Origin of the sequence: Gloeocapsopsis sp. IPPAS B-1203 (assembly GCF_002749975.1) — a bacterium.
GTDB lineage: Bacteria > Cyanobacteriota > Cyanobacteriia > Cyanobacteriales > Chroococcidiopsidaceae > Gloeocapsopsis.
In genome coordinates, this window is the sequence record NZ_PEIG01000005.1 from 288358 (window position 1) to 400682 (window position 112325).

The following is a 112325-nucleotide window of genomic DNA, read 5'->3' on the forward strand; positions in this document are numbered from 1 at the left end:
TATTTAAAATTAAGAGACAATAATCACCGTGCGACTCAAGTTCATACACAATTCTTACAGTCGCGCCAAAAGGCTTTGCTACAGATGAGTAGACTCATTCAGTTACAAATAACCTACTCGCAATTAGCAACTCAAAATGCGAATTCAAGTACTCCAGCTAATAAACCAGTTAGTTTATCTGTTTCTTAATTGTTAGTTTGCGAGGGTTAACAGACGTGGTTAGCGTAAATCCAGCCGTAAATAAGAGCGATCGCCTTAAATTCGTAGGTACATCAACTCAAGCCTGGTACGGTTCATTAAATTCAGTTGCGTTTGATGAAGCAGGAATCAAAGCTAAACTTTTGAATTTAGCTCAACCTTGCTATGTTGTGCGCTCGAATAATCAAATTGGCGTTACTAATGAAGGTTACACTTACACAGCCAATAATGGTAATAAACAAGCAGAACTATTAGCTGCGACTCCTCCTTTATCAACCAAACAACTAGGTGATGCGAGTTTCTTAGACTTTCATCAGGTAAAATACGCCTACGCTACAGGTGCAATGGCACATGGAATCGCTTCGGAAGAACTAGCGATCGCCTTGGGAAAAGCAAAAATATTAAGTTCCTTTGGTGCAGGAGGCTTGTCTCCAGCGCGTGTAGAATCTGCCATTAATCGCATTCAGCAAGCATTACCTCACGGACCTTACGCTTTTAATTTACTGCATAGCCCTAGCGAACCTGCAATCGAACGACGCGCCGTCGATTTGTATCTTAAATACGGCGTCACAACAGTAGAAGCTTCAGCTTTTCTTGACTTAACTCCCAATGTTGTTTACTATCGCGCTGCTGGATTAGGTCTTGACTCTCACAATCAAATTACAATTAAGAATAAATTAATTGTCAAACTTTCGCGCAAAGAAATAGCGATAAAATTTCTTCAACCTGCTCCTACAAAAATTCTTAAAGAATTAGTTGCCCAAAATCTCATTACTGAATTACAAGCTACTTTAGCAGAAAAAATTCCTGTTGCTGATGATATTACTGTAGAGGCTGATTCTGGCGGTCATACTGATAATCGACCTCTCGTTTGTCTACTACCATCAATTTTAGAATTACGCGATGAAATTCAAGAAAAATATCATTATCAACAACCTGTTCGAGTAGGTGTTGCTGGTGGAATTTCTACACCTCAATCTGCACTTGCTGCTTTTATGATGGGTGCTGCTTATGTTGTTACGGGTTCTGTAAATCAATCGTGTGTAGAAGCTGGAACTTCACAACACACAAAAGAGTTACTAGCACAAGCAGAAATGCCAGATGTCATGATGGCTCCTGCAGCAGATATGTTTGAAATGGGTGTAAAACTGCAAGTTTTAAAAAGAGGCACACTATTTCCTGTACGCGCCCAAAAATTATATGAACTCTATAAAAATTACGATTCAATTGATGATATCCCTGCAGTAGAAAGAGACAAACTAGAAAAGCAAATCTTTCGCAGAAGTTTAGACGCAGTTTGGCAAGATACTGTTGCCTATGTATCGACAAGAAATCCAGACAAAGTTCGTAAGGCAGCGAACAATCCTAAATTAAAAATGTCGTTGATTTTCCGTTGGTATTTAGGATTATCTTCGCGTTGGTCTAATTCTGGCGAAAAAGGTCGAGAAATTGATTATCAAATCTGGTGTGGACCTGCAATGGGGAGTTTTAACGATTGGGTTAAAGGCTCTTATTTGAGTGAACCAAGTAATCGTAAAGTTGTTGATGTTGCTGACCACATTATGCTCGGAGCAGCATATTTATACCGTATCCAAAACTTAAAAATGCAAGGCTTGCAATTATCAAATTTCTCTAATCAGTATCAGCCATTTCCACTTTAATTAAAGGTACTTAAATGAGCCAATCGCAATCAAAAACTGTCAAACTATATACTCCAGAAGAAATACAAGCTTGGCTAGTTGCGCGTATTTCAGAACAATTAGGAATCGCACCTGACGAAATAGATATTCGAGAACCGTTAGATAGCTATGGTTTAGATTCAGCTAAAGCTATGCTGATGGCAAGTCAAGCAGAAAAGCTATTGGGATTTCAGTTGTCACCTATATTACTCTGGCATTATCCAACAATAGAGGCACTTTCTCAACGACTGGCAGAAGAATCAGAAGATTCTGAATCCGAGATTTTCGAGATTTAATCCTTTAAAAATTTTAATGATTGAGAAATACTTTAATTATGAACGCGTCTGAACTATTGACAAATCTCACTCGGCAAGGTGTAGAAATACAACTTAATAACGATAAGCTAAATATCCGTTCTACTAAAGGAGTCTTGACACCAGAAATCCGTGCAGAACTGACGGCGCGGAAAGCTGAAATTATGACATTACTGCGTCAACAGGAAATTGAGACTGCTTCTGTCTGTAGTTTTAGTAATGGATTGAGTTTACAAACTATTGGGTGTTTAATTAGTGGTTCTCATCAGCAATCAGTTTTAGATTTTAAACCGCCAATTATTAATCCTAAGAGTATGGCGCAAAAGCTAACAGTAACATTTAAGCCTTTGCCCAAGGGTTACGATAAGAAACAAATTATTCAATTTAGAGAAGAGTTAGAAAACACCCTACAGAAACATGGGGTGAATGTTATCTCTTGGCAACAAGCAACAAAAGATTTTCGTTACGAGTTTACTGTACCAATATTCAAATGGAAAAAAAGTATTACTAGTCGAGTTGTTAAAATTGGCGTTGATGCTGTTATTGATGTTGAAAGACACTATTCTTATCTGAGAAAGGTAGGCATATTTTTTGTAGAGAAGATTTACGAAGTTTACTCGCGTTTAGCTAAGCAGCAACTTTCTGTTTCTAGAATTGCTCAACTAAGTAGCTGGGCTGAAGAACACGCAGCTAAATACATTGAAGATCCCACAAATACACAAGTTATTGTACTAACGAAATTTAATAAAAAGCTCACACATCCTGAGATACCGTATACAAGTAAAATCAAAATTGGTTTAAACACTTTAGTTAGAACTTTCTCTGAAATAGTTTTGGGTGTTTCGAGCCAACAAATTTCTATACTAAATATGAATCTATCAGATTCTACGTATCCTAGAGAAGAAATAGATAAGTTCGTTTTAAACTCGTTAATTCCTAAAGTTTTTGTCCCAATTTTCCCCTTACCACTGAGCCGATTTCAAATCGGGGAATACGATCCAAATACATCGTCCTATGCAGCACAGTTAGTAAAACTTGGTAATGAGCTAGCAGCAACAGGTTTATTTCCGCCAGGTTCTAAATTGAGTCAAGTTATCAAACGAAAATCTCATCGAGATATTGTTAATGTCATTGTTAATGGAAGAACAGGCGTTTCGTATGGCTTTGTTGCTTATGCAGAGGCTCCTCAATACTATGGTGCGGTAGAAATTCATGCAGATGAGTGGGCAAATTTATATTCGGTTGAAGGCTTTGGTGTTGATGAAGTACGCCAAAATGAATTTGGTAGACGCTACGTTCGACTACAAGTAGGTGGACAAGATTTCTACAAGCAAATTCCTGATATTTGGCTAGTTAGTTCGCGTTCAGGTGCAAACAAAACTGATTTAGATCTAAAAACTGATGTGCTGCGAGTTGGTTTGAAAGAAAAGTTATATCTACAGCTACCACATGGAACCGATTTAGAAACAGCAGACATTAAACCTTCCTACGATATTTATGTGATGCTTGCGATCGCACTTGCTGCTGCGTTGTACACTCCAAAACTTATTCAAAATGGTGCACCTATTGTTCATTTTCATGGTTATCCTGCAAGTGACTGGCTGCTACCAAATGAGTATTGTGTTGGCGTCAATAATCCTTCAGTACCATGCGGTACATATGAATCTGGAGTATTTAACTTCTTAGGTATCTCCAGCTTGGCACAACGCGCAGAACATATCTCTTTAATCAGTTTGATTGAACCTGATCATGGAACAAATGTTATCTCCCACGATTTGCAACACTTAGTTAATAGATTGAAAGCTGGTTGTGAAACTAAGTTAATCGAGTTAGGCGGAAAACACTTTACTTCTTTGAAGAATTTAGATTGATTCCCAAAAGCGCATGATACAGTCCATTGCAGGAAAAACAGTTGTTTTGACGGGTGCCTCTGGTGGTATTGGTTTATACATTGCTCGCGCGTTAGCAAAAGAACAAGCAACTGTAGTCAGTATTTCACGTTCAATTCAAAGACTAGAAACAGTCGATGCTGAAGTTAAAGCTTTAGGCAGTAAAAGCATAATTATTCCCTTTGATCTCACTAATTTACAAGAGTTACCTGTATTAGGACAGCAAATCAATCAGCTTGCAGGTTCAGTCGATATTTTAATTAACAACGCAGCTGTAGAAACATGCCAGGCGTTTAAAAATTCCTCTTTAGCAGACAATCAATCAATGTTGTTAACTAATCTACAAGCACCAATCGAGTTAACTCGTTTACTGTTACCAAATATGATACGGCAAGGCATCGGTCACATTGTGAATATTGCATCTTTAGCTGGTAAAAAAGGAACTCCCTACAACAGTATTTACTCAGCTAGTAAGGCAGGTTTAATTATGTGGTCAGATGCCATACGACAAGAATTATCTGGTACTCAAGTAGGTGTTTCAATGATTTGCCCAGGATACGTTTCAGCAGGAATGTTCTTAAGAACAACAGTTCCTGTACCAAAATTTGCTGGTATTTCTACACCATCTGAGGTAGCAATAGCAACTATTAAAGCTATTCAACATAATAAAGCAGAAGTAATTGTAGGCAGCAGCTTTTCTAGGATTTTGTATGCAGTAGAACAACTTTCTCCAGAATTTGCAGACGCTATTTATCGTTGGATGGGTGTAGCAAAGTTAAATCAAAAGCGTGCCGAAAATCAACGACATACTGAAAAGCTTGTTTGAATAAATAACAATGGTTGATAACCGTTACGATATTATTATTATTGGCACGGGTGCTGGTGGCGGAACATTAGCAAATCGATTAGTGCCAAGTGGTAAAAATATTTTGCTACTAGAACGAGGTACTTTTCTTCCACAAGAAAAGGCTAATTGGGATGCTAAACAAGTTCTCCAAAACGAACGATATCGTACTTCTGAAGTTTGGTATGATAAAAATGGCAAAGCCATGCGTCCAGGAACTAGCTATTATGTTGGTGGAAATACAAAAGTATATGGTGGTGCTTTATTACGATTTCGAGAAAAAGACTTTGAAGAAGTCACTCATAAAGGCGGTATTTCTCCAGAATGGCCACTAAAATATCGTGACTTTGCACCCTATTACGACCAAGCAGAAAAACTTTATGAAGTGCATGGTAAAAGAGGGCTAGATCCTACAGAACCACCAACAAACGAAGAATATCCTTTTCCAGCAGTTAGCCACGAATCACTTGTCCAAGATATTCACGATGCATTAAAAGATAGAGGATTACACCCGTTTCACTTACCTCTTGGTATTAAACTTAATGAAGTTAACCCGTTTTTGAGTTCTTGTATTCGCTGCGATACTTGTGATGGCTTTCCTTGCTTTATTAATGCCAAAGCTGATGCTGATGTTAATGCTGTCCGTCCAGTAATGGCTTATCAAAATCTAACTTTACTTACCGAAGCAAAAGTTTTACGGCTACATACTAGTGCGTCTGGGCGTGAAGTCACTCAGGTAGAAACAGAAATTTCGGGTAAGCATCTCCTATTTTCTGCTGATATTGTTGTTGTGGCTTGTGGTGCTATTAACTCAGCACTCTTATTACTTAAATCTGCTAACGACAAACATCCAAACGGATTAGCAAATAGTTCTCATCTAGTGGGATGTAATTATATGACACATCATAATGGGGCAATTATTGCTTTAACAACAAAATCCAATCCAACAATTTTTCAAAAAACATTAGCTGTCCATGATTTTTACTGGGGTGACAAAGATTTTGTTTATCCTATGGGTGCTGTGCAGTTACTTGGCAATGTAAATGGAGAACGACTTGCTGCTCATGGACCGCCTTTTGTACCTAGCTTTTTATTCGATATTGTAGCAAAACATTCTTTAGCTTGGTGGTTAATGACTGAAGATCTCCCAACTATAAATAACCAGGTATTTATTAAAAACAATAAGGTCTTTCTTCATTATAAAAATAACAACATTGAAGCGTTTAACCGTTTATTATACCGCTGGACTGAAGAGCTAAAGATTATTTTTAAGAAATATGCTTTCTCTCCATTTTCTTTTTATCTTAGAAATCAAATTGCTTTAAGAGAGGTTGGGCATCAATGCGGTACATGCTGCTTTGGCTTAGATCCCAAAAAATCGGTACTCGACCTTAATTGTCGCACTCATGATGTTAGCAATTTATATGTTGTTGATAGCAGTTTTTTCCCTTCTAGTGCTGCTTTAAATCCATCATTGACGATTATGGCAAACGCTCTACGTGTAGGAGAGCATTTATTAGAAATATTGAAATAACCTTGTCTGAAGTCTAATCGAGAAGGTGACTCGAATGAAATATATTTCACTACAAACCGAACAGCAGAAAAATTTACAATACGATGTAGGATGTGTTCTATCATACCGAGAATTAATTAATGATAGAACAAATAGCAAACTTGATGACACGCGAGTATTAGGAGTTGTTGCTGCCGGAAGAGATGCAAATAATTACTTGCCTTACACAATTCCCCAAACGATTAAACAAATTTCTGCAATGGGGTTGGGTGCGGATATTGTTATTGGATTGAACAATGGGTTTGACTGTCCATCAGTTATAGAACAGTTTAAATTATTAGCCAATGTACAAGTTATTTTATTATATACAGGAGAAAAATTAGCTAATAATACGCCAGCACAAATATTTGATAATTCTCAGGCAGAAGGTACACCATATTGTGTGAATAACTTATGCGCACCTTTACTACATAGAATCTTCATCGTATATCAAAAACAAGGAATACACTCCCCTGGCAAAATACGTGTTTTAGGAGATATTTATGGTTTACTTTTAAGTAGTATAAAATGCGGTTGGATACCACCAGCAATCTTAGTTGCTTTTGACGCTGAATCTCACTTTTTAGTTAGCGATCGCACATTACATCTTCAATTAGGTTCAGATGGCTTAGGTCTAATAATTAAGAAGCTGCACAATCATCAAGACATAGATCTACTAGGAGCAAACAATAGGTATGTTGTTTATCATCCCATTACAATAGAGGGTAATAAAGTTTTTGTCCCTGCTTTTTCTGAGGAACTACCTCCAATTCAGTGGTTTCTAAACCTACTACATGGTAGCTACGCAGGTTATCAATACAAACCTGCAAGTTGCACAGTTGGTAAGACTGATGTCATGATCAGTTTGTTTACTGTCATTGCTCAAAGATATCCAGGAGCAAGGCTTGATGATGTTCACCTCACTATATTGGCTAAAAATGCAGGCTTTCGGGGTGATATATTTATGGATATCACATCTACTAATAGAGTCCCTAGTCCTACAGAACTTGCAAGCGATCAACAACTACAATTTGCTTGGAAAGAACAGGTTTATAGATGGATTGCTGGATTATATGCTTTAGAATTTAACTATGGTAAACATTATGTTACGCCAATTTGTACTGCTTATTTTCCCTTTAATGTTGTATTAAACCCCATAACTTTTTTAAATCGATTTAGAAAAGCAGAAAAACTCACTTTAGATAATATATTTAAGAAAGTAGTGTTATTGTTATCTGCTGCCATAGCATTTATTCAAATCAAAAGAAAAGCATCAAATGAGCCTGATATTCTTCAAGGTTCTCAAGCTAAAGCTTCTTGGTAAAGTTTGAACTAGCTTGTAGGTATTATTGCAACCTTAATCACTTGACGTGCTTTCATATCCTGAAAGACTTGCTCTAAATCTTGTAATGGGCGCCGTTCGCTAATCAGCAACTCAAACGGAATCACGCGACTTGCTAGTAATGATAAAGCAGCACGCACGTATTTCGGAGTATTATGAAAAACACCTTTTAAAGTAAGTTCGCTGTAATGCAGTTGTTCTGTATTAACTGTAATTGTCGTATCTCTAGGACAACCACCAAACAAATTTACAGTACCACCAGGGCGCGCACAGGCGATCGCACTTTCCCAAACTGCAGGTATTCCCGTTGCTTCAATCACTACATCTGCACCCCAGCCTGCGGTGTGTTCTTTAACGACAGATGGCGTATCTTCAATTTGGCGATAATCAAAAGTTTTCGCTGCACCCAACTTTTGCCCAATTTGCAACCGCTGCTGATTTCCCCCAAACAACAAGACACGATTTCCTCGTTGGGCTAATACCCCAACAAACATTAGCCCTATTGCCCCATCTCCCAAGACAACCACAGTATTGTACTGTGACACATCAGAACGCGCAATCCCATGCAATACACAAGCTAGAGGTTCAGTCATTGCAGCTAATTCGTAGCTCAAGTCAGCAGGAACACGCAACATATTTCGTTGCACAATCGCCGCTGGAATTTTAAGATACTCTGCAAATGTCCCGTTGTTCCACGTTAGATTTGGGCAAAGCGAATATTCTTCACGTTGACAAAAAAAGCATTTCATGCAAGGAGCCGAATTATTCGCAACGATGCGATCGCCTACTTGCCAATTTTCTACACCATTTCCCACAGCTACAACCCGCCCAGATGCCTCATGCCCGAACAATGTTGGTAGCTGAAGCATTTTAGCATGATTTCCGCGACGCCAAACTTTTAAATCTGTACCACAAGTGGTTGCTACGGCTACCTGAATAACCACCTCACCTGCTGCTGGCGTGGGTTCAGCAACTTGTTCTAGACGTAAATCTTCTTGACCATAGAGTAATGCTGCTAGCATTAACTATTCGTATCTATCTTTCTACCCAATTCTACCAGGCACGCTACGCCTCAATTCCAGATTTGACAACTTGTTTAGGCTGCGATCGCTGTACGGCAACTTCTGATACTGGTAACTTACTCACAGCCAGTATTGGTACTTCTTGCCAGCATGACGTACAAAACCAGTACATTCCTCCCTGACGAGCGTGGCGCAGTAAAGGATTACCGCAGCAAGGACAGTTATTATTGGTATTCATAGCACTATTATCCCTATATTTAAAGCTGTTGATTGATTTTGCAATTAAGCCATAAAACTTGGCTTTTATTTTCAAGATAGCTAGTCTCTCTAGCGAACGTATCAAAAAAATTTCTTTCTTTTAATTGAGGAGTTAAAATCCAATGTGCTGCTTGCTGTTTTTTCATACCTCTCCTCTGCCAAGGTAGCAGAGCAAACGGTTTTTATAAGTAAGATTGATGAATTCACCTTAATTAACTGACTAATCTGTTAATATCTTTTCTTTTTGATTTGTAAATTTCAAAGTTTAAGCAGTAACAGCATTAGTATAAGTCTCTTTGCGGTATGATTCCACAATAAGGCTGATTATGGAATGTTCCCATCTATCCTAGGAATTATTCTTTGTGTAGCATCTATTCCCGCGATCCCCGTTACTAATAGCACTATTTAATATTGATTTTGCCTGCTCAAGAAAACTAAAAATGTTTTCTAAATATTTAGAATAAATAACCGAAAACATTCAAATTAAAGTTTTCTTTGCTCACTTATTATTCTATGAAAAACTATTTGTTTCCTTCGTTTAAATTACTAAGACACTGACGTTTTTTAATAAACAAGCACGCTATTTCTTTAAGTAAAAAAACATCTAATTAAATGAAAGTTGAAGGAAACTTTAGCTTAGACAAGTATATGTAATGCTTAAATTAACTCTTATCTGTTGTATTTAAAGCAAATTCAAAGCTAAATACTTATTTTCTTTCCTATGACGCTGCGATCGCCCTCAAGCCCAGGCTAACGGCTGTTAGCAGACGATCGTAACCAACGCTTGCCTCTCTTCCTATACACCTTCTTAGTTGAGTACTCTAGAGCTAACAAGTAAAATTACATTTTTTATTATTTGTTTACATTCGCTTATTACTGCTTCACATACTCAGTTTTACTTGTTTCAATAGCTCTGAAAAATTTATTAATCTTGACTGAAATTTTATCTTTACAAATTCTTTTTAAAACTACACTCAATGATGTTAATTAAGTAAAGGTGCTTGACCATTGACAAAATTTTGCAGCAGCACTGACACTATTTTTTCATGAATCAAATTTCGCAAAACTTAACGATTTTGCTAGCCAATGGCTAAAGATAGTGGGGTAATGGTACCACTACCCTAATCAGTATCCAACTAAGATGTAATTTCTAGTTTAGCTTCAAAATGGTATCTTTATGAAATCTAATATTGAAAACCAGCATCAGCCTCCTGCCTTGGAAATCAGTACATCGCGGCAATTCATATCTTGGTTATCTGAACAAAATGTCAGCCTTGCTTTTACAACCTATCAGACAGGAAAGTTATTTTTAATCGGTATAGCAAGCGATCGCCGTTTATCAGTATTTGAACGAACCTTTGAGCGCTGCATGGGGTTGTGGGCGAGTCCCGATCGCTTGTACACGAGTTCTTTGTATCAAATCTGGCGCTTTGAAAATGCCCTAGAATCAGGTCAATTACACAACGGTGGCTACGATCGCCTTTACGTTCCCCAAGTTGGATACACCACAGGCGACATTGATATTCATGACATTAATGTAGATAGTCAAGGTCGAGTCATTTTTGTTAACACCTTATTTAGCTGCTTGGCAACAATTAGCGATCGCTACAGTTTCATTCCCCTGTGGCAACCACCCTTTATTTCTCGACTCGCTGCTGAAGATCGCTGTCATCTTAACGGGTTAGCAATGGAAAATGGTCAACCCCGCTACGTTACTGCGGTGAGTCAAAGTGATGTTACCGATGGTTGGCGCGATCGCCGTCACAATGGTGGCTGTGTTATTGATGTTGCCAGTAACGAAATTGTCCTTTCTGGTCTTTCCATGCCTCACTCACCAAGAGTTTATCGCGATCAGCTTTGGTTACTCAATTCTGGTACTGGCTATTTCGGTACAGTTGACGTCAATTCTGGTAAATTTAATGCTATTACTTTTTGTCCTGGTTACTTGCGCGGACTCGCATTATGGGGAGATTACGCCGTTGTTGGTTTATCTAAAATGCGAGGCAACAAAACTTTTTCCGGACTACCCCTAGACGAAAACCTTGTCGCTAAAGATGTCGAACCGCGCTGTGGTTTACAAATCATTGATCTGCGTAGTGGTGATATTGTCCACTGGTTACGCATCGAAGGCATGGTAGAAGAACTGTACGACGTTGCCATCATTCCCAATGTCCGCCAGCCTATGGCACTAGGCTTTAAATCAGACGAAATCCGCCGCACAGTGACTATCGGTTCTTTGTAGAAGATGAGTGGCTAGTTGCTAGTGACTAGTGACTAGTTATACCGTGCTTGAAAGGTGCTACACGATCAAGCAAGGAGTAAGAGTGCAGAGGAGACTAAGAGACAGGGAGTTACTCGTTAAGAGTGTTGAGTTAAGAAAATTCTTCTAATTCAAAACGTGCTAAGGCACCGCTACGCTAACACGCATTCAAAACTAACCACTAGCCACTAGCCACTAACCACTAACTCCTAGCCAAAAGCCACCAGCCAGTAGCGACAATATTTTCACCTCTTAAAACTCTCCTGACTGCCATCAGCCAGCGATTCGTTTTTGTTTTTGCTCCCACCCAGGGATCGAGTGTTGTTGGAAGTTCAGTATTCAATCGTAAAGGAAGTTGTGCGGTAGAGAAAGACTGTGCATAAGCTGGTGTGAGAAAAGGTGCGTAAGCCTGTGCTTCAGGTGTTAGTTGCTTAATAAAAGCGACCATTGTCCCAGAGGCGAGTTGGCGCAGAGGTATTGTTTCATCTCCCCAACGTTCTTTAACCAACGTTCGCACACTTGCTGCACGTCCCAAATTACCAAGATCGCCAATACTCAAATGCGTACCACCGATCGCCGTAATCAGATATTTTTGACCCTGCAACTGATTAAACGGACGTAACTGATGATTCAGCACCGGAGTCACGGCATCTTCTGTACCTGCTAGCATTAATACAGGAACTGTTACTTGCGTTAAGCCCATTTTACCAAACAAATTACCAACCAGTGGGTTCAAAGCAACAATTTGTGCCACGCGGCGATCGCGTAAATTCAATCGTCGTTCTGGCAGATCAGCAGCAGCGCATTGTAACCAATCAGCGGGTGCTTGTCCTAACGCCGAAATCCCCCGACACGACTGCCGCACAGCGTCTAAATCTACCTCGCCTCCAGCCAATGCTAAAGCAGTGTAACCACCCAGTGAGTGACCAATCACCGTAACTTGCTGCGTATTAAACTTGCCTTGGAACCATCCAGGTTGCTGATTGTATCTTGCCAGTGTATTCAGGACAAAAGTGACATCCTGTGGACGATGAACAAACTCTTGCGCCGGAATGATTTCATTAGGATCGTTGGCAGCAGATACGCTTCCTAAGCGTTTGACACTACTTCCAGGATGTTCCAGTGCCGCAACTGTAAAACCGTACGAAGCTAAATGCTGCGCAGTCGAGGCAAAAAATCGGCGATCCGAACCAAAGCCATGCGAGATCACAACCATCGGTCCCTGAGAATTTACACTCGCATACAAATCTACAGGAATTGTGCGAAATCGCTGTCGGTCGGTGAGAAAGAGCGTCTGTTGCTGTACCGTTTGCGAACCACGAGTGGCTGGATTGAATCTTGGTAATTGAACATTACTGGTTACAGGTGCTAACTCGCGTTCCAGCAATGGACCGATCGCTTGACTTTGCCAATAAGTCGGATTAAACTGCAGTGCCAAACTCACCACAGCACTCGCATCAACTGTAATATTTTCCTCAGGATATGCTCGTAGCAAACTGATTGCACTCAGTCCGTTAAACTGCCGTGCTGCTAGTGATACTGTTGCTTGAAGTTGATCGACCGTTGTATTGGGAAGCGCTGCACTTACAGAATCAATCACTGTTTTTCCCGTAGGCGATCGCAACACCTGTGCCACAACTTTGTCAGCAACATTTGGGTCTACTTGAAGTTGACGATTCAAAAATTCACGGACTTGTGAATTTAAAATTGGCGTATAAAAACGTAGACTGCGCGGTACTTCCCCTGTTTTGGCAAAATGTTCCAAATCTGAAACAGCAACTTGTTGCTCCAATGGTCCTAACCGTAGCGTGACTCGTTCTGCCGCGAAAGCAGTAGATGTCATTCCTCCCCAACCATAAGCAAGTGTAATACTGCAAACCAATCCTTGTGTCAATTGCCAAGATTGGCGACTTCCCAACAGATGCCCTCTAAGCTCAAACTTCATATTCCCTGATTGCGGCAACTACCGATGTACTTTGTTGGAACAAACTTGATTTGCGGTTCGTCCCTCGAATCATAAGTGCATACGCCTGACCTGCAATTGATTGTATTCCAGGTACTCGTTTAACGTGCGATACTTAATTACAATTGCAGGTTTTTATCATGTCTATGTTAAACAATGTTTGGTACATAATAAACCTGAATTTAACTGACTATTTCTCTATTTTAAATGTTGAAATCACTTAAGTAATCTTTATTTAAAATATGTGTTTACCCTAGCATTAACTTTCTCCAATAGTTCAAAACACCACATAAAATAGTGAGAAATAAAATTCTCGGAGAATCATCGACAGCGGGATGTATGAAAACTAAAGTATCTAAAGCCTTAACCCAACCAGTTGCCGGTTTAGCTCTGTTAGCTATGGTTGCAACGACTTATCCATCTCCGAGTTGGGCACAACTTCCAGCCCCAACAGCTGCGGTACAAGAAAATGTAGAATACACCTTGGATGGTGGCGATCGCATCCGCATCAACGTTTTTGAAGTGCCTGAATATAGCGGTGACTATCAAATTCCTCCTGGTGGCGACCTGTATTTACCCTTGATTGGTCGTGTCGTTATCCGAGGGCTGACTCAAAATCAAGCAGCAGAGTTAGTTACAACACGTTATGCTCGCTTCCTGCGCCGCCCCATTGTCACAGTTAGTCTCATCGCTCCTCGCCCGATTAACGTCATTGTCTCTGGCGAAGTTATTAGCCCTGGCTCCTACACAGTAGGACTACAAGGCGGGGCTGGTGATAATCCTGGCGTACAATACCCCACCATTGTCAGTGCTTTAACTCTTGCCCAAGGAGTCACGCTGGCAGCAGATTTGCGTCAAGTACAACTGCGCCGTCCTCAAGGTGGTAATTTACCGGTACAAACTTACAATATCGATCTCACTCAGCTTGTCCGCACAGGTACTGTAGATCGCGATCTGACTTTACGCGATGGCGATACTATTTTTATTCCTACTGCAACAAGTATTAACTTAGCCGAATTACGTCAATTTGCTTCTGCCAGTTTTGCTGTACCCGCAAATAGACCTCGTACTGTCACAGTTGTTGGTGAAGTTAACCGTCCTGGTTCTTATGTTGTCACGGGAGGTGGTGTTAGTACAGCAGCAGCAACAGATCAAGGCGGAAACCAAGGAGGTGCTAATAATAATGGACTACCCACGGTGACGCGAGCAATTCAACTTGCAGGCGGGATTACATCAGAAGCTGACATCCGCAGTATCTTGATTCGCCGTCCTACCAAATCAGGTACAGAACATTCTATTAGTGTTAATCTTTGGGATTTACTCAAGACAGGTGATGTTGCTCAAGACACACTTGTGCAAGAAGGAGATACGATCGTTGTTGCCACAGCAACAGATGTCAACCCAGCCGAGGCAACTGAATTAGCTGATGCTAACTTCTCACCAGCTACAATTCCAGTCAGTGTAGTCGGTGAAGTCAAAACTCCAGGAGTGCTCAATTTACCGCCCAACACTCCGATGAATCAGGCAATTTTGAGTGCGGGAGGATTTAATAATGCTCGCGCTAGAAGAAATACTGTAGAGTTAGTTCGCCTGAATCCTGATGGTACTGTGACAAGACGGAACATCGAAACAAATTTTGAACAAGGTATCAATGAGCAAACAAACCCTCGACTCCGTGCTAACGATATTGTTGTTGTCAATCGCTCTGGTATAGCTCGGATCGGCGATACTCTAGGAACCGCTTTTGGACCTTTAGGTGGTGTAATCAACATCCTCCGCTTTATCGGCTTCTAATTAAAGTTGGAGGTTAAGGGATGTTATGCCAAATTTGTACATCCCTTCTCTTGCATGAACGCGAGTGCAAATGACTTCGCCGCTAGACAAACAAAAGACCTCCTGCATGAAGAGAATCGCGAATAAATTCGCTACTAGATAAACAAAGTCCACCTCCGTGGACTTACCTATAAAGATCTTTCTTTAGTGTGCCTCCGCACACTTCGTTTGGATAGCCCCGACTTGAGTCGGAGGAAGAGTGCAATTCATGCTGGAGAACCAACATCAATAAAATTTCCCAGTCCTTTTTGCTGTAGTTGTTGTAAAAAGAACTCTTCTAAAGAAAGACGAGACAAGTTCATTGCTATAAGTTGAGCCTCAGTCTGATGCAAATTCTCTAAAAACTTGTGTGGTTCGCCTTGTAGTTGCCCATGCCAGGAACCATCAGGTTCAACGATAAGATGATGCAGCCATTGGTTTAGCATACTGCGATCGCCACCTTGTCCTTGAATACTATAGGTATTTGGTTTACCTAAGAGTTCTTCTAGCGAACCCGTACAAATTAACTCACCTTGTGCCAAGATTGCAATGCGATCGCAGATTTGTTCGACTTCTGACAAGATATGACTATTAAAAAAAATCGTCTTACCAAGGTCTTTAAGCGCTAAAATAATCTTCCTCATCTGGTAGCGTCCGATCGGATCGAGACCTGACATCGGTTCATCTAAAAAGACAACTTCAGGATCGTTAATCAGTGCTTGAGCTAAACCAATGCGCTGTAACATTCCTTTAGAATACTGCCGCAGTTGTTTTTTCTTGGCGACTGACTGCGCTAAACCTACTAATTCGAGTAATTCAGGAATCCGCTGACGTTTGATAGCATGAGGCAGTTGAAATAACCCTGCAGCCATTTCTAGGAATTCCCAACCTGTTAAATAATCGTAATAGTAAGCATTTTCTGGTAAATAGCCAATTTTTTGTTTAGATATGCGATCGCCTAATGGTTGTCCTAAGAGAACACCCCGTCCTCCTGAAGGACGGATAATACCTAATAAAAGCTTAAGTAAAGTGGTTTTGCCAGCGCCATTTGGTCCTAATAAACCAAAAGTTTCTCCTTGATAAACACTCAGGGAACATCCTTTGAGGGATTCTATTTTCTGATTTAACCAAAAGCCCGTACGATAAAATTTTTTAAGTTCATACGTTTGGATCGCAGGCAAAGTTGATGCCGTTTTTCTTTGTTGTAAAGTAGATGATGAATTAAGTTTTATTTTTATTTCAGTATTCATGGCGCGATCAACTTATCCAGCAACGCCTAAGAATTATGGCAAATTTAACTTATATTATGCTGCGATCGCCATCAGCGTTTGTAAAGTAGCTTTGCCAAGTTGCGACTAATTGTTTAGCTGCTACTGTGCCTTCTTGCGGAAAATCTAAAAACTCTTTATCTGTGCTGGGGTCATACGGTCCTTCTTTGAGTTCTAATACTATAGTATCTGGAGCTAATGCCACTAGTGTGTGATAAGTTCCCTCTGCAAGTTCTACACCCCTTGTATCGCCCTGCGCACTAACTCGCTCTTGATGGAGAATTTGACCTTTTTCATCCATAATAATCATGCCTAGTTCTCCTTGCAGTACCAAGAAAAACTCAAAACCATTGACTTGTGAACTTCTTTGATGTCGATGTGGGCGAACATAAGTACCAGGTTGCAGGACGTTCAGAAATCTTTGAACTCTTTCACCTAGTTCGTGAAAGTTATAATTTTGTCGTAACCTCGGACTACTACGAGCCTTTTGGGTAATATCGTCTAATAAATCTTGAGTAAGACACTTGAATTGAGGAGTTGCCACGTAGGTATCCTGTAAATCTACAACTTAGTTATATCATCTTGCATTTGTTATCCAGCTGATCTTTTTGCCAGCGATCGCCAAGCTTTACCCACATCTTTAATACCTTTTTAAGTCACCTATCAGCACATAACTACTATGCAAGTTTTTCTTGAAACACCGCGCTTACTTCTACGAAACTTTACTGAAAAAGATGCTGACAATTTGTATGAACTTGACAGCGATCTTGATGTAATTCGCTTTACCAATTTAGGAATAATTAAAGGAGAGAAACCTATTAATATAGATTATGAAACTATTAAAAATATAACTTTACCAAAATGGCTTACTTACTATGAAAAATACGAATTTTACGGAATTTGGGCAGCAATAGAAAAGTTAAGTAACGAGTTTATCGGTTGGTTTCACTTTCGACCTGCATCAGACAACTTATTCTATTTCAATTTAGGATTTTATGATAATTCAGAAATAGAGTTAGGTTATCGCTTAAAAAAACCTAAATGGAATCAAGGCTATGCAACAGAAGGTTCTAAAGCGTTGATAGACAAAGGCTTTTCAGAGTCAGATGCTTTAAAGGTTGTCTCTATGGCATTAGCAAATCATACAGCATCGATTCGAGTTATGGAAAAAGTAGGGCTTAAGTTTGTTGCTAAATACTTTCACCCAGAAATTCAGATGGATGTAGTGAAATATGCATTAGACAGAAGTGAGTATATGGTAGCTTCTAAAAAGAATATTGCTAACTACTAAAATAGTACAAAATTGATTTGTGATTTTACCAAATTTGCTTACTTTATCGCTTGGCGGGCTAATTGCTGGTATCCTTGCAGGTTTTTTAGGAATTGGCGGAGGAACTATTCTAGTTCCACTCATGGTAGCGTTGGGATATACCCCATTACAAGCCGTCGCAACAAGTAGCTTAGCCATTGTGATTACATCAATTTCTGGTAGTATCCAAAACTGGCGGATGGGGTATTTTGATAGTCAGCGAGTGATTTATCTGGGGCTTCCTGCTTTATTCACAGCTCAGATCGGAGTTTATTTAGCAAGTCAATTTGCTTCATATCAACTATTAATTGCCTTTGGCTTATTACTACTAACTAATATTTATCTCGTAGATTTGAAAAAACGCCTTGTTAATCTGACAAGTAAAGAAAATCAAAGGGTTAATCCAGCGATCGCGCGATTTTGCACTGGAGGCGCTGCCGGAATCTTAGCAGGTTTATTCGGTGTAGGTGGTGGTGTCATTATGGTACCAATGCAAATGCTACTACTAGGAGAGCCGATTAAGATTGCAATTCAAACAAGCTTAGGTGTGATTATTCTCACAGCTATTTCTGCTTGTCTTGGGCATGCTCTGAGTAATAATGTCCTTTTTATGGAAGGTATTGTTCTAGGTATTGGTGGATTATTAGGTGTTCAATTTAGTACTCGCATTCTACCTAAGTTACCAGATAAGACTGTTAGCGTTATCTTTCGTTTAATGTCGGGGATATTGTCAATCTATATGTTTTGGCAAGCTTGGCAGATCTTACACAGTTAATAGTCTCTTGTGTTCGTAGGAAGTATTTATTACAAATCAATACTAATCTATTACAATAAAGAAGTATCTATTGCAAGTAAATATTATAAAACTTTCTGTTCTCTAAGCTTGAGAAAAAAATAATGATACCAGAAATGTACGATTTAATTAGTAATTTCAAAATTATTTAAGAATTTATTTTGTGTTTCTTCTACTTTTCAGTACATAGCATTTTTAAAACAAAGGGTATTACTTTTCAGTTTTGATACTATGTAAAACTAAGAATTAAGAAGATCAGAGAGATTACGGTTTTTCTGTTTGCACTAGCACTGCTACAGCAAAAAAACTATGTAGTTATCCGTAATCTTACTGAAGGCAACTATTAATTTGGTTTGGTAAAAACATAGTAATTGAAATTCATAGTTTCCTAAGAGAGGAGTATAAATAAATAAGCCAACTTTAATAGATAATTAGCATTTAGTAAAAAATACTTTTTTTCAACTATAAAGAAAAATATTTTTTCTATTCTTTTGTATTCGTATTAGTGTATTATTAATACATTAAATAATAAGCTCTGATTTAAAGAAAAACTGTGATTAATAATATAATTAAGAGCAATTTTATTTGAGCTCAACAAAAGTTCTATCTAAGCTTGAAAAGCAGCAAGAATAAACAATCGCGATCGCTAACCACAATCATCTAGATTTGTAGCCAAATTAGCTCAACTTATATAAATTGTGGTCTGCATTAGTAGCAGGATGAATCATAATGCAGAATATTAAACTCAACACAGAAGTATTACCTACTATTTTGGCTGTAGATAGTAGCCAAACAATGCAAAAAGAAATTCAATCTATACTATCTGATTACTGCCGCGTTTTAGTATCGAGTAATGCAGTAGACGCCTTAAATTTAATCTATTACGAAAAAGTTTCCTTGCTAATACTTGATATAGCAACACCACATATAGACGGTATTGAACTGTGTCGTACAGTACGAGATATGTCACAATTTCACAGCTTGCCAATCATCATGCTAACAGCAAGAAATAAATTTGTCGATCGAGTGAAATACAGCCTTGCAGGAGCAACTGCTTACATTACCAAACCCTGCGAACCCCAAAATTTATGTGAGATAGTAGCTCAATACCTATATTCAGAGTCAGTTGCAACTACACTGTTTAGAAGTGTCAAATACTGAACTATTGGACGATTATATAAATCACTCTAAAACCCTAGTTGTAGAGAGCTTTTATTGCTTTCACACTGCTAATTTTTAGTACAAAGTTATTGGCAGAAAGCTGGGTGAACAAAATTAGCTTCAACCCTTTTCCCGCAACTTAAGTAATTGAATGATTCTCGCACTACTCTATAACTGCCAATAGCTGTAATCTAAACCAAATACTGGATGGAGTTCGTGAACTTCACAAGCCCACTGAGTCAGGTAAGATGTGATAATGTCTCGAACGTCTGAGTCATAAACTTCACCATGTTTTTTACCAACCTCTTCTCTCAGTTGATGAAGTTGCCGACGCACCTGCGGTAAAGGTTTTGTTGAAATAGCTCGTTTCAGCTCGTACATCATTTGACTCACAGCAAGATTTCCAGCATCATCAAACATTGCCCAGTCGTTATACTCTTGCATAATAATTGATCTCTTCATTTTTTGTTATCTTAAATGATAACAAAACGCAGCCATTTCGTTACAACAAAAGTTAACACTCGTTTTTAGCTGTTCTGTCATACTTGAAACTATGGGAAAAGCAGGTCAAGCACTCAGAGAAGTATTAGAGACACACAATATTAGCCAAAGTTTACTGGCTAGAGAACTGGGCGTTGAGCGTCCGATTGTTTTCCGTTGGTTTCACGAACACACAGACCCCACTGCGGAAACTGTTGTCGAGATTGTCCAATCTTTACAAAAGATCAATACAGCGGCTGCTACAGATTTTGTGCAAGTCTATTTAGGTAACTTGACACGCAGCACGGATCGCACTTCAACCCAGGAGCTACCTAGGTCAGATCGAGTTAATGTTTCGCTGCTATCGCAAATTTTTGATAATACCACCAACTCTTACAAATACCTTTATTTCCTTTCCCTGTTAGGCATCATCCGAAGAAGACAGTTTGATACTTTATCGCCAATCAGTTTTCAAGAAATCGTTGTAGAGATGCTGGCGAATGCTTGGTATCCACACAATTACTTTAAACTATCTTTTGGAACACAAGATCAAATCGCAAATAAATTAGAATCTCTGGTTTTAGAGATAACTGAACCAATCTTAAAATTTAGAGATACAGATAAAAAGCTCTTAAGAAGAGCAATTCAATCTCAAACTATTGATGATATTGCTACTTTCATTAGTAGATATGTTCCTTTTCGTCTCATTCGTCCGTTTTTTAATCAAGAGACCAAGGGTTTAGTAGATGCTAAAGTTAACCAAATTATTGTTAATCTTTCTAAGCATCAATTTGATGTAATAAAGCCTCTGTATCACTTTGACTCTGAATATGTAAAAGATTGTAAAGGAATTATATTACATCAAGACTGGGTAGAATATATTGCTGAAAACTATTTAGTCGTTAGAGGCTGGGCATCGTGGGAATGGTTAAATTATATGCAACACAGAAATCTTACTGTTCCCAATGTTGTTAATAAACTATTTATGCCTCAACAAAGAGATTCTTTAGTACAGCAAACGAAGTATTGGAAAATTATTTTAGATAATCAAGATGTTGGGTGTATTTACTCCAAGCTTAAATTAGATAAAGAAAAACTATCACTTGATCACTATTTACCTTGGTCATTTGTTGCTCACGATCAACTATGGAATTTAATTCCTACTAGCCCTTCTGTTAATTCTACTAAATCAAATAACATTCCTTCCCAGCATTATTTTGATGACTTTGTTAAATTACAGCATTTAGGATTGAATATCTCCTATCAATATCTTTCTAAAAATCAATGGTTAAAATACACTGAATCTTATGTAGCAGAACTTAGAGTCAGTCAAGCTGACGACTTGCTAAGGTTAGAAATTCTCAAGAAAGCATATGAGTCAACAATTATACCTTTAATTTCTTTGGCAACTATTCAAGGATTTACCCCTAATTGGATCTACTTGTTAGAGTCAGCAAAAAATAACTAAATGAATGTTCTTAAGACATCCCTATACAAATTGCAGCAATGCTAGACAATGGTTATAAAAATGCTGCTTATGCGATCGCAGAGTTAATAGATAATTCTATCCAATAAAAGTATTAACTTAGCAATTCAGGGAAGCATATTTACTGATACAAGTGCTAAACCCTGCATCGCGGTGTCGCCAGTAGAACACAAAGCTGTTCTAGACACCTGTGATGCCCTAGTCAAAAAGGAATTGGCTGAAATAATCAGCCTCCGTGTTGACTCAAAAGGTAGACTTGACCTTGAATATCTTGAGCAAATCTGTGCTAGCGGCATCTCCCTGTTATGTGTAATGGCAGCTAACAACGAAGTGGGTAATATTTATCCCATTCAAGCAATTAGACAGATTGCCCAAAATTATGACATTCCCTTGCTCTGCGATGCCTCCCAAGCTGTAGGAAAAATCCCCTTAAAATTTGCAGAGTGGAGAATCACTTACATGGCAATTTCAGCCCATAAACTCTATGGTCCTAAAGGTTCTGGGGCGTTAGTTGTCAGCAAAGGATACCATCTAAAACCAATTTTATTTGGTGGCGGTCATCAAAATGGTATGAGATCGGGTACTCTCAATGTTCCTGGTATTGTTGGATTAGGGGAAGCCTGTCGCCTGCGACAACTAGAAATGGAAGCTGATGAAAAAGAGATCGCATCCTTGCGAGATAAATTACAAAGCATATTACTAGATAAAATTCCTGGCTTAGTCGTCAACGGCGATCCGAATTCTCGTCTTGCAGGGAATCTGCATATTTCCATTCCTGATATTCCTAATAGTGCAATAATTGCGAGAGTGCGATCGCACTTAGCTATTTCTACTGGTGCTGCTTGTTCTTCTGGAGTAGAAACACCTTCGCACGTCTTGCAAGCATTAGGTTTACCGAATAATCTAATTGAGGGAGCATTACGCATTGGTCTTGGTAAATTTACAACTGAACAAGAAATAGACCAAGCCGCGAATCTTCTTTCTACTGTTGTTAGTCAAACTCGTCAAGTTATGGTTTAGACTTAGCTCGAGAGTTAAAAAGCTGAGGCTGTTTCAGTAAGTACTCACCAAACAATACAAGCTCTTCAGCATTTTAAGAAAGCTAGCTTTATATTTGGAGAAATATAGATAATAGGCAAGCTCTTTGTTGAATTACACACCACACGGAATGAAACAACTAAATATATCTTTTAACTCTTGGATATCCTCATTTTTGATTGGATACTCAGAGTATCGATAAATATTCCTTAATTGTTCTGGTGTTTTATTCTTTAGAGATAAGATTTCAACTCCGATAACTTCGTCATTTTCATCTAAATCAAAGACAATATCTTCCTCTATCTCTATTGAATCTACTACTGACTTAGGACTGAACTTAATATAAGCATCGTCTGTAGCTTTATCATAAGTAAATTTCATCTCACACCTTCCCTTTCATCCCTCTATCAAAGTGCACAATGTATATAGTGAATGGTATGCCTTCTTTTGACTTAACAACCTTAAGAATCCTACCTCCATTCTCTTCAATTTTCTTGTAAACATACTCTCTATCAAGACATCTTTCATGAGGTTGTTTCAAATCAGGGTTTAGTAAGGCTTGAAGGACCCATTCTTCCTTTTATTTCTGAAGTATTCTGTCTTGTGCATGGTCGGTAAGGATAAAGATTTCATGCGTCGTAACACACTTAGTAATTAGTTACTACCTCTCTCTTACTCCAATACAAATAAATTAGAAATATCACACTGAAAGTAGCTACAAAGAGTAAACGCAGTATCCATATCCGCTTCATGCTTGATAGGATAAGTGCTACACACAATAGATATATCCGAAGTAGAAGTGAAACTGAAAAGCTCAAGAAAAATTCTGGTTTCTTTTTGTCTCATTCAATTGCATCAAGATATATCCTGAGCTATTCCTATTACTACGAGAGCTATTGCTAATTGCTAGACGAGTTGAATTATCGTGCTATGAATTAATGAGGAACAAACTTGAACTATTGAGCTACAACGACTATCAGACACTGAGACAGGAGTTTAAGACATTTTTTAGACTACACTCTTTACCATACATCAAATGAAGAAGTGTTGAGATAGTTTAATACACACTTAAACAGGATTACTTAGTCAAGCGGGTGATGGGACTCGAACCCACGACGTTTACCTTGGGAAGGTAACATTCTACCACTGAATTACACCCGCAGTTGTATTATAGATAGTATTTATCTTTCAACGGTAAGAAGACCCTCGGTATAGCGTAGCTTACCGTAGGGATGAATTAACGACCGAGACTTTACTCTTTTTAGGGAACTTGACACTTCCTAAAATAGCAGATAATAAGTCTAAGGTCGATGGTTGGTATATGATTGTCTACGAATTTAAGGCTGTAATCAACAAACAACAAACGATGGCAATTGAGGAGGCAATACGTACTACTCAATTCATCCGTAATAAGTGCTTACGGTTTTGGATGGACAATCAAAAAATTAAACCTTACGACCTTAATAAATATACTGCTGTTCTAGCTAAAGAGTTTGAGTTTGCTGATAAACTAAATTCGATGGCAAGACAAGCAGCAGCAGAGCGAGTAGCTTTTGCAATTAAACGATTTTTCGACAACTGCAAAGCTAAAATACCAGGGAAGAAAGGGTATCCTCAATTCCAAAAGAATAACCGCTCTGTTGAGTATAAAACTTGTGGATGGAAACTATCACAAGACCGAAAGTATATTACTTTCACTGATAAATGTAGTATTGGCAAGGTAAAACTTAAAGGTACTTACGACCTACACTTCTACCAACTTAAGCAAATTAAACGAGTTAGGATTGTGCGTCGTGCTGATGGTTACTATATACAGTTCTGTATTGATGCGGAGCGGAATTTAGACCTACAACCTACTGGTAAAACGATAGGTATTGATGTAGGTCTAAATCACTTCTACAAAGACAACGAAGGTAATCAAGTAGAGAACCCTCGTTACCTACGTAAAAGTGAGAAAGCGATTATACGATTGCAGCGTCGAGTAAGCAAGAAGCAGAAAGGTAGTAGCAATCGTAAGAAAGCAATAAAACGTTTAAGAAAAAAGCACTTAAAAGTAAGTCTCCAGCGTAAAGACCATGCTGTAAAGTTAGCACGGTGCGTAGTGAGGAATAGCGACTTCGTGGCGTATGAAGACTTGAAAGTGCGTAACATGGTTCGTAACTCTAAACTAGCAAAATCAATCAACGATGCTAGCTGGTCTTTGTTCACTAGTTGGCTAAGTTACTTTAGCCGTGTTTTTGGCAAAGTTGTAGTTGCTGTTCCACCACAATATACTTCTCAAAATTGTAGTAACTGTGGCGAAACTGTGAAGAAATCTCTATCAGTAAGAACTCATATTTGTAAGTGTGGTTGTGTATTAGATAGAGACGAGAATGCAGCCAGAAACATATTAGCTAAAGGATTAAAACTAGCTGGATACTTAACGTACCCTGGGGAGCAGGGAAACGATAACGCCTTGGGAGAGAATCCCCTCTACTTAACTTTGGAAACAAGGTTAAGCAAGGGAACTCACTGAACAAGGAATCCCACGAAGCGCGTTCGTCAGAACTTAGCGATGGGAGCTTCAATATAAAGTTATTTACGAATTTGTAGCGGATTTTTTGGCTGATTGGAACTATTAGCTGGAACAGGTAATTCATCTTCGACTAAGTTACGTCTGTCGTGTTTGCCAAATCTATATAGCAATTTCATTAGCCAATATTGGAAGTTATCGACATAAGTAAAAAGGACAGGTACTACCACTAACGTTAACAACGTCGAAGTTGTAAAACCACCTAATACAGCGATTCCCATAGGGCTGCGTACTTCAGCGCCAGGACCAATTCCGAGAGCAAGGGGTAAAGTTCCTGCGATTGTAGATAATGAAGTCATTAAAATAGGACGCAGACGCGAAACACCTGCATTGATTAGTGCTTGTCTTTGGGAATTTCCTTCTGCCTGATTGATGATTGTGTAATCTACTAAGAGAATGGAGTTTTTTGTCACAATACCCAGTAACAGCACAATACCAATTAAGGCGTATAAACCTAAAGCTTTTTGGGCAAACATCAGTGCTAGTAACGTACCACCCAAAGACAATGGCAAAGCCACCATGATCGTCAATGGATGGAAAAAGTTATTGTATAGCAACACGAGAATTGCATAGATACACAGAATTGCCAGTGCTAAAGCCGTACCAAAGCGACCAAAAATTTCTTGCATAATTTCGGCGTCACCTGCTTGTTGCTGGACGACTCCTGGAGGTAGTGGGTTCAAGGCTGGAAGTTGATTGACAGCATCCACCGCGTCTCCCAAGGCGATACCTTGTAAATTTGCTTCTACTGAGACTTGACGCGAGCGATCGTAACGGTTAATTTCAGCTGGACCACTACCAAAACGAATATCAGCAACAGCTTCTAAAGGAACCAACGAACCATTATTACTGGGAACTTGTAAGTTTCTAAAGGTATTGATATCGTTACGTGCTTCAGGGTTAATTTGGACGCGAATCGGAATTTGACGATCGCTTAAGTTAAATTTAGCTAAATTCGCTTCGTTATCTCCTAAAGTCGCTAGCGATGCAGTACGGGCGATCGCTTGTACTGTAACTCCTAAATCAGCCGCCCTCGCTGGATCTGGAATCACTAATATTTCTGGTTGTGCCAAACTAGCAGATGATGCAACTTCAACTAAACCTGGGACTGTGCGCATTTGCCTTTCTAACTCAGCCGCAGCCTGATTTAACGCTTCTGGGTTTTCACTTCTGAGAACAATTGAGAGATCTTTATTATTTCCTGCTGCACCTTGGCTTTGAAAACTAATTCTTGCACCTGGAATTTGGGCAAATTGCGGACGAATTTGTTGTTCAAACTCGCTTTGGGAGATATCGCGATTTTCTTCAGGTTTCAGTTTAACTGTTAGCGTTGCACTGTTAACTTGCGGCGTCGCCAAGACTGTCTCTACTGCAGGGTTTTGTTGAATTAAGGCTGTTGCGCGTTGTACGACTTGCGTTGTGTCATCTAAAGTTGAACCTGGAGGCAATTCTAAAGAAACCGTAGAAATTCCCAAGTCGCCATTATCAATAAAACCTTTAGGAATCATTGGTACTAACATCAAGCTACCAATAAAGAACGCTAAGGCAATTCCCAAGGTAGTTAAGCGATGTCGTAACGCCCACATCAGCAAAGATTTATACGGCTGAAATGGTTTTTTTTGAGGTTTGGTTTGAGTGTGGCGATCTCTATTTGATTTGTCCTGCTGAAGCAAATTTGCTCCCATCATCGGTGTGACTGTCCGTGCTACCAACGTAGAAAATATCGTAGATACTGCAACTGTGACACCAAAAGGTTGGAAAAATTGACCAGGTATACCCCCCATAAATGCCACAGGAAGAAACACTGCAATAATCGTTGCAGATGTGGCAATCACGGCTAAACCGACTTCAGAGGAAGAGTCAAACGCCGCCTGACGTGCTGTTTTTCCCATCTTCATGTGTCGGTCGAGGTTTTCAATTTCTACAACAGCATCATCGACTAAATTTCCGACAGCAAGTGCTAACGCTAACAAAGTCATATTATTGAGCGTGTAGCCCAAGCTTTGTTGAACAAAAAAGGTAGGAATAATCGATAAAGGTAAAGCTACCGCAGTAATTAACGTTGCCCGCCAATCGCGTAAAAATAGCAGAATCGTTAACACTGCTAATACAGATGCCAGAACCAAGTCATGCATCGTGCTTTCATAAGACTCGCGGATAAAGTCACCCCGCGTGAAAATTAATTGCAAGTCAACATCTGCGGGTAATGTTGATTCTAATTGCGCTACCGCTTCTCTGATGCCTTCTTCTACTGTAACAAGCGTACTACCGCTACTACGTAATACTTCAAAAGCAACGACAGGTTCGCCATTCAAAAAAGCAGCTTGTCGCGGTTCTGCAAAGCTATCACTCACTTCCCCTACACTTGACAAAGGCACATAACTGCCATTGGGTAAGACAATTTGGTAATTGCTTAATACTTCGACACTCGCAGCACTACCCAAAGTTCTAATGGTTTGTTCGCTACCGCCGACTTCTGCCCGTCCTCCTGGTAAATTGGCATTGAAAGCGCGAATTTGGTCATTTACCTGCGTTGCCGTAATTCCCAAAGCTTGTAACTGTGACGGATCTAAATTAATCCGAATCTCGCGATCGACACCACCTACACGACGAATTTGCGCTACCCCTTGCACTGCCAGTAAAGCACGGCTAATTGTTTGATCGACTAAGTTACTTAACTGTTCTACTGATTGCTGCGAAACCACAGCATAAGTCATGATAGGACCACCCGCGAATTCTAATCGCTGAACAATCGGTTCGCTGATGTCTTGTGGTAAATCTTGACGCGTTTGAGCAACCGCATTGCGGACATCGTTTGTGGCGCGATCGCTATCAGTACCCAACACAAAGTTAACAACCGTTGTGGAAACTCCATCGTTGACGGTTGAAATCATACTGTCAATGTTTCCCAGACTCGCCACTGCATCTTCAATTGGTTTTGTAACTTGCGCTTCGAGTTCCGCAGGTCCCGCCCCTGGCTGGCTGACTGTAATGGAAACTGCTGGAATATCGATATTGGGATTGGTATCAATTCCTAGTCTTGTAAACGAAAACCAACCCAGAATCGTCAACATCAAGAACAAAACGATTGTGGGAACCGGACGGCGAATTGACCAAGCAGAGACGTTGAAGGACATAATGAGGGGTGAGTTTAAGAGAGTTATGAGTTTAAGAGAGTCGTGAAGTGTTAAGTGTTAAGTTATGAGTTAAAAAAATTCTTTTAATTCAAAACTAATCACTCACCCCTTACCTCTCACTCCTCGCCCCTTCTACTACGCGGACGCGATCGCCATCTTTGAGATAGCCAGCACCAACAGACACGACGCGATCGCCTGGATTTAAGCCGCTGCTAATTTCGATGTTGCCATCATTGAGAACTTCTCCGAGTTCGACAGATCGTGCTTGTACTGTATCTTCACCTTGCAGTACAAAAACAATGCCATTGCCATCAGGTTGTGGTATGACAGCTTTTGCCGGAACTGTGATTCCTGGAACGGTTGCAGAGGTAATTGCGGCACGGGCAAACATTCCTGGACGTAGCAAAGAAGTTGTCGGTAAATCAATACGGACTGTGGCTTGGCGGCTTTGCGTATCGACTAATGGTGCGATTTCTCTGACTCGTCCTTGTAGCTGAACGCGCGAATCTACATCTGAAGTTACTCTAGCAGGTGCGCCGACTTCAACTTGTGCTAACTGAATTGCCGGAACTTGTGCTGCGAGTTCCAAAGCATTATTTTGAATAATCGAAAACAAGGGTTGCGAACCACTAACGACATCGCCGATTTTGGCGATCGCTTCGGCAACTAAACCACTTGCGGGCGCACGAACTACAGTTTGTCCTAACTGTGTTTCTAATTGTTGTAAACTAGCACGACTACTGCGCACATCAGCTTCGGCACTACTAATATTTGCTTGGGCAACGCGGACGGCTTCGCGGGCGGTGGCTGTTGTTGTCGCCCGCGTATCTAATTCTTGGCGACTAATTGCTCCGTTACTTGCAAGTTGTTCGTAACGCTGTAAGTTACGTTCCGCTTCAGCCGAACTGGCACGCGCTTGTGCTAAGGCGGCTTGTCTCTGACCGACTACAGCTTGTACAGACTCGATATTTGCTCTTGCTTGGTCAATTTGAGCGCGAATCACTGCATCGTCTAGAGTTGCCATTGCCTGTCCTTCACGGACACTTTCGCCTTCACGTACTAAAATCTGTCTAATCTGTAAACCATTTGTTTGTGGTAACACAGCAATCAAATCGCGAGCAGCAACTGTACCAGTAACATTGAGCGATCGCGCTACCTGCGTACTGCGTACTGGTTCTACTGTCACACTCATACTAGGCGGTGCTTCAGTTTGCTGTGCAGATTGGTTCGGTGCTGTCGTTGGGCGCGAAAAAAAGCGCATTCCACCAAAAGCGATCGCCACGCCTAACCCTGTGCCAACTATTAATGGTATGAGCCAATTCTGACGCGATCGGGTTGGAACCTTTTTATAATTTGCTTTGTCAACAACGATAACTTCTTTAGATACAAGCTTATCGTCTGCGTCCACTTGTTGAGTCACAGCCAAACCTCCCTCCACGCGATGCCAGTGCCAGCCACTTTACTAAGAAACGTTGAAAATGATTGCTATATCTTAAATATGACTCATTTAATTGTCTTCTGAACTCAGACCGCAGCAAGATTCAAAAGGTTTCTCTATAGGAATTGAAGAATGAGAGGTCAAAGGTAAAAGCCGAGGACAAAGTATGAGAAATCTCTAAAGTTTGCTTTCGTACCTAGTTCGCTCCTTATCTTTAATGTTTCGCTCTCAGTTAAAATGCAAAACAATAGATCGTGACTTAGGGCATGGTGGTTGTAAATGAACTGGTGGCATAGACTCAAGAAAAATCCTCTCGCCCGCTTTGGTGCTGTATTACTACTTGTTTTTTACCTTGCAGTCTTTGCGGCTGATTTTGTTGCACCTTACGACCCATACACATCCCAACTCAACGGTTCGCTACTACCACCAACGCAAGTTTACTGGCGTAATACCGCAGGGGAGTTTATTGGACCGCACGTTTACCTAACAACACAAGGGGAAACCGATCTAGAAACAGGCGATCGCGAACTCATTGTAGACCGTAGCACTCCTGCTTGGTTACGCTTGTTTACTCGCGGTTATACGTACAACTTATTTCGCCTGAATTTACCACTACCACCATCTTTTGAAGAAGTTGAAATTTTCAGCGGCATTCCTGCAAACATCCACTTATTTGGTACAACTGGTGAAGCTAGATTTAATCTCTTAGGTACTGATGAACAAGGACGCGATCAATTCAGTCGCTTGGTACATGGAGGTAGAATAAGCCTCAGTATTGGTTTGGTTGGTATCGCAATTACATTTCCTCTAGGTATGCTTGTTGGTGGCATTTCAGGTTACTTTGGCGGTTTAGTCGATAGTCTATTGATGCGCATCGTCGAAGTTCTGATGACGATTCCCAGCATCTATTTATTAGTAGCCTTAGCCGCCGTTTTACCACCAGGATTAAGCAGTACCCAACGATTTGTCTTAATTGTGTTTATTACCTCGTTTATCGGCTGGGCAGGTTTGGCACGAGTCATTCGCGGTCAAGTCCTCTCACTTAAAGAACGTGAATTTGTCCAAGCAGCAAAATCAATGGGTGCAAATCCGTTCTACATTATTGTGCGCCATGTTCTACCGCAAACAGCAACATATATCATTATTTCAGCAACTTTAGCCGTACCAGGTTTTATTGTTGCTGAGTCCGTTCTAAGTTTGATTGGGCTGGGGATTCAGCAACCCGATCCCTCGTGGGGAAATATGCTATCGCTAGCGACAAATGCATCTATTTTGGTACTGCAACCTTGGTTAATTTGGCCTCCAGCATTACTCATTATTCTCACCGTACTAGCATTCAATTTACTCGGCGATGGCTTACGTGATGCCCTCGATCCTCGAAGCTTGCGACGGTAAATTTAGCGAACAAATCTCCACCCCTAGTCCACGCAGGTGGACTTTGTTTGTTAAGCTGTGACTTCAGTCGCCGAGCTTTGAGTAAATCCACCTATAGAGTGACTGTGTTTATGCCCTACGAACGACAGGACGCTTTCTTAAACTTGGTATTCTAGTAAACAACAAATGCGTTGGATAGGGGTTGCGCCACTGTGACCTATAGTCATCTACTGAAGGAGGGCGACGTCAGGTAGCTGAACAATGCATAAAATATAGATAAATAAGGCGGTGTGGAGTTTTTGTCGCCTCCTCCACTTTATCGCTACCGAGGAGAGATTAAAGTCTCTACAAAGTGGTCTTAGGTAGCGATCGCCTCGTTGTCTTTAAATTAAAGCTAATTTTACGTTTATTCAAGCTTTGGCTAGTCATCACTAGCCAAGGTTTGTCCATTACATATATCAAAGACACTGCAAATTCCACACCGCTGTGTGGTTAATCTTACACGGGATGTTGACCATAGAATGGCATAGCTTCTGACCAGTGAGGACGCTTCCCTTGCTGCCAATCAAAATAAGCAAGTTCTAGTACGTTAGTCACACAAGTCCCTAAGTTGTTTGATGCATGAATCAATTTGTGTTCCCCACAAGCATCTAGTTTTGTTTGCCATGCTTGAGGAGTTAATACTGTGTCTGGTAGCAAAGGAATTAAACCATTGCTTTCTGGGTTAGGTTTATAAATGGCAGTATGCAACTTCCCACGTTGTGCAGGAAGTTGAACAGCATATACAGATGATGGTTCAGTGGTATGATGCGACCAAGCGACAGCTGCTAAACTCGAAATTGCAAATACAGGAATATCCAACTGTTGCGCCAAAGTCCGTGCTGTTACTACACCAATACGAGTTCCCGTAAAGCCACCTGGACCCTTGGCTACAGCAATAAATGCTAAATCTACCCAAGTTTGGGGCTGCATGAACTCGCTTAAGTACTGGTGTAATAAGTTAGATAAATCGCGTCCTAAATTCCATGTTGCTGTGCGAGAGTCATCAGTAAAGTTACTCAACGCGAATCCTAATTCTGGACTACTCGTATGAATCGCAAGACCATACTTATGCGACTGAAGGCGAACATCATGCATCTTCATGTAAGAAAACAAAAGCAGCTACTAAATGTAAATAGTAGCTGCCACACGCATTTTACTAGCAATTCGCTATTAGCTATAGTCAACTCAGGCGCTTTAACTATAATTTCTAGGTAGGTACAAGTTCACCTGGGCGCAGTTTTGCCCACTTGCCCATTTCTCGTTTAAAGCTAACGCAACCGACAACATCGTATTCCATTTCAATAATATCTTCGTGGGTACGAATGTTAACGTTGATTGAGGGTTCAATCGGTTCAAAATCGGGATCTTCAGTTAAGTGAGGTTGTTCGTGCTGAGTTTCAACCGCGTGGTATGTGATGCAGCGATCGACATAGTGGCAGTTCACGCAAATACACATAAAACGAACTCCAGGCTAATGTCTTGTTCAAGTCCTAGACAGGATGAGTTATTGCCTCTATCTTAACTGAGGTAGATAATAACATCTTCCGCCTAGTCACAAATCTGTACTAGCGGCTCAAGTGGTTTGTATGGCGATGTGCCTTAACTTGTCTAGATTATCTCCCCAAAAGTGGTGTTTTAGCTTGGAACTGCTGCCACAGCCAATTTACTTGGTTGGTGGTGCGGTGCGCGATGCATTATTAGGACGTAGTGCTGAGTACTTAGATATAGATTTCGTGTTACCAGCAAATGCTATAGAAACAGCGCGATCGCTGGCACATCATTACAAAGCAGGTTTTGTGATTCTCGACGCCCAACGTCAAATTGCGCGTGTGGTGTTTCCCCAAGCGACTGTAGATTTTGCCCTACAAGAAGGTTCTAGCCTAGAAACCGATTTGCGACGGCGAGATTTTACTGTGAATGCGATCGCTTACAACCCTCACACGCAAGAAATTATCGATCCTCTCCACGGCTGTATCGATTTACAACAGCAACGCTTGCGGATGGTATCACGACAAAATTTGCAAGATGACCCTTTACGGTTACTCCGCGCTTACCGTCAAGCAGCACAGCTTGGTTTTACGATTGAGTCAGACACTCACTTGGCAATTTGTCATTTAGCATCTCAGATCGAACACGTCGCCGCTGAACGAGTGCGGGTAGAACTAGGATATCTTCTTGCCCATTCTCAAGGAACTCCTTGGTTAAAAAGTGCTGCGAAAGACGGCTTGATTGAATATTGGTTTCCCAATGCTAACGTTGAGGAGGTTGCTGCTGTTGACACCACAGTGGTAAAACTTACAAAAAATTGGTCGCAACTCAACGTCGAACTTTTCCAAAGTGTGCGCGACACAGTTAAAACAACTTGGTTAGGTATTGCCAAACTCGCGTGTCTTGTGACTCCCCAACCAGATATTGCTGAAGCTGAATTAGTGCAACTTACCTACAGTCGGGCAGAAATTCGCGGTGTGACAACATTACTCAAGTTATTACCACAGCTACAAACACACCTGCTGTCTGTCCGCGAACAGTATTTTCTCTTTCAAGAATCTGGAAGAGTTTTTCCTGCGATCGCACTTTTAGCCGTAGCTAAAGGGACTGCAGTTGATGCGATCGCGCCCTTAATCAACCACTACCTCAACCCTCAAGACCCTATCGCACATCCTACACCACTCATAACAGGTAAAGATTTAATCCAAGCCCTGAAAATTAAGCCTGGACCTCAAGTAGGAAGATTACTAACAGAGATTGCGATCGCCCAAGTCGAAGGCAGAATTACCACAGCTAATGAGGCTCTTGAATTTGCCTCAAAAATACTTGACAATTAGCGCTTTTTGTAGGCTTTACTCAAGGATGACAACAAGTGGGATTATCCCAACTCATAACCTTAACCAATTCACCATCAACAACTTGTGTTACGGTTACGACTTCTTGCGAAGACGTGTAGGCATGAATTGTCGTCATAATTGCTTTTTTCACGCCAATTCTTCTGGCGCTAATTTCGACGATCTGTTCAGTAATGTACTCTCACTAAAATGTGCAAAGTCGCACAGTTCTATAATTTCTAGTTCACCTTTGGAGATATTTTATGATGAAAGCTAGCATCATTTTTATAGCGATCGCGCAGGAACAATATTAATTCATGTCATATAATCTCGATCTATTGATTATTGGGGCTGGCCCTGGGGGATTAGCCGCTGCTAAACAAGCAGCAAGTTACGGTAAGCGAGTCGCTATCGCTGAACAAGAAGTTGTTGGTGGAACCTGTGTCAATCGCGGTTGTGTGCCCAAAAAACTGATCGTCTATGCGGCTGATGTTGCACTGCAAGATCAAATAGCACCCAGCTACGGCTGGAGTGAGTGCCAAAGACAATTTAACTGGTCAAAATTTATGGCCAAAGTCTACCAACACGTTGAGAGTATTCAAAAATCGTATTTAGAAACTTTACACAAAAATGGCGTGGAATTAATTCGCCAACGCGCGACGTTTGTCGATCCGCATACAGTTGAAATTGGCGATTGCGCGGAGCGCAGCACCGGAGGCGATCGCAAAATTACTGCTGACAAAATCCTCATCGCTGTTGGCGGACACCCCAATAAACCTGATGTTCCTGGAATTGAACACGCCGTCACTTCTCGCGAGATGTTTCAGTTACAGCAACTACCTAAAAAATTAGCAATTGTTGGTGGTGGTTACATCGGCGTTGAATTCGCCAGCATGATGAATGCTTTTGGTGTTGAAGTCACTTTAATGGATACCGATGAGTTAATTCTCGATGGCTTTGATAAAGATATCCGTTCTTCGGTACAAAAAGGGTTAATTCAACGGGGAATTCAGTTTCTTGGTAAAACAACTGCTAAACAAATTAAACAAAGCGCTCAAGGATTGCAAATTACTTTATCAGGAGATACTGAAGAAACAATTACCACAGACACAATTTTAGTAGCTACAGGGCGCGTTCCTAACACTAAAGATCTTGGTCTAGAAAATGCAGGAATAGAACTTGGTAAAAAAGGTGCAATTCAAGTCGATGACTATAACCGCACGACTCAAGACAACATTTTTGCAGTGGGTGATTGCATTAGTCGCGTACCACTGACTCCCGTTGCCAAACATGAAGGTCAAGCCGTCGTCAAAACAGCTTTTGGGAAAGCGCAAAAAGTCGATTACGAATACGTTACCTCCGCAGTATTTGCCCGTCCTGAAGCTGCAACTGTAGGGATGACTGAAGACAAAGCACGAGAAAAATATGGCGCTGCCGTGCGATGTTACAAAACTGAGTTTGAACCACTACTTTACAGCATAGTAGATCGCAACGAGCCAACGATGATGAAATTAGTTGTCGATAACAACACCGATCAAGTACTTGGGGCGCACATGGTGGGCGAACACGCTGCAGATATTATTCAAAGCCTTGCTGTGGCAATTCGCAAAGGTATCACTAAAGAAGATTTTGATGCCACAATTGCTATCCACCCTACCACTGGAGAAGAATTTCTCACGTTAGATTAAATCAGGCAAGCTTTTGAGTGCGTGAATTTTGAATTAAAGAATTTGCCCAACTCCCTATTACCAATTACCGATTACCACTTTCTTTGATGCACTAAATTGTTACGTAAAGGAGAAAATTAATGAACTATGATTATGACTTGTTTGTGATTGGTGCGGGTTCTGGAGGTTTAGCGGCTTCTAAACGGGCGGCGAGTTATGGCGCGAAAGTGGCGATCGCCGAACAAGATCTTGTAGGTGGAACCTGCGTGATCCGTGGGTGTATTCCCAAAAAACTCATGGTTTATGGATCGCGCTTTCCCCAGATGTTTCGCAATGCCGCAGGTTATGGCTGGCGTGTAGGTGAAAGCGAACTTGATTGGAAGCATTTTATCTCAACAATTGATCAAGAAGTCCGGCGACTATCGCGATTACACATTGGATTTTTGGAAAAAGCAGGTGTTGAACTTATTCCTAGCCGCGCCACACTTGTCGATCCACACACTATTGAAGTTGGCGATCGCAAAGTTACTGCCAATAAGATTTTAATAGCAGTAGGTGGGCGTCCAGTGAAGCCAGATCTCCCTGGCATGGAGTATGCCGTTACCTCAAATGAGATGTTTCATCTTCCAGCACAACCAAAACATATTGCCATTCTGGGCGCGGGTTATATTGGTGTAGAATTTGCCTCAATTATGTGTGGGTTAGGTTGTCAAGTTACACAAATTATCCGGAGAGATTTAATTTTACGCGGCTTTGATCGCGATATTCGTACCGGAATTCAAGATGGGATGACGCATCATGGCGTGAAGTTTATCACCAACGCTGAAGTAGAAAAAATTGAGCGCGTTTCTGAAGGCTTAAAAATAAAGCTATCAGAAGAACATCAACCCATCATTGCCGATGCATTCTTAGCAGCAACAGGGAGAATACCCAATATTGATAGTTTGGGTTTAGAAAACGCAGGAGTTGAGATTGTTCCGACTGATGAAGAAGGACCAGGATATGTAACTAATCCTGCGATCGCTGTTGATGACTACAGCCAGACTTCTCAGCCTAATATCTTTGCTGTCGGTGATTGCACTGATAAAATCAACTTGACACCAGTAGCAATTGCTGAAGGACGTGCCTTTGCTGATACGGAATTTGGCAATCATCGCCGCCAAATGAGTCATGAAAATGTTCCATCAGCAGTATTTTCGCATCCTGAAGCCGCTACAGTAGGTTTAACTGAAGAACAGGCACAAGAAAAATACGGAGATGCAGTGCAAACTTATCGCGCAAGATTTCGTCCGTTGTTCCACTCGCTGACTGGAGATGACGAGAAAACAATCGTTAAATTAGTCATTGATGGCAATACCGATAAAGTTTTAGGCGCACACATGGTAGGAGAATATGCGGCTGAAGTGATTCAAGGTATCGCGATTACGATTAAAATGGGTGCTACCAAGAAAGATTTTGATGCCACCGTTGGCATTCACCCCTCCACTGCTGAAGAATTCGTTACCCTCCGTTAAGAAGTTGCAGTTTATTTACCTCCACGGCTTTGCGTCGAGTCCCCAATCCGCCAAAGCGGTCTATCTCCGCGATCGCTTTGCAGCGGTACACCAGACATTGCAAGTCCCCGATTTAAACCAAGATGATTTTACACAACTAACACTGACACGCCAATTACAGCAAGTATCAGCACAATTACCGACGGATGAACCTGTTACCTTGATTGGTTCGAGTTTTGGTGGTTTAACTGCTGCTTGGTTAGCTGAACAATATCCGCAAGTTCAAAAGTTAGTTTTACTTGCCCCAGCGTTCGCTTTTCTTTCGCACTGGCTACCGCAACTCGGAACTGAAAAAATCCAACAATGGCAACAACAGCGGTATTTAATGGTTTATCACTATGGCGAAAAGCGATCGCTACCTTTAAGTTACGAGTTTGCCCGCGACGTACCGCAATACAACGACGATCATCTGTTACGCCCCGTTCCCACTTTGATTATTCACGGAATTCACGATGAAGTCATTCCGATTCAAGTCAGCCGCGATTTTGCCGCAAAACGTTCTTGGGTGCAATTAATCGAAGTTGATAGCGATCACGATTTAGGTAACGTCATGCCAGAAACCTGGCAAGCAATTCAAACTTTCTGTCAATTACAATATAGAGAATAATCCCCCACTCGCCCCTCGCCCCTCGCTCCTCACTCCTCCCAATGCTGCCATTCATCCGATCAGATTTAGCTCAGCTTACCGCCTATGCACCCCATCCGAACAGTACTGACGGTAAACCGATTGAGTCAGTCATCGATCGATTAGATACAAATGAAAGTCCGTTTGACTTACCCTATGAGTTAAAGCAAAAGCTAGCTTGGATTTACCAAGAAACCATCGAGACAAATCGTTATCCTGATGGTGGACACTCAGTGCTAAAAGAGGCGATCGCTCAATATGTCAATGAATCTGCAGATTTAACCCAAGGCGCGATTGCACCCAATCAAATTGCTGTTGGTAATGGTTCTGATGAACTGATTCGTTCGCTTTTAATCGCTACTTGTCTCGGGAGCGAAGGTTCCATTTTGGTTGCCAATCCAACATTCTCGATGTATGGTATTTTGGCACAAACATTAGGAATTCCTATAGTTACTGTCGGGCGCAATTCAGAATTTGAACTTGATTGGGTTGCAGCCCAAGCAGCAATCGAAACAACAGATAACCCACCAATTCGTGTCGTGTTTGTTGTCCATCCTAACTCGCCTACAGGTAATGCTTTAACATCTGCTGAGTTGAAGTGGCTGCGCAGCTTACCCCAAGAAATATTAGTTGTTATTGATGAAGCGTATTTTGAGTTTAGTCAAACATCAGTTGTCGGTGAGTTGTCACGAAAACCCAACTGGGTAGTCTTGCGGACATTTTCTAAAGCGTTTCGACTTGCCGCTTTACGTGTCGGATATGCGATCGCCTCTCCAGAAGTCACCGCAGTTCTTGAAAAAGTTCGCTTACCATATAACCTTCCGAGTTTCTCCCAAGCTGCTGCAATTCTCGCTTTACAGCAACGTCATTTACTACTGCAACTCATTCCGCTAATTTGTGAAGAACGTGCCAAATTAACTCAAGCATTAACTCAGTATTCTGTCCTTAAAGTCATCGACAGCGCTGCAAACTTCGTCTATGTTCAAACTCATCAAGCACAACACAGTGACTTACTGCCTAAATTAGCTCAACAACTGCGATGTAGTGGTACAATTGTTCGCCTACTAAGTAGTGGATTACGCATTACTGTAGGTAGCGCTGAAGAAAATTTACGTACTCTTGAGAGGTTACAAGTCGCCTTACAAACTATAGAGTCCAATGATTAGCCGCATAGATTGTCTACTCAATCTTCCTCTATGCTGCTTGCAGTATTACGTACTATATTTGCAGTCTGTGGTAGAACACCTACTAATCGCGCAAATGCCTCATCGGGTATTTGGGATACAGTCTGGGAATCAAAATACTGCTCGAATTGCTCTAGAATCTTTTGTACGCGTTGATGAGGTTGCGACTTTTCTGTGATTTGTTTCATCAGACGAATCCATTGCCGTCTGATTAAATAAGCTTTTTGTCTTTCTTCATGCGATTCTGGCGTGAGTAATGAGAGATTACCTACTGGGAAAGCCCAGTCGCAATCACGATCGTAAAAGCTGCCTACTGCTGCACCAGGTCCAGCAAACTCTGCATGAAATCCTTTGTAAAGAATTAAACCATTCCGACGACGACTATTCACCATCAACACTTGACCACTACGCAGTAGTTTGAGGATTTCTGAGGCACTGTGGTCAGCATTGTCGTTTCTAGTGGTACACTGGTCACGGCAACCTGAGAAATTAACATTACCGACAGGTAAGCAAGCTAATGCTATAGCAGTTTGGTAGCGCTGCTGATTTTCGCTATCCATCTGGTTTCCTAAATATAGGTCTTTTGTAGTTTGCACACTCAATAACAGCAAGGAAGAACACAAAGTGCTAGCTTCCTAAGAATGAATAACTATGGCTAAATTACCAAAAGCAAAATAAATATTTATTTATCGCTTATTTTATTCTATACAATCGCAACCTACATCCGAGGAATGCGATATAAGCTTAAAGTCTTAATAAAGTTTGGTGAGACTCGCGTAAATTTTCTGTAAAGCTAGTCTACACAGAGTTGAAAAATGCTTTTCAATGATACTATCTCATACGGTCTGACACATTTTTATTTATTAATCATCTCAGTATGATTTTAGGTGATTAGGAAAAAGTAGCTAACACAAATGTAAGAAGATAGTGACATAAGTAGGGGGCACGCGAATTGCTACTAATCTTTAAATTATGTTTGCTTTTCCCACTTACTTAACTTCTAGATTTTTGTGGAGCAAGATCTGACGTGGTCGTCCTAGTAGCCAAGTGCCCCAGCTAAAGTCAACTTGATGTCGTTGGTACCCTAGCTTACGATACAGCTGATGCGCTTGATGGTTATTTTCCAAGACATGAAGATAGAGATCTTGAAAGCCCCATAATAGAGCAATTTGCTCGCATTTTAATAGTAAATGCTGTGCGACTCCACGGCGACGATAGTTACGGCAAACCGCTAAATTTGAGACATAAAGAAAGCGATCGCTGGCGAAAGGATTTTTAGAACGCGGTGACAACTCAACAATTGCAGCTAAGCGCTCGCTGTTTTGAGAACCCTTCATTGCTAATTTAGCAGTACAATCAGCAGCAATTAAGCAAATATGATGTTGTGTTGTTGTTCGCAGGCGATTGCGCAAATCCTCATAAATTCCCAGTTTTAAAAAAGGATAAGCCCAACCTAGTAAGCCTTCTTGCGAGTGAAAACTATCGGCAAGAATTTCAGTCAAACCTGGGACATCTTCAATTTGCGCCGCACGAATTTCAAATTGGTAGTTCTGATCGCAAGTAAAATTTGCTGGTAGCTGCAAGTTAGTTGAGAACAAAGTTGTCAAAAATCACAACGAGACATTATTGTTCACAATCGTAAACGATTAATCAGTCTAAGTCAGGATTAACTAGGGTTGCTAGAGATAAGTTGAATGGTTTGAAGCAGAAATACACTAAGTCATGAATAATGTTTTACCATCAACCTTGATGAGCTGCTAGTCAATCACCACTTTATCAGTCATTATGAATAGCTACTGAATACGCTAGAGATCATAGCAACAGGTAGTACAAGTTGACTTTGAGGTGCAGGTAGCATTTCGCCACGAAAATCTATGATTTGGACAATGACAAGATAGGCGATCGCCAGAATGAGGGAAATCGCACCGGTAATAATTGCAATCAGCTTTGAACGATTCATGATGCTGTCATTTAAGTGGGAGTAAACATCTATATCCACTGTGCCACGATTTTAAATCAGTACAATTAATATCGAATTCGCGGATCAATGTAAGCATTTAAAATGTCGATCGCAATACTTGCTATTACCACTAACACGGCAAAAAAGACAAGTATGCCTTGCACTGTAGGATAATCTCGCAACGAAATAGCGTCGTATAGTCGATTCGCAAGTCCTGGCCAAGAAAATGTTACTTCAGTCAAAATTGCCCCACCAAGTAAAGACGCAAATGTCAACCCTAAAATTGTGATGACTGGAATCATGGCATTTTTCAGCGCATGAGATACCAAGATTCGTCGTTCAGGAATTCCTCTAGCGCGTGCGGCTTCTACATAATCAGAACGCAGCGTTTGCTTTAGATTAACGCGCACAATCCGCTCAAAAATTCCGCTTAAAAGTAAACCGAGTGTCAAACTTGGCAAGAAAAGATAGTAGATCGCCGTGAAAAAACCATTTAAATCTCCCGCAAGCAGACTATCTATTGTATACAAACCTGTAGGACCTGGAGGAGGAAATAAAGATGCGGGAAAGCGATCGCCAATCGGAAACCAGCCTAACTGTACTGCAAACAGCAATTGCATCAACATTCCCATCCAAAACATGGGTAAGGCGTAAGTAATAATTCCAAACAAACGTCCACCAACATCAAGCCAAGAATTAGGACGCGACGCCGCCAACATTCCCACCGTAATGCCAATTAACAGGGCGATCGCCATGCTACACACCGCAAGTTCTGCTGTCGCCGGAAAATGCCGTCCAATCGTATCCCAAACGGCTTCGCCTTGACTCGTGAGTGAGGAACCCAAGTCAAAGCGAAGTAAACTGCCAAGATAACGCAAATACTGCACCCATAATGGATCGGCTAATCCTAATCGTTGGCGATATTCTTCCTTTACACTTTCTGGGGCTCGACTTCCTAACACAGCATCTACTGGATCGCCAATAGTCGATTGAAGTAGCCAGGGAAGTACTCGCAGTAGAAAAAACACCACTGTCACAATTGTCCAGATCATCAGTGGTGCGAGGAGTAACCGCGCCAGAATGTAATACTGAAGTGCTTTGATGCGAGACATAATGAGGGGTCGGAGGTCGGAGGTCAGAGGTCAGAGGGTAGGCGGGAGATTAAGAGAGTGATGAATGTTGAGTGTTGAATGTTGAGTTAAGAATGCCATTCAGGTCTTCTCATAACTCATAATTCAAAATGTGCTACGCTAACAAAACTTAAAACTAGTCACTAGCCACTAATCACTAACTACTCGCTTTTTCAATATCCCATAAGGGGAGTTTCAGAATTGGGTCTACTTGCAAGCCTTGAATGGTTTGTTGACCGAAAGCATAATCTTTGTTTTGAACTAGGGGAATTGCGGGGACATCTTGGGCAATTAATTCTTGAATTTGGACAAAAAGTTGCTCGCGAGTTTGGGGATTTTGTTCTTGGCGTTGCTGGTCGATCAGTTGATTCATGCGATCGCTGTAGTAAAACAACCCTTGGCTTTGACTTGCGCCTTGTTCGCAACCTGCTGTCACGCTTCCCTTTGTACAACTTAAAAATGGGTGAATATAGTTGTCAGCATCGCCGAAATCAGGATACCAGTCGAGTAAAACAGCTTGATAAATTCCTTTAGAGATATTTGCGAAAAATGTTGCTCCTTCTTCAGCTTTGGTTTGAATTTGCACAACACCGTCAAGTCGCTGCGAACCATACTCTTGTAACGTACTGGCAACTTGTTCGCGTGTCAGTGAGTAGGCAGGATAAGCAATTTCTAAAGTTAAGGGGTTTTCTCTTGTAAATCCTGCTTGGGCTAACAGGGCTTTGGCTTGGTCAACATTACCGTCACCGTAAGTTGATTGAAAAACTGGCTGGTAGCTATCGAACGTGTTGGGAATCATGCTATAAAGCGGTTCAGCTTGCTCTTGATAAACGCGCTTTGTAATCAGTGGACGATCGATCATTGCGGCGATCGCTTGTCTGACGACTGGGTTATCTAACGGCTGTTGTTTAGCATTAAGTCCTAGATGGGTGACGACGTTGCTTTGTTCTTCTAAGGCTTGCCAACCTTGAGACTCAGCTTGCTGTTTCAAACTCTGTACTTGTTCTGGATCAAAGGTTTGATAGGCAATATCAACTTGACCTGTACGGAAAGAATTAAATAAGTTGGCAGAACTCGATAAAATCTGGAAGTCGATACCTTGATTTGCTGGTTTTTCACCCCAGTATTCATCAAATACATCCATCCGAATCAAATTCGGCGTAAACTGCACTAAGCGATAGGGACCTGTACCGACAAATTCTCGCGGTTTAAATTTTCCTGTGCCAATTTCATACGCTTGCGGCGATACAGCACACAATCCCGAAAAAGCTAGCAAGGAAGGAAACGCAGCAAAGGCGTTTTTGAGGCGAATTGTGAGTTCATATTCTCCTGACGCTTGCACCGAATCGACAACATCTGATAACAAAGATGCTGGTTTCCCACCGTTTTGAATAAAACGATTGAGAGAAAATGCCATTGCTTCGGCATTAAAGGCAGTACCGTCGTGAAATACGACTCCTTGACGTACAGGAATTGTATATGTTAGCCCATCCGCACTAACTTGCGGTAAAGCTGTTGCGAGTTGAGGTTCTAATTCGCCCGTACCAATCGCATAGGTATACAGGCGATCGCTCAAGCTCGTCATAATATTAGAACCCGCCAGTTCGTAATTATCTGCGGGATCGAGGGTGCGCGGTCTAAGGGTTGTACCGACAACTAAGCGGGCGCTATTGCCAGCGCTTGTTGTACTGACTGTTGAAGAATTTGTTCCTGACTGCGGATTGTTACAACTGACAACCAGGACGCAGCATAACAGCGACAACCCGATAAATTTTCCCAACGACCACAAGCGTCTGCGAGATACCAACCAATTCATAACGTTCGACTATCCTAGAGCAACCATTAGCTATGAGTCGCAAGCTGTCACTTGGTTCCCCGTGCGGATAAGCTAACGGCTAGTAACTAAATTGAATAGTATAGCGGAAACGATCTGGCATCTTTGGGTTTAACGTAAACTTTTTCTTGCGGTTGGAGTTGTAATTCATCAAAGCGATCGCGGCTGAGGTGTGCTGTTACTACCTGTCCGTCATCTAACGTTAATTCAGCTTGAATCTCCCAACCGAGGTGAATAATTCGACTTACTCTTGCTGATACTGTCGTTCCATTTTGCTCGCGTTGTACGATCACATCCTGCGGACGTAAAAACATCTCTGGATGCGTAGACTCAAACCCGTTACCTTGAAAAATATTCGATGTACTTGGTAGCACATTCACAGGACCAATGAAACTCATCACAAACGCAGTTGCAGGATGATCGTATATTTGTGCTGGCGTACCGATTTGTTCTACGCGACCTTTGTTCATGACAACAATTTCATCCGACACTTCCATTGCTTCTTCTTGGTCGTGGGTAACAAATACAGTTGTTACATGAACTTCATCATGAAGTTTGCGCAACCAAGCCCGCAAATCTTTCCGAACTTTTGCATCGAGTGCGCCGAAGGGTTCATCGAGGAGTAGCACCTGCGGTTGCACTGCCAATGCCCGTGCTAAGGCAACTCGTTGGCGTTGACCACCCGAAAGTTGTGAGGGATATCGATTTCCTAAAGCACTGAGTTGCACTAATTCAAGTAATTCGTCTACTCGTGCTTTAATTTTGGCTTTAGGTGTTTTCCGAATTTCTAAGGCAAAAGCAATGTTTTGGCGCACACTCATGTGCTTGAAGAGTGCATAGTGCTGAAACACAAATCCAATATTGCGTTCTTGTACACTCTGATAGGTCGCGTCTTTGCCTGTCAGCCAAATTTTGCCATTGTCCGGTAACTCTAAACCTGCAATCAACCGTAATAACGTAGACTTACCTGAACCTGATGGTCCTAGCAATGCTACCAACGAACCTGATTTGATTTCTAAGCTGACATCATCGACAGCTCTAAAACTGCCAAACTGTTTTGATACGTTTTCAACTACGATACCCACGATGAGCAACCTCTAGAGGAAATATATGGTATTGATGCAATAATCTGGGATGTTTCTACTTAATGTCTATCAGGCTAAATTCAGCGTTTGAACTGAGATCTAAATCTCCGGTTTTTTGATGGGGTTACTGTAGTTTTATATCATATAAAGCTTTACTTGTTGCGTTTTGTATCTTCACAAGATCTTAGTTTCACTGTAAAGATTTCATGTTGATCTTAATGTTGTTGCTTAGACTACAGATTTTTGAAAAATAAAATAGAAATGAGCGCGTGGAGTTATGAACTATCAATCAATAGACTAGACCTTCTGCAGGAATAGCAACATGCTGTTCCAGATGCGGACAATGGGGAGACTAGTCATCTCACAGCTTAAGCTTGAGGTCAACCGCCCTACCCAGTCGCTCAACAAGGTACGCAGGCTAGTTAGTCACTTCGGTGGTTTAGTACTAAATATTTAAATAAGTCCTCAATGACTGCATTTGCTGCCAATGGACCACTACCAATCCAATAGTCTGGAACCTGGTAAACCTTACTTTGTTGGACAACGTTTAACTTTGACCAAAGTGGGTTTGCCTTTAGTTGCTGGAGTGCTTGGCGAGAATCAGCATCATCTGACCAACCCCATAAAAACATGACATCGCCATCTGCCATATGTAGAAGTTCACTGCTGATTGATACACTTACACTCCTATCTTTTATTGCCTGTATAGAGGTATCTAAATCCTGCGCTGGAGGACGTTGCAGTCCCGCATCCTGCAAGATGGTTCCACAGAAAGAATCTTCTAAATAGAGAGTGATATTTTCTGGACTAATACGGACAACGGAAACCTCAATTTGCTTGAGTTTCTTGCCCATTTGTGCTTGTAATTCGTTTAATCGAGCATAGTAATTTTCCATGAATTTTTCGGCTCGCTCAGTTTGATTCAGCGCTGTGGCAAATAGCTTCAGATCCTGTTTCCACTCGCCACTATTGGCAATGCCTACCACTGTGGGAGCAATGCCCGACAACATTTTGTAGATAGGTTGAGCGCTGCGCTCGTTACTCAAAATTAAGTCAGGCTTCAAAGTCAGAATTTTCTCTAGAGAAACACCATCTGGCGTACCAATGTTTTCAATTCCCTTTAGTTTGTCTCGCAAGTGCAATGGCACGTCCTCAACTGAGGGACCTCCCACAGGCTTAACTCCTAAACCTAAAGCATGATCTAATTCGGGGTAATTAAGGACAACAACTCTTTGGGGATTGAGCGGCACTTTCGTTTCCCCAAAAGCGTGCTTCACAACTTTGACAGCAGTAGGATGAGCGTTAGAGGTAGTATTATCACCGTTGCTTACTGTTTGTTTTAAGGAATTTCGACTACAAGCTGCAATCCAAAAAATTGTGCAGACCATGAGTAGGAAAAGTTTGAAAACAGAGCGCTTCCTCATGTAATTAAACGGTGATACCATTATGAATATTAGACTTTGATTGTAGAAGCCCTGCTAGTCGGTCGTACGCTTCTCCTCTACCAAGTAAAGGAATACCTAATACTCAGCCTTCTACCTGGTGCAGCAATGTTGGAAGTATCATTAAAACCACTGAGAAGCTGCTGAAAAACTGGTTGATATTGGTTATTCAACAAGTTTTCGATACCAATGTTTAATGTCCCTGCGCCCAAGTTGATGCTACTAATGTAATCCAAAGTTACATAACTCTCTATCGGTACTGCATCAACATCCTCTTCAAATGCCCGATCGCGGCTACCAACAACCAAAAGTTGTAGCCGATTCCGCCAACCAGGAGTGGTTTGATTGTCAACGTAGGCTCCTAGTTTCAGCGGTTGCACTAAGAAGCTAGAGCGAGGTAAAAACTCATCTTCCTCATCGTCCTGGAACTCACCTTCTGTCCAACTGAAGATACCGCCGAGTTGCCAGTTATCAACAGGTTGCCAATCAAGTGTAGCTTCAACACCATAGTTGCGGATTGGAGCACGAGTAATCACTCCCCCACGGGGAGCAGCAGTGAGAAATCCTGCTAAGTCTGAATAGTTATAGAAAGCAGCTAGAGAAAATTGTATTTGCTCCCAGTTACCGCGCACTCCAATCTCATAGCTATCAAATTTCTGCGCTCTGATATCCTCAACACCTGCTTCAAAACTACCTAGTAGTGGTCCTGTGGTTTCTAAAGCATCGAAAATATCAGGAGCAGCGAAGCCTTGGGCAAAGTTGGCAAACAAACTTACCGCATCGCTGACGTTGTAGATGGCTCCAATATTAAATACAGGGTCATCAAATTCAACTTCTCCGCCTTCAACTGGTTCTCCATCAGCGCTAATGTAGTCATCTACCAGGAATTTACTGATTTCATATCTTGCCCCTCCATTCAGGCTCCAGCGTTGGCTAATGTTCCATTGCAACTGAGCAAATAAACCAAGACTATTGTAGTCGTAAGGGGGTACATCATTAGCCTCGTCAATGGCACGTAGTATCCTAAACCCGCTATTAACGTAATCATCGATATCGAAGCTAACTCTGGCGAAGGTGTTATCATTTTCGTTGACGTAGTCAGCTCCCCAAAGTAGGCTGGCATTTTCCGATATCGGCGTGTCGAACTGTAGCCGTCCCCCCCACTGTTGCGATCGCTGAAAATTTTGCTCAATTGCATCAGGGCGAAAATCAAAGGCGATACTGTAACCAGCAAGTTCTTGATAATAAGCTTGAAGTTGAAATTGACTGCCAAGCAGATTACGATTGCTGTAATTTAGGTTAACAACAGTATTTCGTTGTCCTGGGTTGTTAGAGCCAATAAACTCTTGTTCTCCAATAAATAAAGCGCGGGCTTTTTCAGTTTCTGGTGTTTCATCAACTGCCGGATCAGAAATGTATTCTAGCTCTCGACTCTCATTCAGGTGATTAACTGTCAGTTGCAGACGTTGATCTTCTGTAAAATTCAAGCCTAACTTACCCAAAACATTGAAGCTATTGCGATCGTCTAGTGTTGTATTACTAGGAGCAATGCGATCGCCCTCGGCATCGTAAAATTGATTATTTATGTTTCCAGAGAAAGTCGCGAGCAAATCAAACTTGCCTTCATTAATTGACAAGGTATATCCCAAGTCGTAAGCGAAACTGTCGCCCTGCAATCCCAAATCAGCCGACGTACCAAGTGAAAGCGTAGAACTTAACGGTTCATCATCTGGTCGGCGGGTGATGATGTTAATAATGCCTCCTGCTGCTCCTTGACCGTAAGTAGCTGAAGGACCGCGAACAATTTCTACACGTTCAATCGCATCCGGATCGATGCTTCTGAGTTGAATATTAAAACTCACTCGGTCTTGTAAAGGCACACCATCAATCAAAATTGCTGGTTCACGACCGCGTAGGCTTTGGGCATTAAATCGGTCAGCTTGATTGGGTGGTCCAAAGCCAGGGACTAAGTTGCCAAGAATATCACCTAAATTGTTGGTTATAGTTGACTGCTGTTGTAGTTGTTGGCGGTTAATAACTGTGACCGATCGCGGCACATTCTGTACCTCTTCTTCCGTGCGAGTTGCAGTCACTACTATCTCAATGGCATCCTCATCAGTTTCTACCACCTCCGTTCCAGGCGTGACCGCCAACACTAGCCCTGATGCTTCCACGCTCAAATCAGCAGTCGGCGGTGCATCAACTCCTGTAATCGCTACCCGCACTCGATTATCAGGTAAACTCGTCACGCTCACCAGCGCAATGCCCTCGATCGGATTCGCTTGCTGAAATTCATTCCCTTCTGGCAACACCAGCACTGCATTGGGAATATCAGCAATCAGTGCATTTCCGACAACAGAGGTTGCAGGAGACTCTAATTGCTCCTCAACGGTTTCCAAGAGCACTTCTAATCCAGTCTCCGTTGAGTTGACGCTCACTCCCATAACTTCAACTGGAGTCGCAAGCTGGGCTAGCCACTCCTCGATCGTTGTTGCATGTTGGTCGAGTTCTGCGAGGCGAGGAACGGGAAGTGAAGAACTGTCCTCAGAATTTAGCTCTGCTCCATCTTCTGCTATTACAGGGTGTGCTACACCAATAACAATCCCTATAGAAAACGGCACTAAAGTTCCGACGAGCAAAAGCGATCGCAGCTGTTTCCACATCTTTCCTCACACACCTCTTCAGAAATTTTCTCAAGTAGGACTGAATATAGGGTGTTCTAGCGCAAAAAATGGTTCCCAGCCGGATTTTCTATGGTTCCAACACGGATCTTTTACGATAAAGGTGATGAAAGACCTCTCGCTAACGCTCTTTTGTCAGTCTAACGTGTACACACAACTTGCCCTTACTTTGTTAGAGACAATAAACTGAAATGACAGAATAAGATAAACCAGTGCGGTGATTCTCATGCAAACCACTACTCTCTACGACCAAGACTTTTATGCTTGGACTCAACGCCAAATAGAGTTGCTGCAAGCTCGACAGTGGGAGCAAGTGGATATCGCAAACCTGATCGAGGAGATTGAATCGTTGGGTAGGCAGGAACGGCAGGAGCTTTGCAATCGATTGGGGGTGCTGCTGGGGCATCTTCTCAAATGGCGCTATCAGCCAGAAGCCCAAACAAAAAGCTGGGCTGCAACCATTCGGGAGCAGCGAGAGCGCATACAAGAACACTTAGCAGAAAACCCTAGCTTAAAACCCTATTTACCTGAAGCTATTAACAAAAGCTACCGATATGGACTAAACCTTGTAGATAAAGAAACGCCTCTAAACCCAAACCAACTTCCTCAGTCTTGCCCCTTCTCAGAGGCAGAAATCTTTGAAGAGCCAGTAAACTGGCAGCCATGAGAAAATGTTTCCCAGCCGGATTTTCTATAGTTACAACATGGATTGCAATATAGCAGACAGCTTTCGCCAGGCTCATTATCGCTAGTGTTCTATTAAGTAAGCACTAGGGTTGATACCAAACTGCTTTCTAAACGCTGCCGCAAAATGTCCGCGAGTGACATACCCAACCGCAGCTGCAACGCCAGTAACGCTCATGTCACCTCTCGCCAACAGTTGGCGTGCTTGCTCCATGCGATAGGCGTGTAAATAGCCAAACACCGTTGTACCAAAAACCTGACGGAAGCCCCGCTTCAATTTATAGTCGTTGAGCCCTACCTGTCGTGCTAAGGCAATCAATGAGGGCGGAGAACTGAAATTGCGAATCAAAATTTCTCTAGCATGGTGAATTCGTTCAATATCCTCTGGACTCAATTTAGCCTGACTTGCCAGTGCTTCCGCAGTTTCAATGATTTGTGCCAGTTTTAAGGCAATCAGTTCATGGACTTTACTTTCGAGATACATTTGCTTGATAGCCCCTTGATAAGGACAATGCAAGATTTGATGCAAAGCAAGCTGCATGGATGCTGCTGTGACTCCTGAGTGAAAGTAGGGCAAGTTTTCATTCTTCTCAAGAATTCGTTTTAACTCCAGCGGCATTGACTTGAATGATTCGGGAATCAGCGTTATGAATGTCTGAAGTGGAATGGCAAATGTAATATGAAAAAGTTGCTGACTTGCTGGCAGTTCCACGATCGCTTTTGGCTCTAAGTTACCAAACAAGAAACTGTGTCCAGCACCTAAACAACCATAAGATGTCGTTTGTCTCGCTCCTGAAAGCTGAAAGCCGATTTCCAAAGGAACTTTACAGGTATCTTTCGTTAAAACTAAGTGCTTATAACAGGTATAATCTTGAATCAAGATTTCTATTCCAGTACTCAACTGAATCACGCGATTGTGTCCTTGACCAAGTTTTTGGGGATATTGCCAAATCGTTTCACAATCCTTTGACTGACAAGTAATTTCGTCGCTCTGCTCAGCTTCCTCAAATAGCTCCTGATAATCTGTCAGTGATAGCGTAATCGTCATTTTGCTACAACCAGAACCAGCGATCGCGATTAGAATGCTCTTAGTTTATTACAATTAATTCTCAATTACTAGTGGGTATTGCTGATGGCTCTATAGTATCCAGCTGCTGTATCTCAAAAAACAGCTTCTGTTTGACAAGAAAAGCAATTGCTATTTTAAGCTGTCAGATAAACTCAGCACGATCAGGTAAGTTCAAAGTCCTTACAAAGTACAAGCGATCGCTTTTTACAACTTTCCCTCAACCCTACTTAACTCAAAACTCAAAACTTTTTCTAGGTGTCAAAATATTAAGGTCTATTGCATTTCAGTCACATCTTGTTGCTAAGTCCAAAGGAAGCTAAAAGTCCGTGATACGATGCTTTTCTAGCTCTTGAAGATTGGGAGAAGACCTTTGACACTACGGGTTGCTGTTGTAGGCTCAGGTCCAGCTGGTTCTTCAGCCGCCGAAACCTTGGCAAAAGCTGGAATTGAAACATATTTGTTTGAACGCAAGCTAGACAACGCCAAACCATGTGGCGGAGCAATTCCGCTGTGTATGGTGAGTGAATTCGATCTACCGCCGCAGATTATTGACCGTCAGGTGCGGAAGATGAAGATGATTTCCCCCTCAAATCGCGAGGTGGATATCAATCTAGACAATGAAGATGAATATATCGGTATGTGCCGTCGTGAAGTTCTCGATGGTTTCTTGCGCGATCGCGCGGCAAAATTAGGTGCAACTTTAATCAATGCGACGGTTCATAAACTCGATATTCCGCAAAATAATACAGACCCCTATACGATTCACTACGTAGATCACTCAGAAGGTGGTGCGCAAGGAATTGCCAAATCCTTGAAAGTGGATGCAATTATTGGTGCTGATGGGGCAAACTCTCGTATCGCTAAGGAGATTGATGCTGGAGATTATAACTATGCGATCGCTTTTCAAGAGCGCATTCGCCTCCCAGAAGCCCAAATGGCATACTACAACAACCTTGCAGAGATGTATGTCGGTAACGACGTTTCTACCGATTTCTACGCCTGGGTATTCCCAAAATATGACCACGTTGCTGTCGGTACAGGCACAATGCAGGTTAACAAAGCTAGCATTAAACAATTGCAAGCAGGTATTCGGGCACGGGCAGCGAGAAAACTTGTCGGCGGTCAAATCATTAAAGTAGAAGCCCATCCCATTCCCGAACATCCTCGCCCTCGGCGTGTTGTTGGTCGCGTAGCATTAATTGGTGATGCAGCAGGCTACGTCACAAAGTCTTCTGGTGAAGGTATTTACTTTGCGGCGAAGTCAGGGCGGATGTGTGCAGAAACGCTTGTTGAGGTATCCCAAGGTGGAACTCGGATTCCTACAGAAAACGAACTGAAAGTTTACCTCAGGCGTTGGGATAGAAAATATGGCATGACATACAAAGTATTAGATTTGCTGCAAACCGTCTTTTACCGCAGTGATGCCACCCGCGAAGCTTTTGTAGAGATGTGTGCAGATCGCGATGTACAGCGATTGACTTTTGATAGCTATCTTTATAAAACCGTTGTCCCAGCAAACCCGCTAACACAGATGAAGATCACGGCTAAAACTCTTGGTAGCTTGATTCGCGGTAACGCACTTGCTCCTTAACAATTGATTATTCAATACAAGGCGATCGCTATTCAGCTTATGCGATCGCTTTATTTATGATTTTGATACATAAAAGTAGGATTCTGAACGAACCTCACTAGCAACAAAGGAGAAAAAATAATGACGAATTGTAGACACACCGACTTTGTCAAACCAATTATTTAATTAGAAGCTTTTTCTGGAATTACCGCACTCGTCGGTATACCACTATTGTTGTCACTGCCTTGCTCTTCGCCTGGAAGTTCTAAGCAATAACCTGCACCGTACACTGTTTTAATATAACGAGGGTGACGAGGATCTGGTTCTAGTTTGGTGCGCAAGTGGCGAATATGTACGCGGATTGTTTCGATGTCATCATCAGGATCGTAGCCCCAGACTTCTTTGAGAATATCGCTGGGAGAAACTGTTTGTCCGTGACGTTGCAATAGACAATGAAGTAACTCAAATTCTAAATGAGTTAGTTTAACCGTTTCACCGAACCAAATTGCCTCAAATCTTTCTGGTACTAATGTTAAAGCACCATAGTTAAGAATCTCGCTGTGCTTGGCTGCTTGAGGAATGCGATCTGTACGTCGTAATAACGCTCGCACGCGGGCTAGCATTTCTTCAATTTCAAAGGGCTTTGTTAAGTAATCATCTGCACCAGCATTGAATCCTTCCACTTTGTCTTGAGTTTGGCTCAAGGCTGTGAGCATTAGTACGGGAATCTCTGCTGTACGCTCATCGCGACGCAACCGCTGACAAACAGTAAAGCCATCAACTCTGGGTAGCATGAGATCGAGCATAATGAGATCTGGCTGTAGCTGGATAGCTAGCGCTTGTCCCTTGATGCCATCTTCAGCTTGGGTAACGTCATATCCAGCCATTTCGAGATTAACCGCAACCAACTCAGAGATTGCAGGGTCATCATCTATAACAAGTATCCGAGGCATTCTAAAAAATGTTACTAGTTATTAAAGTTAAATTAAGAACCTTTGGTAGATACAAAGATTGCTGTACTGATTATAAGGAGGATTATAAAAATTTGCTAAAGATTAAAGTGTCAGCTTGCTAACATAAAAGTGCAAAGTGACTGAATACAGGTCAGGGATCGGAGATTGGGGAGCAGGGTAGTAGAGAAATTGCGTTGTACAAGTAGTTTTTAGTACCTTTGTGCAGTTCTAATCGAAGAAAAACGTCCCACTACTTGGCATACACAAGCCATCAATTGCTTTACCCTAGTAATTTGCCCCGACCTCTGCTCTCTCTTAAATTGTTGCAAGGAAAAGCTACGAGAAATTGATAAGCACATATACTCCGCCGTGGTGGTTAGGCAACGGTCTTGCAATGACGCTTTATACAGCGTTATGGGCTAATCGTTATTGGGAAGAGACGATCTACCCAGAACCACTCTATCAAGAGAAAATTTTTACAGGAGCGCAAGGAGTACCGATTTTTGGTTGGGTAGCAATTCCTAAAAATGCGCGAGGCACAATTGTTGGCACATATGGTATTACAGGATCTCTAGAGAATCAATGGTTTCTTAGACTTTTGGGGCGCAAGGCATTTGCTCAAGGTTATGCGGTTGTTCTATTTGATTGGCGATCGCACGGTAGAACGGCTTTATTATCGCCAACGTTGACATCTGATGGTTTGTACGAAGGAGAAGATTTTGTCCAGATTGCGGCTCAAGCTCAAGGGATGGGGTGTCCTGCTAAATTTTGGTTTACCGGATTTTCTCTAGGTGGACAATTAGCGTTATGGGCAGTCAAAGCAGCGCAAGACGTATTAACGACTAGCCATTCACTCACTTCTCAAGACATTGGAGGGGCGGCAGTAATTTGTCCGAGTTTAGACTCGAATCGCTCGCTCTCATATTTAGTGAAAGATCCATTAGGAAAGTATTTAGAACAAGCGATCGCCAAAGAACTGAAAAGACTTGCTTGGCGCCTTTATGAAGCACATCCAGAAGCAATCGATCCTGCAGCAATTGAACGCGCCAATAGTATTTGGGGTTTTGACAACGAACTGGTCATTGAACGCTTAGGATTTCCCTCTGTCGAGGCGTATTACGAAGCTAGTAGTGGGTTAAAAATATTACCAAGCTTAACTAAACCAACACTCATTATTTACGCTGCGGACGATCCAATGTTCGATCCAGCGATTGTGCCAGATTTACTTTCCTCATGCGATCGCAACCCTAACATAGATTTAATTCTCACACCTCACGGCGGTCATGTCGGATACATTAGTAGTGCAGAATGTCAAGCCCAAGCACAAGATCCTGATCCTTGGTGGGCATGGAATCGCGTTTTAGAATGGTGTCAGATGAGGGGATAGGAGCAAAGGCGAGGGGCGAGAGATAATTATAGCCACTAGACACTAGTCACTCACACTTCCTAATTAATAAACAAAAGTTGTACTGAGCCTACAGCTAATTGAATTAAAGGCCAACCGATTAGGCAAATAACGGCAGCCCAGACATTGCTGATATCTAAACCTTGGCGTACTGCAACGATAACCGCAAGCAAACTCCACACAGCAAGTACAAGCTGAATAGGGATACCAAGCAGCGGAATTAATGTTAAAAAGTTAAACACTTGCGGTGCATAAGCAAAACCAATGGGAACAAGTAGCTCTTGATACGTAACATGACGCGGTTTGAAGCGATCGCCAATTTTCCAAATTGTAAAAGTCCAGAAATAGTAACCTAGTATTACACTGACAACATTCAGTATTAATGCGAATACAAAAGTAGTAATACCAACACGGTTAATTAATAAAATAAAAGCATTACCTAGCGCATAAGAGATTGCTGCCACGATCACGATTGTTTTAGCGACTCGGCGAGTTTTGCGTGTATTGGGCGCATCTTCATAAAAGTGAGCATCTAAGGTTAAAGCTTCCCTCAAACTTGTTCTAAACTTCCATTTATCTTCCCTGGTACTCACATCAATCTCTACTTTTGCTAGATAATAGCAACTTTAAAATCAGGTATTTTGATCGCATATTTAAGTATAAAAAGTAATTAAAGCAACTGGTGATTTTACACATTTACAAAACTACATAATTTAGGATTCGCGGAATGAAACGGGTTTTTGATTGGCTGCATAGTACTACTTTCAAACTTTTAGGTTTAGCAGTCTTCATATTTTTAATTTGGGGTACGCTAGCACCCCTAGAAACAATCATATGGTGGGTGACACAAGATGAGGAGAGTATAAATCCTGATTCAAGTCAACCAGAGGCAACATCAGATGATTCAAGTTCTGACATTGATTGCTATGTCATTTTTTTACCAGGAGTCGGGAGCTATGATGCAGATAACTTAACTGACAAAGAATCTAATTTTGTCAACCTCGTTGCAGATGAACGTCCTAATTGCGTATCAGTAGAAGATATTTTCCCGTTTTCGGAAGCAAATGAAGGATTAGTTGGAGAACGCATTTTTGCTCCAGTATGGGATTGGCTGAGTCAATCAGATGGCGCTGCGTATGCATTAATTAATATTCGTAACATCTGGCGGCTGGCGATTTCTGCTGATCATCGCTATGGACCTGTTTATAACCGAGGCATTGCTAATACAATTGTCGAGCGCATGAATGCTGCGAGTTCTCTACCACCAGCTAATCAAAGACTGAATGTCGTTTTAATGAGTACAAGTGGTGGTTCGCAAGTTGCCCTAGGTGCGGTTTCCTATCTAGAAGATCGAATTAACGCTCAAATTAGTGTGATTTCGCTCGGTGGCGTTTTTTCTGGTAGTGATGGTTTTGATGAAGCCGATGGCGTTTATCATCTTTATGGTACGGAAGACTGGATTGATAATATCGGTAGTATAATATTTCCTTCGCGTTGGCGATGGGCTGTTACTTCTCCTTTCAATCGTGCACGTCGTCAAGGACGCTATCAAGCAATCGAAACAGGACCACACGAACATGATGGCGAGCAAGGTTATTTTGGAGAAGCGACTGTTGAGGATGGTACGACTTACCTTGATTTAACGCTTAATGTTGTTGACCAACTACCAATTTGGTCTATTGAAGATAGCAATGACATCTGAGCTTTCTTGAGTACATGATGTATAAAAAAATTCAAAGTTGGTGTTGATAGGTGTGTCTTGAGCGGGCACACTATATATTAAGTTGGGTTTTTGAACGAACCACAAAGACGCGTTCCCCGTAGGAGTTGCCTAAGGCTAGAACACAAAGATTGGAGTTAGAGAGGGAGCTTTAAGAAGTATTTGAGGTTGATATGGCAAGTGCTGCCTAGATAATTGTGCAATGTTGAAGTTGATTGGCAAGATTCTTGAATGGTTGCGCGGTAGTACATTGAGGTTACTCGTTTTGGCGGGAGTTATCCTCGCGATTTGGGGTATACTTTCGCCGTTAGGTACTTTAGTGTGGTGGCTGACACAATCAGAATCATTGGGTTCCAAGCGACAATCTCTGCAACTTCCTGCTAGCAATGACTCAGGTGGTAGCGAGCTACCAAAGAATTTAAATTGTTATATTGTTTTTTTGACTGGAGTAGGAGATTTTTCTACCAATGAATTGACTGAGGGTGAAGAAGTTTTTCTCCAAGGTTTAGCTCAAACTCATCAAGATTGTGCAATTGTTAAGGATGTTTTTCCTTACTCCGCAGCCAACGAGAATTTAGGAGGCGAACGCTTACTTGCTCCTGTATGGCGTTTTGCTAATCAAGCCGAAGGCTGGCTGAGTATTGCTGATGTCCTGATTAAAATTCGCAATCTGTGGCGCTTTGCGATTTCTGCCGATGAGCGTTATGGTCCAGTGTATAACCAAGGCATCGCGAGTGCGATCGCTGACCAAATGAATGCAGTACATCCGGTGTTGCACACATCAAAACCGCTGAAAATTATTTTAATTGGTACAAGTGGCGGCGCACAAGTCGCGCTAGAAGCGACTCCATATCTCAACCAATGGCTGAATTCTCAAATTATTGTTGTTTCTGTTGGTGGTGTTTTTGGTGGTATCAATGGTTTCGATCAAGCTGATCAGATTTTTCACTTGCGTGGTACGAAAGACTGGATAGAAGATGTCGGCGGAATTATTTTTCCCTCACGCTGGGTTTTTACATTTGCTTCTCCTTTTAGCCGCGCCCGCCAGCAAGGACGCTATCAAGCACTCTCAAGTGGTTCGCACGCACACGATGGTTCACAGGGGTATTTTGGTAAAGAAAAGATCCTAGGAAAAGAAAAAACTTATGTAGACTTAACCCTCGAAAAAATCAATCAACTACCCATTTGGTCGCATGACAACGATTGAGGCGTTTTTATCTCTCTATGAGCTTTAACACAGCAAAATAACTCTCTTGAATGTCTTTTTGATCCAACTTTTCGGAAACTCCTTCATGGCTACCGCGTTCGATCATTTGTGCTTGACGCAACAATACTGCGCGTTGTTCTCTAGTAGTTGTATACTCTGCAACTCGCGCGATCGCTTCAAGTAATCGAATCGTTACAGCCACATCAGTTTGCCCAGATTGCCTGATTTGGTTGAATGCTGCATCAACGACACTGGCAAAAGTTATTGGTTCGGCGATCGCTCGTAATTTCTGATTATCATCGTAGCGATAGGGCGAGGGAATTTCTCGTTGGGCAAACTGACACAGCGCCGCACTCAGTTGATCGATACAGCGAATTGCCGTAAACGGATCGTTAACTCCAGTTGAAAGCGCACGCACCGCAATTTCTACTAGCTGATTAATGGAAAATTCTACATCTTGTTGGGGACTGCGCTGATTATCAATAATAAAAATGCCTTTGAGTTGTTTCGCTAGCTTTTTGTTCATTTGCTGTCCGTGCCAAACCGAAACTAAATCGTTACCTTTAATAACAAAATCTCCAGGACGATAATTTAGTCGCACGATTACATCAAATTTTGCCGCAATGTCGATCAGTTCTTCATTGTCAATTGCTTGAATGTAACCACTCTTATCTGACTTGATCGGGCTAGCTTCATCCTCAAAATTGTCAGGAATATCTGCATCCTGAATTTCTTGTTGATCTTTTGTAATACTACGTCCGACTTTTTGTGGAAATAGACGTTCAATCGTATCGCTCAACTCTGCTCCAACGTTTGCTATGACTTGCTGTGCTTGAATTGATGTAGCGACGTGATGTAAAAAATAGATTAATACAGCAACACCAAAAATTGCGAGGACAAGACTGAAAGCTACTGAAAGGTGCGGAACAAATTCATCATCGTCAACGCTGTTAACGGTACGTAAGATTAACAAGCAGTAGACAAATGTAGAAATAAACGTTCCTAGAACAATTTGATTACCTGTATCCCGCATGAAATTGCCAAGTAATCTTGGTCCAAATTGCCCAGAAGCTAATTGTAGTGCCACAATCACAATCGAAAAGGCTGTGGTTGCTACAGAAACCATAGAACCAGCAACTGTTGAAAGTACTTCTCTTGCACCTTCAGGACCGCGACCATAAATTAAAGGTACTTTTTCTAACCAATCTCTATCTGCATGATCCAAGGAAAGAATGATGTAAGCCAGGGCGATCGCACCGAGAACCATCACTGAGGGAACAAACCAAAAACTATTGTGTAGCGATTCCCAGACTTTGCCTAACTTGGTTTTCATCTTTCACTCGGATCTTTGCGGCTGATGAGGTGTAGTTGATTGAAGCGATCGCGCTGCCAAAAGAATATTGCGAAGTTGATCGTTATTGTGACTCATAGCATGAGCTAGCAAAAAGACGACTTTGTTAGATTTTCCCGACAATTCCTTCTCAAATTACTCATTTTTCTTTTTTGATTTCATAACCCTGTTCTTGTGTATGCAAATGCTGTAAACGCCTTGACTACTGTGTACCAAAATTAACCTCAAAAGCAATCAGTCGCATGACAGCATAATCCTCAACCTAGAAGGTGACGTTCTACTCCCCCTCAGTAATAATACTTGGATGGGAAATTGTCTCGCAACATCCTAACTTATTTTTCTGTCTCAAGCTTTACGAGTCATGTAAGGAGAGTCTTGTGCTGTATGGTATTCGTCGGCGATTTAACTTTCTGCATAAGCGGAGAGTCGCACCTCACGATTTGCAATCTATGCATGAAGGGCTATTAGAAGAATCAGCCCTAGAGCGGATTTACATTATATTAACCGTTGGCTCTTGCATCATTGCTACGTTTGGGTTGCTGTCTAATAGTGCTGCCGTTATTATTGGAGCGATGATTGTGGCTCCTTTAATGTTGCCCATTCGAGGACTTGCATTTGGTGCTTTAGAAGGTAACTTACGACTATTTCGCACAGGCTTAACTTCCATCATTGTGGGAACACTGCTTGCGATCGCAATCTCTTGGTTCATTGGGATGTTTGTCGGATTAGCAGAATTCGGTAGTGAGATTTTTTCACGATCGCGTCCGACTTTACTCGATTTAGGAATTGCGATCGCCGCAGGGGGAATCAGTGGTTTTGCCAAAGTTGAACCAAAGATTTCTCCAACCTTAGCAGGAACTGCGATCGCTGTTGCTTTGATGCCACCTATTTGTGTCATTGGTTTAGGACTCTCACAAGCAAATTGGTCTTTGAGTCTCGGTGCGACTATTCTGTACCTTACCAATTTGCTAGGGATTACACTTTCCTGTATGCTGATTTTTCTGGCTACAGGCTATACTCCGCTCCATCGTGCTAAAAAAGCTCTACTCTGGACAGGTGGACTAACTGCAGTACTACTTGTGCCTTTAGGATTCAGCTTTTTTCGTTTGACGCAGCAAGTTCGACTCGAAGTTAATCTTAGACAAGCACTTTTGAACCGAACCGTTACCTTTCAAAGATTAGTACTTATCGATAGTAATATTAACTGGTTGAGTAATCCGCCTGTGGTACGCTTAAATGTTCGTTCTAGAGAGCCTGTCACTCCAAGACAAGTAGAACTTTTAGAAGAATTTCTCAGCAGAGAACTGGGACAACGCTTTACTTTGATTTTTGAAGTTGGTCAAATTGAAGAAGTAAGACGTGAAGGTGTTGATGGTTCTTCATTTAATAATTAGTCAAATTCAGTTTTAGCTAACATGACAACAGAAACACTAGCCGAAGTAGCAATTGAGCAAAATATTAAACAATTCCTTTTGGTGCTATCAGTTTCCTTGAGTATTGCCACGTTACCACAGTTTTTTAGCTGGTTTCGGCAGATTCCTTATACACTTCTTCTAGTGATTGTTGGGTTGGGGTTAGCTTTTGTTGATGTCAGATTAGTGAATCTGTCACCACAACTCATTTTGACAATATTTTTGCCTCCGTTATTATTTGAGGCTGCCTGGAATATGGAATGGACTAAGCTCAAGCGGGACTTAGTACCAATTACCCTTTTTGCCATCTTAGGAGTAGTTATTTCAGTCATTGGTGTAGGTTTAGCACTCAATCAAGCTGCAGGAGTGACAATCGGAATTGCTTTACTTTTAGGTGCTTGTGTCGCTGCCACCGATCCGGTTTCTGTGATTGCTTTATTTCGCGAACTCGGAGTCGATAAACGCCTGACAATTTTGATGGAAGGTGAAAGCTTATTTAATGATGGTATTGCGGTTGTTGCATTTAGTTTTGTTGTCGGATTTGCCCTTGGAACTGATACTTTAGAAATTCAGGAACTCATCGCCCGATTTTTTACCGTTGTTGGGATCGGGATTGGCTGTGGCTGTGTTGTCGGTTTTGGAATTTCTTATCTCACACAGCGGTTTGATTTACCTTTAGTTGAACAATCTCTAACTCTGGTTTCCGCTTATGGGACTTATATTATCACTGAAGATTTAGGTGGTTCTGGCGTTATTGGAGTTGTTACCACAGGTTTAGTTTTAGGAAACTTTGGTTCGCGGATTGGAATGCAGCCGAGTACCAGACTTGCTGTGACACAGTTTTGGGACTTTCTAGCATTTTTTGTCAATTCGATTGTGTTTCTGCTAATTGGCGATCAAATCAAGTTTGAGGACTTGGGAGCCAACTTAGGGCTAATTGCAATTACACTCGCAGCAATGATTGTAACAAGAGCGATCGCCATTTATGGTTTGGGTTGGTTGAGTAATATCTTGGTTAAATCAGAAATTTCTTGGTCTGATGAACTTATCTTATGGTGGGGAGGATTGCGCGGTTCTGTTGCGATCGCATTAGCTTTAAGTGTGCCCGTAACTTTACCACAACGTACACAAATTATTGCTGTCGTTTTCGGTGTAGTACTATTCACGCTTTTAGTACAAGGATTAACTACCAAACCTTTAGTAACAAAATTTAAACCTTTAGGCGATCAAGCAGTACGTCAGGAGTATTTAGAAGCGGTTGCGCGTTGGGTCGCGATGAATCGAGTTTTGAACTATCTCACACAAGCAAGTATGCGTCCCGAAATTGACCCAGAGTTTTATCGTTACCAAAAAGCTTTAGTAGAAGGGCAGTTAGATGACGTGCAGCAGGATGTAAATAAGCTACGCAATGAACATCCCCAACTACGAGAATTTGCAGTAGAACAACTGCAAGAAGAACTCCTTGCGATCGAAGCAGATACTTACGCTGAGTTGGTTCGCGGTGGACGCTTGAGCGATAAATTACCACCAATGCTAGAAGAAGTCTTCAAACAAATGAATAAACAAAGTACCTAATTCAGGTGTTAATGACAATAAAGCCAGCAGGTTTTCATCTTGCAGCTTGAAGCGTAAATAGCGTGACTTCCGGTGGACAGTTAATTCTGATTGGTGCAATGCTAAATCCTATGCCCCGATTGACATACAGGCGATTTCCTGACTGTCCATAACTTGCTTCTATCCAACCGTCAGTGTGAACCCGATCTTCGCGCGCAAATGTCATCCAAGACCATTCCGGCAAAAATGGCAAACGCACTTGTCCGCCGTGGGTGTGTCCTGCGACTGATAAAGGTGCCGTGTTAGCAGGGAATTTCTCAAACGAATCTGGATGATGCATCAACACTAACCTTGGTGCTGTTTGTGGTACTTGAGATAATGCGATCGCGGGATTGTCTTTGTTTGCCCACCGCGATCCAATACCAATGAGATACAGTGAATTTTCTCCTCTTGGTTGTTGGTTTCCTGGTGGTACTAAGGAAACTGCCTCGTTTTGTAACATATCTACACCCGCTTGTTCCAGCGCTGCATACAGTTCGCCTGCTATCTGTTCATTTGGTGGGGCAGTTTTTGCATCCATTGCATAGTCGTGATTGCCAAGTACCCCGTAAGTAGGAATACCTGCTGCTACTAACGGGCGAACCAATTCTACCGCCTTGCCAATTTCATTATTATTTCCCTTGTCCGCATGATAAATAAAGTCACCGCCAATCAATACAAGTGCAGGACGTTCTCGAATTAATTGATCGACTATGCGTCTAATTGTGTTGGTGTTCCCAAGCCACATTCCAATTTGCCAATCGGCAATAACTGCCACTCGTTGTCCCTCCCAGGAATCAGGAAGATTAGGGATTTCTGCTACTTCTTCTTCTGTATCAATAACGTACGGTTCTACTAAGCCCCAAATCCCCAGTAGCAAAACAACTCCCAGTAAGCTTAGCAATATGTACTTGAGTGATTTCATTGTGGTGTTGAGCAGATACAACTTTTCTAATTTCCTGACGTCGGTAGAATAACCTTTACGGGCTACCTCTACTTATTGCCTGTAGTAAACACGAGTACTCTAAGCAGCTATTGATACAACCTTACAACAAAAAAATACTGGAAAACAATTGCGCCAAAGGGAAATCTTTTACTTAATTCCTGAATATTTGTAAATAAATTGATCTGTTAGTTAAATGATTTTTGTCGAAGTCATTCCAAAGAGTCAGCTTATTCTACTAATTGTTGAGATTAATAAAATGTTTTTCACCTATAAATAATTTTAATGTTAGTAGATTTGTGCAAATAGCACTAATGATCATATTGCTTAAAACGCTAGTCACTCATCTTCAAACTACTTGACAAGGTGGCAGCTTATAATGAAATCTTTCATTTGACTTCAACTTAATTTGAGAGCACCAGCGTATATCTTAAGTAGCAAATTAGATAAAAATATGACTGCAACATTCTATCTCAAAGTAGATACTTTATTGATATTCTCCTATCTATAATGTGCTTAATGATACAAAAAACTCGTGTTCAAACTAAAATTCTAAAGTGCAAAAATCAGCCTCAGAGCGGGACGACAGCGCCGAGAAAGATTAATAGTTGTGCCCTCATATATCTTTAAAATACTTTTTCATTATTAGAAAAAGTGCAATTTTGGATGCTGGCTGATTTAATAATAAACTTCGATGCAACGAGTAATAACCTCTAGAATAAAGCATAACTTTACTTGTTGCGATTTGAGTAAGAGTATAGATATAGATTGAGGCATTCAAATAATATTTTGGGCTACACAAAAAAGTTTGTATTTTTTTTGAAATCTGACAAATTACAACAAATAGATTTATACAGTTGAGGAAATTGTAAAAGTGAGAAATAATTTACAAGGATTGTGGAATAGGAAAGCGATCGCCCTAGTAGCCTCGGTGGCATTACTAGCAGCTTGCGAAACCAACCAGCCACAAGCAACGACTCCGGCAAGTCCAGGAAATGTCACAACAGAGCAAGTAGCAAATCAGACTGAAGCACTACTCGGTAAAACTGTAACTGTCAGAAGCGAACCAGTTCAGAAGGTTAGTGATAGTACATTTACTATCAGTGACGAACAGTTTTTTAGTAACGAAAATATTTTAGTAGTCAATACGTCAGGAAAACCCTTTGTTTTGCCTGAGAACACAGAAGTGCAAGTAACAGGTCAAGTCGCTAATTTAGTTGTTGCTGACGTTAACCGAGAGTACAACTTAGGTCTAGAGCCAAACTTGTATGTAGAGTATGAAGGTAGACCAGTCATCTATGCTCAGTCAATAGCTTTAGCGCCTGAACCTGGTGAGATTACACAAAATCCTAGCCGATATTATGGTCAAACGCTTGCGGTTACAGGTGAAGTCGAAGATATTGTAGATGCCAATTCTTTTACTTTAGATGAAGAGCAGCTAATCGGTGCTGAGGATCTGTTAGTCATTAATGCAAATCCCACAGCAGCAGTTAACGACGGTGAAACCGTTGCTGTAACTGGAGTACTCCGCCCGTTTGTAGTTGCTGAGATTGAGCGCGACTACGACTTAACGTGGGATTTGGATCTCCAAAGAAAGCTGGAAGCAGAATATAGCCAAAAGCCTGTACTTGTTGCTGATGGCGTATATCCCTCAGCAATTCCTGAAGCTGCGAAGTAGAGAAAAGTAAAATTCAATTGAAGTAGGTAGCAGTCGTGGCTGCTGCCTAATTTTGAGTATCTGGTGCGGATAGGACATTGACACTAACTAGTGGCGTAACATTGAAGCCTTGGTTTCGTAATTCAGCTTGAACAGTTTGTGTGAGGCGATCGCTGATAATTTCTGCTGATTCTGTCACGCCTGCACGTCGCTGCACATACATCACAACTAGCAGTGTATTTTGTCTAGGGATATTTGGAGTCGGGAACCGGACATTTGCCTCGACAAGTTCGACTAAATCACTATCATCGACTACCTGCTGAATTGCTTGATTAGCACTTTGTTCGCGGCTACTACGTTGTAACTCTGGAGAATCAGAAAACTGCCAAAATAGCAACCCTAAAAGTGTCACAAATGTTACAGCTAATACAGCAGGAAACAGCCCTTTTTTGCCACGCTGATACCGCGCTCCTTTAGGAGTTAAACCATAACTCCGAAATACAAGCGATGCAGATAAATTAATGCCGACAAGTTGTAGCAATAGAACAAATACACCATTAATTGCCAAATCCCAGCGTCCCATAGCACTTGCCATCCCAATCAAGCCCGCAGGTGGTGCTAACGAAGCAGCTACAAGCATTCCCACCGCCGCACCAGAAACAAGGCTACTGCGTTCGGACTGTACAAGGTTAACTGCCCCAGCTGCCCCAGCAACAAGTGGTAAAAGTACGGCAACCGCAGAAATTTTACTGGTATCACTCATCGTGCTCGTTACTACTTCCTGCTGAAGAATGAAACTCAGCGTACCAGCAACAACAATTGTGACCGCTAGTGCCACAAAGTAGCGCAACAATGTCCGTTTGAGTAGCTTGGCATCACCACGAGATGTCGCGATCGCCACATTCATCGCAGGACCCGCAAACGGTGCAATTAACATTGCTGCTACTAATAAGTAAGTGGTATTTGTATATAAACCAATCCACACAACTACACCCGCTGCAGCTGCATATCCGAGAAAAGCTTTCCAAGAACCAACACTTTGCAAACCTGCTAAGAAAATTTCAATCGGGCTACGAGCCTTGACATCAGTTACCTGTTCGGGTGCTTCATCTGCTGGTGGTTGCATTGCAATAACCCCACGCGGAATCAGCGTCACTTGCAAGTTTGGCAGTGATTCTAAATCTCCTAAAAATCCTTCTACTTTCTGGTTAGAAACGTGAACTACGATCAGCTCAACAGGTTCGTCATTACCCATTGCTTCAACTCTTGCTGTATTCGTAGCATCATAAGCTTGAGCAATGTTTAGAACTTCCTTTCCATAACCATGTGGTACTTGAACAAGTAATTGCCGCATGAATATTTCCTACACCTTACTTTTAATGATGCGATAAACTGAAATCAGGAACGAGCATAAGATGAGTTCGTTCTGAAAACTTCTTGGAAAATATCATTTCGCAGGAAGTGGGTACTAACCCACTTTTTTATTTTGGAAAATGACTCATCCCCTGATTCCACAAATCATTGAAATAGCAACACCAGTAGCAGAGGAACTCGGCTTGGAATTAGTCGGAGTAGTTTTTCACACGAACCAACGCCCACCTGTGCTGCGCGTAGATATACGCAACCCACACCAAGACACTGGTTTAGATGATTGTGAAAGAATGAGTCGTGCTTTAGAAGCCCAAATCGATCAAACAGATATTGTTCCAGATGCTTACGTGTTAGAAGTATCTAGCCCAGGAATTTCGCGGCAATTGAGTACCGACAGAGAGTTCATTTCCTTTAAAGGATTTGCGGTGATTGTTAGTAGTTCTCAACCGTATGAAGGTCAGCAGGAATGGGCAGGACAACTAATTCGTCGAGATGAAACAGCAGTGTACTTGAACCAGAAAGGTCGCGTAGTTGCCATTCCTCGCGATCTCATTGCTAAAGTACAAATCGACGAACGGCGTTAGAACAGGGGCGAGGAGTGAGTAAAAGAGTGGCTAGTCAATAGTGACTAGTGAAAGAGTGAAATCCATCTTAAGTTTTTTTCCTGACCTCTGATCCCCGACCTCTGACCCCTATTTTCTTTATTGAGGATTTTATTATGTCAATGGTGAGTTTGCCTGGACTGAAAGATTTAATTGAAAATATTAGTCACGAGCGTAATTTACCTCGTGTTGCCGTACAGTCAGCACTCCGCGAAGCGCTATTAAAAGGTTACGAGCGGTATCGTCGCGCGCAAAATCTAGATAAGCGGCATTTTGACGAAGAATTTTTTGACAATTTTGAAGTTGAACTTGATGTAGAAGAAGAAGGCTTTCGCGTTCTTGCAACTAAAACAATTGTGGAAGAAATCAGCGATCCCGACCATCAGATTTCTTTACGCGAAGTTCAAGAAGTCGCAGAAGAAGCGCAACTTGGTAGTGAAGTTGTGTTAGATGTAACGCCTGAACAAAAAGAGTTTGGTCGGATGGCAGCGATGCAGACTAAGCAGGTGCTGGCGCAAAAACTCCGCGACCAACAACGGCAAATGATTCAAGAAGAGTTTCAAGACTTAGAAAGTACTGTGCTGCAAGCTAGAGTTCTACGCTTTGAACGACAGTCAGTTATTATGGCAGTCAGCAGTGGTTTTGGTCAGCCCGAAGTCGAAGCAGAACTACCCAAGCGCGAACAATTGCCCAACGACAACTATCGGGCAAATGCTACGTTCAAAGTCTACTTAAAAAAAGTTTCGCAAGGTCAGCAACGCGGTCCCCAACTGATCGTCTCGCGAGCTGATGCTGGTTTGGTAGTTTATCTTTTTGCTAACGAAGTCCCAGAAATAGAGGATGAAGTTGTGCGCATTGTCGCAGTGGCACGCGAAGCAAATCCACCATCACGATATGTTGGTCCGCGCACAAAAATTGCCGTTGATACTCTAGAACGAGATGTCGATCCCGTAGGTGCTTGTATCGGAGCGCGGGGATCGCGGATTCAAGTAGTCGTCAATGAACTCCGTGGTGAAAAAATTGATGTCATTCGCTGGTCTCCAGATCCAGCAACCTACATCGCTAATGCGCTTAGTCCTGCTCGTGTCGATGAAGTTCGCCTCATGGACCCAGAGTTACGTCAGACACATGTACTTGTTGCAGAAGACCAGTTGAGTTTAGCTATTGGGAAAGAAGGGCAAAACGTCCGCTTAGCTGCACGCTTAACAGGATGGAAAATAGACATTAAAGACCGCGCGAAGTATGATTATGCCGCAGAAGATGCTAAGTTTGCCGCAGCAGCAGCAGAGTATCAAGCACAGCAAGCTCAGATGGAGCAAGAAGAAGATTATGAGGATGAATTAGAAGAATTTACACAGAGCATGGAAGTCAGTGATGCTCCAGCTTGAGCAGAAAAGAACAGGCAATTCTAGATTAAAACTATTGTCTCTATTGTTTGACCCCTGACCCCTAAGATATGAAACCTAACTACCGACGCTGTATTGGTTGTCGTAGGGCTGCCTTAAAACATGAGTTCTGGCGAATTGTCCGCGTCTATCCTTCTGGGGAGTTACAATTAGATCAGGGTATGGGGCGTTCTGCATATCTTTGTCCGCAAGCCAGCTGTTTGCAAACAGCTCAGAAGAAAAATCTGTTGCGGCGATCGCTGCGGACGTCTGTACCCGAAGCCATGTATCAAGCCTTATGGCAACGCTTATCAACAAACCAACTTGTCAGCAACCAAAAAATTGAAACCACACTACCTATTCCAAATAAAAATTAAGTGTCTTCTTCAAGTTATTTCAGCAGAAACTGCGTCTTGGCGCTATAACTAGCTGAGAATGATTGATAATAAACTCTGTCAAACTGAGTTAATGACAAAATAATAAAGAACATGAAACTAACCTAAATAGCTCAGTACGATAAATTAAAACTTTCACACAATATTTTCGTAGGTTAATGCAACATTAAAGAAAGAAGTCACACAAATATATGGCAAGCAGTTAGTACGGATGCGTACCCTGAAGAGAAAGGGTCCGTAAAAATTCCTTAAGGATAAAATTGCGGTAAAAGCGGAGGACAGATCTATTAACCGTCGCGATGACAGAAAAATACCTTTCTCACACCAGAAATCTCTTTACTTTGTTGGAGGCACGGGCAGCAAATTGAACGGCAACCAATAAAACAGGACTCGCAGGATGGAGATGCTAACAAAACTCAGGCAACCATCCGTATACAACTGGTAGGTAAAGGGGAAGAGTGGATGAATAACGGCAAAGTAAGGATATACGATTTGTCAAAGGAATTGAATTTAGATAACAAAGATCTACTGGCAATCTGTGACCAGCTTAACATTGCAGTCAAAAGTCACAGCAGCACGATTAGCGAAACTGAGGCAGAACGAATTCGCGCCTTAGCAGAAAAATACGTCGCTGAGCGTTCGGCTTCGCGACGAGAATCAACAACTCAAGCACATCACCCTAATAAAACTAAACCTAGACCTAACTTGCCACCAAAACAGCAAATTTTAGAAATTCGGAAACCAAAGACTCCTCCTCGTACCAACCAAAATTTGGCAGAGTCTCAAGTTAACTCAACTTCTTCACAACCGCAGGAAGAGTCTCCTCTTGCGCCACGTCCTTTTGCCTCACCATCGGCACCATCCAAGCCAATGACACCGCCACCTCGACCAGTACGTCCTGCGCTTTCAGACAGTGCAAAAGAAGTGGCATCTGACAATCAAGACGAACCGAAAATAAATCAGGTAGAAGTTCACAAAAAAGAACCTCAAAAACCGCAACTGGTAGAACCACCGGCAAGACCAACTACACCGACCACGCCACAGCTTAATTTACCTGAGCGACCAATTCTGAAACGAGATCAATCTCAGAATCGGAACCGACCAGCGACACCAGCTACAACAGAAGCACGAGCCGATGGCGGGGAAAAACCTGCACGCCGTTTTGTTCAAAAACCTGAGCAAATTGCCAAAGGCGAACCCGTTCCAGAACTACAAAGACCTAAAGTATCGCGGTTTAACGAACCAGCAACGACTAATCGTCCAAAACTAGCAGGAGTAGGTAGTGCAGAAGTAGATGAGGCAGCGACAGATCAACCAGCGGCGCTTCTAGAACTAGAAGATCCAGAAAAGCTCCTCAAACGACCCACACCACCGCGACCACAAAAAGGTGGGAAGAAGTGGCAAGAGGAAGAGATTGACGAAGGTCAAGACTCAGGTTCTAAAGTAGGAAAAGCTGGCACAAAAGCTAAGCGCATGAAACCCATCATTGATCTCGATGATGAAGAGGATCTTGATGATGCTGATCTAGATATTGAAGCTCCAATCAAAGTTAGCCTTTCTATTGCACGTCCACCCAAACAAAAAGCTGCGCGTCCTGGACAAGCAGCAGGTGCAGCTCCAAGCGCTATCAACACGATTAGAAGCAAAAAGATGGCTCCGCCTCGCGAACAAAATCGCCGTCGCGAGCCAGAGCAGAAAGAGGAACGTCCAGAAAAGATCGTTATTACAGGTACAATGACGGTTCAGGAATTAGCTCAAGCTTTGGTTACTCCTGACACAGAAATCGTTAAGATATTGTTCCTCAAAGGTATTGCGGTGAATATCACGCAAAACTTGGACATTCCCACCCTCACAATGGTGGCAAATGAGTTGGGCGTAGAAGTAGAGACCGCTGAACCAGAAGCTGAGGCTCGTAAAGTTACTGAGATGATAGATGTGGAAGATCTGGAGCTTCTCCAGCGTCGCCCACCAGTAGTAACTATTATGGGTCACGTAGACCACGGTAAAACTACTTTGCTTGACTCGATTCGCAAAACTAAGGTGGCGCAAGGCGAAGCTGGTGGTATTACCCAACATATTGGTGCGTACCACGTCGATGTGGAACACAATGGGCAAATGCAGCAGATTGTCTTCCTAGATACTCCTGGTCACGAAGCGTTTACAGCCATGCGGGCACGCGGAGCGCGGGTGACAGACATTGCAATTCTTGTTGTCGCTGCTGACGATGGCGTACGCCCACAAACGATTGAAGCAATCAGTCATGCTCAAGCGGCAGAAGTCCCAATTATTGTCGCTATCAACAAAATTGACAAAGAAGGCGCACAACCAGATCGCGTTAAACAAGAACTAACGCAGTATGGGTTAACCCCAGAAGAATGGGGTGGCGAAACCATCATGGTGCCTGTTAGTGCGATCAAAGGAGAAAACTTAGATACTCTCTTAGAGATGATTCTCTTAGTCGCCGAAGTAGAAGAACTTTCTGCTAACCCAGATCGCTTTGCTAAAGGCACAGTTATTGAAGCACATCTCGATAAGGCAAAAGGACCTGTTGCGACTTTGTTAGTCCAAAACGGAACTTTAAATGTGGGATCTGTTTTAGTTGCTGGCTCGGCGTTTGGTAAAGTTCGGGCAATGGTTGACGATCGCGGACGAAGAGTAGACATCGCTTCGCCTTCTTTTGCAGTAGAAGTATTAGGATTGAGCGATGTGCCAGCCGCTGGCGATGAATTTGAAATCTTCTCACAAGAGAAAGAAGCGCGTGCGCTCGCAGAAGAACGCGCCAACAAACAACGGCAATCACGCCTAATGCAAGGACGTGCTACACTTACCAGCGTTTCAGCACAAGCCCAAGAAGGCGAGTTGAAAGAACTCAATTTGATTTTGAAAGCAGATGTTCAAGGTTCGGTAGAAGCGATCGTTGGTTCGCTCAAACAACTGCCACAAAACGAAGTGCAAATTCGCTTGTTGTTGGCTGCTCCAGGAGAAGTGACAGAAACTGATATCGACTTGGCTGCTGCGAGTAATGCTGTCATTATTGGCTTCAACACAACGCTCGCTAGTGGTGCTCGACAAGCTGCAGATGAAGCAGGTGTGGATGTCCGAGAATACAATATCATCTACAAACTGATAGAAGATATTGAAGGCGCATTAGAAGGTCTATTAGAGCCAGAACTAGTCGAAGAATCGCTCGGTCAAGCTGAAGTGCGCGCTGTCTTCCCTGTTGGGCGTGGCGCTGTTGCTGGTTGCTACGTGCTCTCAGGTAAGCTAGTTCGTAACTGTAAATTACGGGTACGTCGCGGCAGTAAGATTGTCTATGAAGGTACGCTTGACTCCTTAAAACGGATGAAAGAAGATGTCCGCGAAGTCAACGCCGGATACGAGTGCGGTATTGGCGTCGATCGATTCAACGATTGGGTTGAAGGCGATATCCTTGAAGCCTTCCAAATGGTGACTAAACGCCGTACGTTAGGAGGCTCTAGAAATTAGGGGATTGGGCTAGGGATGCAGGTCGCATCCTTAGTCTGTCTTTTTATCTAAACTCATATTGTAGATTCACTTTCTAGGTTAGCTGCCGTGTCAATGGAAAATTTGAAAAAATTTTCCTAAGTGTACTGTAGGTGCTTGTTACCAGTGATGCAGAACTTGCTGGAATAAAACCTTATTCTTAAGATCAAGATAGCACCGGATTTACAATTTTAGGTTTGCAAGTCAAGTAGCTTCTACCCATCGCAAACACTCACACAGAAAACTGAGGAAATATGGCTATTATCTCTGCGTCTCGCCATTCTCAATCGGATCAACATCAAATTTGGGATCATCTCAAACAGGCGATCGCTACAACTTCTGGATTTCGCCGCTGGCAACTTGAGAGATCGCCACATGACGCCCAGATTAATAATCTAAGTTTAGACCACCAAGTTAAACTCTATTTACGTGAGACTTTAGAAACTTTAGCGTATTAAAGTACAAATGTGAGACACAAAAGGACTCACTTGAGTCCTTACTAATGTTAGATGATGGCTAGTCTTAGCTGATCTGATTAAGTAAATCTCGAACACGTCCTCCACGATTGAGGATATCTTGAATGTTTCCACTTAAGCGACGTAACTGACGATAAGCAACTTCTAGGCGATCGCCATCTACTTGTACTTCCCGTGTTGGATAGTTTTGCAACACTTCAATCAGTGAGACTTGTCCATCACGAGCAGAAAGAACTAATGCAGCACGTAATGCTTGTCTATCAGCTCGACGTGAAGGGGTGTAGATGACTTGACTAATCTCGTCAAGCAAAGCATTGCCTACAGGACTATTCAACAAACGATCTAAGAAGATAGGATTGACTGTGACAGGTTCAGTTAAATAACGACGTACTGTTGCTGGATCTTGTCCTGCCCTGGCAAGATTAGAGCGTAGCGATCTCGAAAGTTCTCCAGTTTCAGCAAAGCGAGAAAGTTCGGCGACAGAGACTGATTGTCGAAAAATTCGGTATCTCAGTACCACTCGTTCAGCAGCATTAGCTACAGGAATCTCAAAGATACCATGACTACTAAAAAAAATACCTGTACTAGCCACTACCGCAGCAGCAAGATGTAGAAATCTCAAACGCATTTTTCTATTGATGTTAAATCATTCTTTATTAATTCTTTTGACGAGCTGTTAAGATGTTAAGTTGCGTTATTCTAAGCGCTGAGTGCAATATCTCTCTTGAGACGTAAGCAATCGTCGTTTCAGTCAATGCTTGAATCAAGTAGGTTAACTAAATTAAGTTAAATATGATTGGTGAAAATCAACAGAAGTTAAAGATGGTAATTGGGAATTGGTTAGTGGCAACTCAACAATCAACCATTAACCAACCTTATATGTGATTGTGTCCACCAAATAGAGTTAGCGTCTTGTCTGTGCGCAATTAAAGGCTATTCCATAATTGGTAAACAAGACTTAGCTTTTAGACAGATACTCCTAAAAAATGTCTAGCTTTTTTATACCAGATGGATTGCTTGATTGTACTGATCATCTTCCTCTAACTACTTGATTTTTCTTCTTTTACGCTTTTTTGCTCAATAAAGGCTGTTGCTGTCATACCTTGGTGCTTCTGCGTAAGTTCTTTTTTGATAAAAAACTTAGGGAACTTGGCTACAAATGTCTTTGTCTTCCGCTATAGTTTTGCATGGGTTTTATAACTTTTCAGCTAATCGCGTATTTGGTTAAATACTCATAAACTGATGTAGTTATCGTACGGATTGCAATAAGGCAATGCTAGTAAGCCCTCAAAGTAGCCTAAGATAAGCCACAAGCAACTATGTAAGTGTTCTTATCTTATGAATAAAGTTTTTGCGTTTGTACGCGATCGCCTTACCCTAGTTCAAGAATTCAAGAGATGCAGACAGTATGACAAAGCACGGTTCAGACAATCGCAAAGCCAATATTTTTAGAGTTATTTCTACTAAAGGGTGTGCGCCACATTCTTTAAGTGCAGGAGCGAGTGCACTATTATTTGTGGCTACAGGTGCAATTTTTTTAGCTGACACAGCGATTACGCAAAGCTTAGCGCCAAAGGCGATCGCATCTTCTAAAAAGCTTGCTCAATTTGTTGTTCCGACAACAAACGAGCCGATTTCTACACCAACACCTAGCCCGACTCCAAGTCCATCTCCAACACCATCTCCAACACCAACCCCTATTACAAGCCCATCACCATCACCTTTACCAACACTATCTCCAACACAAACTACTCCGACAACGCCAAGTACGAATCAAGTTCCAGCAACGACAACAGTTATTTACGTTAATCCTCAAACTGGAACCGACAGTGCTGGTGCTGGAAGCACCGCAGCAGCCCCTTATAGAACAATTACTTACGCACTCAGCCAAGCCCAACCTGGTACAGCGATTCAATTAGCACCTGGTAACTATAGCAGCGAGACAGGAGAAGTTTTTCCACTCACAATTAGACAGGGTGTGACTCTACGCGGCGATGATGCCAGTAAGGGGCAATCCATTGTCATTACAGGCGGTGGAGAATACGTGAGTCCCACGTTTGCACGGCAAAATGTCACAGTACGCGCCGAGAACAATAGTGCAGTTAGTGGAGTTACGATTACCAATCCCAATACACGAGGAACCGCACTGTGGATTGAATCTGCAAATCCTACCGTAACGAACAATACTTTTATTGAGAGTAACCGCGACGGTGTTTTTGTAACGGGTTCAGCCAATCCCAAGATTGAAGCTAATGTCTTTAGTAAAAATGGCGGTAATGGTATTTCAATAGCGCGTTCTGCTCAAGGCGAAATTCGCAACAATACATTCCAAGATACAGGTTTTGGGTTAGCGATCGGTGGTGCTTCCTCACCATTAGTTGCAGACAACCAAATCAAGGAAAACCAAGACGGTATTTATATATCTGAGTCGGCTCGTCCTATTCTACGTAGCAATGTAATTGAGAACAACAAACGCGACGGTATCGTAGCTACTATAAATGCCCAGCCGGATCTCGGTACTGCCGAAAGCGCAGGTAATAACATCATCCGTAACAACGAGCGCTACGATGTTTACAACGCAACTCGTGGCAATGCGTTGCTTGCTGTTGGCAATACGCTTGACGCTAAGCGTACCTCAGGAAAAGTTAGTCTTGTTGCGCCACAATTTGCCTTTAGTGATGTTCAGGGATTATGGGCACAACCTTATATTGCAGCCTTAGCATCGCGAGAGATCATTGCTGGTTTTCCTGATGGCACTTTTAAGCCCAATGAACCAGTAACGCGGGCACAATTTGCAGCGATTGTGAGTAAAGCGTTTGCTCCGACACCTCAACGTCAAGCGCAGGAATTTAATGATGTTAACCGTAGTTTTTGGGGATATCAAGCTATTCAAACTGCTTACCGAGGTGGCTTTGTTGCTGGTTATCCAGGCGGTGCATTTCAACCACAGCAACAGATTCCTCGGGTTCAAGCACTAGTTTCTTTAGCCAATGGCTTGAACTTACGTGCTGATAATCCGAACGTACTTACTGCTTATGCAGATGCTTCCCAAATTCCGAGTTATGCTACCGATGCTGTTGCTGCAGCAACTCAAAGGCAATTAGTTGTGAACTACCCGTCACCAAATCAACTAAATCCCAATCGCCCTGCTACCCGTGCTGAAGTTGCAGCATTTGTTTACCAAGCACTTGTGAATTCTGGACGCGCCCAGGAAATTGCATCGCCTTATTTAGTAAGAGTTCCTTAGAGCTAATTTAAAAGCGCCAGAACCGAAAAATAACGAATCTGGCGCTGTAAAGATTGGTTTTTAAGAGATTTAGGGTCTTTATATAGTAAGTGACCCTACTTATTTATTTGCTTTTATATTCAGGGTCTTTAAATTAGCTGACCCCGTTTGAACCTATATATATGATGTCAGAACTTCTATGAATATCTTGCGTTTCCTAATAATTTTTTTATTTTTTATACCAGTGTATGTTTTTCATTAAATATATTTGAAGTTTCGTTAAAGCTTGGGTTGTCTCATTGCTATTAACAATTATACGTGTATCAGCTTTTGCGAGAATCACGATCCCATCTAAACAGGAATATCATCAATGCAACAACTCCAACTTGGAGTGCAAAATTAGGTAAAGCCGTCTCAACATCACGTCCAGCCGCTAGTTGAGTGAGAAAAATTAATGCTCCAATCAATCCAGAAGCACCAAAGCTAAAATAAACAAATTTACGTAAACCCCGATAAGGAGCAGCAGCTTCCGCTTTTAAACGGGCATATTGTTCAGGAGTAAAACGTTTACTGTTGCGGTTTTTTGAATTTGGTTTTGCCATGAGAACTAAAATACTGGTAAAATAATATGCTGCCATGCCGATGTAGCTCAGTGGTAGAGCAATCGATTCGTAATCGATCGGTCGCGAGTTCAAATCTCGCCATCGGCTCTTGTCAATCATAACCATTAACTGCATAATTTCTTGATACAGCAATGCTTAGAGGTTTCATCGCTGCAAATACTTTGTAAGTATTAATACTCAATATGAATTCATAAAGATTTTTTTGACTATGAAATGACTATGATACATATTCAGTTTCACGAAATGTAGAGTAGTAATTGAGCGATCGCGAGTTCAAATCTCGCCATTGGCTAAAGTAACTTGAAGTTATTCTTCAAAACTAGGTGTTGGTTTAGATTCAACCTTTAAGCCAGGTAGCCCCTCAAGTTTTTCTATAGGAGAGAGTGGGGCAGCTTCTTGAGGAACAAAAATTGTTAATCCTCCTGGCACACACTCAACATCAATTGGAGTCTCACCAACAAGTTCGCCGTCTAACACAACTCTTTGTGGGGGATTAGTGCGCACAATAACTCGTTTAGCTCGGAGATAACCAATGTCCTCGCGTTGTGCAGCGTTTTCATTTAAAGCAGTTTGCAGTAAGTGGTAAGAAGCAGCGATCGCGCCTGCACGCGACACAGGAGCGATAATGGTCACATCAAGCAACCCATCGTCAAACACGACTCCTGCAGGTCCTTGTGCCAAAATTGAAGTTGGAGGAGCTGCATTAGCAACAGTCACTGCAGCCGCAGTTACGGTAATAATCTTATCTTCGGTTTCAATCTCGGCTTCAAAACTTTCCATCTCGCGCAATTCTTGTAATCCTGCCATAACATAAGCCATAATGCCAAAGCGGTTTTTGGCTTCACGATCTGCACGCTTGACAGTTTCAGCTTCAAAACCAATTCCTGCTAACAAAACCATAGGTAGATTGTTGCACCGCGCTGCATCGACAACACGCGTTGCACCACCTAAAATTGTTTGACAAGCTGCTTCGATTGTGTCGGGTAGCTCCAAAGCAGCAGCAAAGGCATTTGCTGTACCGCGAGAAATAATACCAAGTGGAACGTCTTTACCTACTAATGCCGCAGCCGCTGTAGATAGTGTACCATCGCCACCAGAAGCAATAATTTTTGTTGCGCCTTGTGCGATCGCCTCTTGCGCTATCTCATCAGCTCCCTTATCCTCGGTGGTAAACCGAATATCAAGATTAATCTCTGGTTCTAAAATTCCACGAATCTGGGCTAAATCTTGCTCAGGGTTGCTTTGACCGGCAACAGGATTAAAGATCAAACAAGCATCAGTTCGGCTCATACCAATCTAGTTTTCAATCACGATAGTTAGACTTTCTAGAGCGTCACATTGTCTGAAGAGACAGCGATCGCCATTTTTTCCAAAGCGCAACAACATTACCAAACTCAAAGACAGTCTACAATTTAGAAAGCTTAAGCTTTATATCTTAGCAAGAACATAACACTTGCTATTGCAAAACTGACACTACCTAAAGTTACAAAAATCTTGAGATGCCAGACCCGATGATGTACCAGCAAGACACTTTTGTGGTGCTGGAACCCGATCAACCCGAACAGTTTTTAACGACAGCAGAACTATTTGCCAAGCTGCAAGAAGTTCTCAACCAACATCAGGAAGATTTACCACGAGAGTTACAGCGATTCACATCGATTCAAGCACAAGCTCAATACTTAATGGATACCAGCTGTGAATTTGATGTTGGTCCTGGAAAATATTTACAGTGGTATGCTGTCCGCCTAGAGAAGTAAAAGGCAGTTAACTAGCTTTTACTTCTGAATCTTCTTTCAAAGTTGGACTACTTACTTGCCCAGTGGCAATTAAAGCTAGCTCTATTTTTTCAGCTTCTGGTTGGACAATCTCTACACGAATTCCAGGACCAAAAAAGCTTTCCATTTTTTGCTGTTTATCTCGCCAAACTTGCAAAGAAATAAATGGAGAGTCAAATTCTAGAATCAAAGCATAAGCGCCTTGGATTTCGGTTTCGCGTAAACCTGTGATAATTGGTCTTTCTTCATCTGTGGGACTCAAGCGTAGAAACGAAAGTGTTGTATCTAAATGTGCTTCTTGACCGTAACGATAGCGAGTGACATCTTGACGAATTTGATTTTGTGTTGCTGTTGCTTGTGTTTGGCGAAGTGTCAGTAACTCTGGTGTTGTTGGTTGGCTGAATGGGACTGGTACAAGTTCCGCTGCTTTCAGCGCTAACCCTCCCAGTAATAAAGGTATGCCGTAAAAAAAGCCCACTAAGTTTAGTGTGGGGTTGCCATTGAAGTAGGCAGCAAACCCAACTACAGTTAATATTCCACCAAGAACTAACCCTAGTGTTCCCAAAGATGTTTGACGTAACATAATATTCAGCCGCTAATCGCAATAACTCCAAGCTTTTATTATCATCTGGTTTTGATGCATAGGTACTCAGCATAGGTCGGTGTATTGTAATTTGCTTCCACAATTTCAAATCCTGCTCTTGTTAGCATCCCTTCAATAATCCATCCATATGTGCTGTGTTCTTCACGCACATGCATTTCAAAATCTCTAATTGTCCATCCTTCACCTTCAGGCTTGGCGACTTGTCTAATCCATTGATTAATTGATGCTTCATAGTCTGCGGGTGGAAATGAGAAAATTGCATCTCGCAAGTAGAAGATACCTTTCAACTTCAGCATGGCAGCTATTCTCAGAAAAGCCGTCATTTTCCAGAAATCAGGCAAGATATGAAGTGCATTTTTGGTGACAACAAAGTCTGCTAACTTGTCTTGATGTTCGTAACTCAAGAATCCTGCTTGATGAAACTTGATATTGGTCGCGCCTGCTATTTCTGCTTTGCGTTGAGCGTAAGTGAGCATCGCTTGTGAGATATCGACAGCGTGGACAAATGCCCCAGTCAGGGCAGCTTGAATAGCAAAATTCCCTGTACCTGCTCCCACATCAATCACAGTATGTTTTGCTGTAATTCCTAACTGAGTGACTAAAGCTTGCTCTTTTTCTGGTGAACTAGATATTTGATTGCGATCGTATTCAACTTGTGCTGCATCCTCAAAGTCAACCCCAGCCATTTTAAACTCATCATAATACCAAGCAAAAGTCATCGTTTTGCACAATAGTAAAGAACATCTAAATTAAAAATATGAATTTGCTTTTCGTACTGCAAGCCAGCTTTTTGGATCACCCTTCTTGATGCCAAATTATCGGGTAATGCCATAGCAATGAGTTTATCTAGATGAGCTACATTAAATCCATATGAAACTGCTGCTTGAGCTGCTTGCGTTGCAATTCCTCGCCCCCAATACGCTTTAGCAAGTCCGTAGAGTACCTCAGTTTCATTAATTTCATCTAAATACCGCAGACCACAATAGCCAATCATTTGAGATGAGTTCTCTACAATTGCCCAAACTCCATACCCGCGTTCTTGCCAATGTTTGATGAAAGATTGTAGCGATTTTTCGGCATTTTCTCTAGAAATTGGCACACCTCGACTGGGAAGGAAGCGAGTCACTTCCGGATCAGCCCAAATTGCAGCAAGCGCATCTAAGTCAGAAAGTTGCAGCGATCGCATCGCAAAACCGTCAAGCTGTAGAACTGTTTGCTCAGCAGAATTTGCCATTATGAATTACGAACTACGAATTACTATTACACCTTGCAATTACAGCACTTCATAACTATGGTTTACAAAATGCTCAGCTAACACACTTAGGTGGAGCGAGTAAGAAGATGAGACTTTCTCGTAATGCTAAGATCTCCTCTGTTAAGTTAACAAAATATTTGTTGGTCTGGCGTGAGGTAGATGATAAGTCAAAGTTTTTGGCACAAGCGGGTTATAGTCAAGAAAATTGGCAACAGTTGGAAGCAGGCCTGAGAAATCAAATTTTACCGCTTGAGGCGGTACCCAGTTGTGAACCAAACCGATTTGGTGACGTTTATGAAATTCGAGGCATTTTAAGCGGAGTGAATGGGATTCATCTGGCAGCAGTCACGATTTGGATGATGGAGCACGAAACGCAACAAACAAAGTTTATTACGCTGTATCCAGACAAAGGGTTAAATAATGGCATTTGAGTTGTTCACGCGAGTGGCACTGCGGGACGATTTTCCAAACCATAAACTGCGCCGAGGAGATGTAGCAATGATTGTAGAGCATCACCCTGTAACGAATGGAGAGGATGGCTATAGCTTAGAGGTATTTAATGCAGTAGGAGAGACAGTGGCAGTTTTCGTGGTATCTGAGTCACAAATTGAGCCGTTGATGAGAAATGAAGTGTTGCATATCCGAGTGTTGGATGCGGCAGTTTAACATTATCAGTCAAGTTAGATGTTGTGTAAGGCAACTTATCACTGTCTCAACACCCCCAATGACTTGACCATGAAATGAAGCCCCACAGACGACTCTAGCTACCTAACAGCAAGTTCGACAGCTGCATTTCAGTCATTGGAATAGTTTTAGTATTACCTAGTTGTGCAAAATACTAAATCTTAGTGCGGTCAGTCAAAATTTCATATCCGTTTTCAGTCACAAGCACTGTATGCTCAAATTGAGCAGCTAGAGACTTATCTATTGTGACTACAGTCCAACGATCTGATAAAGTACGGGTGTGATTAGAACCAGCAGTAACAATGGGTTCAATTGTCAACGTCATTCCTGCTCGGAGTTTCACATTTGGCATTTCACGAGTACGAAAGTTGAACACTGAAGGTTCTTCGTGCATATGACGACCAATGCCGTGTCCAGTGTAGTTCTCAAGAATACTGAAACCCTGTCTTTCTACACAGTCTTGAACAGCACCCGCAATATCGATTAAATAATTCCCAGCCTTTACTTGCTCAATTCCTTTGTAAAGTGCTTCCTGTGCAACCTGAATTAACTTTTTTGCTTGTGGAGACACCTTACCTATGGCAATGGTGATACAAGAATCACCATGAAATTTCTGATAGCAAGCTGCGGTATCAACCTTCAAAACATCTCCTGCTCGAATCACACGCTGATCGCTAGGAATACCATGCACAGCCTCGTGATTGATAGAAGCGCAAATGGAGCCAGGAAAACCATGATATCCTTTAAAACTTGATGTTGCGCCCATTTCCTGGATGCGCTTCTCTGCATAAGCATCTAAGTCAGCGGTTGTCATTCCAGGTTTCACGATTTGGGAAATTTCTTGTAGCACAGTGGCTACAATCGAACCAGCGCGACGCATAATTTCAATTTCTCGCTGGGACTTAACGCTAATACCATGACTTTTGCGTTGAGCAACAGGCTGAATAAAGAGGTTCTTCAAAATATTCATAGTGGATGCGTTAAACTTTACTCATGCTATTGTATGCTACGGTAGCATGAATTAGCCAAAGGTAAGTTAAGAAAATCTACTGTATGGTGGTATAATAAAAACTTACATAACAAATGAATTTAGTGTTGGAATGGGTGGCAAAACTTTATTGTCTGGTGTAACAACATACATTTCACCTGAATTGAAAGTAGAGTTAGAAGCATGGGCACAAGAGGAAGAACGCTCCGTTTCTTGGCTTCTAGCTAAACTGATCGAAAATAAACTTCAGGAAAGACGACAAAAATCATCACCAGCCAAGAACGCAATCAACTAAAGTTAGCTACGCTAAATACGCTAATTTACAAATTTTATGTTGTAGGCAATGAAGCGATCGCTCATCTTCAACTCTAACTATGGTTTCTATTCTTCTTGACTACAATATAGGCAGAGTCAAAAATTACACATAGCAACATGAACCCCGAAACACTACGCGAACGAGTAGCTCAGGTCATTAGTAAACGAGAAACTCTCTTACTGTTGTTAGAACAACCCAATTTAGGGATTTTAAGAACAGATGTTAATCAAGCCTTGGAAGAAATGGATGACTTGATTGATGAATATCGCCGGACTTTTCCGAATGAGGCACAATCTTTTTAACTGAAATTCAGTTTTTGATACTAAAAAGCGCCAAGACAGTTTTATGCACTGTAATCTTTTGGCGCTGAACTAATTCGTGTTATTCTTTCTCACTGCTCGTTGTTAACTCAACTTATGTAATACTACGGCTTCCTAACTCTCGCACTAAGGCAATTAAGTCTGGAGTAGATGTGTCTTTACGACAAAAGGCATCCATGTTGTTGAGTTGATTATTTTCTCGCAACTTTGGTTCCTCTAGGGATGAGTAGGCGATAATTTGCGTCCCTGGAGCAATATCTTTAATTTGGTTAGAAGCACTCAATCCATCCATAACTGGCATTTGCAAGTCAAGAATGATCACATCGGGATGATGGCGTTGTACCATTTCTACTGCTTCTAAACCATTGCTAGCTAAACCTACTAACTCTATATTCTCTTGATTAGCTAACGCTAATTTGAGACTAAAACGAGTTAGTTCGTGATCGTCAGCTACTAAAACGCGTAAGGTACCAGACTGGCAGGACAAAGGTATCATCCAATAAAATAAATAACGACTTATTAAATATTGAGTTCAGTGTATGGCATGGCAGGAGTCAATTTACTCTATCTGCTGGGTGAAACACTTTCATGAGTTATTACAAATATCACTGTTACTAATTAGTAAAAGTTATCAATGTAAATTATTATAAAGAGCTACTTAATGATTGGCTGGCGTGTATGCATGTAAATTAGGTATTGAACGCTTTACTCAGCGATCGCAAAACAGTAGGGGTATTCCGAAACCAGCACTCTAAAAAGAACACAACTAAGCTTCATTTTTTTAGAAGGCGGCACCCAGATTCGAACTGGGGGATAAAGGTTTTGCAGACCTCTGCCTTACCACTTGGCTATGCCGCCATGATTATCTACTGACAACGCAACAAGTTAACTTGTGTGACTCAGGGTACTTGCATTTACTTGCTTTTCTTAATTAAGTTGGACGCACCTGAGAATTTTCACTAAACTAATATAGCACTAATAGAAACAGATAGATTAGTTGATAGGGCTTTAGTGTTACCTTGTCGTCTTGGTTGGGATCGCCTCCAGCTCATCGTGATTGAAATCACACATAATGCGGTTAAGGATCGCATATTACCGTTACTTTTCTCGATAGTATGAAAAAGTCTAAATAAGACAGAGCTTGTGCTTGTGTACGTTTCCAGCTTTGCGTCTCAAAAATACTGGAATCTACAGTTTTGTGTATTGAAAGTTGTGCTTTTACTTGCTTTGTTATTTGACTTGTACTCAAGATGAGATATTGTGCTGCTAGAGAATAGCATTTTTGGACAAAAACTGGTGTCTGCAAAAATGAACCAATCTCCTTTATCGATTGCTCAAATTTCAGATATTCATCTATTTAAGGATGAGAAGCAAGACCTATTGGGGCTAAACACAACACAATCGTTTCAAACAGTTATCGAAAGGTTACTGTATTTGCGCGATCGCTTAGACTTGTTGTTGCTTACAGGAGACTTATCACAAGATGGGACACCGGAATCGTATCAGCGTTTGCAACACTTGTTGCTGCCACTAGCGATGCCTACCTACTGGATTCCAGGGAATCATGACTATTTCCCGACAATGCAACAGATTTTGAATCATGCCTCTATTTTTGCAGAGAAAGAATTTATTCAAGGCGGCTGGAACTTTGTTCTCATCAATTCTGCTGTACCTGGGCATGCTCATGGTCAACTTTCACAAACAACACTAGCTTGGTTAGACTGGCGACTTGCAAGCATTACTCAACCTGCTTTAGTTGCACTGCACCATCCGCCTTTTCTCGTCAATTCTCAGTGGCTAGATACTAGTACACTAGAAAACTCAGAGGAGTTTTTTGCAGTTTTAGATCGCCATCCACAAGTCAAGTTAGTCTTGTTTGGTCACATTCACCAAGAATTTCATTGCCAGAGAAATGGCGTGCATTATCTAGGGAGTCCCTCAACCTCAGTTCAATTTGAGCCAAATAGTCCGCACTTTTCCATAAAACAAGAAAATCCAGGATTTCGACTAATTAAGCTGTATCCTGATGGTAGTTGGCTAACTCAAATTGAGCGCGTAGCTTATAGTGAATATGTTTTAGATTTAGCAGCAACTGGGTATTAGGCAAACAATTCAGAATGCAGAAACTAAGAGAGACTAGCAGTGATAAGTTATGAGTTAAGAAAATTCTTCTAACTCAAAAGAATTGCCTCCAGCACCTTTGTTCGCTTTCCAACCCTAATCACTCTTTCACTCGCCACTAATTTCTCTTCACTCGTTTATTTTACACTTTGACTTCATCAGCAAAGTTGTTCCAACGAACAAAGTAAAATGGTCCAGCAACAGAACCCCAAACGTGCTCATCAGTGTCAGGATCTCGCCCTCGATCGAGGCTGATAAACCGTTCTTGATCAATTTCAAATTCGCTATCTAGATAAGTTTTCTTATCTTTACGTACTACAATACACCCCTTTCCTGGCTCAACACTGCCTTTAAAGCTGTTTCCTGTCCATTCGACAAGCATATTACAGCCTAGTAATTTTTCTAAATGCTCTGATGCGATCGCCTGCAGGCGTTGGGGTTCGCGAGATGCACCGTAAAATTGTTGTTCGTCTTTAACGAGATAATTCTCAATCATAATGCGCTCGCCTGCGTTGACCAACTTCAGTACTCGCACCCGATAAGGATTATTCAGCATATAATCGTATGCTTGTTCCACATAAAAGCTTACTCCGGAGAGGGTTTCTAGAGGGAGAGGACGCATACAAACGCGAATGTGTGCAAAAAAAGGAGGATTTTCAAAAGCTTGTTCTTGATTGCTGAAATCTGCTGCCATCCACCGCGCTAAAGTAGCGATATCTGTAGAATGAGTCATTTGATCGGTCTTGGATAACGATAACGTTGTTTGTAATACTCTTTTGAGTATTTTAAAACTCAAAGCTACCTATTTTTGTGGAGAAATTTTACTAAGTGACTCGTCAAGGAGTTAGTTGCTAGTGATTATTAGAAGAGTAAATTTTTAGATGAAGTGACTTGCTATTGCCATTGAGATATGCATGATTATGATATTTTGCTTCACAAGATGATTCAACAACGAGAGAAAGTTGTCGTTACTACTGCGATCGCGTTATGGCTATGTTGTAGTTCCATTGCATTAGCACAGCGCCAGGAATCGTCATCTAATGCTTCGCCAAATCCGTTAGAAATAACGACACCAGATCCACTGCTACCTAGACTAAATCAACCGTTGAGTCCTCAAGAACGTCAAAGTTTAGCAGCAGCTTTGGATCAACTCAACGTTCAAGCGCAAGCACAACTAGCAGCAGGAAATAGTATTGGTGCGTTTGAAATTTGGAACCGAGAACTAAGACTCAGGCGGGCTTTGGGTGCTTTAGCTGAAGTGCAAGCTTTGGGAAGAGTCGGGGCGATCGCATGGAGTGAGAATGAAACCACTCAAGTTCAGATTATTACCCGTAGACTCCAAGCAATTCAACAACAAGCACAATCGCAACCCACAGTAGATTTAACATTACTGCGATCGCTTGGTTATGCTTATCGACAAGTGCGATCGCCACAACAAGCAATAGAAGTCTATAATCAGATTCTTGCACTAGAGCGACAAGCGCAGAATACTGTTGCAGCAGACAATACTTTAAGAACAATTGCTGAATTACATCTTAGTTGGTTTGATTATTCACAAGCTGCTAAAAGTTATGAAGAGTTACGTAATTTAGCCAATACTCGCGGCGATGCCTTCGGCGGTTCGCGAAGCGACCATCGCGTCAGTGAAGTGACTTATTTGCAACAGCTAGCTTATATTTACGACCGTGCTAGACAATATCAACAAGCAATCACAGTTAAACAGCGCCTTGCAGATCTGTATCTCAATGAGGCTCAATTCACTCAAGTCCCAGCCTTGCGGCTAGCGATCGCATCTGACTATCAAGCGTTAGGTCAAATTCAGCAAGCATTTGAAAATTATCAAGAGGCTTATGCTTCTGCTTGGTCTTTGCAGCAGTATGCGCGTGCTGGAGATGCTTTACGGAGATTAATTGTACTTTATCGCAGCCAAGGTCAAGTTGCGGAAGCTTTACAAACAAGTCAAATTCTTTTGGAAGCAGACAACAAAGCTGCTAATTTTTACGGTTTGATGAACACTTACGACCAAATTGGACAAATTCATTTACAAAATGGCGATGAGAATGCAGCTCTTACTGCTTTTGAACAAGGACTTGCGATCGCCCAACAGTTACAATATCAACAACCTTACTTTACTCAACAGATTCAGCAGATTCAGCAGCAATTAGCGCAATAAAACTTAAAGCCATAGTACGGTGTCCAATAGTTAATTGAACAAATTAGCGCCATATAACTTAGCTCCTCTAAAGTCAGCTCCTGCTATAGTTGCACCGTCCATTTCCACTGTATACAATCTTGCATCTTGAAGATTAGCACCCGTCAAGTCAACTTCATTCATAGTTGCACCAGTCGCAAAAGCTTTGAAGAGATTAGCTTCTTGTAAATTCGCGCCTGTTAAATCTGCGCCTTCTAAGTTAGCATCAATCAGACTTGCTCCCTCTAAGTTGGCATTTCTTAAGTCAGCACCAATTAAGTGAGCGCCATTTAAATTTGCACCTGATAGATCGCATCCCATGCACTCCCTCGTTTCAATGAGTTGGCGTACGTGGGCTGGGTTTTCTGCTCTTACCGGAGCTGCTATGAATACAGTGCTCAGTAAAGCTGTAGTAGCAAAAATCTCCAGTTTCATTATCGTCTACCTCAAAAACAGGTTAAAAATCTTGTTGTTATAGATAGCATCCCTCAAATAAAACGCTTTGCCCTCCTACGTGTGGACGACGTAGAAGAAGGAGATTTTTAGAAGTCATGCTTAATTATTCGGACTAAGTTACCTACTACGGGTATATTTTTTTATAGTTTGGCAATCTCTCAAAAGTATGAATTAGCGAGCAAAAGCTCAATTATGGCAGGAAGGCGGCGTAAGATTATTTGTACAGTTAGCCTGCTGTTTATTTAGCATCTCAATAGACCTCATGCATAAATCACAGATGTCCTTCGACTGAAGTCGAGGCTAGTAAACGAAGTTTCAAGAGTTTTGAGTTTTGAAACTAAGCTAAAACTTCTTCAATTTATAATTCAGAACTTTGTGCAGCGGTAATGAGCGCCCACTCAAGAGTAAGCATTTTGAGGGAGTAATGCCTGCCTTACCCGTAGTTCACGGAGGTGAACTTTCTTTTGTTTAGCTGCGAATTTATGCACCAAGCATTCTTCATGGATAAAGTCAGGGAGTTAATGCGAATAATGCACTTTTTTGCACTTTATTGTTCAAAACAAGTTGATTAATGATTCCTAATATTACCTAGAGAGACTTGACATAGAGAAATCAATTACACAAAGATAACCAGAGATAGTGAATAATCACTAAGGAGCATCTTGCCCTAAGTATTACTTGTTTTACACTATTCCTATTTACTGTGATCAAGGCTTAATTAGCTACCAAGGAGTTAAATCTATGTGGTGTAGATGGAGCACAACGATCGCAGCTGTCACCTTCGGGGTAACAGCTGGCTTAGTTAGTTACGAAATGACTTCTGTTGCTCAGCAACGGTATTACTATACTCCAGGAGAATTTCGAGTTACGTTGCGAGGATTAGGATATGACATTCCAGAAGAGGGACCTTTAACTGATGAAGCTACTCGTAATGCAATTCGAGACTTTCAGCAAAGATATGGCTTACAAGCTGATGGTGTAGCAGGTCCACAGACACAGAGTACAGCGGCTGAGCTGATGAGAAATCTGCATGGAAGTTTAAACTTAGTTGTCAATCCTGTTCCTCCACTACCGCGAAACCAATTCTATACAACACTCACCGAATCAGCAGTCGAACAGTTCCAAGAGCAGGCTAACTTGGAAACAACTGGAACTGCCAATCTAGAAACTCGCATCAGACTCGACCAAGAAGCAAGAAGGATTCTCAGCGGCGAAGAACCAACACCAACAGCTACGCCATCCCCAACCCCATCCCCAACGGCATCTCCGTCTCCAACCCCAACACCAACAACTACCCCATCTCCAACACCGACACCAACGGAATCCCCAACACCATTCCCAACACCAACACCATCGCCAACCCCAACAGCTACCCCATCTCCAGTACCAACGGAATCTCCCTCACCTATACCGACAATTTCGCCCTCACCATCGCCAACTCCAACAGCTACACCATCTCCAAGCCCAACACTTTAAGCAAAGCTATATTTGAATCACTGGTTTACACTTACTCTGCTGGATCGGGTAATGGTCTTCCTTGAGGACTTGGTAAACTAGGACGGCGATCGCCATAGGGCATAGGGATGTACTGTACGCTAGGACGTCCGCCCTGTGGTTGGGGATACAATTCCATTAAGTTATAAATTGAACGGGGCAAACCTACTGTAATGGGTAGCCCCATTTCTGTTGCTTCTTCGACTGTTACAGGATAATCGTGGGTAACTCGCCCAGTGGTTAATGCGTCAATAATTTTTTCAACGTTTTCGGGTGCAATTTTTTGTTTTGGGATGTCGTCTTTTAATAATGTGCGGACAAAGCGCTGGACTTGCGCGATCGCTTTGCGCGATAAATCTGCCATGATTAGCGTTTGATCGTCTATATCACCAATTGGTTTATCTTCTACTACCTTAATAATGCTTGCTGCTGGAAAGTTACCCAACTGCGGATCGACAGGTCCCAAAACCGCATTGGCATCCATGATAATTTCATCAGATGCTAGCGCTAACATCGTACCGCCACTCATGGCATAGTGGGGAATGAAGACAGTTACTTTGGCAGGGTGCCGAATCAACGCTCTAGCTATTTGCTCAGTTGCTAAAACTAATCCACCAGGAGTGTGTAAAATCAAATCGATTGGGACATTCGGTGGAGTCAGACGAATTGCTCGTAGTACTTGTTCTGAATCTTCAATACTGATGTAACGCGAGATCGGAATTCCCAGTAAGCTCAGCGATTCTTGCCGATGAATGAGTAAGATAATTCTACTATTACGCCCACGCTCAAATTCTTGTAATGCGCGGATGCGACGGGCTTCCATTTGACGGCGTTGCCATACAGGTTGCAACGAAGAAAGAAAAAGGAAAACCCAGAACAAGTCAAAGAAACTAAAGTTCATAGAAGTATTAGCTAATGAAATACAATCCTCTGTACTTGTTTCAATTTACTAGAAACAGAACAGTTTCAAATGAAGAGAAACTGAAGTCTATCCACAGAGTTAGAAACGTCGTATAAGGCAATACAAACAATGAGCTTGTTGGGCTTCAAACCCATTCGCAAAGCTCTTGGGTTGAGTAAGCGTGATAAAATCTGCTACACCATTCAGCAGACGCCCTACGACTGAAGTCAGGGCTATCCAGGTAAAGTGTACCTTCGTACACTAAAATAAGATTTTTGAGTAAGGCATGCCTTACCGGTAGTTTATGGTGTGCGAATTCATTCGCAATTCTCTTCACGCAGGAGGTTTAATAATTTTTTAGGTAGACCAGACAAAGAGCAAACTCATACTAGAGCAGTTTTTGAATTTTCTTACACGAGATCTCGAAAAGCATCCTCAGCTCTTACAAGCGATTAGCTCTGATTTAGCAAGCCGCATTCAATCCTTGGTTGCTGAAGTTGAGTTCGATCTAGATGCACCATCTGACGAGGATGAATAAGTGTGTCTGTAAATCAGCCGTTAGCGATTAATGGGTGAAATAACAGCATGAAAGTATTGGTTACGGGAAGCGAGGGAATGATTGGAGCAGTCGTCATGCAAGTTTTACAGGATGACGGGAATAAAGTCGTTGGGTTTGACATCGTAAACAGCCAAGACATTCTCAAACCGGATCAACTTCAAATTGCTATTCAAGGATGCGACGCAGTTGTTCATTTAGCAGCATCGCTTGGTTTTGCAGAAGATACGGCGAATGACATTATGACTGTCAATCTTCTCGGCACATGGCATGTTCTCACAGCGGCGGCAAAAGCAAAAGTCAAACGTGTGGTGTTTTTCAGCAGCGTTGATGCGTTGGGCGTATTCAAAGGTGAAAGAAAGCCCGATTATTTGCCACTGGACGATAATCATTTGTGCTATCCAGCAACTCCTTACGCAATCTCTAAACGACTTAGTGAAGAAATGTGTCGGTTTTGGAGGGACAGCACTGGCATTCCAACTATTTGTCTCAGACCGCCTGGCGTTTTTGACGCAGCAACTTATGATTTCATTATTTCCAACCGGAACGCCAATCCTGATTTCGAGTGGAATCCGTTTTGGGAATATGGCGCATTTCTTGATGTGCGTGATGCAGCAGAAGCGGCAAAGTGCGCATTATCTTGTTCTTTTTCCGGTCATGTTACTTTGTTACTGTGTGCAGACGACATTTCTTCAGCCTCTCGCACCAGTCGTGAAATGGCTCAATCACTTCATCCTGATGTTGAATGGCGCGGCGGAAAGGAATACGATCAACAACCTTACAAGGCTTTGATAAATACTCATCGTGCCAAAGAAGTTTTAAATTGGATACCGCGCTACAAGTGGCGACCGTAAGACACTAACACCAGCCTAACAACGTGCTTTGTTCTTTAAGCATCTTTTGGGCAATCTCAGAAATCAAGATCGCCCAGTTTCTTTATTATGGAACTGATATTAATTTAGCTACGCGCAATACCTTCTTGACGGGCGGCGCGTTGTACGGCATTAGCTACTGCTGTTGCAACTCGTCGGTCAAACACCGAAGGAATAATATGTTCGCGGTGAAGTTCTGCGGGTGATACAAGTTCTGCGATCGCATACGCTGCTTCTAAGTACATTGTGGTTGTAATTGTTGCTGCTCGACAATCTAACGCACCACGAAATACACCAGGAAAAGCGAGAACATTATTAATTTGATTGGGGTAGTCACTTCGTCCTGTTGCCATTACAGCGACATCATTTGTCACTAATTCTGGTTGAATTTCAGGAATAGGATTTGCCATTGCAAACACAATCGGATCGTGTGCCATTGAACGTACCATTTCTGGTGTGACGACACCTGGGGCACTGACACCGATGAAAACATCTGCATCTTTGAGTGCATCAGCCAATGAACCACTTTGTTCTACAGCAAATTCGCGCTTTTGTTCAGTCAGATCAGCGCGTTGTAGAGAAAGAACACCTTTAGAGTCACACATCAAGATGGTTTCTGCTCCAGCTTTACGCAATAATCGCGCGATCGCAACTCCCGCCGCCCCTGCACCGTTAATCACGATGCGGATTTTATTCATTGATTTGTCTATTAACTTCAGCGAATTTACCAACGCCGCTAAAGTGACAATTGCGGTTCCATGCTGGTCATCATGAAATATGGGAATATCTAATTCTTGGCGCAGTCTACTTTCAATTTCAAAACAACGCGGTGCGGCAATATCTTCTAAATTAACTCCCCCAAATACAGGCGCAATCTGTTTAACTGTTTCTACAATCGTATCGGTGTCTTGACTTGTCAAACAAATCGGAAACGCATCTAGTCCGGCAAATTCTTTAAACAGCATTGCTTTACCTTCCATCACTGGTAAAGCTGCGGCTGGACCTAGATTTCCTAGCCCTAAAACCGCGCTACCGTCTGTAACAATGGCTACAGTATTTTGCTTAATTGTTAATTGATAAACTTGTTCAGGATCTTGGGCGATCGCAGTACAAATACGTCCTACTCCTGGCGTGTATGCCATTGCCAAGTCGGACACACTTTTTAAAGCAATTTTGCTTGTAATACTAATTTTACCACCACGATGCAAGTTGAATGTGCGATCGTAAACATCCATTACCTTGATATCTGGTAAGACTTTCACGGCTTGGACGATTGTTTCGGCGTGTTCGGTACTTGCCGCATCAACAGTGATATCGCGGATAGAAATGTGACGAGTTTGTTCAATTAAATCAATTTGACCGAGATTACCACCACAGTTAGCGATCGCGTGTGTCACACTCGCCAACATACCCACACGATTGGGAATTTGCAACCGCAGCGTCAAACTAAAGCTCGAATTTGGAGTTAGGTTTACCATGTGCCCTGTACGCGATCTGTGTAAATCAACTGGTATAGCCCAGTTCACCTTAAGTTGCCATATCTTAGCAATCTAAATAGTATGATTTAATTCAACTCTGTGGAAAATGATTTGGTAAGCTTGGCGAATGAATTCGCAGCTCAACAAACAAAGTCCACGGAGGTGGACTTAGTGGTAAAAGCCTTGTTTTAGTGTACGAAGGTACACTTCGCTTGTGTAGCCCCGACTTCAGTCGGAGAGCTTAGTTGAATTTTTGTTTAAATTTAGACCATTTCTGCTAGTTGATTATTTAAGGCTGTGAGATCGATTTCGTAACATTCAAACAGATTAGTTAGAGTAGTCTTATCTGTTTCAGTCAAATGGACTAAAGTCCAGCATTTAAGTTACAAGTTTGGCTAACTATAATCTCTAGTATTAAAAACGCAATCATGAGAGTAGCGTGCACTGCGTTTGGCATAAAGAAGCTAAACATTTTATTGTTGAATATTAATATAAGCTACCCAATTAGATTTCTTATTAGAGAATAGGTTTAAAGAGCATAAAATAATAAGATTTTTCTTTGCACGACTATAGGCTCAGTAAACGCGTTAGAGCTGACTATTAAGTTCTTGTAGTGTAGTTGCTGAAGTGATTACCGCAGATCAACTTAGCCTGGAGCCGGACAAATAGCAAGATCCTCTTTTGGGACTTAGCGGACATCAGGGTGTGTCACTTGTACCCAGTAGACAAATGGAAAGGAGGATGCGCATGAATATTCAGAGCAATCAAGCCGCCCTCGATGAGCTTCGTAAGAATTTTGAGGGGGAGATAGTTGTTCCTAATGACCCTACCTACGATGAGGCTCGGACGATCTTCAACGCAATGATTGATAAGCGTCCCAACGTGATTGCACAATGCGCCACTGTAGATGATGTTGTGCATGCAGTGCAGTTTGGACGTAACCTCGGTCTTGAAATTGCAGTCCGCTGTGGCGGGCACGGTGTTGCTGGCAAAGCGCTCATAGACAACGGTCTGGTGATCGACCTACGACGGATGAATGGTGTATCTGTAGATCCAGATGCCCGCACGGTTGCGGTTGCTGGAGGTGCTACTATGAGCCATCTTGATCGTGCTACACAACCGTACGGTCTCGCTACTACTGGAGGTCGAGTATCGACTACTGGGATTGGTGGATACACCTTAGGAGGTGGTGACGGCTGGCTTGCTCGTAAAATGGGTCTTGCCTGCGATAATCTCCTATCTGTGGAGCTAGTAACGGCTGAAGGTGGTGTGGTCTATGCCAGCGAGGAAAAGAACCCTGAGCTGTTTTGGGCACTGCATGGTGGGGGCGGTAACTTTGGGGTAGTCACCTCATTTACCTTTCGCTTGCATGAACTGCCACTGGTGACAGCAGCACTGCTACTGTGGCGTTCCGAGGCAGGATCTGACGTTCTGCGTGCTTACCGTGAGTTTATGACATCAGCACCGAATGAGGTTGGTGGTGGTGCGCTGTACGTGACTGGACCAACTGAGGATTTTGTACCCAAGCATCTCGTTGGCAGGCTAATGTTTGTGATACTCATAGTTTACGCCGGAGTAGAAACTGAGGCACGCGAAATTACTGCGCCGCTGTTTGCTCTGGGACATGAGGGAGAATTCATTGGAGAGATGCCGTATGCCGAACTGCAGTGCATGCTAGATGACCCACCAGGCTACCGGAACTACTGGTCAGCTGAGTATTTAGACGCTTTTCCAGATGACGCTGTTGATCGCTTCTGCGATCGAGCAAATGACATGATTGTGCCTTCTCCATCCCAGCAAGTCCTTATTCCGCAGGGTGGTATGATTGCACGTGGACTGTCTGACTATCCGATTCCGTGGCGGCAGGCTCCTTGGTGCGTTCATCCTTTTGGCCTCTGGGAAAACCCTGCTGATGACGAACGCGGTAGGCAATGGGTTCATGATATCCGCGCTGATTTCAACCCGTGGGCGAGTGGCGCTGTGTACCTCAATTTCATTGGGGACGAGGGTAGAGACCGCGTCGTAGCGGGCTTTGGACTGGAGAACTATCAGAAACTTGCCAAAGTAAAAGCTCAGTACGATCCTGACAATATCTTCCACTTGAATCACAATATTAAACCCATGTAGTTGAGTCAGCTGAGATAGGAGATGTCAGCCAGTTTTGAGCAAACTTTTTCTTACTCAACTTTGTCTCGCTTTTGTCGTGTAATAATGGTGCTGGCGATTTTGAATGTTTTGTTTAAGCTAAGGTCAAACTTACCAAATTCAAATCTATTCAGCACCTAAGAACTAAAATAAAGCTTGGCGATCGCCTCTTTTTTAGTAAGTGGCATAACTTAAGTTACTTTCTTCACCGCTTACTAGGAACAACATACCGCATTCCACCCTTACTGTTAACTGTATCTCCTTTATAGCGGGGAATGATATGAATACTGGTATGCATCATATTTTGCCCTGCTTCTCGATTAATATTGATGCCTACATTAAAACCGTCAGGAGTAAATTCTTTGCTAAGTATTTCTTGCACTTTATTTACCATTAGCCAGCAAGCTGCTTGTTCTTTAAATGGTAGCTGAAAGTAGTTACTGACATGGCGTTTGGGAATAACTAAAGCATGACCTTTGCTTGCAGGATAGCCGTCGAATATAGCATAAGCTGTTGCGGATTCAGTAAGCAAGCTAAGCTTTCTGGGTGGATTGCAAAATAAGCAATTGCTAGCTGTTTTTCTTTGATCGTTATAATGCGAGTATTCGTATATTTCACAATAATCATCTAGATTAACTGATTGGAAGGGAAGTTTGACAATGCATTGATATGTTTGTTGCTTATGAACATAATGTTCTCGAAAGCCTTCCTTTTTTAGATCTCTTCTAACAGAATAATAAGCTTTTCCCCCTGGTTTTAATAAGTGGGAAACTTCCATAAGAATGTTTGCTTGTTCTTCAGGAAACAAAACATTTAAGACATAAAAACAAAGGATTGTATCAAATTTGTTTTGAGGGTAATGTGGAAAATAATAAGGATCGTAGCCTGTAATATCAAAACTCTTTTGTCGCAATAGCTTAACATCATTACCAAAACCACAACCAAAATCTAAAATTTTACCTTTGAGTAAATTATTGTTTAATAAAAACTTAGCAGGAAATGATAGATGAGTTCTTTCTATGGCTGTAAGATGGCTAAATTTGTTTTGTTGCTTCATGAAATTAGAGACGGGCAGGCAGGATGCTTACCCCAGATTACATTTAGTATTTAATTTTGCTTATTAGTGAAGTATCAAATTAATAGTAATTTCCTGAAACGACTGAAACCAACCGCAAAATTACTGACTATAGACTACGCACAATCTCAGTAAAAATACCATCAAATTTCTATTCTTACACTGGTAATCCTTCAAGCTGACCTGCACCAGAAATCACCTGACCGATCGCATCTGCCTTTATATCATGTGAGTTAAACCAAGCGATCGCTCGATCGACTTGAGTGGGTGGTACTAGCACAACAAAGCCAATACCCATATTAAAAGTATTAAACATTGCTGTGGAATTTACTGATCCTGCTGCGGCTAGCCATTGAAAGACTGGTGGAATGACCCAGCTATTGGAATCGATTTGGATTGATTGATTCTCACCTAAGCAACGCGGCAGATTTTCTGGTAAACCACCACCAGTAATATGTGCCATTCCGTGAATTTCTAATCCAGCTTTGAGTGCTTCGAGTACAGGTTTTACGTAAATTCGCGTAGGAGTTAAGAAAATTTCGCCTAAAGTTTTACCGTCAAGAGTGGCTGGGCGATCGCTCCAAGTATACCCGCACTCATCCACAATCTTGCGCACTAAACTAAAACCATTGCTGTGAACACCATCACTTGCTAAACCAATTGCCACATCTCTCACTTGCACTTGAGAACCGTTGAGCATTTGGCTTTTTTCTACAATTCCGACACAGAATCCTGCTAGATCGTACTCACCAGTTTGATAAAAACCTGGCATTTCTGCGGTTTCACCTCCTAGCAATGCACAACCTGCGATTTGACATCCACGACTAATTCCTGCAACTACTTGCACTAATTGTGCTTGATTTAACTTTCCTGTGGCTACGTAATCTAGAAAAAACAACGGTTCTGCACCCACAGTAAGAACATCATTAACGCACATGGCAACTAAATCAATTCCGACTGTGTGGTGATGATTAAGTATAAAAGCCAACTTTAGCTTCGTACCTACACCGTCAGTACCAGAAACTAAGACTGGTTCTTTAAAACCTCCTGGCAAGGCAAAACAGCCACTAAAGCCACCAAAACCCCCTATCACTTCGGGACGATGGGTGCTTTGCACGAGATTGCGGATTTGGTTAACGAAGGCTCTACCAGCCTCTACATCCACACCTGCTGCACGATAATCCATGCCAAGATACCTACAATTTTGCGATCGCTGTCGGATGTATTTTACTCTTCACAGGGGTGAGGAGTGAGGGATGAGGGGCGAGAAAATTTTTAAGCAATCAAATTATGAAAAATTATCATTTTATGGGGTATTTACCCATTACTATTACGGCTTCTTATATGTTAATAAGTCAAAATTGTTACAAAATGTAAACTTTTGTAACGTTTCCAAGTTAAATGCCAAGTTGGGGAACGTAGTGATAGACAGGGTTTGTGTTGTAAAACACGTTTCTTAATTTGACTTAAAAATTGAGTTTTGTGTTGGATCACTGATCCCCAATCCAAAGAGTTCATGGTAGTCTGTTGCAGTTGTGAAACAGAAGTGAAAACGTAACGAGTTTGAGTTATTGGAGTTTTTATCTCCTTGTGACCAATCTCAGATCAAAAGTGCAATTTTTATAGCGAGCGCATGAATAAAAAACTTTTGTGGACTACTGCCGCCTTACTAGCTACTGCTATAGGCATTCCTCCCAGCTACGCGGAATCAACATCAACCATTGAACCGTCAGCGGTGAACGAATCGGCAACTCCCATATCAACACCAAGGGCTACTAATGCCGTAAAAGTGGGTGAGTATCAGTCCCCAACAAGACAATCAAACTCGGTAGTTGCTCGGATTCAGCCGCATCAACTAGCAGAACGTCAAGCAGCAACAATCTACGTTAAAAATATTCCCGTTTTAACTTTTCTTGATAGCGATGTGGTAAGTAGCGCCAACGCTAACCCACGGATAAAAATTGCAACAAATGCAAACCAAGCAGATTTGAGTAAAGCTGACACACCAGAAGCTGACAGTGCTGTGCGGCGGGCAACCAAAGTTGCAGCAAAAATTAATCAACTACATTTGAACGGCGTAGACGCTAGCAAGATTACAGCCAAATGGAAAGCAAATGCAGCACCAGATCAAGGCGATCGCTATGCCATAAATCTCAATAACGAAGAACTCGTTGAGATTAATTCTCTAACTCGACTTCCCGATCAAACACACGATTTGAGTGAAGATGCCTTACAAGCAACAAATCGCTTGCGGAGATTACTCGGTAACGCACCTCCACTGCAAGAAGTTGCCGATAAACCTGTACCAAAGCCAGTCGCTGTTGCACCACAAACAAGCGTGTCAAAGCAAACTAAGCAGAATGCAGGAGCAATCCTCAGTGGCATAGCTTCTTGGTATGGTCCTGGCTTTCATGGCAATCGCAGTGCCAGTGGTGAAAGGTTCAATCAAAATGCCATGACAGCTGCCCATCGTAGTTTGCCTTTTGGTACAAAAGTGCGAGTCACGAATAAAAGAAATGGTCGGTCTGTGATTGTCCGCATTAACGATCGCGGTCCGTTCACTGGAGGGAGAATTATTGATCTTTCTGCTGCTGCAGCGCGTGTTTTAGGAGTACTCAACTCAGGTACTGCACCTGTGCAGGTAGAGGTACTCGGTAAGTAATTAAGAAGTCAGAGGTTAGGGGTTCAAGAAAGTTGACGAGAATAACAATTCATGAACCCAATCTTTGACCTCCAACTTGCAATCTCTGCTCTCACCCTGGGAATTAGCGATAAACTAACGAGTGGGTAAGAGAAACAAACGGGAGTTTTTGGTGCGCCTGTTTACAACAACTGCGGCATTACGTTGTTACCTAGATTGCCGCTTGGCAAATAACCATCTGACGCCAGAGGAACTCAAGGGTAGATGTTCTTCATCCCAATCAGTTGGTTTGGTTCCTACAATGGGAGCCTTGCACGCAGGTCATTTGAGTCTAATTGAGCGAGCAAGACAAGAAAATGAGACAGTCGTTGTCAGCATTTTTGTTAACCCACTGCAATTTGGACCAAATGAAGATTATCAAAGTTACCCTCGCACACTTGAGCGCGATCGCCAGTTGTGTGCGGAAGTAGGAGTAGATGTCTTATTTGTTCCTACTCCAGAAGAAATGGGAATAGAGAAGCCCTCAATCACTCAAGTGATACCCCCAATAGAAATGACCTCAGTTTTGTGTGGGCGATCGCGTCTTGGTCATTTTCAAGGTGTCGCCACAATTGTCATTAAACTACTGAATGTTGTACAACCCGATCGCGCCTACTTTGGGCAAAAAGACGGTCAGCAACTCGCTATTGTGCGCCGAGTAGTTAACGATTTAAATATTCCAGTTGAAATTATTGGTTGTCCGATTGTCCGCGAAGCGTCTGGGCTAGCGATGAGTTCTCGCAATCAATATTTAACACCTACTCAAAGGCAAGAAGCTGAGGTTTTGTATTGTAGTTTACAACAAGCAAAGCAAGCTTTTGATAAAGGTGAGTACTTTAGCGAACTATTAATTGAAACTGTAAAAAAAGAAGTTGCAACCGCGAGTGCTGTTACCCTGGAATATGTTGAATTAGTGCATCCGCTGACATTGATGCCGTTGGAGAAAGTAGAGGAATCAGGAATGCTAGCGATCGCAGCGCAAGTTGGTGCAGCGCGGTTAATTGATAATGTGATTTTGCAAAATCGTCAGCCCATCATTGCGATTGATGGTCCAGCAGGTGCAGGTAAATCTACAGTGGCACGTCAAGTTGCCGCTAACTTGGGGCTATTGTATCTCGATAGCGGTGCAATGTATCGTGCCTTGACTTGGTTGGTGCTACAGTTAGGAATCTCTTTTGAAGATCGCTGTGCGATCGCTGAGTTAGCAAGTTGCAGTCAAATTCAGCTTATGCCCGAAGTTGATCCCGAATCACCACAGCGTGTTTGGATTAACGAACAAGAAGTGACTCAAGCAATTCGCACGATCGAGGTGACATCTCAAGTATCGGCGATCGCTGCACAGCCTGCAGTGCGTAAAGCATTAGTACAAAAACAACAAGCCTTTGGTAAACAAGGAGGTTTGGTTGCTGAAGGACGTGATATTGGGACTCAAGTTTTTCCTGATGCAGATCTTAAAATATTCTTAACTGCTTCGGTACAAGAGCGAGCCAAACGGCGCCAACAAGACTTTGAACAAGGTCAACAGAACATCAGCTTGACACAACTTGAAAAAGATATTGCCGAACGCGATAGAAAAGACAGTACGCGTGAAGTTTCTCCTCTGCAAAAAGCCGCAGATGCAATAGAGATCCAAACTGATGGTAAAAAGGTTGCAGAGGTGATCGCCGAAATTATTAGTCACTACCATCAACGATTATCGCGACAGTAAAACGAATTAGTTCTTCAACATTGTTTACTTAATTTAGTGAAGCTGCAAGCGATCGCTTTACTTTAATCTGTCATAGGTTAATTAACCTCTATTACCAAGTCACCCCTGAGAAATACTGCATATGAGTGGAATTTGGCACGATTTAATCTTTTTTTAACTTAATCAAACATTAATTTTTATGTCACGTCATTTTTCAATATCAATCTAATGAATGCTACGGATAGGTGCCCAAACTTCTACAATAGATACTTTGTTGGCAAGCACTTATGTGAGGATTTCACACAATGGCATTTGAACTTTCATCCTTACCATACAATTACGACGCGTTAGAGCCATATATTGACGCTCAAACGATGCAGTTGCACCATGATATGCACCATCAAACTTATGTCAATAACCTCAACGCTGCAATAGAAAAACACGCAGAACTTCAAAGTAAAAGCTTAGAAGATCTCGTTCGCGAACTCAACAGCATTCCAGATGACGTGCGCAGTGCAGTACGCAATAGTGGTGGCGGTCATGTAAACCACACAATGTTCTGGGAAATCATGGGACCAAATGCTGGTGGCGAGCCTACTGGTGCAGTTGGAGAAGCTATTAAAGACACCTTTGGTGATTTTGAAACTTTCAAACAACGGTTCAATGATGCTGGAACCAAGCAATTTGGCAGCGGTTGGGTATGGCTCGTTCGTAGCCCTGACGGTAAGTTAGAAGTGATGAGTACTCCTAATCAAGACAGCCCGATTACTCAAGGTTACTTCCCCATTATGGGAAATGATGTTTGGGAACACGCTTACTATCTCAAATACCAAAACCGCCGTGCTGAATATCTCAAGCAGTGGTGGAACGTCGTTAACTGGGATGAAATCAATAAGCGATTTGAGATGTCAACTCGCTAGTTAACTGATGTAATTAGCTTTACTGAAAACAGTCACGATTGAGTCGTGGCTGTTTATTATTTACATTAGTTCGATGCCCAAATTGATAAATTGACTAAGCTAAAATTCAGAGCAAGGCTGCTGGCTGTTTTTAGTTATGAGCGCTTAGTTAGAGATCGCGCGTTGTGCTTTGCATTTTATTCCATCTGAAATGAACGAAACTGCCTTCGACCGATTTTGGGAATTATTGGGATAGGTGCTTGCTCTTAACTCGGAAGCATTTGAGCAAATCAACACTCTACCTTATGGCTCAACAGTAGCATTAGTTGTTGTTCTAGCTGCTAGTTTATCTCAAGTCGTTGCTCAAAGCGTTATTCTATTTGTCAATCGCGTTACACCAGTTCGCTTTGTTTTCACCCTGCTGATTGGAATAGTATTGTTTGCATTCGGCTACTTGTTTCTGGTTCTAAGTACCTGGCTCATCAGTTTTGCTCCTTTTAGTGTCGTAGCACGCACTTTAGGATTTAGCTACGCACCGCTTATTTTTAGCGTTTTCGGGGCAATGCCGTACCTGGGAGAACCGATCTTATCAGTGTTATCGCTGTGGCAATTGTTAGCAATGGTTGTCGGCTTTGCTGCGGCTAGCGATACTAATGTTTGGCAGGCATTTGGAACTGTAGCATTGGGATGGTTTACGCTTTGGCTGATGCAACGCACGATTGGACAGCCTATTGCCCAGTTTGGTTATTGGGTTGCTTGCCAGGTAGCAGGTGTAGAGCTAGTCACTAAGCGCGAACGGCTGCCAGCAATTTTGCAAAAAAGACTACGTTCTTTTGCCACTAATTTAACAGCAGTTAACACAACGATAAATGCCGTCACATTCTCCTCCATGCAAGAGGAAATTACCTCTGTAAGGGCGCGATCGCAATACCCCACCTCAAATAATTCTCCAAGCAATGCAGCACTTGCTGCTCAGACTGATGCAATAGATCGACGCCGTTTTCAGTTTAGTAAAATCCTTAGACAATTACCCAACATACTTGTTCTAACTGGCGCAACTTTTGCTGCGGTCGTCCTACTTTCACCGATTCGCTACTGGTGGTTCGCTTGGTATGGAAATTTGGGCGGTATCTTCAAACTAGCGTTTGATTTAGTGTGGATCGGCGTTATTGCCTTTGTCGCTAGCGATCGCCTTTGGATCAAGCATTTATCAGCTAGAAATTATGGCGGCTCGCTATCGTATCGGTGACGGGACAGGAGGTACTTTTGTAGGACCAGCCAATAACTGCACCCAAGATGCTAATCAAGCTTTATATGCTGCACTGAGGCAAATAGCTCAAGCAATTCGTTCTCATCCGAACGTTGAGGAATGGAAAAAACAAAATCCAGAACAGTTGCACAGATTAGAGCAGCTAGAACAGTTGAGTCTTGATTTGAAACGTTTGCTCTTACCTTGGGGAACAGCACGAGCAGACTGGAAAAATCAAGCTGAGGTATTAGGTAGCACACTAGAAGATAACCCAGTGCAAAACTTAGTACGTAGTTTACTCAGTTGGCGCACTATTTTACCTCGTTTGACTAGCAATGAGGTGACTCAAGCTTTTCTTAGACAGGGTGGTTCAGCGTGGGTGTTGCGAACTAATCAGCTTGGTGGAGTAGATCCTGATATCGAGCCTATTGCTCCGATAACGCTGTAGTTAAATCTCTAATGCAACACATAGGCGATCTTGATTATTCATCCAGCCAGCTAAACAGTCCCAGTGCAATCACACTGCCAACAAAGTGAGCGCCAATCAGATTGACGTTTGCTAACACCACAAAAATATCCAAAGGACGAATAGAATTTGTCGAGGTATAAGCTGCCACTCCTTGAGGTAGTGCTAGAGCTTTCGCTGCTACGGCAGTGATCGTCACTTCAGATGCTAAAAAAGCTAACAGTAGACCAATCAAACTAACAATTAATCCAGTGTTTAATAATTGAAGTACTTCCTCTTTTTTTGGATGTAATTGCCGATTAGGTGACTGTAAAGTTCTGTCTAAACGCCGATAACGAAAAGACAAATAGAGCCTAAAGCACAGCACTAAAATGCCAGTAATCCCTAAAAAGACGCCAAACGCCATGACTGGATTTGTCGTTGCTTGAACAGTAGTATTACGGCTAAATATAGCCAATAATAAAGCCAAGCTAGAAACAGTACCTAGCCCTAACTGGACCCAGAAGCTAACGCGCCTAACTACGCGAAAAGTAGCTGCAAATCGTTGTTTAGTCGGTGCAGGTAAGTAGAAATTCAAGTTATTCGACATTGCGTTCTTCTTAAACTTAATAAACTATCTTTTGATTTTGATTAGATTTTATAAATATATGTTTTACTAACTGCTAATACAGCGCATCCTGTTTAAGTATCAAACATTAATCTAAGTCAAACTAACCCTTGGAAGGATGTAGCGAGTAGATGTTTTCTACTATATGTATTAGTCAATTTAGACAAATCAACTATAAACAACATGGTTCTTTACATGGCTTAGCATCGCTATTGGGCTTACGATTAGTTCGGTCGCAGTGTCAGCCCAGTTCAGAAGAATTCGAGCAGAATGGTTCAGGCGCGATATCACTAGAAGAACTAGGCAAACAGCCTATCAGGTTTCAACTTGAGGTTCCATTCACGGTACTGGTGATTTGGTTGTTCCCTATGACTAAGCTGTTTGGTTAAACGGGAGTTGACAAAGCTAAGAGTACCCAGAGACATTATATAAACAGTAGTCTGATTAATCTCTCAAAATTGACGAAACATTCTTCACCTCAGTACTAAGTTGGCATGACCTGATTAGTTATATGCCTATCAAGCTCTGCTTTCCGGCTGTAGAAGGTTGGGAGTAGCAAATTGTGACGGGATGTGACCCTAAAAAACTGATCCGTTTTACTTTGGTTTGCGCTGCTGCACAAAAAATAGGGCAACAAGAATTAGCTCATCGCGCGATCGCACTTGCTGAAACTCAGTTAATTGAGGATGGATTTCCTGAATACTATGATGGCAAACAGGGGCGCTTAATTGGTAAAGAAGCGAGAATTATACCAAGCTTGGACGATCGCCAGATTGCTGAGTGCAAAAGAGAGCGTGGCAAACTTAAAACACGTTGAGTTACTGAGTTTTGAGGAGGAAATTGAGGGTTCTAGTTGTGACTTATCGTCAGGGCGAGAATTTCCCGACCTCGATGATACCAACATGGTAAGTTAAAGGTTGAGTGTCTAATTAGAATTAGTCAAATGCATTAACACCTACGCTACGCTCAAAAATCCAAGGATGTTTTAACCCAAACGCTAGTAAAGATTAGTAAAAATCTACTGGATAAAGGGACTTAAATTAAACACAAGGAGATTTGAATGAGAACTACAGACCCTGAAGTGAGGGATAGAGAACGCACTGGTAGCTCAGGAATCGGTATCGTAGTTGGGATCTTATTGGTAATTATCGGGCTAGCTGCTATTGCTCGACCTGTTTATGCAACCATTGCTTCGACAATAGCATTTGGCTGGATATTCATTTTCGCTGGAATTGCTCAGTTTATCTATGCTTTTGGATCGCGAGGAGCAGGTCAGTTTGTCTGGATGCTGCTGAGTATCTTCTATTTTGGGGCTGGGATTGTTGTTTTAACGAATATCCTTTCAGGAGCGATCGCCCTGACACTCATACTAGGAATCACCATCTTTGTTCAAGGTGTGTTGCAAGTGCTGCTTGCATTTGATCTGCGTCCTGTTCGCAATTGGGGCTGGGTATTATTTAGCGGCATTCTAGGAGTTATTTTAGGTATCCTCATTTGGTCTGAATGGCCATTCAACGCAGATTGGATGCTCGGACTTTTTATTGGAATTACCCTTTTATTTAATGGTATTTGGATGCTGATCTTATCTTCATTACCGCGGGCTACTTAGCCTTGAATAGTGTCTGATCGCAGGTAAGATTTTGCTAGGAGAAACGTTTAAAGTTGTGTTTAAGGAGCGTTTAAATGCTTGGCTTTTTAATTTCAGTCGTCGTCATCGCGATTAGTTTATTAATCATCTCAAAACTACCTCTAGGTGTTGAGGTTGATAATGCTTGGATTGCTTTGATTGCTGGGGCAATTATTGGTGCGTTCAATGGCATCTGGGCGTTGTTACCTGGCTGGTTTAGAACGGCAAATGCCCTTTTAAGTCTGGGGTTAATTCCCTTAATCGGCAGTATCATTGTGTTTGGTCTGGCAGCCTGGTTAGTTGAGGGATTTCGCTTGAGATGGGGCATTGGCAGTGCAATTTTAGGCGCGATCGCACTCAGCATTGTTAACTCTATTCTCTTTTTTATCCTGCGCCAAACGGGCTTGGTTGCAGTTTAACTTAAGTCATGCATGAGTATATTGCGTTGCAAAGGGCACTGCTGTGTGGTTGTGTCCTTATTAAAGAAGTCAGATAAAGTTTAGATTTGCGTGTTTGATGTTGTCTGAATTTAGAGAAGTGATATACCCTCTGGTTCTGGCGATCGCAAAGCGTAACATTCACAATAGGATAAAATTAACCCGCACTGCTGTTTTTTTATGAATAGTCAAGAGCTAGCACAGTACTTGGAAGCAACAAACAGTATTTCCAAGCCTTGGTTGTTGATCCAGTTACGCTTGCAGAAACTTCAAGAACGCCGCGCTACAACTTCGCCAGAAGAATACGCCCAGGAATTGACAGACATACACCAAGATTTGATGAATTTGGGAGAATGGTGGCAGGGAATTGAAAATGAGGTGTTTTAGCAAAACACAAAAACTAGTCGCCAGATGTTAAGAAGTAAACAAAAAGTATTGATTTAAGAGTGAGATAGTTTAAAAGATAATGAATTTGACTAAATCAGTGTTGGCTAGATATTAAATCTGAAAAATATGCAGACGACACTAGCTTTACAAAGCGGTGGTTCCAAAATTTAATCCTAAAATTGTCTCAGCCTCTAGTTTAAAAAATTTCTCCTGGCAATAATTTACTAATATGCCTAGAACAAAAAAAACTGAAACTGAAATTAATCTTAAAGATCCACAATACTACTTCAATCGCGAATTGAGCTGGCTAGAGTTTAATCATCGAGTACTACATGAAGCTTGCGATCCGCGTACTCCATTGCTAGAAAGACTCAAGTTTTTGGCAATTTTTAGTTCTAATTTAGATGAATTTTTTATGGTACGTATTGCTGCATTAAAAGAACAAGTTGCAGCAAAAGTATCTAAGTTGACTCCTGACGGTCGGACACCACAAGAACAGTTAGAAGCAATTAGTCAACGACTTCGTCCTTTAGTAACTCAACAACACCAACACTTTGAGCAAGTGATTCGCCCTACCTTGGCAAAAGAGGGCATTCATATTCTTGACTATATTGATTTAAATCAAGAACAACGGACTTATTTACAAAATTACTTTGAAGAACAAATTTTTCCAGTTCTCACCCCGCTAGCAATTGATCCTAGCCATCCATTTCCTTACATCTCCAATCTCAGTCTGAATTTGGCAGTCGTTGTTAAAAATCCAGAAACTGAAGCAGAGTTTTTTGCACGGGTGAAAGTGCCTAAAGCGTTACCCCGCTTCTTAGCACTACCAGCAGCTTTAGGAGTTCAAATTCAAGGACAACCTGTGCATTGGACTGGAGTGCTTTTGGAACAAGTACTGGCACACAATCTAGAGTCGCTGTTTCCTGGAATGAATATTCAGGAGTATTACCTGTTTCGCATTACCCGCGATTCTGATTTGGAACTTGAAGAAGATGAAGCAGACGATTTGCTACAGGCGATTGAGCAAGAACTCCGCAAGCGGCGTGTCGGTGGTTCGACAGTGAGGCTAGAAATAGAATCTCAAACTCCAGAACCAGTTAAAGCAAAGCTATTACAAGAGTTAGATTTAGCAGAAAGTGATGTTTATCAAATTCAAGGGTTGCTTGGTTTAGGCGATCTGATGTCATTTATGGCATTGCCTCTACCTGAACTGAAAGATCCACCTTGGAAGTCCGTAGTACCATCCCGCGTACAAGGAATCAGCATTCCTCAACTTAATCCAGAAATTCAGGAATCTGAGGAAAGAAAAGATTTTTTTTCGGTCATTAAGGAGGGAGATTTATTAGTACACCATCCTTATGAATCTTTTTCCTCTACAGTACTGCGGTTTATTACCCAAGCTGCCTACGATCCAGATGTACTAGCGATCAAAATGACTCTTTATCGCACTTCTGGTGACTCTCCCATTGTTAATGCACTGATTGCAGCTGCAGAAAATGGCAAGCAAATTGCTGTTTTAGTTGAACTCAAAGCCCGTTTCGATGAGGAAAATAATATTTATTGGGCGCGGCGCTTAGAACGTGTGGGAGTTCATGTCGTCTATGGTGTAACTGGCTTAAAAACTCACTCTAAGATCGTAATGGTAGTACGCCGCGAGGGCGATCGCATTCATCGTTATGTTCACGTTGGCACAGGTAACTATAATCCTAAAACAGCAAGACTGTATACAGATTTGGGATTGTTTAGTTGTCGGGAAGATTTAGGTGCAGACTTGACAGATTTGTTTAATTACTTAACGGGATACTCGCGCCAAAAGTCTTATCGTCAGTTGTTAGTTGCGCCAGTGAATATGCGCGATCGCTTTTTAGCTTTGATTCATCGTGAAATCGAACATTGCCACAATGGTTCAACAGGGCGCATTGTTGCTAAGATGAATTCTCTGGTCGATCCGCAAATTATTGCAACGTTGTATGAAGCTTCTCAAGCAGGCGTGCAAATCGATCTGATTATTCGTGGTATGTGTTGCTTATGTCCTGGGCTGAAAGATATCAGTGAAAATATCCGCGTGATTAGTATTATCGGGCGCTTTTTAGAACACTCCCGCATCTTCTACTTTCACAATGATGGTCAAGAAGAAATCTTTATTGGTAGTGCCGATTGGATGCCGCGTAACTTAGATCGCCGCGTTGAAGCCATCACTCCAATTCATGACCCGAAAATTGCTAAAGATCTCCAAGAAATTTTAGGCATTATGCTAGCTGATAACCGCCAAGCTTGGGAATTACAACCAAATGGCAGCTATATCCAAAGGCAACCTACCGAAGATAGCCCCGAAGCTAGTTCGCAAAATATCTTGATGCAAATGGCACGCGATGCAGTTGCTAGCTGAAAAATCACAAATGCCCTCCGACTTCAGTCGGAGGCTACCCAAGAAAAGTGTACGAAGGTACACTTAAGCAAAATCTTTAGCAGTAATTTCACTTTGATTTGCCAAGCACTCTTGATTTTTGTAGACGACTGGTCTAATATAAGGTCATGGGCAAGGACACCACAAAAATTGCACTCCTAAAAACTGGTGCGCGTTTCCTCAAAGAAAAGGGATACAACCACACAGGGATACAGGAAGTTTTGCAAGCAACAGGAGTACCTAAAGGTTCGTTTTACTACTACTTCAAAAGTAAGGAGGACTTTGGGCTGGAAATTATTGAAAATGATGTTTGCGAACACAATCGAGTATTAGACCACTATCTTAAGGATGAAACATTTTCACCTTTAACTCGCTTGCGACGATATTTTGAAGCAAAGTACGAAGAATTTTCCTCGTTGCAGTGTCGTGAAGGGTGTCTATTAGGTAATCTCGGTCAAGAATTAGCAGATCAAAATGAAAGGTTTCGTCTGCGCTTAGAAGAAATATTTGCCCAATGGCGCGATCGCTACATCGATTGTTTACAGCAAGCCCAAGCGGTCGGAGAAATTTCATCAGATTTAGACGTTGGTGTTCTTGCTGATTTCTGCCTGAACAGTTGGGAAGGGGCATTACAACAAATGAAAGTGACAAAAAGTCCTGTTCCTCTACAGACTTTTATGAGTGTGATGTTTGATGTTGTTCTTAAGCCCTAAGAGTTAGGTTTTACTCAAAATACTGTGTTAGTTAGTAGTAGACCAGTCTAATAACGGAAGAATTCTATGCATAAGAAGATTTTGATTGTCGTTACAAGTCATGAAGAACTTGGTAACACAGGGAAAAAGACAGGTTTTTATCTTTCAGAAGTAACACATCCGGATGATGTATTTACTCGGGCGGGCTATGAGGTTGATTTTGTGAGTCCCAAAGGTGGAAAAGCGCCAATGGACGGAGTAAAACTTGAAGATCCCCTCAACAAAGCATTTTTGGATGACCCTGAGAAGGTTAAGCAAGTTGAAAATACACTGCAACCATCACAAATAGAACCCGATCAGTACGATGCCATTTTCTATGCTGGCGGGCATGGCACAATGTGGGATTTTCCCAACAATCAAGAACTTGCCCAAATTGCTGCCAATATCTACGACCAAGGTGGTGTTGTCGGTGCAGTTTGTCATGGACCTGCAGGATTAGTCAATATCAAACTTGCCAACGGTGAGTATCTCATCAAAGGTAAAACTGTTTCTGGCTTCACAAACGAAGAAGAAGCCGCAGTAGAACTCACTGAAGCTGTGCCGTTTCTACTCGAATCAAAATTAAAAGAACAAGGCGCAGAGTTTAGCAAAGCAGCAAATTTTGAGGCACACGTTGTAACAAGCGATCGCCTCGTCACTGGACAAAACCCCGCTTCAGCCGCAGGTGTTGCTGAACAAATGCTGCAATTAATCGAAAGTGCGGCAACTGCACCCGCTACAGCCTGAAATTAACTATCAGGGTTTGGCATTGCCAAGCCCCCTTACACTAACCAAAAAATTCTATGCAAAACTTTATCTTCCACAACCCCGTCAAGATTCTTTTCGGTAAAGGTCAAATTGCTAAAATTCCCCAAGAAGTGCCGCAAGCAGCAAAAATTTTGATAACCTATGGCGGTGGTAGCATCAAGAAAAACGGTGTTTACGACCAAGTAAAAGCTGCACTTCAAGACTTTACAGTTCTAGAATTTGGTGGAATTGAACCTAATCCTCGTCTGGAAACATTGATGCAAGTTGTAAAACTTGCCCGTCAAGAAAACATTGACTTTCTCCTTGCAGTTGGTGGTGGTTCAGTTCTAGATGGAACAAAGTTTATCGCCGCAGCGATACCTTTTCAAGGAGATCCTTGGGATATTTTGGCAAAAAAAGCCCCAGTTAGCGCAGCAGTGTCACTCGGTGCTGTTCTCACATTACCTGCAACGGGTTCAGAGATGAATTCTACATCTGTTGTGACTAAAGAAGAAACCCGCGAAAAGCTTTACTTCAGTAGTTCTTTAGTCTTTCCTAAGTTTTCAGTTCTCGATCCAGAAGCGACATTTTCTTTACCACCCAAGCAAATCAGTAATGGTATTGTCGATGCGTTTACACACACTGTAGAACAATATCTCACTTACCCTGCTGATGCACCTCTACAAGACCGCATGGCAGAATCCATTTTGCAAACATTAATTGAGGAAGGACCGAAAACGATCGCTCATCCTACTGATTACACGGCACGGGCGAATGTGATGTGGTGTGCCACAATGGCACTTAATGGCTTAATTGGTGCAGGAGTTCCCCAAGATTGGGCAACGCACATGATTGGGCATGAATTAACTGCTTTACATGGATTAGATCACGGTCAAACTTTGGCTGTTGTTTTACCTAGTGTGTTGGAAATTAAGCGCGATACCAAGCGAGAAAAACTATTGCAATATGCAAAGCGAGTTTGGGGAATTACTCAAGGGGATGAAGAACAAATAATTACAGAAGCGATCGCCCGTACGCGCCACTTCTTTGAATCTGTCGGTGTCCCCACGCGGATGTCTGCATACGATGTCTCAGCCGAAACAATTCCTGAGATTAGCGATCGCCTAAAAAATCGCGGGATGGTAGCACTTGGTGAGAAACAAGATATTACTCCTCAAGTTGTTGAAGAAATCTTAACACTCAGTGTTTAGTGAACAACACAAAAAAGCGTCCTCACAAGAGGACGCTAACTGCTGATGAGATGTTGCTGATAGACATTAACCACTAATTGTGGGTGCACTCACAGCTACCGGAACAGGAGTCCCCGAAGCCAAATCAAGTGGGAAGTTATGAGCATTGCGTTCGTGCATGACTTCAATTCCCAAGTTGGCGCGGTTCAAGACATCTGCCCAGGTTGTTACAACACGACCTTGCGAGTCAAGCACTGATTGGTTAAAGTTAAAACCATTCAAGTTAAATGCCATTGTGCTGATACCTAAAGCTGTAAACCAGATACCAACGACAGGCCAAGCACCTAAGAAAAAGTGTAGCGATCGCGAGTTGTTAAAACTAGCGTACTGCCAAATCAATCGTCCAAAGTAGCCGTGAGCAGCGACAATACTATAAGTTTCTGCTTCTTGTCCAAACTTATATCCCAAATTCTGTGATTCAATCTCGGTAGTCTCCCGAATTAACGAGGACGTCACCAAAGATCCATGCATAGCACAGAACAACGAACCACCAAACACTGCTGCTACACCCAACTGATGGAAGGGATGCATCAAAATATTATGCTCTGCTTGAAATACAAGCATAAAGTTGAATGTACCAGAAATACCCAAAGGCATACCGTCAGAAAAACTACCTTGCCCAATCGGGTAAATCAAGAAGACAGACGTTGCAGCAGCGACAGGTGCAGAATAAGCTACACAAATCCAAGGACGCATTCCTAAGCGGTAGCTAAGTTCCCATTGCCGACCTAGCCAGCAAAAGATACCGATAAGAAAATGAAAGACAATCAGTTCATAGGGTCCACCATTGTATAACCATTCATCCAAAGAAGCTGCTTCCCAAATTGGGTAAAAGTGCAAGCCGATCGCATTAGAAGAAGGAACAACAGCACCAGTAATAATGTTGTTTCCGTAAAGTAAAGAACCGGAAACAGGTTCGCGAATGCCATCAATATCGACAGGTGGAGCGGCAATAAAGGCAATAATGAAACAAACGGTAGCGGTTAACAAACACGGAATCATCAGTACGCCGAACCAACCAACGTACAATCGATTTTCCGTACTCGTGACCCAATCACAGAACCGCTCCCACAGATTACCGCTTTCGCGTCGCTGTAGTATTGTAGTCATGGTTCTATTCAGGAAAAAAGTGTTTAATTAATTTGCGGATAATTTATTGAAAAACGATGTTTTCTAAGCGTTGTCTTATTTCGTCTCAGAGCCAGGTCTTGTACACTCGATCCTTACGACTCCTCACACCAATACATTCATTTCCCGAAGACGATAGTATATTTGGGAATTTACTGACTCTATATTCTTAGTATTTACATTGATTTTTGCTATAAATCAATTAACTTGTATTAAGTTTTGCTAGCGTTTGTTACAAAGATTCCCATAGCAAAAAGCGCCCCCTGAGTAGGAGGCGCTTCTGAGATTAGATTCAGGCTAAAAATTAACCGTTGATGCTAGGAGCAGTTAAAGCAACTGGAGTAGCATCGCCTGCTGCTAAGTCGAGAGGGAAGTTGTGAGCGTTGCGCTCGTGCATGACTTCCATACCCAAGTTAGCGCGGTTGAGCA

102 protein-coding genes, 3 tRNA genes and 3 pseudogenes (1 of these 108 running past the window's edge) are annotated in these 112325 nt (G+C 42.0%); 61 read left to right on the plus strand and 47 right to left on the minus strand.

Translation table 11 applies throughout. The annotated features are described in order from the left end of the window. The 7 genes in view from CSQ79_RS11205 to CSQ79_RS11235 are tightly spaced (at most 38 nt apart) and all read left to right on the plus strand, a layout consistent with a single transcriptional unit that may run on beyond the window. Positions 1-189, plus strand: partial view of a PfaB family protein gene (locus CSQ79_RS11205; RefSeq protein WP_099701248.1) — the 3' portion only. The gene continues 3120 nt to the left of window position 1, outside the view; 189 of the gene's 3309 nt are visible here — the last part of the coding sequence; its start codon lies off the left edge, out of view; it ends in the stop codon at positions 187-189. Between the two features lie 26 nt (positions 190-215). Beyond that, positions 216-1859: a PfaD family polyunsaturated fatty acid/polyketide biosynthesis protein gene (locus CSQ79_RS11210; RefSeq protein ID WP_099701249.1), complete on the plus strand. Its 1644-nt coding sequence runs from the start codon at positions 216-218 to the stop codon at positions 1857-1859. Positions 1860-1873: 14 nt separating this feature from the next. Continuing rightward, a complete protein-coding gene (locus CSQ79_RS11215) occupies positions 1874-2173 on the plus strand; it encodes a phosphopantetheine-binding protein (RefSeq protein ID WP_099701250.1) in 300 nt (99 codons plus the stop codon). 38 nt (positions 2174-2211) lie between these two features. After that, entirely contained in the window at positions 2212-4062 is a 1851-nt protein-coding gene (locus CSQ79_RS11220; protein WP_099701251.1) for a TubC N-terminal docking domain-related protein, read from the plus strand. Positions 4063-4078: 16 nt separating this feature from the next. Then, entirely contained in the window at positions 4079-4906 is an 828-nt protein-coding gene (locus CSQ79_RS11225; protein WP_099701368.1) for an SDR family NAD(P)-dependent oxidoreductase, read from the plus strand. Positions 4907-4916: 10 nt separating this feature from the next. Then, the gene (locus CSQ79_RS11230) at positions 4917-6458 is read left to right on the plus strand and encodes a GMC oxidoreductase (protein ID WP_099701252.1); all 1542 of its coding nucleotides are present in this window, start codon (positions 4917-4919) and stop codon (positions 6456-6458) included. Positions 6459-6492: 34 nt separating this feature from the next. Further along, positions 6493-7800, plus strand: a complete 1308-nt coding sequence (locus tag CSQ79_RS11235) for a hypothetical protein (RefSeq protein WP_099701253.1) — start codon at positions 6493-6495, stop codon at positions 7798-7800. An 8-nt stretch (positions 7801-7808) separates the two neighbouring features. Here the strand turns inward: CSQ79_RS11235 and CSQ79_RS11240 are convergent, their stop codons facing one another. The 3 genes from CSQ79_RS11240 to CSQ79_RS27685 are packed head-to-tail and all read right to left on the minus strand — an operon-like array spanning position 7809 to position 9244. Continuing rightward, positions 7809-8840: a zinc-dependent alcohol dehydrogenase gene (locus tag CSQ79_RS11240; RefSeq protein ID WP_099701254.1), complete on the minus strand. Its 1032-nt coding sequence runs from the start codon at positions 8838-8840 to the stop codon at positions 7809-7811. 43 nt (positions 8841-8883) lie between these two features. Further along, positions 8884-9078, minus strand: coding sequence for a hypothetical protein (locus tag CSQ79_RS11245; protein WP_099701255.1), 195 nt, complete (start codon positions 9076-9078; stop codon positions 8884-8886). A gap of 19 nt (positions 9079-9097) precedes the next feature. Beyond that, positions 9098-9244, minus strand: coding sequence for a hypothetical protein (locus CSQ79_RS27685; protein WP_289501042.1), 147 nt, complete (start codon positions 9242-9244; stop codon positions 9098-9100). A 1031-nt stretch (positions 9245-10275) separates the two neighbouring features. On the opposite strand from CSQ79_RS27685, the gene CSQ79_RS11250 reads away from it, so the two are divergent. Beyond that, complete coding sequence (locus tag CSQ79_RS11250; RefSeq protein ID WP_099701256.1) at positions 10276-11340, plus strand: TIGR03032 family protein; 1065 nt, start codon at positions 10276-10278, stop codon at positions 11338-11340. Positions 11341-11560: 220 nt separating this feature from the next. Here CSQ79_RS11250 and CSQ79_RS11255 read toward each other — a convergent pair whose 3' ends face one another. Continuing rightward, positions 11561-13303: an alpha/beta hydrolase gene (locus CSQ79_RS11255; RefSeq protein WP_099701257.1), complete on the minus strand. Its 1743-nt coding sequence runs from the start codon at positions 13301-13303 to the stop codon at positions 11561-11563. 357 nt (positions 13304-13660) lie between these two features. On the opposite strand from CSQ79_RS11255, the gene CSQ79_RS11260 reads away from it, so the two are divergent. Further along, the gene (locus CSQ79_RS11260; protein WP_099701258.1) at positions 13661-15115 is read left to right on the plus strand and encodes an SLBB domain-containing protein; all 1455 of its coding nucleotides are present in this window, start codon (positions 13661-13663) and stop codon (positions 15113-15115) included. Between the two features lie 245 nt (positions 15116-15360). Here CSQ79_RS11260 and CSQ79_RS11265 read toward each other — a convergent pair whose 3' ends face one another. Then, positions 15361-16383: an ABC transporter ATP-binding protein gene (locus tag CSQ79_RS11265; RefSeq protein WP_099701259.1), complete on the minus strand. Its 1023-nt coding sequence runs from the start codon at positions 16381-16383 to the stop codon at positions 15361-15363. Between the two features lie 49 nt (positions 16384-16432). Next, positions 16433-16945 carry a WbuC family cupin fold metalloprotein gene (locus CSQ79_RS11270; protein WP_099701260.1) on the minus strand — a complete coding sequence of 171 codons (513 nt, stop codon included), beginning with the start codon at positions 16943-16945 and terminating at the stop codon, positions 16433-16435. Positions 16946-17080: 135 nt separating this feature from the next. Here CSQ79_RS11270 and CSQ79_RS11275 point away from each other — a divergent pair, with 135 nt between their 5' ends. The 3 genes from CSQ79_RS11275 (at position 17081) to CSQ79_RS11285 (ending at position 19664) form a co-directional block, all read left to right on the plus strand. Next, complete coding sequence (locus CSQ79_RS11275) at positions 17081-17692, plus strand: GNAT family N-acetyltransferase (RefSeq protein WP_099701261.1); 612 nt, start codon at positions 17081-17083, stop codon at positions 17690-17692. A 19-nt stretch (positions 17693-17711) separates the two neighbouring features. Continuing rightward, complete coding sequence (locus CSQ79_RS11280; RefSeq protein ID WP_099701262.1) at positions 17712-18485, plus strand: sulfite exporter TauE/SafE family protein; 774 nt, start codon at positions 17712-17714, stop codon at positions 18483-18485. Between the two features lie 747 nt (positions 18486-19232). Continuing rightward, the gene (locus CSQ79_RS11285; protein ID WP_099701263.1) at positions 19233-19664 is read left to right on the plus strand and encodes a response regulator; all 432 of its coding nucleotides are present in this window, start codon (positions 19233-19235) and stop codon (positions 19662-19664) included. A 168-nt stretch (positions 19665-19832) separates the two neighbouring features. Here CSQ79_RS11285 and CSQ79_RS11290 read toward each other — a convergent pair whose 3' ends face one another. Next, positions 19833-20126 carry a hypothetical protein gene (locus CSQ79_RS11290; protein WP_289501043.1) on the minus strand — a complete coding sequence of 98 codons (294 nt, stop codon included), beginning with the start codon at positions 20124-20126 and terminating at the stop codon, positions 19833-19835. Positions 20127-20217: 91 nt separating this feature from the next. Between CSQ79_RS11290 and CSQ79_RS11295 the strand changes: the two genes are divergently transcribed. Further along, positions 20218-21612, plus strand: a complete 1395-nt coding sequence (locus tag CSQ79_RS11295; RefSeq protein ID WP_099701265.1) for an HNH endonuclease domain-containing protein — start codon at positions 20218-20220, stop codon at positions 21610-21612. A 99-nt stretch (positions 21613-21711) separates the two neighbouring features. Then, positions 21712-22650 (plus strand): annotated as a pseudogene (locus tag CSQ79_RS11300) (cysteine desulfurase family protein); the annotation flags it as partial. A 132-nt stretch (positions 22651-22782) separates the two neighbouring features. On the opposite strand, the gene CSQ79_RS11305 reads toward CSQ79_RS11300, so the two are convergent. Further along, positions 22783-23049, minus strand: a complete 267-nt coding sequence (locus tag CSQ79_RS11305; protein WP_099701267.1) for a DUF2283 domain-containing protein — start codon at positions 23047-23049, stop codon at positions 22783-22785. Positions 23050-23757: 708 nt separating this feature from the next. Next, positions 23758-23829, minus strand: a tRNA-Gly gene (locus CSQ79_RS11310). Positions 23830-23989: 160 nt separating this feature from the next. Between CSQ79_RS11310 and CSQ79_RS11315 the strand changes: the two genes are divergently transcribed. After that, complete coding sequence (locus tag CSQ79_RS11315; RefSeq protein ID WP_099701268.1) at positions 23990-25183, plus strand: RNA-guided endonuclease InsQ/TnpB family protein; 1194 nt, start codon at positions 23990-23992, stop codon at positions 25181-25183. A gap of 59 nt (positions 25184-25242) precedes the next feature. Here CSQ79_RS11315 and CSQ79_RS11320 read toward each other — a convergent pair whose 3' ends face one another. Both CSQ79_RS11320 and CSQ79_RS11325 read right to left on the minus strand, forming a co-directional pair. After that, complete coding sequence (locus CSQ79_RS11320; RefSeq protein ID WP_099701269.1) at positions 25243-28377, minus strand: efflux RND transporter permease subunit; 3135 nt, start codon at positions 28375-28377, stop codon at positions 25243-25245. 109 nt (positions 28378-28486) lie between these two features. Further along, entirely contained in the window at positions 28487-29797 is a 1311-nt protein-coding gene (locus CSQ79_RS11325; protein WP_099701369.1) for an efflux RND transporter periplasmic adaptor subunit, read from the minus strand. Positions 29798-30094: 297 nt separating this feature from the next. Here CSQ79_RS11325 and CSQ79_RS11330 point away from each other — a divergent pair, with 297 nt between their 5' ends. Further along, complete coding sequence (locus tag CSQ79_RS11330) at positions 30095-31210, plus strand: ABC transporter permease (RefSeq protein ID WP_099701270.1); 1116 nt, start codon at positions 30095-30097, stop codon at positions 31208-31210. Between the two features lie 477 nt (positions 31211-31687). On the opposite strand, the gene tsaB is transcribed toward CSQ79_RS11330, so the two are convergent. Next, entirely contained in the window at positions 31688-32332 is a 645-nt protein-coding gene (gene tsaB, locus CSQ79_RS11335; protein WP_099701271.1) for a tRNA (adenosine(37)-N6)-threonylcarbamoyltransferase complex dimerization subunit type 1 TsaB, read from the minus strand. A gap of 106 nt (positions 32333-32438) precedes the next feature. Next, positions 32439-32687, minus strand: coding sequence for a Ycf34 family protein (locus CSQ79_RS11340; RefSeq protein WP_099701272.1), 249 nt, complete (start codon positions 32685-32687; stop codon positions 32439-32441). A 136-nt stretch (positions 32688-32823) separates the two neighbouring features. Here CSQ79_RS11340 and CSQ79_RS11345 point away from each other — a divergent pair, with 136 nt between their 5' ends. Further along, positions 32824-34056, plus strand: a complete 1233-nt coding sequence (locus CSQ79_RS11345) for a CCA tRNA nucleotidyltransferase (protein ID WP_099701370.1) — start codon at positions 32824-32826, stop codon at positions 34054-34056. Positions 34057-34075: 19 nt separating this feature from the next. Here the strand turns inward: CSQ79_RS11345 and CSQ79_RS27690 are convergent, their stop codons facing one another. After that, positions 34076-34207 (minus strand): hypothetical protein, encoded by a 132-nt coding sequence (locus tag CSQ79_RS27690; RefSeq protein ID WP_289501045.1) that lies wholly within the window; start codon positions 34205-34207, stop codon positions 34076-34078. Positions 34208-34370: 163 nt separating this feature from the next. On the opposite strand from CSQ79_RS27690, the gene gorA reads away from it, so the two are divergent. The 4 genes from gorA to CSQ79_RS11365 all read left to right on the plus strand — a co-directional run bounded on the left by gorA (position 34371) and on the right by CSQ79_RS11365 (position 39064). After that, positions 34371-35741: a glutathione-disulfide reductase gene (gorA, locus tag CSQ79_RS11350; RefSeq protein ID WP_099701273.1), complete on the plus strand. Its 1371-nt coding sequence runs from the start codon at positions 34371-34373 to the stop codon at positions 35739-35741. A gap of 119 nt (positions 35742-35860) precedes the next feature. Then, complete coding sequence (gor, locus tag CSQ79_RS11355; protein WP_099701274.1) at positions 35861-37234, plus strand: glutathione-disulfide reductase; 1374 nt, start codon at positions 35861-35863, stop codon at positions 37232-37234. Next, the gene (locus tag CSQ79_RS11360) at positions 37179-37880 is read left to right on the plus strand and encodes a YqiA/YcfP family alpha/beta fold hydrolase (RefSeq protein WP_289501046.1); all 702 of its coding nucleotides are present in this window, start codon (positions 37179-37181) and stop codon (positions 37878-37880) included. Before gor ends, CSQ79_RS11360 begins: the two co-directional genes overlap by 56 nt. 41 nt (positions 37881-37921) lie before the next feature. Continuing rightward, positions 37922-39064, plus strand: coding sequence for a histidinol-phosphate transaminase (locus CSQ79_RS11365; protein ID WP_099701276.1), 1143 nt, complete (start codon positions 37922-37924; stop codon positions 39062-39064). Between the two features lie 17 nt (positions 39065-39081). Here CSQ79_RS11365 and CSQ79_RS11370 read toward each other — a convergent pair whose 3' ends face one another. The 8 genes from CSQ79_RS11370 to CSQ79_RS11400 all read right to left on the minus strand — a co-directional run bounded on the left by CSQ79_RS11370 (position 39082) and on the right by CSQ79_RS11400 (position 49196). Next, on the minus strand, positions 39082-39642 hold the full coding sequence (locus CSQ79_RS11370) for a hypothetical protein (protein WP_099701277.1): 561 nt from the start codon (positions 39640-39642) through the stop codon (positions 39082-39084). A gap of 429 nt (positions 39643-40071) precedes the next feature. After that, the gene (locus CSQ79_RS11375; protein WP_289501047.1) at positions 40072-40689 is read right to left on the minus strand and encodes a GNAT family N-acetyltransferase; all 618 of its coding nucleotides are present in this window, start codon (positions 40687-40689) and stop codon (positions 40072-40074) included. A gap of 176 nt (positions 40690-40865) precedes the next feature. Beyond that, positions 40866-41042, minus strand: coding sequence for a hypothetical protein (locus tag CSQ79_RS27695; protein ID WP_289501048.1), 177 nt, complete (start codon positions 41040-41042; stop codon positions 40866-40868). 65 nt (positions 41043-41107) lie between these two features. After that, positions 41108-42154, minus strand: coding sequence for an ABC transporter permease (locus CSQ79_RS11380; RefSeq protein ID WP_099701278.1), 1047 nt, complete (start codon positions 42152-42154; stop codon positions 41108-41110). Positions 42155-42329: 175 nt separating this feature from the next. After that, positions 42330-43988 (minus strand): ABC transporter substrate-binding protein, encoded by a 1659-nt coding sequence (locus tag CSQ79_RS11385; protein WP_099701279.1) that lies wholly within the window; start codon positions 43986-43988, stop codon positions 42330-42332. An 86-nt stretch (positions 43989-44074) separates the two neighbouring features. Then, positions 44075-45091 (minus strand): sulfate/molybdate ABC transporter ATP-binding protein, encoded by a 1017-nt coding sequence (locus CSQ79_RS11390; protein WP_099701280.1) that lies wholly within the window; start codon positions 45089-45091, stop codon positions 44075-44077. A 422-nt stretch (positions 45092-45513) separates the two neighbouring features. Beyond that, on the minus strand, positions 45514-46479 hold the full coding sequence (locus CSQ79_RS11395) for an ABC transporter substrate-binding protein (RefSeq protein ID WP_289501049.1): 966 nt from the start codon (positions 46477-46479) through the stop codon (positions 45514-45516). Between the two features lie 113 nt (positions 46480-46592). Then, a complete protein-coding gene (locus tag CSQ79_RS11400; protein ID WP_099701282.1) occupies positions 46593-49196 on the minus strand; it encodes a TonB-dependent receptor domain-containing protein in 2604 nt (867 codons plus the stop codon). A gap of 244 nt (positions 49197-49440) precedes the next feature. Between CSQ79_RS11400 and CSQ79_RS11405 the strand changes: the two genes are divergently transcribed. After that, positions 49441-49881: a DUF29 domain-containing protein gene (locus CSQ79_RS11405; protein WP_099701283.1), complete on the plus strand. Its 441-nt coding sequence runs from the start codon at positions 49441-49443 to the stop codon at positions 49879-49881. 81 nt (positions 49882-49962) lie between these two features. Here the strand turns inward: CSQ79_RS11405 and CSQ79_RS11410 are convergent, their stop codons facing one another. Then, positions 49963-50946: a helix-turn-helix transcriptional regulator gene (locus CSQ79_RS11410; protein ID WP_099701284.1), complete on the minus strand. Its 984-nt coding sequence runs from the start codon at positions 50944-50946 to the stop codon at positions 49963-49965. A gap of 391 nt (positions 50947-51337) precedes the next feature. On the opposite strand from CSQ79_RS11410, the gene chlP reads away from it, so the two are divergent. Next, positions 51338-52558 carry a geranylgeranyl reductase gene (gene chlP, locus CSQ79_RS11415; protein WP_099701285.1) on the plus strand — a complete coding sequence of 407 codons (1221 nt, stop codon included), beginning with the start codon at positions 51338-51340 and terminating at the stop codon, positions 52556-52558. 161 nt (positions 52559-52719) lie between these two features. Here chlP and rpaA read toward each other — a convergent pair whose 3' ends face one another. After that, positions 52720-53490: a two component system response regulator RpaA gene (rpaA, locus tag CSQ79_RS11420; protein ID WP_099701286.1), complete on the minus strand. Its 771-nt coding sequence runs from the start codon at positions 53488-53490 to the stop codon at positions 52720-52722. Between the two features lie 394 nt (positions 53491-53884). On the opposite strand from rpaA, the gene CSQ79_RS11425 reads away from it, so the two are divergent. Next, positions 53885-54877 carry a YheT family hydrolase gene (locus tag CSQ79_RS11425; RefSeq protein WP_099701287.1) on the plus strand — a complete coding sequence of 331 codons (993 nt, stop codon included), beginning with the start codon at positions 53885-53887 and terminating at the stop codon, positions 54875-54877. 59 nt (positions 54878-54936) lie between these two features. Here CSQ79_RS11425 and CSQ79_RS11430 read toward each other — a convergent pair whose 3' ends face one another. Then, positions 54937-55488, minus strand: coding sequence for a YIP1 family protein (locus CSQ79_RS11430; protein WP_099701288.1), 552 nt, complete (start codon positions 55486-55488; stop codon positions 54937-54939). A gap of 134 nt (positions 55489-55622) precedes the next feature. Between CSQ79_RS11430 and CSQ79_RS11435 the strand changes: the two genes are divergently transcribed. Further along, positions 55623-56597 (plus strand): hypothetical protein, encoded by a 975-nt coding sequence (locus tag CSQ79_RS11435; RefSeq protein ID WP_099701289.1) that lies wholly within the window; start codon positions 55623-55625, stop codon positions 56595-56597. A gap of 220 nt (positions 56598-56817) precedes the next feature. Then, entirely contained in the window at positions 56818-57822 is a 1005-nt protein-coding gene (locus tag CSQ79_RS11440) for a hypothetical protein (RefSeq protein WP_099701290.1), read from the plus strand. A 7-nt stretch (positions 57823-57829) separates the two neighbouring features. Here CSQ79_RS11440 and CSQ79_RS11445 read toward each other — a convergent pair whose 3' ends face one another. Further along, positions 57830-59155, minus strand: a complete 1326-nt coding sequence (locus CSQ79_RS11445) for a DUF2254 domain-containing protein (protein ID WP_099701291.1) — start codon at positions 59153-59155, stop codon at positions 57830-57832. A gap of 3 nt (positions 59156-59158) precedes the next feature. After that, positions 59159-59296: a hypothetical protein gene (locus tag CSQ79_RS27700; RefSeq protein ID WP_289501050.1), complete on the minus strand. Its 138-nt coding sequence runs from the start codon at positions 59294-59296 to the stop codon at positions 59159-59161. 254 nt (positions 59297-59550) lie between these two features. On the opposite strand from CSQ79_RS27700, the gene CSQ79_RS11450 reads away from it, so the two are divergent. Further along, entirely contained in the window at positions 59551-60567 is a 1017-nt protein-coding gene (locus CSQ79_RS11450) for a TIGR00341 family protein (RefSeq protein WP_502693922.1), read from the plus strand. A 21-nt stretch (positions 60568-60588) separates the two neighbouring features. Continuing rightward, on the plus strand, positions 60589-62160 hold the full coding sequence (locus tag CSQ79_RS11455; protein WP_099701293.1) for a Na+/H+ antiporter: 1572 nt from the start codon (positions 60589-60591) through the stop codon (positions 62158-62160). Between the two features lie 34 nt (positions 62161-62194). Here CSQ79_RS11455 and CSQ79_RS11460 read toward each other — a convergent pair whose 3' ends face one another. After that, on the minus strand, positions 62195-63103 hold the full coding sequence (locus CSQ79_RS11460) for a metallophosphoesterase (RefSeq protein ID WP_099701294.1): 909 nt from the start codon (positions 63101-63103) through the stop codon (positions 62195-62197). Between the two features lie 892 nt (positions 63104-63995). Between CSQ79_RS11460 and CSQ79_RS11465 the strand changes: the two genes are divergently transcribed. Then, positions 63996-64799, plus strand: coding sequence for a hypothetical protein (locus CSQ79_RS11465; protein WP_099701295.1), 804 nt, complete (start codon positions 63996-63998; stop codon positions 64797-64799). Positions 64800-64845: 46 nt separating this feature from the next. Here the strand turns inward: CSQ79_RS11465 and CSQ79_RS11470 are convergent, their stop codons facing one another. After that, positions 64846-66132 (minus strand): DUF389 domain-containing protein, encoded by a 1287-nt coding sequence (locus CSQ79_RS11470; RefSeq protein WP_099701296.1) that lies wholly within the window; start codon positions 66130-66132, stop codon positions 64846-64848. Between the two features lie 139 nt (positions 66133-66271). Here CSQ79_RS11470 and rimP point away from each other — a divergent pair, with 139 nt between their 5' ends. From rimP to CSQ79_RS11495, 5 genes are all read left to right on the plus strand, one after another. Continuing rightward, complete coding sequence (gene rimP, locus CSQ79_RS11475) at positions 66272-66733, plus strand: ribosome maturation factor RimP (RefSeq protein WP_099701297.1); 462 nt, start codon at positions 66272-66274, stop codon at positions 66731-66733. Positions 66734-66867: 134 nt separating this feature from the next. Continuing rightward, complete coding sequence (nusA, locus tag CSQ79_RS11480) at positions 66868-68139, plus strand: transcription termination factor NusA (RefSeq protein ID WP_289501051.1); 1272 nt, start codon at positions 66868-66870, stop codon at positions 68137-68139. Between the two features lie 68 nt (positions 68140-68207). Continuing rightward, positions 68208-68513 (plus strand): YlxR family protein, encoded by a 306-nt coding sequence (locus CSQ79_RS11485; protein WP_099701299.1) that lies wholly within the window; start codon positions 68208-68210, stop codon positions 68511-68513. Positions 68514-68993: 480 nt separating this feature from the next. Then, on the plus strand, positions 68994-72017 hold the full coding sequence (gene infB / locus CSQ79_RS11490) for a translation initiation factor IF-2 (RefSeq protein WP_099701300.1): 3024 nt from the start codon (positions 68994-68996) through the stop codon (positions 72015-72017). Positions 72018-72289: 272 nt separating this feature from the next. Further along, a complete protein-coding gene (locus CSQ79_RS11495; protein WP_099701301.1) occupies positions 72290-72493 on the plus strand; it encodes a hypothetical protein in 204 nt (67 codons plus the stop codon). Positions 72494-72557: 64 nt separating this feature from the next. Here CSQ79_RS11495 and CSQ79_RS11500 read toward each other — a convergent pair whose 3' ends face one another. Continuing rightward, positions 72558-73139, minus strand: coding sequence for an alpha/beta hydrolase (locus tag CSQ79_RS11500; RefSeq protein ID WP_099701302.1), 582 nt, complete (start codon positions 73137-73139; stop codon positions 72558-72560). A 780-nt stretch (positions 73140-73919) separates the two neighbouring features. Between CSQ79_RS11500 and CSQ79_RS11505 the strand changes: the two genes are divergently transcribed. Next, positions 73920-75758, plus strand: coding sequence for a DUF1565 domain-containing protein (locus CSQ79_RS11505; RefSeq protein ID WP_099701303.1), 1839 nt, complete (start codon positions 73920-73922; stop codon positions 75756-75758). Positions 75759-76060: 302 nt separating this feature from the next. Here the strand turns inward: CSQ79_RS11505 and CSQ79_RS11510 are convergent, their stop codons facing one another. After that, positions 76061-76375: a DUF3493 domain-containing protein gene (locus tag CSQ79_RS11510; protein WP_099701304.1), complete on the minus strand. Its 315-nt coding sequence runs from the start codon at positions 76373-76375 to the stop codon at positions 76061-76063. Between CSQ79_RS11510 and CSQ79_RS11515 the strand changes: the two genes are divergently transcribed. After that, positions 76376-76447 (plus strand) — tRNA-Thr (locus CSQ79_RS11515). It abuts the gene before it with no gap. Between the two features lie 219 nt (positions 76448-76666). On the opposite strand, the gene CSQ79_RS11520 is transcribed toward CSQ79_RS11515, so the two are convergent. Then, entirely contained in the window at positions 76667-77650 is a 984-nt protein-coding gene (locus tag CSQ79_RS11520; protein ID WP_099701305.1) for a YegS/Rv2252/BmrU family lipid kinase, read from the minus strand. A 209-nt stretch (positions 77651-77859) separates the two neighbouring features. Here CSQ79_RS11520 and CSQ79_RS11525 point away from each other — a divergent pair, with 209 nt between their 5' ends. Then, on the plus strand, positions 77860-78117 hold the full coding sequence (locus CSQ79_RS11525) for a CRR7 family NDH-1 assembly protein (RefSeq protein WP_099701306.1): 258 nt from the start codon (positions 77860-77862) through the stop codon (positions 78115-78117). 7 nt (positions 78118-78124) lie between these two features. On the opposite strand, the gene CSQ79_RS11530 is transcribed toward CSQ79_RS11525, so the two are convergent. The 3 genes from CSQ79_RS11530 to CSQ79_RS11540 are packed head-to-tail and all read right to left on the minus strand — an operon-like array spanning position 78125 to position 79973. Next, a complete protein-coding gene (locus CSQ79_RS11530; RefSeq protein WP_099701307.1) occupies positions 78125-78718 on the minus strand; it encodes a DUF2854 domain-containing protein in 594 nt (197 codons plus the stop codon). 41 nt (positions 78719-78759) lie between these two features. Beyond that, complete coding sequence (locus CSQ79_RS11535; RefSeq protein WP_099701308.1) at positions 78760-79458, minus strand: class I SAM-dependent methyltransferase; 699 nt, start codon at positions 79456-79458, stop codon at positions 78760-78762. Continuing rightward, positions 79455-79973: a GNAT family N-acetyltransferase gene (locus CSQ79_RS11540; RefSeq protein WP_289501052.1), complete on the minus strand. Its 519-nt coding sequence runs from the start codon at positions 79971-79973 to the stop codon at positions 79455-79457. Before CSQ79_RS11540 ends, CSQ79_RS11535 begins: the two co-directional genes overlap by 4 nt. Positions 79974-80080: 107 nt before the next feature. On the opposite strand from CSQ79_RS11540, the gene CSQ79_RS11545 reads away from it, so the two are divergent. Next, on the plus strand, positions 80081-80425 hold the full coding sequence (locus CSQ79_RS11545) for a DUF6883 domain-containing protein (protein ID WP_099701310.1): 345 nt from the start codon (positions 80081-80083) through the stop codon (positions 80423-80425). After that, positions 80415-80660, plus strand: a complete 246-nt coding sequence (locus CSQ79_RS11550) for a DUF4926 domain-containing protein (RefSeq protein ID WP_099701311.1) — start codon at positions 80415-80417, stop codon at positions 80658-80660. Before CSQ79_RS11545 ends, CSQ79_RS11550 begins: the two co-directional genes overlap by 11 nt. Before the next feature lie 172 nt (positions 80661-80832). Here CSQ79_RS11550 and map read toward each other — a convergent pair whose 3' ends face one another. Beyond that, positions 80833-81648, minus strand: coding sequence for a type I methionyl aminopeptidase (gene map, locus CSQ79_RS11555; RefSeq protein ID WP_099701312.1), 816 nt, complete (start codon positions 81646-81648; stop codon positions 80833-80835). A gap of 130 nt (positions 81649-81778) precedes the next feature. Between map and CSQ79_RS11560 the strand changes: the two genes are divergently transcribed. Next, the gene (locus CSQ79_RS11560) at positions 81779-81961 is read left to right on the plus strand and encodes a ribbon-helix-helix domain-containing protein (protein WP_099701313.1); all 183 of its coding nucleotides are present in this window, start codon (positions 81779-81781) and stop codon (positions 81959-81961) included. A gap of 137 nt (positions 81962-82098) precedes the next feature. Then, positions 82099-82284 (plus strand): hypothetical protein, encoded by a 186-nt coding sequence (locus tag CSQ79_RS11565; protein WP_099701314.1) that lies wholly within the window; start codon positions 82099-82101, stop codon positions 82282-82284. A gap of 112 nt (positions 82285-82396) precedes the next feature. Here CSQ79_RS11565 and CSQ79_RS11570 read toward each other — a convergent pair whose 3' ends face one another. Both CSQ79_RS11570 and CSQ79_RS11575 read right to left on the minus strand, forming a co-directional pair. Then, complete coding sequence (locus tag CSQ79_RS11570) at positions 82397-82798, minus strand: response regulator (RefSeq protein WP_099701315.1); 402 nt, start codon at positions 82796-82798, stop codon at positions 82397-82399. A 290-nt stretch (positions 82799-83088) separates the two neighbouring features. Beyond that, positions 83089-83160 (minus strand) — tRNA-Cys (locus CSQ79_RS11575). A gap of 450 nt (positions 83161-83610) precedes the next feature. Between CSQ79_RS11575 and cpdA the strand changes: the two genes are divergently transcribed. After that, positions 83611-84405 carry a 3',5'-cyclic-AMP phosphodiesterase gene (cpdA, locus tag CSQ79_RS11580; protein WP_099701372.1) on the plus strand — a complete coding sequence of 265 codons (795 nt, stop codon included), beginning with the start codon at positions 83611-83613 and terminating at the stop codon, positions 84403-84405. Positions 84406-84565: 160 nt separating this feature from the next. Here the strand turns inward: cpdA and CSQ79_RS11585 are convergent, their stop codons facing one another. Next, positions 84566-85156, minus strand: coding sequence for a chromophore lyase CpcT/CpeT (locus CSQ79_RS11585; RefSeq protein ID WP_099701316.1), 591 nt, complete (start codon positions 85154-85156; stop codon positions 84566-84568). Positions 85157-85363: 207 nt separating this feature from the next. Here CSQ79_RS11585 and CSQ79_RS11590 point away from each other — a divergent pair, with 207 nt between their 5' ends. Next, entirely contained in the window at positions 85364-86596 is a 1233-nt protein-coding gene (locus CSQ79_RS11590; protein ID WP_099701373.1) for a tetratricopeptide repeat protein, read from the plus strand. Positions 86597-86626: 30 nt separating this feature from the next. Here CSQ79_RS11590 and CSQ79_RS11595 read toward each other — a convergent pair whose 3' ends face one another. Continuing rightward, positions 86627-87049 (minus strand): pentapeptide repeat-containing protein, encoded by a 423-nt coding sequence (locus tag CSQ79_RS11595; RefSeq protein WP_099701317.1) that lies wholly within the window; start codon positions 87047-87049, stop codon positions 86627-86629. Positions 87050-87811: 762 nt separating this feature from the next. Here CSQ79_RS11595 and CSQ79_RS11600 point away from each other — a divergent pair. Next, positions 87812-88546 carry a peptidoglycan-binding domain-containing protein gene (locus CSQ79_RS11600; RefSeq protein ID WP_099701374.1) on the plus strand — a complete coding sequence of 245 codons (735 nt, stop codon included), beginning with the start codon at positions 87812-87814 and terminating at the stop codon, positions 88544-88546. Between the two features lie 31 nt (positions 88547-88577). On the opposite strand, the gene CSQ79_RS11605 is transcribed toward CSQ79_RS11600, so the two are convergent. Then, entirely contained in the window at positions 88578-89465 is an 888-nt protein-coding gene (locus CSQ79_RS11605) for an SDH family Clp fold serine proteinase (protein WP_099701318.1), read from the minus strand. 379 nt (positions 89466-89844) lie between these two features. Between CSQ79_RS11605 and CSQ79_RS11610 the strand changes: the two are divergent. Further along, positions 89845-90003, plus strand: a pseudogene (locus CSQ79_RS11610) (type II toxin-antitoxin system PrlF family antitoxin); the annotation flags it as partial. Between the two features lie 47 nt (positions 90004-90050). Next, positions 90051-90875, plus strand: a complete 825-nt coding sequence (locus CSQ79_RS11615) for an NAD-dependent epimerase/dehydratase family protein (protein WP_099701320.1) — start codon at positions 90051-90053, stop codon at positions 90873-90875. 104 nt (positions 90876-90979) lie between these two features. Here CSQ79_RS11615 and CSQ79_RS11620 read toward each other — a convergent pair whose 3' ends face one another. Next, a complete protein-coding gene (locus tag CSQ79_RS11620; RefSeq protein ID WP_099701321.1) occupies positions 90980-92371 on the minus strand; it encodes a malic enzyme-like NAD(P)-binding protein in 1392 nt (463 codons plus the stop codon). Positions 92372-93118: 747 nt separating this feature from the next. Here CSQ79_RS11620 and CSQ79_RS11625 point away from each other — a divergent pair. Next, complete coding sequence (locus CSQ79_RS11625; protein ID WP_099701322.1) at positions 93119-94498, plus strand: FAD-binding oxidoreductase; 1380 nt, start codon at positions 93119-93121, stop codon at positions 94496-94498. 223 nt (positions 94499-94721) lie between these two features. Here the strand turns inward: CSQ79_RS11625 and CSQ79_RS11630 are convergent, their stop codons facing one another. After that, positions 94722-95573: an HIT family protein gene (locus tag CSQ79_RS11630; RefSeq protein ID WP_099701323.1), complete on the minus strand. Its 852-nt coding sequence runs from the start codon at positions 95571-95573 to the stop codon at positions 94722-94724. A gap of 175 nt (positions 95574-95748) precedes the next feature. After that, positions 95749-96777, minus strand: a complete 1029-nt coding sequence (gene purM / locus CSQ79_RS11635; protein WP_099701324.1) for a phosphoribosylformylglycinamidine cyclo-ligase — start codon at positions 96775-96777, stop codon at positions 95749-95751. A gap of 447 nt (positions 96778-97224) precedes the next feature. Between purM and CSQ79_RS11640 the strand changes: the two genes are divergently transcribed. The 5 genes from CSQ79_RS11640 to CSQ79_RS11660 all read left to right on the plus strand — a co-directional run bounded on the left by CSQ79_RS11640 (position 97225) and on the right by CSQ79_RS11660 (position 102554). After that, positions 97225-98253: a septal ring lytic transglycosylase RlpA family protein gene (locus tag CSQ79_RS11640; protein ID WP_099701325.1), complete on the plus strand. Its 1029-nt coding sequence runs from the start codon at positions 97225-97227 to the stop codon at positions 98251-98253. A 151-nt stretch (positions 98254-98404) separates the two neighbouring features. Next, on the plus strand, positions 98405-99979 hold the full coding sequence (locus CSQ79_RS11645) for a bifunctional pantoate--beta-alanine ligase/(d)CMP kinase (protein ID WP_099701326.1): 1575 nt from the start codon (positions 98405-98407) through the stop codon (positions 99977-99979). 284 nt (positions 99980-100263) lie between these two features. Continuing rightward, positions 100264-100878, plus strand: a complete 615-nt coding sequence (locus tag CSQ79_RS11650; RefSeq protein WP_099701327.1) for a superoxide dismutase — start codon at positions 100264-100266, stop codon at positions 100876-100878. Positions 100879-101113: 235 nt separating this feature from the next. Further along, complete coding sequence (locus CSQ79_RS11655) at positions 101114-102106, plus strand: hypothetical protein (RefSeq protein ID WP_099701328.1); 993 nt, start codon at positions 101114-101116, stop codon at positions 102104-102106. Next, positions 102081-102554, plus strand: a complete 474-nt coding sequence (locus CSQ79_RS11660) for a hypothetical protein (protein ID WP_099701329.1) — start codon at positions 102081-102083, stop codon at positions 102552-102554. The genes CSQ79_RS11655 and CSQ79_RS11660 overlap by 26 nt, the downstream gene beginning before the upstream one ends. A 34-nt stretch (positions 102555-102588) precedes the next feature. On the opposite strand, the gene CSQ79_RS11665 is transcribed toward CSQ79_RS11660, so the two are convergent. Further along, on the minus strand, positions 102589-103161 hold the full coding sequence (locus tag CSQ79_RS11665; RefSeq protein WP_099701330.1) for a DUF3611 family protein: 573 nt from the start codon (positions 103159-103161) through the stop codon (positions 102589-102591). A 149-nt stretch (positions 103162-103310) separates the two neighbouring features. Between CSQ79_RS11665 and CSQ79_RS11670 the strand changes: the two genes are divergently transcribed. From CSQ79_RS11670 to CSQ79_RS11710, 9 genes are all read left to right on the plus strand, one after another. After that, a complete protein-coding gene (locus CSQ79_RS11670; RefSeq protein ID WP_099701331.1) occupies positions 103311-103568 on the plus strand; it encodes a hypothetical protein in 258 nt (85 codons plus the stop codon). 173 nt (positions 103569-103741) lie between these two features. Next, on the plus strand, positions 103742-103996 hold the full coding sequence (locus CSQ79_RS27705; protein WP_289501053.1) for a glycoside hydrolase 100 family protein: 255 nt from the start codon (positions 103742-103744) through the stop codon (positions 103994-103996). Positions 103997-104239: 243 nt separating this feature from the next. Further along, entirely contained in the window at positions 104240-104788 is a 549-nt protein-coding gene (locus CSQ79_RS11680; protein WP_099701332.1) for an HdeD family acid-resistance protein, read from the plus strand. Between the two features lie 74 nt (positions 104789-104862). Then, a complete protein-coding gene (locus tag CSQ79_RS11685; RefSeq protein WP_099701333.1) occupies positions 104863-105225 on the plus strand; it encodes a phage holin family protein in 363 nt (120 codons plus the stop codon). Positions 105226-105423: 198 nt separating this feature from the next. Continuing rightward, entirely contained in the window at positions 105424-105630 is a 207-nt protein-coding gene (locus CSQ79_RS11690) for a hypothetical protein (RefSeq protein ID WP_099701334.1), read from the plus strand. A 229-nt stretch (positions 105631-105859) separates the two neighbouring features. Then, entirely contained in the window at positions 105860-108022 is a 2163-nt protein-coding gene (gene ppk1, locus CSQ79_RS11695) for a polyphosphate kinase 1 (protein WP_099701335.1), read from the plus strand. A 146-nt stretch (positions 108023-108168) separates the two neighbouring features. Beyond that, positions 108169-108753 (plus strand): TetR/AcrR family transcriptional regulator, encoded by a 585-nt coding sequence (locus CSQ79_RS11700; protein ID WP_099701336.1) that lies wholly within the window; start codon positions 108169-108171, stop codon positions 108751-108753. A 66-nt stretch (positions 108754-108819) separates the two neighbouring features. Further along, positions 108820-109518, plus strand: coding sequence for a type 1 glutamine amidotransferase domain-containing protein (locus CSQ79_RS11705; protein WP_099701337.1), 699 nt, complete (start codon positions 108820-108822; stop codon positions 109516-109518). Between the two features lie 56 nt (positions 109519-109574). Further along, complete coding sequence (locus CSQ79_RS11710; protein WP_099701338.1) at positions 109575-110729, plus strand: iron-containing alcohol dehydrogenase; 1155 nt, start codon at positions 109575-109577, stop codon at positions 110727-110729. 66 nt (positions 110730-110795) lie between these two features. On the opposite strand, the gene psbA is transcribed toward CSQ79_RS11710, so the two are convergent. Both psbA and CSQ79_RS11720 read right to left on the minus strand, forming a co-directional pair. Next, on the minus strand, positions 110796-111878 hold the full coding sequence (psbA, locus tag CSQ79_RS11715; protein WP_099701339.1) for a photosystem II q(b) protein: 1083 nt from the start codon (positions 111876-111878) through the stop codon (positions 110796-110798). A 322-nt stretch (positions 111879-112200) separates the two neighbouring features. Beyond that, positions 112201-112325: pseudogene (locus CSQ79_RS11720) on the minus strand (photosystem II q(b) protein); the annotation flags it as partial.

Excerpts from the sequence above, each read along its gene's own strand:
- purM (WP_099701324.1), bottom strand. The coding sequence starts at position 96,777 with ATGGATTATCGTGCAGCAGGTGTGGATGTAGAGGCTGGTAGAGCCTTC.
- CSQ79_RS27685 (WP_289501042.1), bottom strand. The coding sequence starts at position 9,244 with ATGAAAAAACAGCAAGCAGCACATTGGATTTTAACTCCTCAATTAAAA.
- CSQ79_RS11315 (WP_099701268.1), top strand. The coding sequence starts at position 23,990 with ATGATTGTCTACGAATTTAAGGCTGTAATCAACAAACAACAAACGATG.
- CSQ79_RS11370 (WP_099701277.1), bottom strand. The coding sequence starts at position 39,642 with ATGGATAGCGAAAATCAGCAGCGCTACCAAACTGCTATAGCATTAGCT.
- CSQ79_RS11685 (WP_099701333.1), top strand. The coding sequence starts at position 104,863 with ATGCTTGGCTTTTTAATTTCAGTCGTCGTCATCGCGATTAGTTTATTA.
- CSQ79_RS11455 (WP_099701293.1), top strand. The coding sequence starts at position 60,589 with ATGACAACAGAAACACTAGCCGAAGTAGCAATTGAGCAAAATATTAAA.
- CSQ79_RS11400 (WP_099701282.1), bottom strand. The coding sequence starts at position 49,196 with ATGTGGAAACAGCTGCGATCGCTTTTGCTCGTCGGAACTTTAGTGCCG.
- map (WP_099701312.1), bottom strand. The coding sequence starts at position 81,648 with ATGAATATTTTGAAGAACCTCTTTATTCAGCCTGTTGCTCAACGCAAA.
- CSQ79_RS11650 (WP_099701327.1), top strand. The coding sequence starts at position 100,264 with ATGGCATTTGAACTTTCATCCTTACCATACAATTACGACGCGTTAGAG.
- gor (WP_099701274.1), top strand. The coding sequence starts at position 35,861 with ATGAACTATGATTATGACTTGTTTGTGATTGGTGCGGGTTCTGGAGGT.
- CSQ79_RS11235 (WP_099701253.1), top strand. The coding sequence starts at position 6,493 with ATGAAATATATTTCACTACAAACCGAACAGCAGAAAAATTTACAATAC.
- CSQ79_RS11665 (WP_099701330.1), bottom strand. The coding sequence starts at position 103,161 with ATGTCGAATAACTTGAATTTCTACTTACCTGCACCGACTAAACAACGA.
- CSQ79_RS11460 (WP_099701294.1), bottom strand. The coding sequence starts at position 63,103 with ATGAAATCACTCAAGTACATATTGCTAAGCTTACTGGGAGTTGTTTTG.
- CSQ79_RS11535 (WP_099701308.1), bottom strand. The coding sequence starts at position 79,458 with ATGACTTTTGCTTGGTATTATGATGAGTTTAAAATGGCTGGGGTTGAC.
- CSQ79_RS11520 (WP_099701305.1), bottom strand. The coding sequence starts at position 77,650 with ATGAGCCGAACTGATGCTTGTTTGATCTTTAATCCTGTTGCCGGTCAA.
- CSQ79_RS11425 (WP_099701287.1), top strand. The coding sequence starts at position 53,885 with ATGACGCTTTATACAGCGTTATGGGCTAATCGTTATTGGGAAGAGACG.
- CSQ79_RS11215 (WP_099701250.1), top strand. The coding sequence starts at position 1,874 with ATGAGCCAATCGCAATCAAAAACTGTCAAACTATATACTCCAGAAGAA.
- CSQ79_RS11615 (WP_099701320.1), top strand. The coding sequence starts at position 90,051 with ATGAAAGTATTGGTTACGGGAAGCGAGGGAATGATTGGAGCAGTCGTC.
- rpaA (WP_099701286.1), bottom strand. The coding sequence starts at position 53,490 with ATGCCTCGGATACTTGTTATAGATGATGACCCTGCAATCTCTGAGTTG.
- tsaB (WP_099701271.1), bottom strand. The coding sequence starts at position 32,332 with ATGAAGATGCATGATGTTCGCCTTCAGTCGCATAAGTATGGTCTTGCG.
- CSQ79_RS11530 (WP_099701307.1), bottom strand. The coding sequence starts at position 78,718 with ATGTTACGTCAAACATCTTTGGGAACACTAGGGTTAGTTCTTGGTGGA.
- CSQ79_RS11260 (WP_099701258.1), top strand. The coding sequence starts at position 13,661 with ATGAAAACTAAAGTATCTAAAGCCTTAACCCAACCAGTTGCCGGTTTA.
- CSQ79_RS11625 (WP_099701322.1), top strand. The coding sequence starts at position 93,119 with ATGAATATTCAGAGCAATCAAGCCGCCCTCGATGAGCTTCGTAAGAAT.
- CSQ79_RS11290 (WP_289501043.1), bottom strand. The coding sequence starts at position 20,126 with ATGAAGAGATCAATTATTATGCAAGAGTATAACGACTGGGCAATGTTT.
- CSQ79_RS11620 (WP_099701321.1), bottom strand. The coding sequence starts at position 92,371 with ATGGTAAACCTAACTCCAAATTCGAGCTTTAGTTTGACGCTGCGGTTG.
- CSQ79_RS11470 (WP_099701296.1), bottom strand. The coding sequence starts at position 66,132 with ATGCGGCAATTACTTGTTCAAGTACCACATGGTTATGGAAAGGAAGTT.
- CSQ79_RS11560 (WP_099701313.1), top strand. The coding sequence starts at position 81,779 with ATGGGTGGCAAAACTTTATTGTCTGGTGTAACAACATACATTTCACCT.
- rimP (WP_099701297.1), top strand. The coding sequence starts at position 66,272 with ATGACTCATCCCCTGATTCCACAAATCATTGAAATAGCAACACCAGTA.
- CSQ79_RS11340 (WP_099701272.1), bottom strand. The coding sequence starts at position 32,687 with ATGTGTATTTGCGTGAACTGCCACTATGTCGATCGCTGCATCACATAC.
- CSQ79_RS11410 (WP_099701284.1), bottom strand. The coding sequence starts at position 50,946 with ATGACGATTACGCTATCACTGACAGATTATCAGGAGCTATTTGAGGAA.
- infB (WP_099701300.1), top strand. The coding sequence starts at position 68,994 with ATGAATAACGGCAAAGTAAGGATATACGATTTGTCAAAGGAATTGAAT.
- CSQ79_RS11230 (WP_099701252.1), top strand. The coding sequence starts at position 4,917 with ATGGTTGATAACCGTTACGATATTATTATTATTGGCACGGGTGCTGGT.
- CSQ79_RS11525 (WP_099701306.1), top strand. The coding sequence starts at position 77,860 with ATGCCAGACCCGATGATGTACCAGCAAGACACTTTTGTGGTGCTGGAA.
- CSQ79_RS11320 (WP_099701269.1), bottom strand. The coding sequence starts at position 28,377 with ATGTCCTTCAACGTCTCTGCTTGGTCAATTCGCCGTCCGGTTCCCACA.
- CSQ79_RS11595 (WP_099701317.1), bottom strand. The coding sequence starts at position 87,049 with ATGAAACTGGAGATTTTTGCTACTACAGCTTTACTGAGCACTGTATTC.
- CSQ79_RS11365 (WP_099701276.1), top strand. The coding sequence starts at position 37,922 with ATGCTGCCATTCATCCGATCAGATTTAGCTCAGCTTACCGCCTATGCA.
- CSQ79_RS11505 (WP_099701303.1), top strand. The coding sequence starts at position 73,920 with ATGACAAAGCACGGTTCAGACAATCGCAAAGCCAATATTTTTAGAGTT.
- psbA (WP_099701339.1), bottom strand. The coding sequence starts at position 111,878 with ATGACTACAATACTACAGCGACGCGAAAGCGGTAATCTGTGGGAGCGG.
- CSQ79_RS11435 (WP_099701289.1), top strand. The coding sequence starts at position 55,623 with ATGAAACGGGTTTTTGATTGGCTGCATAGTACTACTTTCAAACTTTTA.
- CSQ79_RS11570 (WP_099701315.1), bottom strand. The coding sequence starts at position 82,798 with ATGATACCTTTGTCCTGCCAGTCTGGTACCTTACGCGTTTTAGTAGCT.
- CSQ79_RS11640 (WP_099701325.1), top strand. The coding sequence starts at position 97,225 with ATGAATAAAAAACTTTTGTGGACTACTGCCGCCTTACTAGCTACTGCT.
- CSQ79_RS11705 (WP_099701337.1), top strand. The coding sequence starts at position 108,820 with ATGCATAAGAAGATTTTGATTGTCGTTACAAGTCATGAAGAACTTGGT.
- CSQ79_RS11605 (WP_099701318.1), bottom strand. The coding sequence starts at position 89,465 with ATGAACTTTAGTTTCTTTGACTTGTTCTGGGTTTTCCTTTTTCTTTCT.
- CSQ79_RS11395 (WP_289501049.1), bottom strand. The coding sequence starts at position 46,479 with ATGGTCTGCACAATTTTTTGGATTGCAGCTTGTAGTCGAAATTCCTTA.
- CSQ79_RS11600 (WP_099701374.1), top strand. The coding sequence starts at position 87,812 with ATGTGGTGTAGATGGAGCACAACGATCGCAGCTGTCACCTTCGGGGTA.
- CSQ79_RS27695 (WP_289501048.1), bottom strand. The coding sequence starts at position 41,042 with ATGAATCGTTCAAAGCTGATTGCAATTATTACCGGTGCGATTTCCCTC.
- CSQ79_RS11250 (WP_099701256.1), top strand. The coding sequence starts at position 10,276 with ATGAAATCTAATATTGAAAACCAGCATCAGCCTCCTGCCTTGGAAATC.
- CSQ79_RS11330 (WP_099701270.1), top strand. The coding sequence starts at position 30,095 with ATGAACTGGTGGCATAGACTCAAGAAAAATCCTCTCGCCCGCTTTGGT.
- CSQ79_RS11255 (WP_099701257.1), bottom strand. The coding sequence starts at position 13,303 with ATGAAGTTTGAGCTTAGAGGGCATCTGTTGGGAAGTCGCCAATCTTGG.
- CSQ79_RS11510 (WP_099701304.1), bottom strand. The coding sequence starts at position 76,375 with ATGGCAGCATATTATTTTACCAGTATTTTAGTTCTCATGGCAAAACCA.
- CSQ79_RS11550 (WP_099701311.1), top strand. The coding sequence starts at position 80,415 with ATGGCATTTGAGTTGTTCACGCGAGTGGCACTGCGGGACGATTTTCCA.
- CSQ79_RS11545 (WP_099701310.1), top strand. The coding sequence starts at position 80,081 with ATGAGACTTTCTCGTAATGCTAAGATCTCCTCTGTTAAGTTAACAAAA.
- CSQ79_RS11245 (WP_099701255.1), bottom strand. The coding sequence starts at position 9,078 with ATGAATACCAATAATAACTGTCCTTGCTGCGGTAATCCTTTACTGCGC.
- CSQ79_RS11660 (WP_099701329.1), top strand. The coding sequence starts at position 102,081 with ATGGCGGCTCGCTATCGTATCGGTGACGGGACAGGAGGTACTTTTGTA.
- CSQ79_RS11440 (WP_099701290.1), top strand. The coding sequence starts at position 56,818 with ATGTTGAAGTTGATTGGCAAGATTCTTGAATGGTTGCGCGGTAGTACA.
- CSQ79_RS11590 (WP_099701373.1), top strand. The coding sequence starts at position 85,364 with ATGATTCAACAACGAGAGAAAGTTGTCGTTACTACTGCGATCGCGTTA.
- CSQ79_RS11275 (WP_099701261.1), top strand. The coding sequence starts at position 17,081 with ATGCAAGTTTTTCTTGAAACACCGCGCTTACTTCTACGAAACTTTACT.
- CSQ79_RS11500 (WP_099701302.1), bottom strand. The coding sequence starts at position 73,139 with ATGCGTTTGAGATTTCTACATCTTGCTGCTGCGGTAGTGGCTAGTACA.
- CSQ79_RS11710 (WP_099701338.1), top strand. The coding sequence starts at position 109,575 with ATGCAAAACTTTATCTTCCACAACCCCGTCAAGATTCTTTTCGGTAAA.
- CSQ79_RS11540 (WP_289501052.1), bottom strand. The coding sequence starts at position 79,973 with ATGGCAAATTCTGCTGAGCAAACAGTTCTACAGCTTGACGGTTTTGCG.
- CSQ79_RS11565 (WP_099701314.1), top strand. The coding sequence starts at position 82,099 with ATGAACCCCGAAACACTACGCGAACGAGTAGCTCAGGTCATTAGTAAA.
- CSQ79_RS11360 (WP_289501046.1), top strand. The coding sequence starts at position 37,179 with ATGCCACCGTTGGCATTCACCCCTCCACTGCTGAAGAATTCGTTACCC.
- CSQ79_RS11670 (WP_099701331.1), top strand. The coding sequence starts at position 103,311 with ATGTTTTCTACTATATGTATTAGTCAATTTAGACAAATCAACTATAAA.
- CSQ79_RS11240 (WP_099701254.1), bottom strand. The coding sequence starts at position 8,840 with ATGCTAGCAGCATTACTCTATGGTCAAGAAGATTTACGTCTAGAACAA.
- CSQ79_RS11285 (WP_099701263.1), top strand. The coding sequence starts at position 19,233 with ATGCAGAATATTAAACTCAACACAGAAGTATTACCTACTATTTTGGCT.
- gorA (WP_099701273.1), top strand. The coding sequence starts at position 34,371 with ATGTCATATAATCTCGATCTATTGATTATTGGGGCTGGCCCTGGGGGA.
- CSQ79_RS11495 (WP_099701301.1), top strand. The coding sequence starts at position 72,290 with ATGGCTATTATCTCTGCGTCTCGCCATTCTCAATCGGATCAACATCAA.
- CSQ79_RS11295 (WP_099701265.1), top strand. The coding sequence starts at position 20,218 with ATGGGAAAAGCAGGTCAAGCACTCAGAGAAGTATTAGAGACACACAAT.
- CSQ79_RS11585 (WP_099701316.1), bottom strand. The coding sequence starts at position 85,156 with ATGACTCATTCTACAGATATCGCTACTTTAGCGCGGTGGATGGCAGCA.
- CSQ79_RS11385 (WP_099701279.1), bottom strand. The coding sequence starts at position 43,988 with ATGAATTGGTTGGTATCTCGCAGACGCTTGTGGTCGTTGGGAAAATTT.
- CSQ79_RS11265 (WP_099701259.1), bottom strand. The coding sequence starts at position 16,383 with ATGAATACTGAAATAAAAATAAAACTTAATTCATCATCTACTTTACAA.
- cpdA (WP_099701372.1), top strand. The coding sequence starts at position 83,611 with ATGAACCAATCTCCTTTATCGATTGCTCAAATTTCAGATATTCATCTA.
- CSQ79_RS11345 (WP_099701370.1), top strand. The coding sequence starts at position 32,824 with ATGTGCCTTAACTTGTCTAGATTATCTCCCCAAAAGTGGTGTTTTAGC.
- CSQ79_RS11445 (WP_099701291.1), bottom strand. The coding sequence starts at position 59,155 with ATGAAAACCAAGTTAGGCAAAGTCTGGGAATCGCTACACAATAGTTTT.
- ppk1 (WP_099701335.1), top strand. The coding sequence starts at position 105,860 with ATGCCTAGAACAAAAAAAACTGAAACTGAAATTAATCTTAAAGATCCA.
- CSQ79_RS11680 (WP_099701332.1), top strand. The coding sequence starts at position 104,240 with ATGAGAACTACAGACCCTGAAGTGAGGGATAGAGAACGCACTGGTAGC.
- nusA (WP_289501051.1), top strand. The coding sequence starts at position 66,868 with ATGTCAATGGTGAGTTTGCCTGGACTGAAAGATTTAATTGAAAATATT.
- CSQ79_RS11690 (WP_099701334.1), top strand. The coding sequence starts at position 105,424 with ATGAATAGTCAAGAGCTAGCACAGTACTTGGAAGCAACAAACAGTATT.
- CSQ79_RS11405 (WP_099701283.1), top strand. The coding sequence starts at position 49,441 with ATGCAAACCACTACTCTCTACGACCAAGACTTTTATGCTTGGACTCAA.
- CSQ79_RS11305 (WP_099701267.1), bottom strand. The coding sequence starts at position 23,049 with ATGAAATTTACTTATGATAAAGCTACAGACGATGCTTATATTAAGTTC.
- CSQ79_RS11380 (WP_099701278.1), bottom strand. The coding sequence starts at position 42,154 with ATGTCTCGCATCAAAGCACTTCAGTATTACATTCTGGCGCGGTTACTC.
- CSQ79_RS11220 (WP_099701251.1), top strand. The coding sequence starts at position 2,212 with ATGAACGCGTCTGAACTATTGACAAATCTCACTCGGCAAGGTGTAGAA.
- CSQ79_RS11700 (WP_099701336.1), top strand. The coding sequence starts at position 108,169 with ATGGGCAAGGACACCACAAAAATTGCACTCCTAAAAACTGGTGCGCGT.
- CSQ79_RS11485 (WP_099701299.1), top strand. The coding sequence starts at position 68,208 with ATGAAACCTAACTACCGACGCTGTATTGGTTGTCGTAGGGCTGCCTTA.
- CSQ79_RS11630 (WP_099701323.1), bottom strand. The coding sequence starts at position 95,573 with ATGAAGCAACAAAACAAATTTAGCCATCTTACAGCCATAGAAAGAACT.